83 protein-coding genes (1 of these 83 only partly in view) are annotated in these 90,721 nt (G+C 70.8%); 32 read left to right on the plus strand and 51 right to left on the minus strand.

Features of this window, described 5'->3' with window-relative positions:
• The 3 genes from P1K89_RS18460 to P1K89_RS18470 form a co-directional block, all read right to left on the minus strand.
• Positions 1-2,369, minus strand: partial view of an EAL domain-containing protein gene (locus P1K89_RS18460; RefSeq protein WP_284617953.1) — the 5' portion only. Its footprint begins 532 nt before the window's first position; the window shows 2,369 of its 2,901 coding nt (coding positions 1-2,369); the start codon lies at positions 2,367-2,369; its stop codon lies off the left edge, out of view.
• 89 nt (positions 2,370-2,458) lie between these two features.
• On the minus strand, positions 2,459-3,931 hold the full coding sequence (locus P1K89_RS18465) for an aminotransferase-like domain-containing protein (RefSeq protein ID WP_284617954.1): 1,473 nt from the start codon (positions 3,929-3,931) through the stop codon (positions 2,459-2,461).
• Positions 3,932-4,129: 198 nt separating this feature from the next.
• Positions 4,130-4,534 carry a TraR/DksA family transcriptional regulator gene (locus P1K89_RS18470; protein ID WP_284617955.1) on the minus strand — a complete coding sequence of 135 codons (405 nt, stop codon included), beginning with the start codon at positions 4,532-4,534 and terminating at the stop codon, positions 4,130-4,132.
• Positions 4,535-4,663: 129 nt separating this feature from the next.
• Between P1K89_RS18470 and P1K89_RS18475 the strand changes: the two genes are divergently transcribed.
• Entirely contained in the window at positions 4,664-5,596 is a 933-nt protein-coding gene (locus tag P1K89_RS18475) for a TFIIB-type zinc ribbon-containing protein (protein WP_284617956.1), read from the plus strand.
• Between the two features lie 39 nt (positions 5,597-5,635).
• Here P1K89_RS18475 and P1K89_RS18480 read toward each other — a convergent pair whose 3' ends face one another.
• Together P1K89_RS18480 and P1K89_RS18485 are read right to left on the minus strand one after the other, a co-directional pair.
• Entirely contained in the window at positions 5,636-6,109 is a 474-nt protein-coding gene (locus P1K89_RS18480) for a VOC family protein (protein ID WP_284617957.1), read from the minus strand.
• 120 nt (positions 6,110-6,229) lie between these two features.
• Positions 6,230-6,766 (minus strand): GNAT family N-acetyltransferase, encoded by a 537-nt coding sequence (locus P1K89_RS18485; RefSeq protein ID WP_284617958.1) that lies wholly within the window; start codon positions 6,764-6,766, stop codon positions 6,230-6,232.
• Between the two features lie 140 nt (positions 6,767-6,906).
• Between P1K89_RS18485 and P1K89_RS18490 the strand changes: the two genes are divergently transcribed.
• Positions 6,907-8,649: a sensor domain-containing diguanylate cyclase gene (locus tag P1K89_RS18490; RefSeq protein WP_284617959.1), complete on the plus strand. Its 1,743-nt coding sequence runs from the start codon at positions 6,907-6,909 to the stop codon at positions 8,647-8,649.
• Here P1K89_RS18490 and P1K89_RS18495 read toward each other — a convergent pair.
• The 6 genes from P1K89_RS18495 to P1K89_RS18520 all read right to left on the minus strand — a co-directional run bounded on the left by P1K89_RS18495 (position 8,639) and on the right by P1K89_RS18520 (position 17,130).
• Positions 8,639-9,466, minus strand: coding sequence for a phosphatase PAP2 family protein (locus P1K89_RS18495; RefSeq protein WP_284617960.1), 828 nt, complete (start codon positions 9,464-9,466; stop codon positions 8,639-8,641). The genes P1K89_RS18490 and P1K89_RS18495 overlap by 11 nt on opposite strands.
• On the minus strand, positions 9,454-11,154 hold the full coding sequence (locus P1K89_RS18500; protein ID WP_284617961.1) for a phosphoethanolamine transferase: 1,701 nt from the start codon (positions 11,152-11,154) through the stop codon (positions 9,454-9,456). The genes P1K89_RS18495 and P1K89_RS18500 overlap by 13 nt, the downstream gene beginning before the upstream one ends.
• 244 nt (positions 11,155-11,398) lie before the next feature.
• Entirely contained in the window at positions 11,399-13,291 is a 1,893-nt protein-coding gene (locus P1K89_RS18505; protein WP_284617962.1) for a potassium transporter Kup, read from the minus strand.
• A 93-nt stretch (positions 13,292-13,384) separates the two neighbouring features.
• A complete protein-coding gene (locus P1K89_RS18510; RefSeq protein WP_284617963.1) occupies positions 13,385-14,119 on the minus strand; it encodes a winged helix-turn-helix domain-containing protein in 735 nt (244 codons plus the stop codon).
• Entirely contained in the window at positions 14,116-15,681 is a 1,566-nt protein-coding gene (locus tag P1K89_RS18515) for a sensor histidine kinase (protein ID WP_284617964.1), read from the minus strand. The genes P1K89_RS18510 and P1K89_RS18515 overlap by 4 nt, the downstream gene beginning before the upstream one ends.
• A gap of 483 nt (positions 15,682-16,164) precedes the next feature.
• Entirely contained in the window at positions 16,165-17,130 is a 966-nt protein-coding gene (locus P1K89_RS18520) for a cation diffusion facilitator family transporter (protein WP_284617965.1), read from the minus strand.
• A gap of 155 nt (positions 17,131-17,285) precedes the next feature.
• Between P1K89_RS18520 and P1K89_RS18525 the strand changes: the two genes are divergently transcribed.
• Positions 17,286-17,675 (plus strand): nuclear transport factor 2 family protein, encoded by a 390-nt coding sequence (locus P1K89_RS18525; RefSeq protein ID WP_284617966.1) that lies wholly within the window; start codon positions 17,286-17,288, stop codon positions 17,673-17,675.
• 15 nt (positions 17,676-17,690) lie between these two features.
• Here the strand turns inward: P1K89_RS18525 and P1K89_RS18530 are convergent, their stop codons facing one another.
• The 5 genes from P1K89_RS18530 to P1K89_RS18550 form a co-directional block, all read right to left on the minus strand.
• Entirely contained in the window at positions 17,691-18,932 is a 1,242-nt protein-coding gene (locus P1K89_RS18530) for a glycosyltransferase (RefSeq protein WP_284617967.1), read from the minus strand.
• 43 nt (positions 18,933-18,975) lie between these two features.
• On the minus strand, positions 18,976-21,108 hold the full coding sequence (locus P1K89_RS18535) for a hybrid sensor histidine kinase/response regulator (RefSeq protein WP_284617968.1): 2,133 nt from the start codon (positions 21,106-21,108) through the stop codon (positions 18,976-18,978).
• 136 nt (positions 21,109-21,244) lie between these two features.
• Positions 21,245-27,643: a hybrid sensor histidine kinase/response regulator gene (locus P1K89_RS18540; protein WP_350081627.1), complete on the minus strand. Its 6,399-nt coding sequence runs from the start codon at positions 27,641-27,643 to the stop codon at positions 21,245-21,247.
• A gap of 305 nt (positions 27,644-27,948) precedes the next feature.
• Complete coding sequence (locus tag P1K89_RS18545; RefSeq protein WP_284617969.1) at positions 27,949-28,308, minus strand: hypothetical protein; 360 nt, start codon at positions 28,306-28,308, stop codon at positions 27,949-27,951.
• Positions 28,309-28,376: 68 nt separating this feature from the next.
• Positions 28,377-28,745 (minus strand): response regulator, encoded by a 369-nt coding sequence (locus P1K89_RS18550; protein ID WP_284617970.1) that lies wholly within the window; start codon positions 28,743-28,745, stop codon positions 28,377-28,379.
• Positions 28,746-28,988: 243 nt separating this feature from the next.
• On the opposite strand from P1K89_RS18550, the gene P1K89_RS18555 reads away from it, so the two are divergent.
• From P1K89_RS18555 to P1K89_RS18565, 3 genes are read left to right on the plus strand one after another with little or no spacing between them, the layout of a single operon-like run.
• Positions 28,989-30,398, plus strand: a complete 1,410-nt coding sequence (locus P1K89_RS18555) for a hypothetical protein (protein ID WP_284617971.1) — start codon at positions 28,989-28,991, stop codon at positions 30,396-30,398.
• Positions 30,399-30,432: 34 nt separating this feature from the next.
• Entirely contained in the window at positions 30,433-31,182 is a 750-nt protein-coding gene (locus P1K89_RS18560; protein WP_284617972.1) for a metallophosphoesterase family protein, read from the plus strand.
• A 54-nt stretch (positions 31,183-31,236) separates the two neighbouring features.
• Complete coding sequence (locus P1K89_RS18565) at positions 31,237-31,458, plus strand: hypothetical protein (protein WP_284617973.1); 222 nt, start codon at positions 31,237-31,239, stop codon at positions 31,456-31,458.
• 10 nt (positions 31,459-31,468) lie between these two features.
• On the opposite strand, the gene P1K89_RS18570 is transcribed toward P1K89_RS18565, so the two are convergent.
• A complete protein-coding gene (locus tag P1K89_RS18570) occupies positions 31,469-31,969 on the minus strand; it encodes a P-loop nucleotide/nucleoside kinase family protein (protein ID WP_284617974.1) in 501 nt (166 codons plus the stop codon).
• Between the two features lie 73 nt (positions 31,970-32,042).
• Positions 32,043-33,086: an isocitrate/isopropylmalate dehydrogenase family protein gene (locus P1K89_RS18575; protein WP_284617975.1), complete on the minus strand. Its 1,044-nt coding sequence runs from the start codon at positions 33,084-33,086 to the stop codon at positions 32,043-32,045.
• A gap of 210 nt (positions 33,087-33,296) precedes the next feature.
• On the opposite strand from P1K89_RS18575, the gene P1K89_RS18580 reads away from it, so the two are divergent.
• The 5 genes from P1K89_RS18580 (at position 33,297) to P1K89_RS18600 (ending at position 39,346) form a co-directional block, all read left to right on the plus strand.
• Positions 33,297-36,734 carry an ATP-binding protein gene (locus P1K89_RS18580; protein WP_284617976.1) on the plus strand — a complete coding sequence of 1,146 codons (3,438 nt, stop codon included), beginning with the start codon at positions 33,297-33,299 and terminating at the stop codon, positions 36,732-36,734.
• A 29-nt stretch (positions 36,735-36,763) separates the two neighbouring features.
• A complete protein-coding gene (locus P1K89_RS18585) occupies positions 36,764-37,453 on the plus strand; it encodes an NAD(P)H-binding protein (protein ID WP_284617977.1) in 690 nt (229 codons plus the stop codon).
• A complete protein-coding gene (locus P1K89_RS18590) occupies positions 37,450-37,857 on the plus strand; it encodes an Imm63 family immunity protein (RefSeq protein WP_284617978.1) in 408 nt (135 codons plus the stop codon). The genes P1K89_RS18585 and P1K89_RS18590 overlap by 4 nt, the downstream gene beginning before the upstream one ends.
• Before the next feature lie 13 nt (positions 37,858-37,870).
• Positions 37,871-38,203, plus strand: coding sequence for a hypothetical protein (locus P1K89_RS18595; RefSeq protein ID WP_284617979.1), 333 nt, complete (start codon positions 37,871-37,873; stop codon positions 38,201-38,203).
• Positions 38,204-38,356: 153 nt separating this feature from the next.
• Entirely contained in the window at positions 38,357-39,346 is a 990-nt protein-coding gene (locus P1K89_RS18600; RefSeq protein WP_284617980.1) for a Bug family tripartite tricarboxylate transporter substrate binding protein, read from the plus strand.
• 90 nt (positions 39,347-39,436) lie between these two features.
• Here P1K89_RS18600 and P1K89_RS18605 read toward each other — a convergent pair whose 3' ends face one another.
• A complete protein-coding gene (locus P1K89_RS18605; protein WP_284617981.1) occupies positions 39,437-39,709 on the minus strand; it encodes a DUF3297 family protein in 273 nt (90 codons plus the stop codon).
• Positions 39,710-39,788: 79 nt separating this feature from the next.
• On the minus strand, positions 39,789-41,015 hold the full coding sequence (locus tag P1K89_RS18610) for a WD40/YVTN/BNR-like repeat-containing protein (RefSeq protein WP_284617982.1): 1,227 nt from the start codon (positions 41,013-41,015) through the stop codon (positions 39,789-39,791).
• Positions 41,016-41,174: 159 nt separating this feature from the next.
• On the opposite strand from P1K89_RS18610, the gene P1K89_RS18615 reads away from it, so the two are divergent.
• Positions 41,175-43,067 carry a fibronectin type III domain-containing protein gene (locus P1K89_RS18615; RefSeq protein ID WP_284617983.1) on the plus strand — a complete coding sequence of 631 codons (1,893 nt, stop codon included), beginning with the start codon at positions 41,175-41,177 and terminating at the stop codon, positions 43,065-43,067.
• Between the two features lie 41 nt (positions 43,068-43,108).
• Here the strand turns inward: P1K89_RS18615 and P1K89_RS18620 are convergent, their stop codons facing one another.
• Together P1K89_RS18620 and P1K89_RS18625 are read right to left on the minus strand one after the other, a co-directional pair.
• Positions 43,109-44,104: a tripartite tricarboxylate transporter substrate binding protein gene (locus P1K89_RS18620; protein ID WP_284617984.1), complete on the minus strand. Its 996-nt coding sequence runs from the start codon at positions 44,102-44,104 to the stop codon at positions 43,109-43,111.
• Positions 44,105-44,135: 31 nt separating this feature from the next.
• On the minus strand, positions 44,136-45,230 hold the full coding sequence (locus P1K89_RS18625; RefSeq protein ID WP_284617985.1) for a tartrate dehydrogenase: 1,095 nt from the start codon (positions 45,228-45,230) through the stop codon (positions 44,136-44,138).
• A gap of 135 nt (positions 45,231-45,365) precedes the next feature.
• Between P1K89_RS18625 and P1K89_RS18630 the strand changes: the two genes are divergently transcribed.
• From P1K89_RS18630 to P1K89_RS18660, 7 genes are all read left to right on the plus strand, one after another.
• Complete coding sequence (locus P1K89_RS18630; protein WP_284617986.1) at positions 45,366-46,301, plus strand: LysR family transcriptional regulator; 936 nt, start codon at positions 45,366-45,368, stop codon at positions 46,299-46,301.
• 78 nt (positions 46,302-46,379) lie between these two features.
• Entirely contained in the window at positions 46,380-46,841 is a 462-nt protein-coding gene (locus P1K89_RS18635) for a YybH family protein (protein ID WP_284617987.1), read from the plus strand.
• 61 nt (positions 46,842-46,902) lie between these two features.
• Positions 46,903-48,093: a S41 family peptidase gene (locus P1K89_RS18640; RefSeq protein ID WP_284617988.1), complete on the plus strand. Its 1,191-nt coding sequence runs from the start codon at positions 46,903-46,905 to the stop codon at positions 48,091-48,093.
• A gap of 1 nt (position 48,094) precedes the next feature.
• Positions 48,095-48,376, plus strand: a complete 282-nt coding sequence (locus tag P1K89_RS18645) for a hypothetical protein (RefSeq protein WP_284617989.1) — start codon at positions 48,095-48,097, stop codon at positions 48,374-48,376.
• Positions 48,377-48,383: 7 nt separating this feature from the next.
• Positions 48,384-49,085 carry a class I SAM-dependent methyltransferase gene (locus P1K89_RS18650; RefSeq protein ID WP_284617990.1) on the plus strand — a complete coding sequence of 234 codons (702 nt, stop codon included), beginning with the start codon at positions 48,384-48,386 and terminating at the stop codon, positions 49,083-49,085.
• A gap of 100 nt (positions 49,086-49,185) precedes the next feature.
• Positions 49,186-49,653, plus strand: a complete 468-nt coding sequence (locus P1K89_RS18655) for an NUDIX hydrolase (protein ID WP_284617991.1) — start codon at positions 49,186-49,188, stop codon at positions 49,651-49,653.
• A gap of 115 nt (positions 49,654-49,768) precedes the next feature.
• Positions 49,769-50,158: a PaaI family thioesterase gene (locus P1K89_RS18660; protein ID WP_284617992.1), complete on the plus strand. Its 390-nt coding sequence runs from the start codon at positions 49,769-49,771 to the stop codon at positions 50,156-50,158.
• A 25-nt stretch (positions 50,159-50,183) separates the two neighbouring features.
• On the opposite strand, the gene P1K89_RS18665 is transcribed toward P1K89_RS18660, so the two are convergent.
• The 6 genes from P1K89_RS18665 to P1K89_RS18690 all read right to left on the minus strand — a co-directional run bounded on the left by P1K89_RS18665 (position 50,184) and on the right by P1K89_RS18690 (position 56,353).
• Positions 50,184-50,468 carry a hypothetical protein gene (locus P1K89_RS18665; protein WP_284617993.1) on the minus strand — a complete coding sequence of 95 codons (285 nt, stop codon included), beginning with the start codon at positions 50,466-50,468 and terminating at the stop codon, positions 50,184-50,186.
• 27 nt (positions 50,469-50,495) lie between these two features.
• Positions 50,496-51,578 (minus strand): hypothetical protein, encoded by a 1,083-nt coding sequence (locus tag P1K89_RS18670; RefSeq protein WP_284617994.1) that lies wholly within the window; start codon positions 51,576-51,578, stop codon positions 50,496-50,498.
• 142 nt (positions 51,579-51,720) lie between these two features.
• Positions 51,721-52,524 carry a hypothetical protein gene (locus P1K89_RS18675; protein WP_284617995.1) on the minus strand — a complete coding sequence of 268 codons (804 nt, stop codon included), beginning with the start codon at positions 52,522-52,524 and terminating at the stop codon, positions 51,721-51,723.
• Positions 52,525-52,673: 149 nt separating this feature from the next.
• Positions 52,674-53,489 (minus strand): LytR/AlgR family response regulator transcription factor, encoded by an 816-nt coding sequence (locus P1K89_RS18680; protein ID WP_284617996.1) that lies wholly within the window; start codon positions 53,487-53,489, stop codon positions 52,674-52,676.
• A complete protein-coding gene (locus tag P1K89_RS18685; RefSeq protein ID WP_284617997.1) occupies positions 53,486-54,550 on the minus strand; it encodes a sensor histidine kinase in 1,065 nt (354 codons plus the stop codon). The genes P1K89_RS18680 and P1K89_RS18685 overlap by 4 nt, the downstream gene beginning before the upstream one ends.
• Before the next feature lie 156 nt (positions 54,551-54,706).
• Positions 54,707-56,353, minus strand: a complete 1,647-nt coding sequence (locus P1K89_RS18690) for a GGDEF domain-containing protein (RefSeq protein WP_284617998.1) — start codon at positions 56,351-56,353, stop codon at positions 54,707-54,709.
• Positions 56,354-56,549: 196 nt separating this feature from the next.
• Here P1K89_RS18690 and P1K89_RS18695 point away from each other — a divergent pair, with 196 nt between their 5' ends.
• Positions 56,550-58,232, plus strand: a complete 1,683-nt coding sequence (locus P1K89_RS18695) for an FAD-binding oxidoreductase (RefSeq protein ID WP_284617999.1) — start codon at positions 56,550-56,552, stop codon at positions 58,230-58,232.
• Positions 58,233-58,242: 10 nt separating this feature from the next.
• On the opposite strand, the gene P1K89_RS18700 is transcribed toward P1K89_RS18695, so the two are convergent.
• Positions 58,243-58,911 carry a dioxygenase family protein gene (locus P1K89_RS18700; protein ID WP_284618000.1) on the minus strand — a complete coding sequence of 223 codons (669 nt, stop codon included), beginning with the start codon at positions 58,909-58,911 and terminating at the stop codon, positions 58,243-58,245.
• A 108-nt stretch (positions 58,912-59,019) separates the two neighbouring features.
• Here P1K89_RS18700 and P1K89_RS18705 point away from each other — a divergent pair, with 108 nt between their 5' ends.
• Complete coding sequence (locus tag P1K89_RS18705) at positions 59,020-59,688, plus strand: glutathione S-transferase family protein (protein WP_284618001.1); 669 nt, start codon at positions 59,020-59,022, stop codon at positions 59,686-59,688.
• Positions 59,689-59,692: 4 nt separating this feature from the next.
• Positions 59,693-60,592, plus strand: coding sequence for an alpha/beta fold hydrolase (locus P1K89_RS18710; RefSeq protein WP_284618002.1), 900 nt, complete (start codon positions 59,693-59,695; stop codon positions 60,590-60,592).
• 88 nt (positions 60,593-60,680) lie between these two features.
• Here the strand turns inward: P1K89_RS18710 and P1K89_RS18715 are convergent, their stop codons facing one another.
• The 5 genes from P1K89_RS18715 to P1K89_RS18735 form a co-directional block, all read right to left on the minus strand.
• On the minus strand, positions 60,681-61,181 hold the full coding sequence (locus tag P1K89_RS18715) for a tetratricopeptide repeat protein (protein WP_284618003.1): 501 nt from the start codon (positions 61,179-61,181) through the stop codon (positions 60,681-60,683).
• A gap of 333 nt (positions 61,182-61,514) precedes the next feature.
• A complete protein-coding gene (locus P1K89_RS18720; RefSeq protein ID WP_284618004.1) occupies positions 61,515-62,066 on the minus strand; it encodes an SRPBCC family protein in 552 nt (183 codons plus the stop codon).
• Positions 62,063-62,545 carry an SRPBCC domain-containing protein gene (locus tag P1K89_RS18725; protein ID WP_284618005.1) on the minus strand — a complete coding sequence of 161 codons (483 nt, stop codon included), beginning with the start codon at positions 62,543-62,545 and terminating at the stop codon, positions 62,063-62,065. Before P1K89_RS18725 ends, P1K89_RS18720 begins: the two co-directional genes overlap by 4 nt.
• Before the next feature lie 2 nt (positions 62,546-62,547).
• Complete coding sequence (locus P1K89_RS18730; protein ID WP_284618006.1) at positions 62,548-62,880, minus strand: ArsR/SmtB family transcription factor; 333 nt, start codon at positions 62,878-62,880, stop codon at positions 62,548-62,550.
• A gap of 133 nt (positions 62,881-63,013) precedes the next feature.
• The gene (locus P1K89_RS18735) at positions 63,014-63,541 is read right to left on the minus strand and encodes an OmpA family protein (protein ID WP_284618007.1); all 528 of its coding nucleotides are present in this window, start codon (positions 63,539-63,541) and stop codon (positions 63,014-63,016) included.
• Between the two features lie 152 nt (positions 63,542-63,693).
• On the opposite strand from P1K89_RS18735, the gene tagH reads away from it, so the two are divergent.
• Positions 63,694-65,034: a type VI secretion system-associated FHA domain protein TagH gene (tagH, locus tag P1K89_RS18740; protein ID WP_284618008.1), complete on the plus strand. Its 1,341-nt coding sequence runs from the start codon at positions 63,694-63,696 to the stop codon at positions 65,032-65,034.
• 92 nt (positions 65,035-65,126) lie between these two features.
• Here the strand turns inward: tagH and tagF are convergent, their stop codons facing one another.
• The 8 genes from tagF to P1K89_RS18780 all read right to left on the minus strand — a co-directional run bounded on the left by tagF (position 65,127) and on the right by P1K89_RS18780 (position 74,280).
• Positions 65,127-65,768 (minus strand): type VI secretion system-associated protein TagF, encoded by a 642-nt coding sequence (gene tagF / locus P1K89_RS18745; protein WP_284618009.1) that lies wholly within the window; start codon positions 65,766-65,768, stop codon positions 65,127-65,129.
• A gap of 4 nt (positions 65,769-65,772) precedes the next feature.
• A complete protein-coding gene (gene tssM, locus P1K89_RS18750; protein ID WP_284618010.1) occupies positions 65,773-69,225 on the minus strand; it encodes a type VI secretion system membrane subunit TssM in 3,453 nt (1,150 codons plus the stop codon).
• A gap of 6 nt (positions 69,226-69,231) precedes the next feature.
• Positions 69,232-70,461 carry a type IVB secretion system protein IcmH/DotU gene (gene icmH / locus P1K89_RS18755; RefSeq protein ID WP_284618011.1) on the minus strand — a complete coding sequence of 410 codons (1,230 nt, stop codon included), beginning with the start codon at positions 70,459-70,461 and terminating at the stop codon, positions 69,232-69,234.
• 19 nt (positions 70,462-70,480) lie between these two features.
• Entirely contained in the window at positions 70,481-71,746 is a 1,266-nt protein-coding gene (gene tssJ, locus P1K89_RS18760; RefSeq protein ID WP_284618012.1) for a type VI secretion system lipoprotein TssJ, read from the minus strand.
• 129 nt (positions 71,747-71,875) lie between these two features.
• Complete coding sequence (locus tag P1K89_RS18765) at positions 71,876-72,715, minus strand: caspase family protein (RefSeq protein WP_284618013.1); 840 nt, start codon at positions 72,713-72,715, stop codon at positions 71,876-71,878.
• A 16-nt stretch (positions 72,716-72,731) separates the two neighbouring features.
• Positions 72,732-73,367, minus strand: coding sequence for an anti-sigma factor (locus tag P1K89_RS18770; RefSeq protein WP_284618014.1), 636 nt, complete (start codon positions 73,365-73,367; stop codon positions 72,732-72,734).
• A complete protein-coding gene (locus tag P1K89_RS18775; RefSeq protein WP_284618015.1) occupies positions 73,367-73,954 on the minus strand; it encodes an RNA polymerase sigma factor in 588 nt (195 codons plus the stop codon). The genes P1K89_RS18770 and P1K89_RS18775 overlap by 1 nt, the downstream gene beginning before the upstream one ends.
• Positions 73,955-74,052: 98 nt before the next feature.
• Entirely contained in the window at positions 74,053-74,280 is a 228-nt protein-coding gene (locus P1K89_RS18780; RefSeq protein ID WP_284618016.1) for a hypothetical protein, read from the minus strand.
• Positions 74,281-74,535: 255 nt separating this feature from the next.
• On the opposite strand from P1K89_RS18780, the gene P1K89_RS18785 reads away from it, so the two are divergent.
• Complete coding sequence (locus P1K89_RS18785) at positions 74,536-75,159, plus strand: calcium-binding protein (RefSeq protein ID WP_284618017.1); 624 nt, start codon at positions 74,536-74,538, stop codon at positions 75,157-75,159.
• 143 nt (positions 75,160-75,302) lie between these two features.
• Here the strand turns inward: P1K89_RS18785 and P1K89_RS18790 are convergent, their stop codons facing one another.
• The gene (locus P1K89_RS18790; protein ID WP_284618018.1) at positions 75,303-75,869 is read right to left on the minus strand and encodes a hypothetical protein; all 567 of its coding nucleotides are present in this window, start codon (positions 75,867-75,869) and stop codon (positions 75,303-75,305) included.
• Between the two features lie 37 nt (positions 75,870-75,906).
• Between P1K89_RS18790 and P1K89_RS18795 the strand changes: the two genes are divergently transcribed.
• The gene (locus P1K89_RS18795) at positions 75,907-76,332 is read left to right on the plus strand and encodes a M35 family metalloendopeptidase (protein WP_284618019.1); all 426 of its coding nucleotides are present in this window, start codon (positions 75,907-75,909) and stop codon (positions 76,330-76,332) included.
• A 163-nt stretch (positions 76,333-76,495) separates the two neighbouring features.
• Complete coding sequence (locus P1K89_RS18800) at positions 76,496-77,611, plus strand: sensor histidine kinase (protein ID WP_284618020.1); 1,116 nt, start codon at positions 76,496-76,498, stop codon at positions 77,609-77,611.
• A gap of 17 nt (positions 77,612-77,628) precedes the next feature.
• On the opposite strand, the gene P1K89_RS18805 is transcribed toward P1K89_RS18800, so the two are convergent.
• Both P1K89_RS18805 and P1K89_RS18810 read right to left on the minus strand, forming a co-directional pair.
• Positions 77,629-78,159 carry a hypothetical protein gene (locus tag P1K89_RS18805; RefSeq protein WP_284618021.1) on the minus strand — a complete coding sequence of 177 codons (531 nt, stop codon included), beginning with the start codon at positions 78,157-78,159 and terminating at the stop codon, positions 77,629-77,631.
• A 19-nt stretch (positions 78,160-78,178) separates the two neighbouring features.
• Entirely contained in the window at positions 78,179-78,679 is a 501-nt protein-coding gene (locus P1K89_RS18810) for a hypothetical protein (protein ID WP_284618022.1), read from the minus strand.
• 324 nt (positions 78,680-79,003) lie between these two features.
• Here P1K89_RS18810 and P1K89_RS18815 point away from each other — a divergent pair, with 324 nt between their 5' ends.
• Complete coding sequence (locus P1K89_RS18815; RefSeq protein ID WP_284618023.1) at positions 79,004-79,582, plus strand: hypothetical protein; 579 nt, start codon at positions 79,004-79,006, stop codon at positions 79,580-79,582.
• A 39-nt stretch (positions 79,583-79,621) separates the two neighbouring features.
• Here the strand turns inward: P1K89_RS18815 and P1K89_RS18820 are convergent, their stop codons facing one another.
• Positions 79,622-80,431 carry a hypothetical protein gene (locus tag P1K89_RS18820; RefSeq protein ID WP_284618024.1) on the minus strand — a complete coding sequence of 270 codons (810 nt, stop codon included), beginning with the start codon at positions 80,429-80,431 and terminating at the stop codon, positions 79,622-79,624.
• Between the two features lie 40 nt (positions 80,432-80,471).
• Between P1K89_RS18820 and P1K89_RS18825 the strand changes: the two genes are divergently transcribed.
• Positions 80,472-81,248, plus strand: a complete 777-nt coding sequence (locus P1K89_RS18825) for a metallophosphoesterase (RefSeq protein ID WP_284618025.1) — start codon at positions 80,472-80,474, stop codon at positions 81,246-81,248.
• Positions 81,249-81,311: 63 nt separating this feature from the next.
• Here the strand turns inward: P1K89_RS18825 and P1K89_RS18830 are convergent, their stop codons facing one another.
• Both P1K89_RS18830 and P1K89_RS18835 read right to left on the minus strand, forming a co-directional pair.
• Entirely contained in the window at positions 81,312-81,692 is a 381-nt protein-coding gene (locus P1K89_RS18830) for a hypothetical protein (RefSeq protein WP_284618026.1), read from the minus strand.
• Positions 81,693-81,774: 82 nt separating this feature from the next.
• Entirely contained in the window at positions 81,775-82,248 is a 474-nt protein-coding gene (locus P1K89_RS18835) for a DUF1772 domain-containing protein (RefSeq protein WP_284618027.1), read from the minus strand.
• 197 nt (positions 82,249-82,445) lie between these two features.
• Between P1K89_RS18835 and P1K89_RS18840 the strand changes: the two genes are divergently transcribed.
• On the plus strand, positions 82,446-83,144 hold the full coding sequence (locus P1K89_RS18840; RefSeq protein ID WP_284618028.1) for a cytochrome c family protein: 699 nt from the start codon (positions 82,446-82,448) through the stop codon (positions 83,142-83,144).
• Positions 83,145-83,195: 51 nt separating this feature from the next.
• Here the strand turns inward: P1K89_RS18840 and P1K89_RS18845 are convergent, their stop codons facing one another.
• On the minus strand, positions 83,196-83,669 hold the full coding sequence (locus tag P1K89_RS18845; protein ID WP_284618029.1) for a hypothetical protein: 474 nt from the start codon (positions 83,667-83,669) through the stop codon (positions 83,196-83,198).
• A 90-nt stretch (positions 83,670-83,759) separates the two neighbouring features.
• Here P1K89_RS18845 and P1K89_RS18850 point away from each other — a divergent pair, with 90 nt between their 5' ends.
• A complete protein-coding gene (locus P1K89_RS18850) occupies positions 83,760-85,349 on the plus strand; it encodes a transglycosylase SLT domain-containing protein (protein WP_284618030.1) in 1,590 nt (529 codons plus the stop codon).
• A 21-nt stretch (positions 85,350-85,370) separates the two neighbouring features.
• Here P1K89_RS18850 and P1K89_RS18855 read toward each other — a convergent pair whose 3' ends face one another.
• Positions 85,371-86,036, minus strand: a complete 666-nt coding sequence (locus tag P1K89_RS18855; protein ID WP_284618031.1) for a hypothetical protein — start codon at positions 86,034-86,036, stop codon at positions 85,371-85,373.
• A gap of 608 nt (positions 86,037-86,644) precedes the next feature.
• Here P1K89_RS18855 and P1K89_RS18860 point away from each other — a divergent pair.
• Positions 86,645-88,276, plus strand: a complete 1,632-nt coding sequence (locus tag P1K89_RS18860) for a serine/threonine protein kinase (protein ID WP_284618032.1) — start codon at positions 86,645-86,647, stop codon at positions 88,274-88,276.
• 613 nt (positions 88,277-88,889) lie between these two features.
• On the opposite strand, the gene P1K89_RS18865 is transcribed toward P1K89_RS18860, so the two are convergent.
• The gene (locus P1K89_RS18865; protein WP_284618033.1) at positions 88,890-89,990 is read right to left on the minus strand and encodes a TIR domain-containing protein; all 1,101 of its coding nucleotides are present in this window, start codon (positions 89,988-89,990) and stop codon (positions 88,890-88,892) included.
• Positions 89,991-90,245: 255 nt separating this feature from the next.
• Here P1K89_RS18865 and P1K89_RS18870 point away from each other — a divergent pair, with 255 nt between their 5' ends.
• Positions 90,246-90,614 carry a helix-turn-helix domain-containing protein gene (locus P1K89_RS18870; protein ID WP_284618034.1) on the plus strand — a complete coding sequence of 123 codons (369 nt, stop codon included), beginning with the start codon at positions 90,246-90,248 and terminating at the stop codon, positions 90,612-90,614.
• The last annotated feature ends 107 nt before the right edge of the window (positions 90,615-90,721 follow it).

Raw genomic sequence — 90,721 nt, forward strand, 5'->3', positions numbered from 1 at the left:
GACTGCAGCTCGGTGTAGCCCGACAGCACCAGCCGGATCGTGTCCGGGTACAGCGCCTTCGCCCGGCGCAGCAGCTCGACGCCGGTCATGCCCGGCATGCGCTGGTCGGACAGGATCACGTCGACCTCGTGCCGTGCCATCAGCTGCAGCGCCTGCTCGGCGCTGGTGGCACTGAGCACCAGCCAGCCTTCGGCACGCAGCAGCCGGCGCAGCGCAGCGAGGATGTTCTCTTCGTCGTCGACCAGCAGCAGGGTGCGCTGCCGCGACCGCCGGCCCAGGAGCGCCGGATCGATCTGCCGGCCATCGCGCAGCATCGCCTCGAGCGCTGGCGCCGGCAGTGCGGCGCTGAACCAGTAGCCCTGCATCTGGTCGCACTGGTTGGCCGCCAGCAGCGCCGCCTGGCCTTCGCTCTCGACGCCCTCGGCGAGCACCTTCATCTGCAGCTGGTGCGCCATCGTGATGATGGCGCGCGTGATCGACACGTCCGCCGCCGGCGCGGTGACGTCGGGCACCAGCGAGCGGTCGATCTTGACCACGTCCACCGGCAGCCGGCGCAGGTAGCTCAGGCTCGAGTAGCCGGTGCCGAAGTCGTCGAGCGAGATCTCGACGCCGAGCGCACGCAGCGATCGAAGCTGCTGCACCGCCTGATCGAAGTTGGCGATCAGCATGCTCTCGGTGACCTCGACACCGAACAGTCGCGGGTCGAGGCCGGCCGCGGCGAGCAGGCCTTCGATGCGCCGCGCGAGGTCCGGCTGCAGCAGCTGGCGCGCCGACAGGTTGACCGCCATGCGCAGCGGTGGCAGCCCCGCACGCTGCCAGGCCGCTGCCTGCTCGATGGCGCGCCGCAGCACCCAGTCGCCGAGGACGACGATCAGGCCGGTCTCTTCGGCGATCGGGATGAAGCGATCCGGCGCGATGCGACCCAGCGTCGGGTGCTGCCAGCGCAGCAAGGCTTCGACGCCGACGATGCGGCCATGCACGAGATCGATCTGCGGCTGGTAGTGCAGATCGAGCTGCTCGTCGCGCACGGCATGGCGCAGCGCGGCCTCCAGCGCCAGCCGTTCGGGGTCGTCGTCATGCGGCGCGCCGGCATAGACGCTGACCTGGTTGCGGCCCAGCAGCCTGGCCTGGTGCAGCGCGGAGTTGGCGCGGCGCAGCAGGATGTCGGAGCGGTCGCCGTCAGCGGGTGCCGCGGCGATGCCGATGCTGCAGGTGACGTGGATTTCGTGCCCCTCGATCGACATCGGTCGGGCGATGCCTTCCAGCAGGGCCTGCGCCGTGTGCAGCGCCGGCACCGACGGGGCCGGCATCACGATCACGAACTCGTCGCCGCCACGGCGCGCCACCAGGTCGGTGCTGCGCACGGTGGCGGCGATGCGCTCGGCCGCCTCGCGCAGCACCGCATCGCCAATGTGATGGCCGAGGCCGTCGTTGATGCGCTTGAAGCGGTCGAGCTCCAGCACCAGCACCGCGGTCTGGGTGCTGGTCTGCAAGGTCGCGCCCAGCCGTTCGAACAGCAACTGGCGGTTCGGCAGCCCGGTGAGTTCGTCGAACTGCTGCAGCTGCCGGATGCGGCGCTCCGCGGCGCGGCGTTCGCGCAGATCGTCGATGCAGACATGGGCGAAGATCTCACCGTCGCTCGTGACGAAGCTGACGGAGACATCGACCGGAATCTCGTGGCCCTCCTGGTGGCGGACGCTGGTCTCGAAACGCAAGCAGCCGCGTTCGTACAACTCGCGCCAGCGATCCGGCCACTGCGCGTCGTCGATCTGCGTGTCGATGTCGGGCACCCGCAGCCGCAGCAGCTGCTCGCGTTCCAGGCCGAGCAGCCGGCAGGCAGCCGCATTGGCATCGCGAAAGGCGCCGTCGGGCCCGACCTGCAACAACGCGTCGTTGGCCTGTTCGACGGCATGGCGGGTCAGCAACAGCTGGTTTTGTGCCTGCTCCCGTTCGGTCACGTCGCGCGCCGACGGGATCAGCCAGGCCACCTGGCCGTCTGCGCCGTAGAGCGGCAGCAGCGAGAAATCCATCGCCAGCATCGCGCCACTGCTGGTGGCCAGGCGCACGTCGAAGCGAGAGGCCTCACCGCGCAAGGCGCTTGCCAGCGCCTGCTTCAGCCGCCGCTGCGACGGCTCGCAGGCCTGCCACCAGGGGGTGGACTCGAAGGGCGTGCCGACCACTTGCTCCAGCGTGCTGCCGATGGCCTGCAGCGCCGCCCGGTTGGCATAGCGCAGCACACCCTCGGTGTCGAGCAGGCCGGCGAAGATGGAAGGCCCCAGCCGGTCCAGAACCTCATGCAGGGCGCTTTCGACGTTGGGTGGCTCGGGGTTGGCCGCCACCAACTTCAGCGCGGCGTGGCGGTGGGGCATGGGCGGGGCGGCGTGAATATCGACATGCCCGCACTCTGCCGGGCAGCCTGGAGTGACGGCGTGAGCAGTTGCGGGCCCGGGAGACCGGATCAGATCGATGCTTGCGCAGTTGTGCCTGAGCGTGCTGCGTCGTCGACCAGCCGCGCCAGTGTGCGCGTGGCGCGTTCGAGCGTCGCGTCCCAGGGCTGGCCGCAGGTCAGCCGGATGTGGTGCTGGAACTCGGCACGCGCCGAGAACATCGGCCCCGGGGCCAGGCTGATGCGTTGTGCCAGCGCGGCACGGTGCAGCGCCATCGCGTCGACCCCGGCGGGCATTTCGACCCACACGAAGTAGCCGCCCGCCGGCCGCACCACCCGCGTTCCGTCCGGAAAGTGCCGGTTCACGGCGTCGAAGAGGCTGTCGCGCTGCACTTGCAGAGACTGGCGCAGGCTGCGCAGGTGGCGGTCGTAGCCGCCTTCCTGCAGATACTCGGCCAGCGCCGCCTGCACCGGGATCGATCCGGACAGGCTCGTCATCAGCTTCAGCCGTTCGACCTCGCGTGCCCACCGCCCGGGTGCGGCCCAGCCGACGCGGTAGCCAGGGGCCAGGCACTTCGAGAACGACGAGCAGTGCAGCACCAGGCCGCGACGGTCGTAGGCCTTGGCTGGCAGCGGTGCCGCGTTGACTTCGTAGAGCTCGGAATACACGTCGTCTTCGATCAGCGGCAGCTCGTGGCGGGCGAGCAGGTCGACGAGGTCGCGCTTCTTCGTCTCGGGCATCAGGCTGCCGAGCGGGTTCTGGAACGTCGTCATCAGCCAGCACGCCTTTGGGCGGTAGAGCTCGACCACCTCTGCCAGGCGGCCGAGATCGATGCCCTCGCGCACATGGGTCGGCACCTCGATGGCGCGCAGGCCCAGGCGCTGCAGCGCCTGCAGCGCCACGTAGAAGGTCGGTGACTCGACCACCACCGCATCACCCGGCCTGGTCACCGCGTTCAGGCACAGGTTCAACGCCTCCATCGCGCCGTGGGTCAGCACGATCTCGTCGGTGGGCACGGCCAGACCCTGACGCAGGTAGCGCTTGGCAATCTCACGCTTCAGGCGCAGGTTGCCTGGCGGCAGGTCCTCGACCATGCTCCAGGGTTCGAGCCGCCGTGTGCTCGAAACCAGCGCGCGGCGCAATCGATCGAGAGGAAACAGCGTGGGGCTCGGAAACGCGGAACCGAAGGGCACGATGTCGCGAGCGCGCGCGGCGCCAAGGCACGCGTAGATCAGGTCGTTGATCTCGACGGGCTGGGACCCGGACTGGGGCTGCGAAGTTTGCGGCTCGGCGAGCAGCACGCCGTCGGCACGTGCGGTGACGAAGTAACCCGACCTGGGTGCCGCGCGAACCAGGCCACGGGATTCGAGCTGGTAGTAGGCCTGGAAGACCGTGCTCGGGCTCAAGCCCCGGCTGGCACAAGCCTGGCGCACGGAAGGCAGGCGATCCCCGGGGCGCAGCACCCCGGCGGCGATCTGTTGCTCGAGTTCGCGAGCCAGCAGGTCGTACCTCGCAACGGAGGCGGCGGTTGGACGATCACGCATGGTGTCGGCACCGCGCCTCGGTCGACTGCCGGAGGGGTGGGGTGGCGTTCGCGCAGTCTAGGGGTTGGGCGCTGCAATGCAAGCAGCGGCTCCGAGGGGCGTGTGCAGGAGGCTGCAGCGCGCATCGCCGAGGTGCTCGACACCCGCCTAACTCCGTCGCACAGCCCGTTCATCGGGCGAAGGTCGCCCGAACGCCGATCAAGGCCGCGCGCGCGGCACGCTGGACGCCTGGGCCGTCGGAGGGTGCTTCTCGGCCTGCGTCTGGCACGGCGCGCAGCGGGCACTCCAGGGCTGCACCTGCAGCCGCGCCAGCGGGATGTCGCGGCCGCAGTCGATGCATTCGCCGTAGCTGCCCTGCGCGATGCGCTGGCGCGCCGCCTCGATCTGGCGCAGCTCCTCGATGTCGCGCTCGCGCTCGGCGTGGCGCACGGTCTCGCGGCGTTCCTGCTCGCCCAGTTCGCCGGCGTCCTCGACCTGGTTGTGCGGGTTCTTGCTCGGCGCGTCGTCATCGGCGTCGACCTCGCGCACCTCGCGCTGCAGCTCGGCCTCGCGGGCATCGAGCTGCCGGCGCAGGCTGTCGATCGTGGTGTCGTCGAGCGGCATGGCGTCCCCTGCTGAAGCGTGCTCAAGCGTGCTCGAGCGTGCGGATGCGCCGGATCGGCAAGGCATGTGCCCGTGCCCCGCCGCGGCCGACAATGCGGCCTTCCGCCGACACGCCGCGACCCCTGCCCGATGCCCGATCCCTTCGGCACACCCGATGCTCCTGCCGTGCCGGCCGAGCCGGTGGACTGCCCCAACTGCGCGCGGCCGATGCGGCTGTTCACGCTGCGTGGCCATTACGGCCGGCAGGTGGTGGTCGACCTCTGCGAGCCGTGCCGGCTGGTGTGGTTCGACACGCTGGAGTCGGTGAACCTCGCCGGGCGGGGCTGGATCGAGCTGCTGCGGCGGCTGGAACGCGCGCCGGCGGCCGAAGCGCCGTGGCAGGGCCGGCCGCTGGGCTGCCCGCGCTGCCGCGCGCCGCTGCAGCCGGTGCACAACCTGACGCGCTTCGGCCGCTTCGCCGCGCTGGAATGCCAGGCCGACGGCCATGGCCACCTGCAGAGCTTCGCGCTGCTGCTGGCCGAGCGTGGGCTGGTGCGGCCGCTGCTGCCGCCGGAGCGCGCGGCACTGGCTGCCGGCCCGCCCCTGAGCTGCCTGAATTGCGGCGCGCCGCTCGCCGACAGCGACGGCGAGGCCTGCACGCACTGCAGCAGCCCGCTGGTGATGATCGACCCGCCGCGCCTGGCCGCCGCGCTGCGGCCACGCCCCGGTGAACCGCTGCCCACCCCGGACGGCCGGCTCGCGGCCTGGCACTGCGCCGGCTGCGGCCAGGCGATCGAGCCGACGCGGCGCACCGACTGCGACCGCTGCGGCCAGCTGGTCGTCGTGCCCAGCCTGCTGGCGCTGGCGCCGCTGCTGGACGTCTGCGAGGCGGAATGGTGGAAGCACGAGCAGGCGCCGGCGCCGCGGCCACCGCGCAACCGCCGCGCCGCCGACCCCGAGCCGTGGCGCACGACCAGCTTCGCGCGCCTGCTCGGCCACGTCGGGCTGCGCGGGCCGGCGCCGGTCGGCTGGATCGCGCTTGGCCTCGTCGCGCTGCTGGCGCGGTGGTGGTGGCGGCGCTGATGCGTGCCCGCCGACCGCCCGCGGCGACCGCGTGCCGCGTCAACCGCCTTCCGGCATGGTCCTCATGCCCTCGGCGATCTGCTGCGGCGTCAGGTCCTGCATGTGCGTGGCGATCGACCAGCGGTGGCCAAACGGGTCCTTGACCTGGCCGTAGCGGTCGCCCCAGAACATGTCGGTGACCGGCATCGTCGGCTCCGCGCCGGCGGCGACGGCCTGCGCGTAGGTCGCGTCGACGTCCGGCACGTACAGGTGCAGCGTCACCGCGCTGCCCTCGAGCTTCTTCGGGCCCAGCGCGCCCATCTCCGGGAACTCGTCGACCAGCATCAGCGGCGAGTCGCCGATGCGTAGCTGCGCGTGCATCAGGCGGCCGTCCGGCCCCGGCAGGCGGCTTTCCTCGACCGCGTCGAAGGCCTGCTTGTAGAACTCGATCGCCTTCGCGGCACCGTCGCAGACGAGGTGCGGCGTCAGGCTGTGCATGCCATCGGGAATCGGCTGGACCTTCGAAGCGGGCATCGTCAGCTCCCATCGGGTGGATGAAGTCCGGCATTGGCGCGCGGCCGGCAGGCCGCGGCCATCCCTACACCGTCGACGACGCGGGCATCGGTGCGGTCATCGACGCGGTCATCGCCACGGTCATCGCCGCATCGTGGCGCGCCGCAGCCACGCCGCCCGATCGATCTGGTAGACCGCCGCGTCCTCGCCGTACCACTGCTCGACGCCGCGCCAGACCATGCCCAGGCGCTGCATCACCCTGGCCGATGCCGCGTTGTCGACATGGCAGGTGGCGACCAGCAGCGGTGCGGCGAGGTCGTCGAAGGCGAACGCCGCCATGCGTTCGGCGGCCTCCGACGCCAGGCCGCGCCCCCAGCGGTCCTGGCGCAGCCGCCAGCCGATCTCCAGCGGGTTGCTGCGCTCGCGCCCCAGGTGCTGGATGCAGCCGGCGCCGACCAGCTCGCCGCCGTCGTGCTCGAAGAAGCTCCACCACGAGTAGCCCCACTCGGCCCAGCGGGCCTTGACGCGGTCGATCGCCGCCCGGGTCTCCTCGCGGGTCTCGGCGCGGCCGCCCAGGTAGCGCATCACCTCGGGATCGCTGTTCATGCGCTGCAACCCATCGAGGTGCGCGTCGGCGAAGGGTTCGAGGCGCAGCCGCGCGGTGGTCAGGATCGTCATCGCCGTATTGGAGCGCAACGCCAGTGCGGCATCCCGGCCTGCCTCGCCGAACAGACAAAAGTGATAAATGTGTGAAATTGACAGCTTTCAAGGTCGGCCAGCCTCAACGGCTGCCCGTTGCCCGTCGATACCCGACTCACATGGACCCTGCGCCTTCGCCTTTGCCCTCGCCGCCGCCGCCGGCGGCGTCCCGCCGCGCCGCCTTCGCCGCGGCGCTGCAGTCGCTGAAGTGGCGCCTGACCGCCGGCACGCTGCTGGCGTTGACGCTCGGGCTGCTGGCGCTGGGCGCGGCGCTGCTCGGGCGCGCGGGGCAGGACACGGTCGACGCCCAGCGGGTCTACGAGATCGGCGATGCCGCGCAGACCGCCGCGGTGCTGTCGCGCCGGGTGATCGAGCAGCAGCGTGCGCTGCAGGCGGTGGCGGGCCGGCTCGACGCCCGGATGCTCGACGACGATACGAGGCTCTTCGGATTCTTCGCCGACCAGCCGCTGCTGCTGTCGATGTTCCACCAGCTCGCGGTCACCGGCGTCGACGGCCACGCGCGGCTGCGCCACGATGCGCGCGGCCTGCACCGCGCGCCGCTGTACCTGGGCGACAGCGACCAGCTGCGCCAGACCGTCGCCGAAGGCCGCCCGCTGATCTCGCCGCCGCTGCCCGGCAGGATGAGCCGGCGCGCGCCGCCCGAAGGCGACGAAGGCACCGGCGAGCCGATCGTCGTGCTGACGCAGCCGCTGGCCAACGCCTCAGGGGTGTACGGCGTGATGGTCGGCACCGTGCAGCTGGTGCATCGCGAGCTGCTGGCGGACCTGGTGGACTTCAAGCGCGAGGACGGCCGCGCGCTGATGGTCGTCACCGATGGCGAGGGCCGCATCCTGGTGCACCCGGATTCGACGCGGCTGCTGAAGCCGCTGGCCGACGAACCACACTTCGCGCAGGCCCATGCGCGCTGGGTGGCCGCCGGCCGTCCGATCGAGCCGGCCGGACTGAGCTTCGAGCAGCCGGGCGCGCTGGTCACCGCCGCCGGCGTCGCCGGCCCCGACTGGGTGGTGTGGCGCGCGCTGCCGGAAGACCAGCTGCTGGCGCCGCTGCAGGCCGCGCGCGGCTTCGCGCTGGCCTGGGGCGGCGGCCTGCTGGCCGCGATGGCGCTGATGATCCTGGGCCTGATCGGACTCGAGCTGCGGCCGCTGGCGCGACTGGAGCGCCGCGCGAGGCTGCTGTTCGACGGCGCGCTGCCGCCCGGCGCCGGCTGGCCCGCCGCACGCGGCGAGATCGGCAGCCTGGCCGCGGTGCTGAAGCAGGCGGCGATCGACCGTGCCGAGCTCGAGGCCCGCAACCGCCAGACGCTGCGCCGGCTGGAGTGGTCGGCGACCCACGACGCACTGACCGGCCTGGCCAACCGAGAAGCCCTCGACGCGCGCCTGGCGCAGCTGTTCGAGGCCCGCGCGCTAGCAGCCGATGGCGATGAGCCGCCCGCCCGGACGGCCCTGGTGGCCATCGACCTCGACCGCTTCAAGCCGATCAACGACCACGCCGGCCATGCCGCCGGCGACGAGGTGCTGAAGGCGGTGGCGACGGCGATCGCCGGTTGCGTGCGCGCGGGCGACCTGGTCGCGCGCACCGGCGGCGACGAGTTCGCGGTGTTGCTCGAGCGCTGCGGCGGCGACGGCGCACAGCGCGTCGCCGACGAGATCCGGCGCGCGATCGTGCGCCTGGCGGTGCCCTGGCAGCAGCGCGTGCTGCACGTGGGCGCGAGCGTCGGCGTGGCGCCGCTGGAGGACGACATCACCGACACCGACCACTGGAAGCAGGCCGCGGACATCGCGTGTTATGCAGCGAAGGCCGCCGGACGCGGCGGTCATCGGACCAGCCCGATCACGCGGTGAAGCTCGCGCTGGCGCCGCACGATACCGCGCTGCTGCCCTCCGACCGGCTGCCCGCGCCGGTGCCGGCCTGAGCGGTCGCCCGCGCCGTGAAGCGCCGCAGGCCTTGCTGCGGCGCGAATCGCCGCGTGCCGTGGTGAAGCGCCGCGCTCAGCGTCCAGCAGATCCACGCCGTCCACAGCGGGTGGCTCGGGAAGTGCGCGCCGCGCACCACCTGCACGCCACCCAGCAGCAGGCCGGCGAGCACCGTGGCGCCAAGCCAGCGCCGCGCGGCCCGCGGCGCATGGCCGCGCAGCGCGAACCAGCCGCCGACGAAGCTGAAGGCGGTCGACGCATGGCCTGACGGGAAACAGCCGCCGGGTCCGCCGTCGACCCGGCCCGGCCACCAGTGCGGCACATGGCGCAGCACGGTGCCGCCGAACTCGGCCAGTGTCCACGGGCAGCTCGTCGCGCTGGCATGTTTCATCAGCGGCACCACCACCGCGCACGACAGCGTGGCGGCCAGCCAGCGCAGGCGTTCGCTGCGGCTGAGGCCGCGTGCGAATGGCCACGGCTTCCAGACGTTGGCGGCCAGGGCCGCGACGGCCAGCCAGCCGGCGCCGCGCGCGCCGTCGTGCAGCACGGTCGACAGCAGCCAGTGCTCGCGCCACGGGAAACCGTGCGCCGAGCCGAAGTGCCGCATCACCGCGAGGTCCACGCCCGCGAGGTCCCAGGCGCCGATCAGCAGCGCGGCGACGAGCGCGATCGCCGCGTCGCGCCCTGCGGCGGCGGACGGACCGGCGCTTCCCGGCGGCGGGGCGGCCGGGCTCAGTGCCGGCATGGCGCCGCGATGTCCAGCGCCGGCTCGTAGGCCGTGGTCCGCACGTCCAGCAGCCCGAGCGTGGTGTGGAACAGGTCGTCGTGCGTCCACGGCCGCGCCGTCTGCGCCGCGAGGCAGCCGCGGTCGAGTCCGGTGCTGGCCAGCAGCCCGGGCGACAGCCACCAGACCATCGGCACCCGCGTCTGCACGTCGGGCGCGATGGCGTAGGGCACCCCGTGCAGGTACAGGCCGTTCTCGCCCAGCGATTCGCCGTGGTCCGACAGGTACACGAGGCCGGTGTCGAAACGCGCCTGCTGCGAGACCAGCCAGCGCACGGTCTGCGCGAGCACCTGGTCGGTGTAGAGCAGCGCGTTGTCGTAGGCGTTGACGATCTGCTCGCGGCTGCAGCGGCGCAGCTCCGGGGTCTCGCAGGCCGGCTCGAAGCGGCGCAGCGCAGCGGGATAACGCGCGTGGTACGCGGGTCCGTGGTTGCCCAGCATGTGCAGCACCACCAGCTGGTCGCCGCGCGCCGGATCGGCCCCGGCCTGCAGCGCCGGCAGCAGCGCCTCGTCGAGGCAGCGGTCGCCGTCGCACAGCGCCGGCTGCGACGCCGCGTCGAGCCGCTGCTGCGCCAGGCCTTCGCAGACGCCTTTGCAGCCGGACTGGTTGTCGATCCAGCGCACCTGCACGCCGGCGCGCGCGGCCACGTGCAGCAGCGAGTCGCTGCCGCGGATGCGCGCCTCGTCGTAGTCGCGCCGGCCGATCGCCGCGAACATGCAGGGCAGCGAGGTCTCGGTATTGGTGCCGCAGGCGCGCACGTCGCGGAAGTTCAGCACGTCCAGCGCCGCCAGCTCTGGCGTGGTCTGGCGGGCATAACCGCTCAGCCCCCAGTTGGCCGCGCGCGCGGTCTCGCCGACCACCAGCACCAGCAGCAGCGGCTTCGAGCGCGCGGCGGCGATCGGCCCGCGGTGGGCGTCGGCGCCGACCACCCGGCGCGCGGCCGGCGCGGCGGCCGCCGGCGTCGCGAGCGCGCGGCCGGCGGAGTACAGCAGGTTGGCCGGCGTCACCCGGTAGCGCAGCTCGCGCTGGTTGCGCATCAGCGCCGCGACGTCGCCGAAGCTGGCCCACAGCGGCAGCAGCAGCGCCAGCAGCGCCAGCGCCGCGAGCGCCGCGCGCGCGGCCAACGCGCGCCGCCAGGGCCGCACCACGAGCTCGACGCGCGCCAGCAGCAGCAGCGGCAGGCCGGCGGTCAGTAGCAGGTGACCCAGCAGGTCGGCGCCGAGCAGCTCGCGGGCCTCGGCCCAGTTGGTGTGCAGCACGTTGCGCAGCATCGTCGGGTCGAGGTAGCTGCCGAAGCGGTCGATGGCATGCCCGGCCACCGCCGCGGCGACCACCAGCAGCGCCAGCAGCGGCCGCGCCAGGCGCCGGTGCAGCAGCGGCGCCAGCAGCAGCGCGTGCAGCGCGGCGAGCATCGTCACCAGCGCGAGCGCAAAACCCCAGGTGCCCGGCTGCGACGCCGTCCGGCCGGCCAGCGCATCGGCCAGGAAGCGGGTGTTGCAGGCCAGCGCGAAATACAGCGCCACCGCCAGCAGCAGCTGGTCGCTCGACAGGCGCAGCCGGCGTCGCCACCAGGACGGCAGCCACGTGCTGCCGGCAGGCCGGGCGGGCGTTTCGGGCGCCAGCGGCGCGGAGAACGGGGAGGCGGGCATCGGCCGGTATCGTCGGCCCCCGGGCTTAAGGCCGGATTAAGCGTCGTCAGACGGCCGCCCGCGGCGCCTTGACATCGCGCAATCGCGGCCGCTCCGTGCGGTGGCTTGATGTTGTCTTGATGCGCGACCCCGGTCATTTATCGCCATCTTGAGACGCCGGTTCCTGGTATCCCGGCCATCGGAATCCAGATGGAAGGGTGTGACATGGACCTGGCCTGCATCGCGCTGTTCGCCGTGCTCTGGCTCAGATCTGCACACGCGATCCGAGCTCGACCACCGCGTTGTCCGGCAGCCTGAAGAACTCGGCCACGCTGCTCGCGTTGCGGCTCATCGCGGCAAACAGCCGCTCGCGCCACCCCGCCATCCCGGTGCCGCGTGTCGGCACCACGGTTTCGCGGCTGAGGAAGTAGCTCGTCTCGAACGGCGGCACCTGCAGGCCGTGCGCTTCGGCGAGCGCGAGCGCCTTCGGCACGTCCGGCGACTGCATGAACCCGAAGTGCAGCGTGACGCGCCAGAACCCGCGCCCCAGCGGCGCGACTTCGATGCGGTCGTCCAGGCCAACCCACGGCACGTCGCGGAAGTTCACCGTCAGGACGACGTTGCGCTCGTGCAGCACCTGGTTGTGCTTGAGGTTGTGCAGCAACGCCTGCGGAACGGTCTGCGCGTCGGCCACCGGGTAGACCGCGGTCCGGCCGGCGCGCGACACGCTCGCCGGATCGAGCGAGTCGACGAAGTCCTGCAGTTCCACGCCGTCGCTGCGCAGGCTCTGCAGCAGCAGGCTGCGCCCGCGCGCCCAGGTGCTCATCAGCGCGAACAAGGCCAGGCCCAGCGCGATCGGGAACCAGCCGCCGTCGATGAACTTCGCCGCGCAGCTGATGAACAGCACCAGATCGATGGCGAGGAAGAAGCTCGTCGAGGCGATCGCCAGCGGGCGCGGCAACCTCCAGCTTTCACGAATCACGACGTACGTCAGCGCCGTCGTGATCACCATGGTCAGCGTGACGGCGATGCCGTAGGCACCGGCGAGGGCGGATGTGCTGCCGAAGGCCGTCACGACCGCCGCGACACCGGCCAGCAAGGCCCAGTTGACCGCCGGCATATAGATCTGGCCGGCCTCCCGGGCCGACGTGTAGCGCAGCGCCATACGGGGCAGGAAGCCGAGTTGGATCGCCTGCTTGGTCACCGAGTACGCGCCCGAGATGACCGCCTGTGACGCGATGATCGCCGCCAGAGTGGCCAGCACGATCGCGGCCGGTACCCACGACGACGGGAACTGGCGGAAGAAGGGATTCTCTGCGGCGGTCGGATCGGCCAGCAGCAGCGCGCCCTGGCCGAGGTAGTTCAGGGCCAGCGATGGCAACACCAGGCCGCTCCAGGCCAGGCGGATCGGGCGCCGCCCGAAGTGCCCCATGTCGGCGTACAGCGCCTCGGCGCCGGTGATCGCGAGCACGATCGCCCCGACCGCGGCAAAGAAGTGCCAGCCACGCGTCGACAGGAACTGCCAGGCGTGCAGCGGGTTCAGCGCGGCCAGGATGGCCGGCTCGCGCGCGATGTGCACGATGCCGCTGACGGCGAGCGTGGCGAACCACAGCACGATGATCGGACCGAAGGCCTTGCCGACTTGTGCGGTGCCGAAGCGCTGGACCGCGAACAGCGCGACCAGGATCGCCAGTGCGGCCGGCACGACATAGGGCTCGAGCCCTGGCGCGACGACCTCGAGGCCCTCCATTGCGCCGAGCACCGAGATCGCCGGGGTGATCACGCCGTCGCCGTAGAACAGCGTCGCGCCGAACAGCCCGAGGATCAGCAGCACGCGCCGCAGCGCCGGCTTGTGCTGGACCGCGTGCGCAGCCAGCGCGGTCAGCGCGAGCACCCCGCCTTCGCCGCGGTTGTCCGCGCGCAGCACGAGGATCACGTACTTGAGGGTGACGACGAGCATCAGCGCCCAGAAGATCGTCGAGCAGGCGCCGATCAGGTGCTGCGCATCGATCGGCACGCCGGTGGCGGGGAGAAACACCTCCTTGATCGTGTACAGCGGGCTGGTGCCGATGTCGCCGTAGACGACGCCGAGCGCAGCCAGCGTCAGCGCGGCGGTGCCTTGACGTGGCGCGTGATCGGCAGTGTTGGCCGTGGTCATTGGTGAGGGTGAGCCGTGAACAGGCGGCCAGCATGCCGTTGGCGGCATCAGGAACGCATAAGTGTTCCTGGTACGCCGCAGCCCTGCCGCTGATCAGCCGGGCGGCTCGGCGAGCCGGTAGCCGACGCCCGGCTCCGTCAGCAGCCGTTGCGGATCGGCCGGGTCGGCCTCCAACTTCGCGCGCAGCTGCGCCATGTACAGCCGCAGGTAGTGGGTCTGCTCGACGTGCTCCGGTCCCCACACGTCCTGCAGGAGCTGACGGTGGGTGACCACGCGGCCCGCGCTGCGCACGAGCCGTGCGAGCAACTTGAACTCGGTCGGCGTCAGGTGCACCGGAGCACCGTCAAGCCGCACCGCATGCGCTGCGATATCGATCTCCAGTCCGGTATGGCCGTAGTGAGTGACGGCCGGAGCGACCAGCGTGCCCCGGTGGCGCAACGCGACGCGCATGCGAGCCAGCAGCTCGCCGACGCCGAACGGCTTCACCAGGTAGTCGTCAGCCCCGGCGTCGAGCAGGCGAATCTTCTGCCCGTCGCTCTCGCGCGCCGAGATGACGATGAGCGGCGTACCGTGACGCCGCCGCAGCGCGGCCAGCAGTGCTTCGCCGTCCCCGTCGGGCAGGCCCAGGTCCAGCAGCACCAGGTCGAGGCCGGGGCGGTCGCCGGGGGCCTGCGCCGCATCGCCGGCGGCGCGCCGGCCGTTGAGCAGCGCGAAGCCTTCCGACAGGCTGGCCGCGGTGTAGACCACGTAGCCTTCGACGCGCAGCGCGTCGCTCAGCATCGAGCGAAGCTCGCGATCGTCCTCGACGAGCAGGACTTGCAGGCTCAAGAGCGCTCTTCCTCTTCGACTTGGCCGTTGCCGGGCCGCGGCGGCGGCGCTTCCAGGGCAGGCAGCCGGCACTCGAAGCTCGCGCCGCCATGGCCACGCGGCCGCAGCGTCAGCTCGCCGCCGTGCGCTCGGGCAATGGCGCGGCACACCGCGAGGCCGACACCCGCACCGCGGCGTGCGGCGTCGCTGGCGTTGGGCGGACCGCGCTGGAACACCTCGAAGATGCGCTCGCGCTCGGCCGGCGGCACGCCGGGGCCCCGATCGCGCACCGCGAACGTCACCCCGTCCGCCTGGCCCCGCACCAGCAGCTCGATCGCACCGTCGCTGTACTTCAGCGCGTTGTCGACGAGGTTCTCGAGCAGTTGCGTCAGCAGCAGTGCGTCGCAGCGCAGCAGCGGCAGGCCGGGCTCGAGCCGCGCCTTCACGCGCCGCGCATGGTCGTGCGTGCGCACGCGGCGCAGCACCGCGCCGACGATCTCCTCGGCCGACTCCCAATCGGTGCGCAGCTGCACCCCGGGCGCATCGAGCCGCGCCAGCTGCAACGTGTTGTCGGTCAGGCGCTTGAGCTGCCCGCACTCGTCGACGATCGCGCGCGCCAGCTTCTGGCGTTGCTCGGGCGCCAGCCGGTCGCCCTGCTCGAGCAGCGACGAGGCCGAGCCGAGGATCGTCGCCAGCGGCGTGCGGTAGTCATGCGAGATCGCCGCCAGCAGCGCATTGCGCACGCCCTGAGTCTGCGCCGCCTGGCGGGCCGCGTCGGCGACACGCTGCGTCTGGACCTGCTCGAGCACGGCGCCCATCTGATCGCACAGCGCCTGTGCCTGCGCGCGCATCTCGTCGTCCGCCGCCACCGGGTCGTCGAGCTCGATCGCCACTGCACCAAACGCCCGCGCGCGGCCTCGCAACGGCAGGTACCACTCCGGCAGCTCTGCATAGCGCCCGGTGCCCGGCCCGAACGGCTGGGCCCGCCTCGTGCAATGCCAGAGTCCCGAACGCTGGTGCGCTGTCGGCGAGCCCACGATCAGCGCAGCATCGTCGTCGTCGCTCGATGGCAGCGCATCCTTGAGCAACAACATCAGCGGCGCCTTCCCCAGCAACTGCGCAAGCGTCGTGGCAAGGATGTCGGCGCGCCGGGTCGGATCGTCGGTGTCGCGCAGCGCCTGGGCCAAGCTGCGCAGTTGCTCGGTCCGGCGCGCATGCTGCCGTGCGGCGTCCGCCAGCACGCGCTGGCGAGCCATCACGCCGGCGACGATCCAACAAACGACGAGCATCGCGGCCAGCAGCAAGGCGTCCTGCCGCAGGTCGACCGAGAACGTGTAGCGCGGGGGCACGAACAGCCAGTTGAATGCGGTGACCGATGCGGCGGACATGGCCAGCGAGGCCCAGATCGGCAGCCACAGCGATGCGACGGCGGCCCCAAGCACCAGCACCATCGCGAGGTTGGCAAGGTCCACGTATCCGTCGAGGGCGAGCATCGCCGTCCACGCACCGATCCATGCGAGCAACGGCAGCAGCAGGCGCGAGACGGAACTCCTCAGCGCCCGAGGGGGAGTTGGCGGGGTCATCGGTGGTTCCATGTGCGGACGGGCCTCGCGATGCGAGCAACCGTTGCAGTCGACGCTAGCAGGGTCGGCGTTAGGAAGGCATAAGTGGAGCGGAGTACCTGAGTGCCTGCTCGAGGCCGCCGCTCTGGGACGCTTTCCTTGCCCGCGACACCAGCTGCCAGCGGCAGGGACCTCCGCCACTCCTCGGTCGCCGCGAGAACCTGTGCCCACCGATCAGCACGACAAGGATCGAGGGCGATGAAACCGAACCTCCGCAGGCCTCCGGCACCGGGTGCAGCCCATGCGCAGTCATGTGGGCCCCGCGTCCGATTCGTGGCCACGACGGCGATCTTCATCACCGGGGCAATTTACACGTAGAACGTGGGTTCAGCCGCAACCTGCATTCCTGCAAGTCTGTCTCAGAAGGATTCTTCCGTCTGACCGAGACCGGCATCGGCTACCGCTTCGTGCCTTGAGCGGCGCCCAGGCCGCTCGCTTCGTCCGCTAGGAAGGCGGGCCCTCGTGGTCGGCGTCGGGCCGCCGCCAGGGGTCGACATGCGTCATCACGTTGAGCACGCGGTGCCGCTGCATCACGCGGCGCCGCGCCTCGACGGCGATCTGATGTCCGTCCTCGACGCTCTGGGTGGCCTCCACCTCGATGTGCGCGTCGACGACGATCATGTCGCCCATCCTGCGCGTGCGCAGGTCGTGCACGCCGTGGATGCCCGGCGTGCCTTCCAGCGTGCGCCGGATCGCGGCGGCTTCCTCGTCGTCGATGGCGCGGTCCATCAGGTCGTGCAGCGCATCCCAGCCGAAGCTCCAGCCCATCCTGGCGACCATGAAGCCGACGATGGCCGCGGCGATCGGGTCGAGGATCGGGTAGCCGGCCAGGTTGCCGGCGATGCCGATGCCCACCACCAGCGACGAGGCTGCATCCGAGCGGGCATGCCAGGCGTTGGCGACCAGCATGCCCGAGCGCACCCGCTTGGCCACCGCCAGCATGTAGCGGAACAGCAGCTCCTTGGCCACCAGCGCCGCGCCGGCCACCCACAGCGCGGCCACGTGCACCGGCTGCACGGCCGACGGCTGTTCCAGCTTCACGAAGGCCGACCACAGCATGCCCGCCCCGACGGCCAGCAGCAGCGCGCCCAGCACCAGCGAGGCCGCGGTTTCGAAGCGCTGGTGGCCGTAGGGATGGCCGGCGTCGGCATCCTTGCGGCTGTGGTAGTTGGCCAGCAGCACGACGCCGTCGGCCACCAGGTCCGACAGCGAGTGGATGCCGTCGGCAATCAGCCCCTGCGACTTCGCCAGCACGCCGACGACAATCTGCACCGCCGTCAGGACCAGGTTGACGGCGATGCTGACACCGGTGCTGCGCGCCGCGGCGGCGGCGCGCTGCGCCGGCGTGTGTTCGGCATCCTCGCTGTCATCGACGAGGTCGGGCGGGTCGGGCGCGTCGGACGGGGCCATGGGTGGGCGAGGCTACCAGCCGGCGTGTTGGCGGCGCTTGCGGCAGGTCACTTCGGTTGCGTCAGGCGATCTGGTCATGGCAGGCGAGATCAGTGTCGCTGCCAAGGATGGCGCGGCCCGTGAGAAGCTGCGGGATTGCCACGGAGACGAATCCCATGCCGAGTCCCCAGACCCTGGAAGCCTTCATCGCCCGCGTCGAATCGAACGCCCACGTCGAAGCGGTGCTGGAGTACTACACCGAAGGCGCGTCGATGCGCGAGAACCACGAGCCGCCGCGCGTCGGGCGCGAGCACCACGTCGCCAACGAGCGCCGCGTCACCGGCCGCGCGACGCGCATCGAGTCGACCTGCGTGCGGCCGGTGTTCGTCGCCGGCGACCATGTCGTGATCCGCTGGATCTTCCGCTTCGACTGGCCCGACGGCACGTCCACGCGCATGGAGGAGCTCGCCTACCAGCGCTGGGACGGCGAGCGCATCGCCGAGGAGCAGTTCTTCTACGACCCGGTGCAGCGCAAGCCGGTGCCGACCGCGCAGCTGGACGCCTAACCCGCCAAGGGCGCGTCAGGCGGCGATGCGTTCGCCGGCGGCGAGCGCCACCCCCGGCAGCGTCGTCCCCTCGCGCTCCAGCAGCAGCGCCAGGTAGCGCGATTCCCACTGCGCCATCACCACCGCCCAGTCGCGCGCGACCGCCCGCGTGCGCGCCGCGGCGGCCCAGGGTGTCGGCTCGTCCTGCAGCACGGCCGCCATCGCCGCCGCCCAGTCGGCCGCGCCATGTGAACGCACGACGAGGCCGGCGCCTTCGGCCAGCTCCGGCAGCGCGCCGCCGCCGCTGACGATCACCGGCGTGCCGCAGGCCATCGCCTCGAGCACCGGCAGGCCGAAGGTTTCGCGCTCGCCGGCATGCACGAAGGCATCGACGTTGGCCATCAGCCGCGCGAGGCGGTGTTCCGGCTGCGGCGCGAGCACGCGCACCTGCTCGCCCTGCGGCGGCTGCGGGCCGCTGCCGACCGCCAGCAGCAGGCAGCGCGGTCCCAGGCGGTGCACGGCCTTGGCCAGCAGCGCCAGCTGCTTGTCGGCCTCGAAGCGGCCGGCGTAGAGCAGCAGCTTGCAGCCCGGCGGCGCGCCGAGCAGCCGCTCGAGCTGCCAGCGCCATGCCGGCTCGCGCAGGCGCGGCGTGAACTGCGCGCTGTGCACGCCCAGGCCCTGCAGCCGCACGTTGGGCAGGCCCAGCGCCTGCAGCGCGCGCAGCGTGGCTTCGCTGGGCGCGAGCACCAGGTCGAACTGCCGGTAGAAGCGCCGCAGGTAGGCCCGGGTGCCCTGCTCGACCCAGCGCGCGACGTGTGCCGAGCCGGTGTGCTGGCCGAACCAGCCGCCGAGCGCCGTCGGCAGTTCGTACAGGCAGCAGGCCACCGCCGGCACGCGCAGGCGGCGCGCCGCCGCCAGCGCCGCCCAGCCCAGCATGCCGGTGTCGGCGACCTCGATCAGGTCGGGTTCGGCGCGCTCGATCAGGCGCTGCGCACGGCCCGAATCGACGACGATGCGCCGGCCGTCCGACCACGGCGCCGGCACGCTGGCGCAGGACACGACGCCGTGCCCGTGGCCCTGCGGCGCGATGATGGTGTGGCGCCAGCCGGCGGCCTGCAGCCACGCATGCTTGGCGCCCAGGTAACGCTGGCAGGTGTCGTCCCACAGGGCCGACACGTCGAGCAGGTGGTTGCCCTCCCGCGGCACGGTGGACGGCGGCGGCAGCGTCGACGGATCGTCGATGCCGGGCCGGGACAGCAGGGCGGAATCGGTGCGCATGGCGCCGGCCCGGCAATCGACGCGCCCGGAGCGGGCACGCCGGTCAGGGCCGCCTGAAGGTGTAGAGCGTCGCCGGTCCGCTGTCGCCGCCGTCGCGTGCATCGCTGCCGGCCGGGCGGGCCAGCTCGTCGTCGCCGAGCGGACCGCGGTCGATCAGCGCGGCCAGCACCGCGGGGTCGACCGGCTTGAGCACGTGCGCGTCGAAGCCGGCCTCGCGGCCGCGCTGGCGGTCGGCCGGCTGGCCGTAGCCGGTCAGCGCGACGATGCGCGCGCGCTGCAGCGCCGGCAGCGCGCGCAGCCGCCGTGCCACCTCGTAGCCGTCGAGCAGCGGCAGGCCGATGTCGAGCAGCACGATCTCGGGTGCGAACTCGGCCGCGGTGGACAGCGCCTGCATGCCATCGCGCGTCACCCGCACGGTGTGGCCGCTCATCGTCAGCATCAGCGCGGTGGTGTCGGCGACGTCGACGTTGTCCTCGACCAGCAGGATGCGGCGCCGCGGCGTGCTGTCGCCGGCGGGCGGCGCCTCGGGCGCGGGCAGGTCCTCGACAGCCTGCAGGCAGGGCAGGTAGACGCGGAACTCGGCCCCGCGCGACGGGCCGGCGCTGAAGGCCTCGACATGGCCGCCGTGCAGCCGCACCAGGCGCTGCACCAGCGTCAGGCCGACGCCCAGGCCGCCCTGGTTGCGGTCGAGCGTGCGCGGGCCCTGCTCGAACAGGTCGAACACCCGCGGCAGCAGCGCGGCCTCGATGCCGATGCCGTTGTCGCGCACGGTGACGACCGCGCGGCCCTGCTCCACCGCCAGCGAGATGTGCAGGTTGCCGCCGTCCTGCGTGTACTTGATCGCGTTGCTCATCAGGTTGTTGATCACCTGCTGCAGCCGCGCGGCATCGCCCTGCACCCACACCGGCTGCGACGGCAGCCCCTGCGTCAGCGACTGCTGGCGCGCGGCCAGCTGCGGCCGATGCAGCTCGACGCTCTGCACGATCAGCGCGGACAGGTCGAGCGGCGTCTTCTGCAGCACGATCTTGCCCTGGCTGATGCGCGCGACGTCGAGAAGCTCGTCGACCAGCCGCGTCAGCTGCCGCACCTGGCGGTCGGTGATGTCGGTGGCCCAGCGCAGCTTGGCATCGTGGCCGCCGATGCGGCGGATCACCTCGACGGCGTTGGCGATCGGCGCCAGCGGGTTGCGCAGCTCGTGCGAGAGCATGGCCAGGAACTCGTCCTTGCGGCGGTTGGCCTCCTCCAGCCGCACCTCGGCACGGCGGCGCTCGGCAATCTCTTCCTGCAGGTCCTGGTACAGCTGCGCGGTGGCGAAGGCGATGGCCGCGCGTGTGGCGACTTCGTCGAGCACCGCGCTGCCCAGCGGCGTGGTACCGGCGGTCAGCAGCACGCCGAGCGGGCGCTCGCCGTCGCGCAGCACGAAGGCATCGTCGGTGGGCGCCTCGACCGCGGCAGCGAAGCGCGCGCGGTCGGCCTCGGCCAGCGAGGCCGGTTCGACGTCCACCGCCGCCAGCTCGCCGGTGCTGCGGTGCACGATACGCTGCGGCCGCCGCGCTTCGTCGAACAGCACGACGGTGGCCTGCGCTGCGAGCTCGGGCACCACCATGCCGAGCAGCTTGTGCAGGCCCAGGCGCACGTCGAGCAGGCCCGACAGCGCATGGCTCAGGTCGGACAGGCAGGCCGAGCGGCGCGTCGATTCCTCGGCCACCTGCAGCGCGGCGGCCGACGCGGCCAGCGCCACGCGTTCGTCGGCCTGCTGCGCGATGCGCCGTTGCAGCGCGTGCAGCTCGACGAAGACGCGCACCTTCGAGCGCAGCACCTCCGGCACCACGGGCGACAGGATGTAGTCGACCGCGCCCAGCGAGTAACCCCGCACGGTCTGCGGCTCGTCGGCGTAGGCGGTGATGAAGATGATCGGCGTGTGCGCGGAACGCTTGTAGCGGCGGATCAGGGTCGCCGTCTCGAAGCCGTCGATGTCCGGCATGTTGACGTCGAGCAGGATCACCGCGAACTCGCGCTGCAGCACCTCGCGCAGCGCCTCGGCGCCCGAGCGCACGAAGACCAGGTTCTGCTGCAGCTCCTCCAGCACGGTGCGGAAGACCAGCAGCTTCTCCGGCAGGTCGTCGACGATCAGGATGTTGGCCTTCTCGAGCTCGCTGTTTGCAGTTGATGTCATGGCATCGACTCCACGCGGGCCTTTCCAAGCGAACGCCGTGGATCCGGCTCTGCCGGGCCACTGGCGTTGCCCCCTTGAGGGGGAGAGGCCGAAGGCCGAGGGGGCATCGGCCGAAGGACGCTTCGGGGGTGGGCCATTACCGGCATAACCATCCCCTGAGCACGCCGAGCAGGTGCATCGGATCGACCGGCTTGGACAGGTAGTCCCAGGCCCCGGCCTCGATGCACTTCTGGCGGTCGCCCTTCATCGCCTTCGCGGTCACCGCGACCATCGGCAGCTCCCGCCCGCGCGGCAGCTTGCGGATCTGCTGCATCGTCGCGATGCCGTCCATCTCCGGCATCATGATGTCCATCAGCACGATGTCGATCTCGGGGTCCTGCTCGACCAGGCGGATCGCGTCGCGGCCGTTGTCGGCCGAGACGATGATCATGCCGACCTCGTCGAGCACGGTGGCCAGCGCGAAGATGTTGCGCATGTCGTCGTCGACGATCAGCGCCTTGCGGCCCTTCAGCCCGGCCTGGGCCTCGAGCGCCGCCTCGATCTCGCGCCGCTCGCCGTCGGACAGCGTCGCCGGGCTGCGGTGCAGCCAGAACGCCACGTGCGTGCGCAGGGCCTGCGGCGAATCGGCGACGCGCAGGCCGAAGCCGCCGGGCTCGCGCGCCCAGACGCTGCCGTCGAGGCCGCCCCAGCCGCTGGCGCCGTCGCCCGCCGTCGCAGCGCCCTCCGGCGCGTGGTACAGCACCACCGGCAGCTGGCAGACGCCGCGGCGCTCGGCGATCGCGTCGAGGATGTCCTCGGGGCCGAAGTCGGCCATCGCGGCGTCGGCCACCACGCAGTCCGCGCTGGCCAGCAGCGCACGGGCCGCGGTGGCATCGTCGGCCACCATCGCCTCGATGCCGCTGTCCAGGCCCTCGAGCAGCTCGCTGCGCACGGCCGACGGCGGCATCACCACCGCCAGGCGACGCACCGGCCGGTCGACGTAGCGGTAGAGCTGCTCGATCGCCGCATGGGCGACGTCGGCCGACTGCAGCGGCTTGGCGAGGAATCCGATCGCGCCGGCTTGCAGCGCACGGTCGCGCGCGTCGTCGGTGGACACCACGCAGATCGGGATGTGGCGCGTCACCAGGTCCGTCTTCAGGCGGTCGAGGATGCGCCAGCCTTCCATGTCCGGCAGGTGGATGTCCAGCGTGATCGCGCTGGGATGGAACTCGCGCGTCAGCGTCAGCGCGCTGGCGCCGGTGCCGGTCACGAGGCCCTTGAAGCCATGCTGGCGCGCCGCTTCCAGCAGCAGCTTCGCGAAGCCGAGCTCGTTCTCGACGATCAGCAGCACGCGGTCGCCGGCGCTGATCTCGTCGCGGTCGTCGCCGGCCTCGTTGGCGAAGATCACCGGCGCGCCGGCCGCCGCCGCATCGTCCGGGTAGCGCGGCAACACCGCGGGGATCGTCTCCTCGCGCCGCACCTCGGCGCGGGTCGCGGCGGCGAGCGCCGTCTCCGCCGCCTCGGCGGTCTTGCGCTTGCGGCGCGAACGCTCGTCGCTGCCGTCGGCCTCCGGCGCGTTGCGGCCGTGGCGCATGGCGCGCGGCGAACTGTAGGTCTGCGGCAGGTAGAGCGTGAACACGCTGCCCTGCCCCGGCGCGCTGACCAGCTTGATCTCGCCGCCGAGCAGCCGCGACAGCTCGCGGCTGATCGCCAGGCCCAGGCCCGTGCCGCCGTACTTGCGCGAGGTCGAGCCGTCGGCCTGCTGGAAGGCCTCGAAGATGATCTGCTGCTTGTCCTGCGAGATGCCGATGCCGGTGTCGGCGACCGAGAAGCCGATCACCTGCGACGCACGGTTCAGCTCCTCGTTGTCCGGCGACCAGCCGCTGGTGGCCTGCGCGATCGTGAAGCTGACCTGGCCGACATGGGTGAACTTGAAGGCGTTCGACAGCAGGTTCTTGATGATCTGCTGCAGGCGCTTGACGTCGGTGATCAGCGTCTTCGGCAGCGGCTGCTCCAGCTGCACGACGAAGTCCACGTGCTTCGATTCGGCGAAGTGGCGGAAGCCGCGCTCGATCGAGCGGTGCAGCTCGTCCAGGCGCAGCTCGCTGATGTCGACCGCGACGGTGCCGGACTCGATCTTCGACAGGTCGAGGATGTCGTTGATCAGCATCAGCAGGTCGTTGCCCGACGAGTGGATGGTCTTCGAGAACTCCACCTGCTTCGGGCTCAGGTTGCCGTCGGGGTTCTTGCACAGCTGGTCCGACAGGATCAGCAGCGAGTTCAGCGGCGTGCGCAGCTCATGCGACATGTTGGCCAGGAACTCGCTCTTGTACTTCGAGGTCAGCGCCAGCTGCTCGGCCTTCTCCTCCAGCGCCTGGCGGGCCTGCTCGACCTCGGCGTTCTTGCGCTCGACCTCCTGGTTCTGGTGCGCCAGCAGCCGCGCCTTGTTCTGCAGCTCCTGGTTGGTGGCCTGCAGCTCTTCCTGCCGGCTGCCGAGCTCCTCGGCGAGCGACTGCGACTGCTTCAGCAGGTCTTCGGTGCGGGTGTTGGCCTCGATCGTATTGATCACGATGCCGATCGACTCGGTCAGCTGGTCGAGGAAGGCCTCGTGCACCGGGTTGAAGTGGTCCAGCGACGCGAGCTCCAGCACGCCGCGCACCTGGCCCTCGAAGATGACCGGCAGCACCAGCACGTCCATCGCGGCGTTCTCGGACAGGCCCGAGGCGATGCGGAAGGCCTGCGACGGGATGTTGGTCAGCAGCACCTTGCGCTTGTCGAGCGCGCACTGGCCCACCAGGCCCTGGCCCAGGTCCACTTCCTTGCCGTGCGCGGCCTGCCCGCCGGACGCATAACTGGCCCGCAGCATCAGCCGCGGCTGTTCGCCGCCGGTGGACATCACGTAGAACTCGGCCTGCTGCGCGCCGACCACCGGCGCCAGCTCGGACAGGATCATCTGGCCGACGGTCACCAGGTCGCGCTGGCCCTGCAGCATGCGGCTGAACTTCGCGAGGTTGGTCTTCAGCCAGTCCTGCTCGGTGTTCTTCTGCGTGGTGTCCTTCAGGTTGCGGATCATCTCGTTGATGGTGTCCTTCAGGGCCGCCACCTCGCCCTGCGTCTCGACGGTGATCGAACGCGTCAGGTCGCCCTGCGTCACCGCGGTCGCCACCTCGGCGATCGCGCGCACCTGCGTCGTCAGGTTGGCCGCGAGCTCGTTGACGTTCTCGGTCAGGCCCTTCCAGGTGCCCGCCGCGCCCGGCACCTTGGCCTGGCCGCCGAGCTTGCCTTCGACGCCCACCTCGCGCGCCACCGTCGTCACCTGGTCGGCGAAGGTCGCCAGCGTGTCGATCATCGAGTTGATGGTCTCGGCCAGCGCCGCGATCTCGCCCTTGGCCTCCACGGTCAGCTTGCGCTTCAGGTCCCCGTTGGCCACCGCGGTCACCACCTTGGCGATGCCGCGTACTTGGGACGTCAGGTTGCCGGCCATGAAGTTGACGTTGTCCGTCAGGTCCTTCCAGGTGCCCGACACGCCGCGCACCTGGGCCTGGCCGCCGAGCCGGCCTTCGGTGCCCACCTCGCGCGCCACGCGCGTGACTTCCGCGGCGAAGGACGAGAGCTGGTCGACCATCGTATTGATGGTGTTCTTCAGCTCGAGGATCTCGCCCTTCACGTCCACCGTGATCTTCTTCGACAGCGCACCGGCCGCGACCGCCTTGGTCACGTCGGCGATGTTGCGCACCTGGCTGGTCAGGTTCGACGCCATCAGGTTCACGCTGTCGGTCAGGTCCTTCCAGGTGCCGGCCACGCCCTGCACGTCCGCCTGGCCGCCGAGCTTGCCTTCGGTGCCGACCTCGCGCGCCACCCGCGTCACTTCCGCCGCGAAGGAGCGCAGCTGGTCGACCATCGTATTGATGGTGTTCTTCAGCTCGAGGATCTCGCCCTTGACGTCGACGGTGATCTTCTTCGACAGGTCGCCCGCGGCCACCGCGGTGGTGACCTCGGCGATGTTGCGTACTTGGGACGTTAGGTTGCCGGCCATGAAGTTGACGGATTCCGTCAAGTCCTTCCAGGTGCCGGCCACGCCCTGCACATCGGCCTGGCCGCCGAGCTTGCCCTCGGTGCCGACCTCGCGCGCCACGCGCGTCACTTCCGCCGCGAACGATCGAAGCTGGTCGACCAGCGTATTGACGGTGTTCTTCAGCTCGAGGATCTCGCCCTTGCCGTCGACGGTGATCTTCTTGGACAGGTCACCCGCGGCCACCGCCTTGGTCACGTCGGCGATGTTGCGCACCTGCGAGGTCAGGTTGGAGGCCATCGAGTTCACCGACTCGGTCAGGTCTTTCCACGTGCCGGCCACGCCCTGCACGTCGGCCTGGCCGCCGAGCTTGCCTTCGGTGCCCACCTCGCGCGCGACGCGCGTCACCTCGGCCGCGAACGACGACAGCTGGTCGACCATCGTATTGATGGTGTTCTTCAGCTCGAGGATCTCGCCCTTGACGTCGACGGTGATCTTCTTCGACAGGTCGCCCGCCGCCACCGCGGTGGTGACGTCGGCGATGTTGCGCACCTGCGAAGTGAGGTTGCCGGCCATGAAGTTGACCGACTCGGTCAGGTCCTTCCAGGTGCCGGCCACGCCCTGCACGTCGGCCTGGCCGCCGAGCTTGCCCTCGGTGCCCACCTCGCGCGCGACGCGCGTCACTTCGGCGGCGAAGGATCGCAGCTGGTCGACCATCGTATTGATCGTCGCCTTCAGCTCCAGGATCTCGCCCTTGACGTCGACGGTGATCTTCTTCGACAGGTCGCCCGCGGCCACCGCCTTCGTCACGTCGGCGATGTTGCGCACCTGGCTCGTCAGGTTGCCGGCCATCGAGTTCACCGAGTCGGTCAGGTCCTTCCAGGTGCCCGACACGCCCTTGACTTCCGCCTGGCCGCCCAGCCGCCCTTCGGTGCCGACCTCGCGCGCCACCCGCGTCACTTCCGCGGCGAACGACGACAGCTGGTCGACCATCGTATTGATCGTCGCCTTGAGCTCGAGGATCTCGCCCTTGACGTCGACGGTGATCTTCTTCGACAGGTCGCCCGCGGCCACCGCCTTCGTCACGTCGGCGATGTTGCGCACCTGGGACGTCAGGTTCGACGCCATCGAGTTCACGCTGTCGGTCAGGTCCTTCCAGGTGCCGGCCACGCCCTGCACGTCGGCCTGGCCGCCGAGCTTGCCTTCGGTGCCCACCTCGCGCGCGACGCGCGTCACTTCCGCCGCGAAGGAGCGCAGCTGGTCGACCATCGTATTGATGGTGTTCTTCAGCTCGAGGATCTCGCCCTTGACGTCGACGGTGATCTTCTTCGACAGGTCGCCTGCGGCCACCGCGGTGGTCACCTCGGCGATGTTGCGCACCTGCGAAGTCAGGTTGCCGGCCATGAAGTTGACGGATTCCGTCAAGTCCTTCCAGGTGCCGGCAACGCCCTGCACGTCGGCCTGGCCGCCGAGCTTGCCCTCGGTGCCCACCTCGCGCGCCACCCGCGTCACTTCGGCGGCGAAGGAACGCAGCTGGTCGACCATCGTATTGACGGTGTTCTTCAGCTCCAGGATCTCGCCCTTGACGTCGACGGTGATCTTCTTGGACAGGTCGCCGGCGGCCACCGCCTTGGTGACGTCGGCGATGTTGCGCACCTGGCTCGTCAGGTTGCCGGCCATCGAGTTCACCGAGTCGGTCAGGTCCTTCCAGGTGCCCGACACGCCCTCGACCCGCGCCTGGCCGCCCAGCGATCCTTCGGTGCCCACCTCGCGCGCCACCCGCGTCACTTCCGACGCGAACGAGCGCAGCTGGTCGACCATCGTATTGATGGTGTTCTTCAGCGTCAGGAACTCGCCCTTGACGTCGACCTCGATCTTCTTCGACAGGTCGCCCTTGGCCACCGCGGTGGTCACGTCGGCGATGTTGCGCACCTGGTCGGTCAGGTTGCCGGCCATCGAGTTCACCGAGTCGGTCAGGTCCTTCCAGGTCCCGGCCACGCCCTTCACCGTCGCCTGGCCGCCGAGCTTGCCCTCGGTCCCCACCTCGCGCGCCACCCGCGTGACCTCGGCCGAGAAGTTGCCGAGCTGGTCGACCATCTTGTTGATCGTCTCGGCCGCGCGCAGGAATTCGCCTTCCAGCGGCCGGCCGTCGACTTCCAGCGCCATGCTCTTGGACAGGTCACCCTGCGCCACCGCGCCGATCACCCGCGCCACTTCCGAGGTCGGGTGCACGAGGTCGTCGATCAGCGAGTTGATGCTGTCGATCGATTCGCTCCAGAAGCCGCGTGCCTCGCGCAGGCTCGCGCGCTGCTTCAGCTTGCCCTGCTTGCCGACCACCTGGCGCAGCCGCGCCAGTTCCTCGGCCATTGCGGCGTTCTGCTCGACGACGTCGTTGAACGCATCGGCCACGCGGCCCGCGACCCCCGGCCAGTGCAGCGGCAGGCGCACGCTGGCGTCACCCTTGCGCAGTGCGACCAGCGCGCTGAGCAGGACCTGCAGTTCATCGGCGGGGCCCACCCGGGTGGGCGATTCCATGACGGTCATGCGCTGCTCCTGTCGGCCCTCCACGTCCAGAGGAAGGCGCCTTGAGGGTGGGCTGCGTCAGCACCTTCCATGCCACTGACCGGGGCAGGGAATCGGTCACGCCGGCGATGGCGGACTGCGGGTTGGCCCGCATGCGACGGGACCGACAAGGGTCGCCGCCAATCGGCGCAAGCGCAAGCCTTTGCAAACGCCGGTAATCTTTGCTGCAAACCCGTCGGACATGCAATCCGGTTTCGCAGCCGGTGTTGCTGGCGGTTTGGCCGCCGGTGTGGCCGCCGGTTCGGCGGCCTGGTTCGCCGCCCGGATCAGCGCCGCCGCTGCGGCAGCGTCACGCGGGCAGGCAGGCGCAGCTGCTCGTGCTGCACGGTCGGCAGGGCCTCGCCGGCCTCCGGGTGGCGCCACGCGCGCAGGGCGCTCCAGGCGCTGGCCAGGCGGTCGGGCCAGCCGTCGAGGCGGCTGTCCGGCGCGTCCTCGTCCAGGCCCACCGGCCCCTGCAGCGGCTGCAGCGGCCCGCTGGCGCGGGCCAGGCGGTTCTGCACGCGCTCGCGGCAGGCTTCCAGCCAGTCACGACCGAGCTCGGGCGACCCTTCCGACGGCGATCGCGCCGGTGGCACCAGCCGCAGGTGATCACGCGACGAGGACCCGGATGAACCACTGCTCAACATGGCCAGGCTCCGAAGAAAAGCGCCGAAACGGCAGCAGGCAAGGCGCATGCCACCGCGTCGGCCCGGGCTCACTCCACGCGCGGGAAGAAGCGGCTCAGCATCTCGGGCTGCACCGGCTTCACCAGCACGTAGTCGACGCCGGCGAGCTCCGCCTGCTCCCGGTCTTCCTCGCGCGACCACCCGGTCACCGCCAGCAGCGTCAGCTCCGGGCCGTAACGCTGGCGCAGCCGGCGCGCCAGCTCGCAACCATCCATCTCGGGCAGCCCCAGGTCCAGCAGCACGCAGTGCGGCGAGTGCGCGGCGATGGTGTCGAAGGCCTCGATGGCATCGTGCGCCACCTTCACGTTGTAGCCGTCGAGCTCGAGCAGGGTCTGCAGCGCCTCGGCCGCATCCGGCTCGTCATCGACCACCACCACCCTGACGTCGTCCTTCGCCATCACCCGCTCCCGTCTTGCCACGGATCAGCCCCGGCCGCGCCAGGCCCCGCGGGCAGGAAGCCCTTGCAGGATCTGATCGCCGCGGCCGGCGGCTGCCCCGTGCAAGCACATGGCGTGCCGGGTTTGTGAAGCAGCGGCCGGCACGCCGTCCGGCCCGCCGGATCGGCAGTCCGTCGCAGCACCGCGGCGCGCCGCCGTGGCAACGACTATGCTGCTCGGCTTTCCGACCACCCTCCGCTCCCCATGCACGTTATCTCGCGCTCTCCGTCGACCCGACGCCTCGCGCTGCTGATGGCCGCGACGGCCGTCGCCCTCACCGCCTGCGGCGGCGGCGGTGGCGGCGGCGCCGGCAACCCGCCCCCGCCGCCGGCGCCGGTGGCCGTCGCGACGCCGGGCGTCGCCGCCGTCAAGGTGCGCGCCAACGGCAGCGGCTGGGTGTTGCTGACCGAGAAGCTGCGCGCGCTGGAGAACGTCACGACACCCGACCGCCGCCTGCAGGTCTCGACCGACGGGCGCAGTGCCGGCGCGCCGATCACCGCGCCGGGCGGCTGGTCGCTCATCGACGTCGCGGTGCATCCGTCGGGCCAGATCAGCGTCGTGCTGGCGACCGACAAGGCGCTGAAGCTGCAGCGCCGGGGTGCCGACGGCGCCTTGATCGGCGAGTCCGATTTCACCGATCCGCAGGCCGCGACCGATCCGTTCGTCGGCGATCCGATCGTCATCCGCGATTCGCAGTCGCTGCTGCCGCAGGCCACGCGCGACGCGGTGCGCATCGCGCCGCTCGGCGAAGACCTGGTGCTGGCCGTGCGCACCGGCCGCAACGCGGTGGTGGCGCACCGGCTGGCGCACGCCGGCAACGGCCAGTTCACCCGCGCCTGGCGCCGGCTGGTCGAGCCGGGCGTGTTCATCGGCGGCCTCGGGCTGACCTCCGGCACCTTCGATCCGTTCAACAGCCTCGACAACCAGTGGAAGCTGACGCTGGACGTCGATGCGCAAGGCCGCAGCGCGATCGCCGTCAACCTGTACCTGACCGAGCTCGGCGCCGGCCATGCCGAGCACTTCCAGGAGCCGGCCGCGGCGTTGCCGCAGCACGGCGTGCTGGCGACGCGCCTCGATGCGCAGGGCCAGCGCCTGGGCACCACGGTGCTCGACACGTTGCAGCGCTCCGAAGTGCACGTGCTGCGCTGGGCCGGCGACCAGCTGCTGGTGGCCGGCCGCGTGCGCACCGAGCTGCGCGCCGACGGCTTCGGCTGGGACGGCTGGCTCGCGCGCGTGCCGGCCAACGGTGTCGGCGGCAGCATCCAGGTGCTGGACTTCGACCGCGGCGACGTGATCCTCGACGTCGCACCCACCGGCGACGGCCGGCTGATGCTGGCCGGCGCCACCGGCTACTGGCAGAACCCGAGCGGCGGCAGCATCTCGGAAGAAGCGCAGCCGCTGCTGGCCTTCGTGCCGGCCACCGGCGGCCCCGCGACCCGCGCCACCGCGCTGGCGGGCCCGCGCCACAACCAGCTGCGAAGCCTGAGCGCCTGGCAGGGCCGCTGGCTGGTCGGCGGCTTCGACAACGGGCCCGGCACGCACTCGGCCGATGCCGATCCGGCGAAGCTGACGGCCGATGGCCATCTACGGGACCGCAGTCTCGCGCCGTTCTGAACGCTGCCATTGCGCAGCCGCTGGAGGAATCGCCATGAAGCTCGCGTTGCTGTCGGACGTGCACGCCAATCTCGTCGCGCTCGATGCGGTGCTGGACGAACTGCGGCGCGAAGGCATCACGCAATTGGTGTGCCTCGGCGACATGATCCAGGGCGGCGTGCAGCCGGCGCAGACGGTGCAGCGGCTGCGCGAGCTCGGCTGTCCGATCGTGATGGGCAACGCCGACGCCTGGCTGCTCAGCGGCCGCATGACCGGCACCGAGGACTTCGAAGACGAGCGGCTCGCCGCGCTGGACGCCGCCCGGCAATGGACATTGGACCAGTTGGATGCGCAAGACCGCGCGTTCATCGGCGCCTTCCGGCCGACCGTCGAAATCGCGCTCGGCGGCACGCACCGGCTGCTGGCCTGCCACGGTTCACCGACCGACTTCGACCAGTTCCTGCTGCCGACGACGCCCGAGGAGGAGTTCCAGCGCCACCTCGCGCCCTGGGCCGACGCGATCGTCGCCGGCGGCCACATGCACCTGCAGTTCATTCGCCGCCTGCGCGACGGCTTCTTCTTCAACCCGGGCAGCGTCGGCGTGGCCTATCGGCACGCGCAGGCGGGACCCGAGATCCGGCTCGACCCGTGGGCCGAGTACGCGGTGCTGCGACTGCACGAGGGCCGGCCGGCCCTGGAGTTCCGCCGCGTGCCGTTCGATGTCGAAGCGTTGCGCGCGGCATGGCGGCGCAGCGACCGGCCCGGCGCGGAGCGCGCCCTCGCGCAGTACGACGCCAGCCTGTGAACAGGCCGGGCGTTCAGTCGCCCGACTTGCGGCGGCGGCATCTCGGAAGAATTGTTGCCGCTGCTGGCCTTCGTGCCGGCCACCGGCGGCCCCGCGACCCGCGCCACCGCGCTGGCGGGACCGCGCCACAACCAGCTGCGCAGCATCGCCCCGTGGCAGGGCCGCTGGCTGGTCGGCGGCTTCGAGAACGGCCCCGGCACGCATTCGGCCGATGCGGATGTGGCGAAGCTGACGGCCGAAGGCTATCTCAGGGACCGGTCGCTGGCGCCGTTCTGACGGGAGGGGCTCAGCCCGGCGCCGGTCGCCGCAGCGCGATGAAGAAGCCTTCGTCGGGCGCCGGCGCCTCGAAGAACGACGTCACGTGGCGGAAGGTCTCTTCGGTCAGGTGGTGCGAACCTTCCGGCCGCTCGATGTTGCGCCGGCCGATCTGCTGCAGGCAGATGTCGTCCGGCACGTCGACGTGGTGCAGCACATGGGCGGCGCCGGCGGATTCGAACAGCGAGCGGAACCACGCGCGCGACGCCCGCGTATTCGCCGGGTAGTCGAGCACGACGTTGTTGCCCGCGGCGAGCAGGTCGATCACCAGCGGCCCCGTCACGGTCTTCAGGCGCTTCGCGTAGACCAGGTAGTCATCGAAGGTCGTCATGCGGTCGCCGAAGAGCCGCGCCAGCCAGACGTCCTCGCTGATCAGCACCGCGTGGTGCTGCGCCGCCAGCGCCTTCGCCAGCGTGCTCTTGCCGGCGCCGGCCTTGCCGCAGAGGAAGTGGAGGCAGGCGGGGTCGGGCATGCGTTTGCTCCGTGTGCAGCCGGCCCATTGCCAATCCGAATCCGGACGGCGTGCAGGGCCGGCGCCCCGCCGCCTACGCCCCGCCCTTGATGCGCGCCACCACCGCCTTCGTGAACGCCGCAGTGTTCGCACTGCCCTTCAGGTCGCCGGTGCGCACCTGGTCGATGTTGAAGGTCTCGCTGATCGCGCGGCGCAGGCGGGTCGCCGAGTCGGTCAGCTTGCAGTGGTCCAGCATCATCGCCGCGGCCAGCATCAGCGCGGTGGGGTTGGCGATGCCCTTGCCGGCGATGTCGGGCGCCGAGCCATGAACGGCTTCGAAGATCGCCGCGTCGGCGCCGATGTTGGCGCCCGGCGCCATGCCGAGGCCGCCGACGAGGCCGGCGGTGAGGTCGGACAGGATGTCGCCGAACAGGTTGGTCGTCACCAGCACGTCGAACTGCCACGGGTTCAGCACCAGCTTCATCGCGCAGGCGTCGATGATCACGCTGTCGAGCTCGATCCGGCCCTTGTACTCGCGTTCCCACAGCTGCTGGCCGGTCTCGAGGAAGATGCCGGTCAGCGCCTTCATGATGTTGGCCTTGTGCACCAGCGTGACCTTCTTGCGGCCGGTGGCGATGGCGTGCTCGAAGGCGTAGCGCAGCAGGCGCAGGCTGCCCTGGCGGGTGTTGACGCCGGTGGCCATTGCCACCGCATGCGGGTCGCCGTCGATCGGGATGTAGGTCTCGTGGCCGATGTACAGGCCCTCGAGGTTCTCGCGCACGACGACGAGGTCGATGTCGTCGTAGCGTCCGCCGGGGATCAGCGTGCGCGCGGGGCGCAGGTTGGCGTACAGCTGGAAGGCCTCGCGAAGGCGCACGTTCGACGAGCGGTAGCCGCCGCCGGTGGGCGTCTCCAGCGGGCCCTTCAGCGCCAGCCGCGTCTTTCGGATGCTATCCAGCGTGGCCGGCGGCAGCGGATCGTTGGCCGCCTGGATGCCGCCCAGGCCCGCGGTTTGGTGGTCCCAGTCGAACGGGGCGTCCAGCGCGTCCAGCGCGGCCAGCGTGGCGTCCATGATCTCGGGACCGATGCCGTCGCCGGCGATCAGCGTGGCAGGGATGCGGGGCGTGGCAGTGCTCATGACGGTCGGCGATCGGGGACAACGGGAGGGGCCCGCATGATAGACGGCGGCCCTTTCAGCTCGCTGTCAAGCGCCGAGGCGACAGCCGCCGGCCGTTCCCGGGCGGCTTGGCCGCACGGCGCCATCCCCTGTCGTGCGCTTGCGCGCCGCCGCCTTCGCGCGGCATGCTTGCCGCCCACCCTGCCGGGCTGACCGTCGCCCGCCACCGCCTTGTCCGCCTTCGAGCTGCAGCTGTTCGGTTACCCGCGCCTCGCGCGCCAGGGCCGGCCGTGTTCGCTCGGCTCGCGCAAGGCGCTGGCGGTGCTCGCGGTGCTGGCGCTGGAGCCGCGCTGCCCGCGCGACCGGCTGTCGTCCTGGCTCTGGCCGGACATCGACAGCGCGGCGGCGCGGCGCAACCTGCGGCGCGACCTGTTCCGGCTGCGCGAGTTCGGCCTGCCGGTGTCCGAAGATGCCGATGGCAGCCTGGTGCTCGATGCCGCGGTCGTCGTCGACGTGCGGCGCTTCCGCCGCTCGCTGGCCGATGGCGACGCCGCCGGCGCGCTGGCGATCGCCGCGCGCACCGTGCTCGAAGGCCTGGACGGGGTCGCCGGTCCGGCCTTCGACCAGTGGCTGGCCGAGCAGCGCCACGGCCTGCTGCAGCGGCGCCAGCAGGCGCGCCAGGCCGAAGCCGAGCGCCGCGCGGCCGAGGGCGATGGCGACGGCGCGTTGCGGCTGTGGCGCGAGGCGCTGGACGAAGACCCGTGCCAGGAATCGGCGCTGCGGGCCGCGATGCAGCGCCTGGCCGCCACCGGCGAACGCGCGGCGGCGCTGGCGCTGTACGAGCGCAGCGCCGAGGCGCTGCGCTCGGAGCTCGGCGTCGCGCCGTCGCCGGCGGTGCAGCAGCTGGTGCGGCAGCTGCGCAGCGAGCCGGTCGCCCCGCTGCCGGCGACGCCGCCGAGCGAACCCGCGGCCGCGCCGGCCACCGCGCGCAGCCTGCTCGCCGAGCGCTCGCCCTTCGTCGGCCGCGGCGCCGCGCAGGCCGCGCTGCGCGCTGCGTGCCGACCCGGGCGACGGGTCTACCTGGCCGGCGTGCCGGGCGTCGGCAAGACCCGGCTGGCCTGCGAGTGCGCGGCCGCGGACGGCGCCTGGCTGCGCATCGCCTGCCTGGCGCACGACGGCGGCCAGCCTTACTCCACCGCGGTGCGCGCGCTGCGCTCGCTGCGCGACGCCGCGCCCGACGCGGTGCTGCCCGACTGGGTGCAGCGCGAGCTGGCGCAGCTGATGCCCGAGTTCGGTCCGCCGCCGCACGCGCTGGCCACGGCCGAGGCGCGTCGCCGGCTCGAGGCCGCCTGCGCCGAGGCGCTGCGGCGCCAGCTGCAGGACAACTTCAACGTGGTGGTGCTCGACGACTGGCAATGGTGCGATCCCGACAGCGCCGCGCTGCTCGGCTCGCTGGGCGCGCCCGGCTCGGGCGTGGCCTGCATCGTCGCCTACCGCAGCGCCCAGTTGCCGCTGCCGCTGCTGGAACAGATGCGGCGCGAGGTGGATGGCGGCAGCGCCGACCTGGTCGAGTTGCCGGGCTTCGACGAGGCCGAGGCGCTGGCGCTGGTGCGGGCGCTGTCGGGGTCGGCCGCCGGCGAACGTTTTGCGCGCCGCCTGCAGCAGGCCACCGACGGCAACCCCTTCTTCCTGCTCGAGACCCTGCGCTTCCTGTTCGAGCAAGGGCTGCTGCGCGAGGACGCCGACGGCGGCTGGAGCACACCTTTCGACGAGCGCACGCAGGACTACGCCGAGCTGCCGGTGCCGCCCAGCGTGCGCGAGGCGGTGTGCGCGCGGGTGCGGGCGCTGGGCGATGGCACGCGCCGGCTGCTGGAGGCGGCGAGCCTGGCCGGCGGTCCGTTCGACGCGGCGCTGTTCGAAGGCCTCGGGCCGGCGACGGCGGCCGACGCGGTGCCGCTGCTCGAGCTGGCGCAGGCCGCGCGCCTGGTGCTGGCGGAGCCGGGGCCGGCGGGCGGCCTGCGTTTTGCGCACGACCTGGTGCGCCAGTCGCTCGCCGAGAGCCTGTCGCCCGCGCGCCGGCAGTGGCTGCACGCCCGGCTTGCGCAGCGGCTCACCGAACGCGGTGCCGCGCCGGCGCTGATCGCCGCGCAGCACGAGCAGGCGGGTGATGCCGCGGCGGCCGTCGGCTGGCGGCTGCGCGCCGGCGACGCGGCCTGGCACGTGCACGCGCTGGCCGAAGCCCGCCAGCAGTACGAACAGGCGCTGGCCGACAAGCCGTCGCCGGACGACGAGGTGCGCGTGCGGCTCGCGCTGTCGCGGCTGCAGCACCGCCTGGCCAACCGCGCGGCGGCGGTCGCCGAAGTCGATGCGGCCGTCACCGCCGCCAAGCGCGCCGGGCCGGCGCAGCGGCTTGCGGCGCTGCTGGCGCGGGCCGAGGCCTGGTCGGCCGAGGAGCGCGGCGACGACTGCCTGGCGCTGCTCGACACGCTGGGCGCCGACCTCGCCCAGGCGCCGGCGGTCGATCGCGCGCGGGCGCTGAACCTGCGCAGCAAGGTGTTGCGCCGCCGCGGTCGCCACGACGAGGCGCAGGCGTTGGACCAGGCCGCCTTCACGTTGCTGGAAAGTGCGCCCGACGCGCAGCGTGCGCTGGCGCAGGCCCTGGACGGCGCGGCACGGCTGGCGCTGGTCCGCGGCGATGCGCAGGCGGCCGAGGGCCTGGCCGGGCGCGGCGCCGCGGCGGCCGAGGCGGCCGACGATCCCGGCCTGCTGGCCGAGTCGCTGACCCTGCTCGGCGTGTGCCTGCTGCATGCACGTGCCGACCGCGCCGCCGCGCGCACGGTGCTGGAACGCGCACGCCGTGTCGCCGACGCCTGCCGCCACGTGCCGGCACAGCGCTCGGCGATCCTCAACCTGGTGAAGATCCACACCGATTCCGGCGATGCCGAGGCCGCGCTGGCGCTGCTGCAGGAAGGCGAGGCGCTGGCACCGGGCTTCGAGCACGCGCTCGCGGAGCAGGCCTTCGCGCAGGCCCGCTACTACGTGCAGTACCTGCGCGGCCAGGTCGCCGAGGCCGACGCCGCCGCGCAGCGCCTGCTCGCGCTGGCGCGGCGGCTCGACAACGCGGGCACCTTGCGCATGTCGCTGCTGATGGTGGTCGACCTCTACCTGCAGGTGGGCCGGCTGGAACCGGCGCAGCAACTGCTCGACGAAATGCAGGCGGCCGTCGATGCCGAGATGCCCGCCGGCATGCACAGCATGCTCATCGCGAAGCGGGCCTGGCTGGCCCTGGCGCGCGGCGATGCCGCCGGCGCGCGCGCGCTGATGGCGGGCATCGATCGCTCGGTGAGCTACCGCTTCGAGGACAAGGCGCTGCTCGCCTGGGTCGGCGCCGCCGCGGCGCTGGCCGACGGTGCGGTCGACGAAGCTGCGGGCTGGCTGGCCGAGGTCGACATCCAGGCCGAGCTGCCCACCGAGATGCTGGCGATGCTGCTGGTGCAGCACATCGCCTGGGCGCGTGCGGCCGGCCGGCCCGACGACGCCGCGCGCCAGCGCGCCGAAAGCCTGCTCGGCGCCGGCCGCGTGCCGGCGCTCGAGGCGCGCCAGCTGTGCGAGGCGCTGGACGCACCGGCCGCGGCGCCGGCCCTGCGCGGCCGCATCGACAGCCGCTGAAGCCGCGGCGCTCCCGCTACAGTGCACGCGTGGCCGCAACTGCCCGCTCCCCCGCTGCTGTCGACCCCCGACGCGCCTGGCTGGCCGGCGCCAGCGGGCTGGTCGGGCGCGCGTTGCTGCAGCGGCTGCTCGACGATGCGCGCTGGCAGCACGTCGACCTGCTCGCGCGGCGCGCGCTGCCCGGCCTGCCGGCGCATGCGAAGCTGCAGCCGCACCTCATCGACTTCGCGCAGCCGCCGTCGACGCTGCCCGCCACCGACGACGTCTTCATCGCGCTCGGCACGACGATCAAGGTGGCCGGCTCGCAGCAAGCCTTCCGCCACGTCGACTTCGATGCCGTCGTGAACACCGCGCGGGCAGGGCGAGCGGCCGGCGCGACGCGGCTGGCGGTGGTGTCGGCGCTGGGCGCCGATGCCAGCTCGTCGGTGTTCTACAACCGGGTCAAGGGCGAAGCCGAAGCGGCGCTGGCGGACCTCGGCTACGAATGCCTGGTGATCGCGCGGCCCTCGCTGCTCGCCGGTGACCGCGCCTCGCTGGGCCAGCCCGAACGCGCCGGCGAGGTCTGGGCCCTGCGGCTGCTCGGACCGGTGATGGGCCTGGTGCCGAAAGGCGTGCGGCCGATCCGGGCCGACGATGTCGCGCGTTCGATGATCGCCGCGCTGGCGCAGGGCACGCCGGGCCGCCGCGTGCTCAGTTCGGCGCAGATGCAGCCGCGATGATCGAGTCGCTGCAGCAGATCGAGGCCCGGGTCGCGGCGCTGGCCGCGCGCATCGATGCGCCGGCCGCTGCGTTGCCGACCTATGGCCGCACGCGCGACGGCGCCCATCCGCACATCGAAGTGCACGGCGGCGCCTACCACTACGTCGTGGTCGAGCGCGGCATCGAGCAGGAACACCGGCGCACGCCGGCGCTCGACGAGCTGCTGTTCTGGATCTTCGACGATGTCTCGAGCCAGATGGCCTTCGCGCACGAGCTGCGCCATCGCATCGCCGGCCAGGACTGCCGGCGGCTCGCGTTCGCGAAGAAGCTCGAGCTGATGGGCCGCCTCGATCCGGCGTATGCCGAACGCGCGGGCCGCGAGATCACCGCGGTGCTCGCGCGGCACCCTTACCGCGACGGCTGAGACCGACCCGCGCATGTCCTCCCCCGCCTTCGTGATCGCCATCGTCTTCAGCGTCTTCCTGGGCGCGTGGCCGCTCGCCTTTCTGGTCGCGATCGTGTCGCAGGCGATCAAGCAGCGCTGGCGGCGCGTCGGCCAGCTGGCGCTGCTGCTGCCGGTGTGGTGCGTGGCTGCCTCCATCGGCCTGCTGCAACTGCCGCGCCTGATCGCGGCCCTCGACGGCACGGCGCCCGGTGGCGGCAAGCCGGCGCTGGCGGCAGTCGCGGTGGGTCTCGCGCTGTGCCTCGGCGCGCTGGTGTGGGCCCTGCTGGTGCAGTCGTTCGGCAAGCAGGCAGGCGGCGCTCGCTAGTGGCCGAGGTCCTCGAACCGCACGTCGTCGAAAGGCTTCGGGACCCGCACGTCGGCGGCGAGACGCCCTTGGTAGGCGCTGCGCCGATGGGCGCCATGGCAGAGAGCGTCTTGTAAGCTCGCGCGTTCACACCACTCTTCGTCGCCCACCGCCATGAGCATCTCTCCTGACCGCCGTGCGCTGCTGCGCGCCGGCGCCGCTGCCGGCCTGCTGGCCTCGATCGCGCCGAGCGCGGTGCTCGCGCAAAGCGGCCGCACCTTGCGCATCCTGGTCGGCTTTCCACCCGGTGGCGGCACCGACGCGATCGCGCGGTTGCTGGCCGAGGCGCTGAAGGACGAACTCGGCGGCGCGACGGTGATCGTCGAGAACAAGCCGGGCGCCGGCGGCCAGCTCGCGGCGCAGGCGCTGAAGGCGGCGGCGCCGGACGGCAATACCTTCTTCCTGTCGCACGACCACAGCATCTCGATCCTGCCGCAGGTGGTGAAGTCGCCCGGCTTCGACCCGGCGACCGACTTCGTGCCGGCAGTCGGCTTCGCGACCTTCGTCAACGCGTTCGCGGTCTCCGGCGGCACGCCGGCCAAGTCGTTCAACGAGTACGTCGCCTGGGTCAAGGGCCAGGGTGGCAAGGGTGCGGTCGGCGTGCCGGCGCCGGCCTCGGTGCCGGAGTTCCTGGTCAAGCTGATCGCCGAGAAGTACAAGCTGGACCTCGTCGCCGCGCCCTACCGCGGCAGCGCGCCGATGATGGCCGACATGCTCGGCAACCAGATCGCCGCCGGCGTCGGCAGCATTCCCGACTTCATCGAGAACCACCGCGCCGGCAAGCTGCGCGTCGTCGGCGTGCTCGGCGGCGCGCGCCAGGCGGTGATGCCCGACGTGCCCACCTTCGCCGAGCTCGGCCTCGCCGGCTTCGAGGACGTGCCGTACTACGGCCTGTTCGCGCCCGCCGGCACGCCGCGCGCGGCGATCGACGCGTTCTCGGCGGCCGTGGCCAAGGTGCTGGCGAAGCCCGCGCTGCGCGATCGCCTGACCGCGATGGGGCTGACGGTGGGCCACATGACGCCGGACCAGCTCGGCCAGCGCGAGCGCGCCTACACGGCGACCTGGGCGCGCATCATCAAGGCCACGGGCTTCGTGCCGCAGTGAGCCGGCACGAGGCGGAGCGAGCGACGGGCCGCACCAAGCCGGCCCGCCTTGCCTCGGGGGATCGGCCGACGTACCCGTCGGCCGAGGGGCTCAGCGGTAGTACGCCTCGACCACGCCCTTCAGCGTGATCAGCAGCGGGTTGCCCTTGCGATCCTTGGTCTTGCCCGAGGGCACCTTGATCCAGCCGCCGCTGACGCAGTACTCCTCGACGTCGTGGCGCTCCTTGCCGTTGAAGCGGATGCCGATGTCGTGCTCGAACACGGCGGCCACGTGGTGCGGGCTGCGCGGGTCGACCGAAAGGTGGTCGGGAAGCGGCGGTCGGGTTGCCGGGGCGGCGGGGGTGCTGGCGTCGGAATCGGTCATGGTCGTCGGAAGCAGTCGGGGCGGCCGGAGCGGCCGCTGAGCCGGCGATTTTCCGCGATCGGCGCGTGACCGGCCGCGCTCAGTAGCCCGCCGCCGCCGCCAGCGGCAGCAGGTCCGCCGTCGTGCCGACGAAGAGCAGGCCGCCGAACACGTCGCCGTAGACGACCACCTGGCCGCCCTGCTCGCCGAGGTAGACCTTGGTGCCGGCGTAATAACGTGCGTTGTAGCCGGAGACCACCTGCGTCTGCGCGCCGGCCGGCGCGAAGAACTGCGGGTACGCGGCTTCGGCCCAGTTGAAGATGCGGTCGAAGTCGCTCGGCGCGCCGAAGGTGTAGCTGTGGAGCTGGCCGCCCCAGGCGCCGATGACGGTGTCGCGGTTGACCGGGTCGAGCATCATCGCGTTGACGCCCAGCGGCCCGTTGTTGGCCTCGGTCCAGTTGGCGCCGCCGTCGGTGGACCGGTACAGCCCCTCGGTCGCGCCGAGGTAGACGATGGCCGGGTTGCCGGGATCGACGATGATGCTCTTGACCCACACGGCGTCCATCGTCAGCGGCGCGCAGCGGCCCTGCGGCATGCAGCGGTTGATCGCCTGCCACGTATTGCCGCCGTCGCTGCTCTTGTAGACGCCCGCGCCATTGGTGCCGGCGTAGACGTTCATCGAGTTCTTCGGATCGACGACGATCGTCTTCACGCTGGTCAGCTGCGTGCTGACCTGGCTCCAGGTCTTGCCGGCGTCGGTGCTGCGGAAGATGCCCGACGAGACCGCGCGGAACACGACCTGCGGATTGCCCGGGTCGACGGTGATCGCGCTGACGGTCAGCGTGCCGGACAGGTATTGCCAGGTCGCCGCGCCGTCGCTGGACTTGTAGACGCCCGCGTTCGCGCCGGCGTAGACCACGTCGGGGTTCTTCGGGTCGGCCGCCAGCACGAGGGCGAACGGGTTCTCGCTGACCCAGCCGGTGCGCTGCCAGGACGCGCCGCCGTCGATGCTCTTCTGCAGGAAGGAGGGCGTGATGTACAGCCTGGAGCCGGCCACCGCGAGGTCGGTGACCGAGTAGTAGCCGGCGGGCGACGGCGTGATGCCGGTGTTGCTGCGGCTCCAGCTCTGGCCGCCGTCGCGCGAGACGTAGATGCCGGCCTGGGTCGCCGCATAGCGCGTCGACGCATTGGCCGGGCTGGCGGCGATCACGTTGATCAGCGTGGCATTGCCGCCACCGGGGCTGGGCAGGCTGGTCCAGGCATCGATGCCGGCCCAGGCCGGCCAGGCCGCGAACATGGCCACCAGGCCGGCCAGCACTGCACGCATGAGGTCGCTCCGCCACCGGGTCCACCGCCCGGCATCCCCCTCGATATCGCCGGGCCGCGGGCGCAACTTGAGGCCGCACCGGCCGGAGCGTGTGCAATGTTGGCGTGCCGGCGCGCGGCGGCATGCACCGCTGCCAGACGGTTCGCAGTAGCCTGCGACATGCACAAGCCGCTCCGCCTGCCGCTGTTCGTGCGCCCTGGCGCGCCCTTCATCGCGAGGGCCTGGCTCGCCCCGTGCGCGCTGTTCGCGGCCGCGGCGGCCGCGCAGCCGGTGCCGCGGCTGGAGCTTGCCGGCGGCGTCTACACGCTGACCCTGCCCTACGTCGAGGTCGCCAGCGGCGGCACGCGGCAGGCCTGGGCGGCCCGCCTGGGCTCGAGCAACCTGCAGGCCTTCGCGGTCGAGGCCGGTTCGGTTCAGCCGGTCGCGCTGCTCCCGGCGGCCGAGAACCCGGCCAGCGTGGTGGCGACCGGCGCTGGCTTCCGGCTGGTCCTGCCCTACCTGGAATTCAGCGTCGGTGGTTCCACCCGCGCCTTCGCGGCGGCGCTGAGCAGCAGCGACCTCCAGTCCTTCCTGGTCGATGCGTCCTCGGTGCAGGAAGTCGCGTTGCGCACCACGCTCACCGCACCGGGCGCCGTCAAGCTGTCGGCGGTGGACGTGCGCACCGTCGGCGGCGCCAGCTTCGGCTCGTCGAGCCGCCTTCAGGTCGGCTGGACCGCGCCGACGGACTACACCGTCGATCACTACGAGATCACCGCCACCGAGGCGCTGATGAATACGCGCATCAGCGCGACCGCCGCCGCCGGCGCACGCAGCGTGACGCTGACGGCGCTGAAGGCCGCGACGGGCTACGCGGTGGTCGTCAAGGCCTGCGCGGATGCGGCCTGCCATCGCGCCGGCAGCGCCGCGGCGGTCCACACGACGACGGCCGCGGAAGTCTGGCAGCTGCAGGGCAGCGGCAACACCGTGGCGGGCCTGGGCAGGCCGGTGGCGGACGGCAACGCGCGCCTGTCGGCCACGCGTTTCGGCCCGGGCGCCGGCGCGGCGGCGGACACGGTGCAGCTCTACTACGGGCCGATGGGCGTCAGCGGCCAGTCGGTGGCCAGCAGCGGCGTGGTGTCCGCCGCCCACCCGGCCAGCTACCTCGCCGGCTTCACCAGCTTCGCGACGACCAGCGGGCTGCGCTCGCCGGCCTCGGCCACCAGCGGCATCAAGAGCATCATGACCGGCCAGGGTGTGCCGCTCGCCGCCGCGCTGGGCGCGAAGGTGCGCCTGTTCTTCGAGAGCAACGATGCCGACGGCAAGACACGCATCTACGCGGTCGACAGCGTCGACGGCTGGCTCGGCCGCGACTTCAACCGCGGCACGCCCACCACCTGCTCGACCAGCGCCGACTACGCCGCCGCCGGCCCCTGCGCAGCCACGCTGGTGCTCGGCGTCGACGGCGATGCGCTCAACCCGGTGCCCAAGGTGCGCGCGGTGCGCCAGAACAAGGTCGGCTGGCCGACGCTCACCGATTGGCGCTGGGACGGGGCCGCGGGCGGCTTCATGGTCTTCACGATCGACCGCGTCGACGGCTGCACCACGGCCACTCACAATCAGGGTTATGCCCTGTGGAACGGCACGCGCTTCGTGCCGCAACTCGACGCCTCCGGCTGCCCGAAGGCCTTCAAGAGCGCGCAGGCCGCAGTGCCGATGCACATCGGCGGCGCCCGCTACAAGCTGTACTTCGGCGACCCGTCGGTCACCGCCGGTCGGCTCGCCGGCAGCCCGCTGCCCTTCGTCGGGCCGAAGAAGCTGGTTTATGGCGACGGTGCCAGCGGCGGCGATGCGGGCATCCTGGAGTTCGAGGACTGGGAAGCCGTGGCACAGGCGCGAAGACTGGTCTTCGTCTGGCCGAACGGCGAGCCGCTGAACGACACCGCCGAGGGCTACATCGACGACTTCCACTTCCTCACGCCGACGGGCAGCCTCGACCTCCAGGTGCTGTACCTGTCGATCACCGACGGCGGCGTCGTTCCTTTCGCCGCTGCCGCGGTGCTGCTGAATCCGTGAGCCCGCACGGCCCGGGGCGACCGGGGCGGGCTCGGCATCGATCACTCAATGATCACCTTCGCGTCCTTCACCAGCTTCGCGAACTTCTCGGTCTCGTCCTTGATGCGACGCGCCATCGATTCGCTGCTGTCGCCGATCGGCTCGGCGCCGATCTCGTCCATGCGCTTCCTGAACTCCGGCGACTGGATGATCTTCGTCATCTCGGTTTGCAGCTTGACGAGAACGTCCTTCGGCGTCGCGGCCGGCGCCAGCACGCCGAACCAGGTGCCGATGTCGAAGCCCTTCAGGCCCGCTTCGGCCAGCGTCGGCACGTCGGGCAGCGCGGACGAGCGTTTCGCCGTCGTTACCGCCAGCGCGCGCAGCTTGCCGGCCTTGATGTGCTGCAGCACCGGCGTGATGGTGTCGAAGGACATCGCCACCTGGCCGCCGAGCAGGTCGGTGGTCAGCGGGCCGCTGCCCTTGTAGGGCACGTGCAGCAGCTGCACGCCGGTCAGGTTCTCGAACTGCGTGCCGATCAGGTGCTGCGCCGTGCCGTTGCCGTTCGAGCCGTAGCTCAGCGGGTCCTTGGCGGCCTTCGCGTACGCCACCAGCTCGGCGACGCTCTTCGCGGGCGTGGCCGCGTTGATCACCAGCACGTTGGGCACCATCGCGATCGTGGTGACCGGCGCGAAGTCCTTCTGGAAGTCATAGGGCAGCTTCTTGAAGACGCTGCTGGCGATGGTGTGGTGCACCGCGCCGATCAGCAGTGTGTGGCCGTCGGGCTTCGCCTTCGCGACGAGGTCGGCGCCCAGCGTCGCGCCGGCGCCGGGCTTGCTCTCGACGATCACCGGCTGGCCGAGCACCGGCTGCAGGCGGTCGGCCAGCGCGCGGGCCAGCACGTCGGTGGTGCCGCCGGCCGGGAACGGCACGACCAGCGTGACGGGCTTGCTCGGCCAGGCCTGGGCGTGCACGGTGCTCGCGGTGGCCAGGGCGCCGAGCGTCAGCGCCAGCGCGGCCGCAGCGAGCTCGCCGCGGCGGGGGTTTAAGGTCTTGCGCATGGGGTGTCTCCTTTGGGTCCGCGGGTCGCTATCAGCCGATCGACGCGGCCAGCTGGCGGCACACCGCCTGCGTGACCTGCTCGGTCGTCGCGCGGCCGCCGAGGTCGCGGGTGTGCAGCGCGGTCGTCGCGGTGACGGTCTCGATCGCCGCCATCAGCTTCTTCGCCGCGGCGTGTTCGCCCAGGTGCTCCAGCAGCATCACCGCCGACCAGAAGGTGCCCACCGGGTTCGCGAGGCCCTGGCCCATGATGTCGAAGGCGGAGCCGTGGATCGGCTCGAACATCGACGGATAGCGGCGCTCCGGATCGATGTTGCCGGTCGGGGCGATGCCGAGGCTGCCGGCCAGCGCGGCCGCGAGGTCGCTCAGGATGTCGGCATGCAGGTTGGTCGCGACGATGGTGTCCAGGCTCGCCGGGCGGTTGACCATGCGCGCGGTCGCCGCGTCGACCAGTTCCTTGTCCCACGTCACGTCCGGGAAGTCGGCCGACACTTCCTGCGCGATCTGGTCCCACATCACCATCGCATGGCGCTGCGCGTTGCTCTTCGTGATGACGGTCAGCAGCTTGCGCGGCCGCGACTGCGCGAGCCTGAACGCATAACGCAGGATGCGCTCGACGCCCGTGCGGGTCATGATCGACACGTCGGTCGCCGCTTCGATCGGGTGGCCCTGGTGCACGCGGCCGCCGACGCCGGAGTACTCGCCCTCGGAGTTCTCGCGCACGATCACCCAGTTCAGGTCCTCGGGCTTGCAGCGCTTCAGCGGCGCGTCGATGCCGGGCAGGATGCGCGTGGGCCGCACGTTGGCGTACTGGTCGAAGCCCTGGCAGATCTTCAGCCGCAGGCCCCACAGCGTGATGTGGTCCGGGATGTGCGGATCGCCGGCCGAGCCGAACAGGATCGCGTCCTTGCCGCGCAACTGGTCCAGGCCATCGGCGGGCATCATCTCGCCGTGCGCGCGGTACCAGTCGCCGCCCCAGCCGAATTCCTCGAACTCGAAGGCGAAGCTGCCGTCGGCCGCCGCCAGCGCTTGCAGCACACGCTGGCCCGCAGGCACGACCTCCTTGCCGATGCCGTCGCCGGGGATGGCGGCAATGCGGTAGATCTTCTTCGCCGAAGGGGTGTTCATGTGCTGGCCTCGTGGAGTGAGAGTGGCCGCGCAGCCGTCGGGCCGCTGCGGTGGATGGACGATGGCCCACTGTAGGAACGACAGCCGGTGCCGGATCGCGCGTAAAGTGAATGCATCGTCAACCTGAGGTGAACGATGGCCAGCAGTCATTCCGGCGGCAGTCAGCCCGGCATCCAGGCCGCCGAGCTCGGTTTCGTCGTCGCGCTCGCCGGCAGCGGCAGCCTGAGCGCGGCCGCACGCGAGCTGGGCCTGAGCAAGGCGGCGGTGAGCAAGCGGCTGGCGCAGATCGAGCAGCGCAGCGGCGTCGTGCTCGTCAACCGCACGACGCGGCGCATGAGCTTGACGCCCGAAGGCGAGCTGGTGGTCGAGCGCGCGCGCCGCATCCTGGACGACATCGACGAGCTCGCTGCGTTGCTGAAGCAGTCGCACCAGCGGCCGCAGGGGCTGCTGCGGGTCAACGCGACGCTGGGCTTCGGCCGCAGCCATGTCGCGCCGCTGATCTCGCGCTTCGTCAAGCGCCATCCGGACGTGCAGGTGCAGCTGCAGCTGTCGGTGAACCCGCCGCCGCTGACCGACGACGCCTTCGACGTCTGCGTGCGCTTCGGCGCGCCGCCGGACACGCGGGTGATCGCACGCCGCATCGCGCCGAACCGCCGGCTGCTGTGCGCCGCGCCGGCCTACCTGCAGCGCCGCGGCGTGCCGAAGCAGCCCAAGGACCTGGCGCAGCACGACTGCATCGGCATCCGCCAGGGCGACGAGGCCTACGGAACCTGGCGGCTCGCCAGCGGCAAGGGCGCGCGGCGCCGCACGGAAACCGTCAAGGTGCACGGCAGCCTGGCGACCAACGACGGCGAGATCGCGGTCAACTGGGCGCTGGAGGGCCACGGCATCCTGATGCGCGCCGAATGGGACATTGCGCGCTACCTGAAGAGCGGGCGGCTGGTGCAGGTGCTGCCGCAATGGGACACGCCCGAGGCCGATCTCTATGCCGTGTATCCCGAGCGGCTGCGCCTGTCGGCACGCGTGCGGGCCTTCGTCGAGCTGCTGCAGCAGGGGCTGACACCAGGGTGACGCCCGCCAGCGGCGATGCACACTCGGCCCACGCCAGCGGCGAGGCACACTCGACCTAACGCCAGGAGGACCCGACCGATGACCGACCGCCGCCATGCCCTGATCGCCGCCGCGTCGCTGCCCGCGTTCGCCGCCGCCGGCTGCGCAACGCCGCGCGCCACCGCATCGCCCGACGAGCTGCTGGCGCAGGTGCGCGCCGCCGAGACCGCATTCGCCGACACGATGGCGCGGCGCGATCTCGCCGGCTTCGGCAGCTTCCTCGCCGACGACGCGGTGTTCGTCAATGGCGGCAAGCCGCTGCGCGGCAAGGCCGCGATCGTCGTGCACTGGACGCGCTTCTACGCCCCCGGCCCGGCGCCCTTCTCGTGGAAGCCTGAGCTCGCGGAGGTGTCCGGCGAAGGCCGCCTGGGCTATACCGAAGGCCCGGTGATGGACCCGTCGGGCAAGGTCTTCGCGAAGTTCTTCACCACCTGGCAGCTCGGCGGCGACGGGCGCTGGCGGGTGATCTTCGACAACGGGTACACGGTGTGCAAGGCGTGAGCGCGCGCGCGGTAGCGTCTGCTGGCTAGCTGGGCCGCGCGAGGCACAGACAATGCAAGCCATGCGACTCCTCGGCCTCCTTGCCCTCTCCTTGCTGACCGCGAGTACCTGCCTTGCGCAGTCGACGGACGCGCCGCCCCCGGGGGACGAGGCTGCATCTCTGGCAGCCGCCATATCCATTCTCAAGTCAAACTTTTTCCGGCCCCTGACGGACGCGGAATCTGCGTCGCGTTCAATCGAGCAACTGGTGCAGGCCATTGACCCTGATCTTGGCGAGTACATCGGCCCGCAGGACGTTGCCGCCTTTCGCCAGGGATCGCGCACGAGGGCGAAGGCGCTGGGAATTTCACTTCGCCGACAACGTGGCGATGTCCTCGTTCTGCCTCTCCCGGATAGCCCCGCTTCATCCGCAGGGCTGCACTTCGGAGACCGGCTCATCGAAATCGACGGGCAGCGCATCGACAAACTGCCGCTTTGGCGAGTCCACAAGCTCCTGTCGGATCGGTCGGAGGCAGCCGTGGTGATCGTTGTTGGGCGAGCCGGACAGCGGCTTTCGTTCACAGTGCGCTCCGCAGCCACGAACGTGGACGCCGGTGCAGTGACCGTCCAACATCCGGCCCCGGGAGTCCTGTGGCTTCGCGTGCCGGACCTGGCAGAGGCCACTCTGGCGCAGACAGCGGGCTTCATTGCATCCGAGTGGCGAACTGCCCCGCCCAGTGCCCTCATTCTCGACCTCCGCGGCAACTCGGGCGGGCTCTTTCAGTCGGCCGTCGGACACGCCTCGATCTTCCTCGATTCCACCAAGCTGATCGCTACCCTTCGAAGCCACGCCGCTATCGCAAGCAATCTGCGCTTCATGGCGCGCCCGGAGTACTACACGCGCCGAAACGAGGTCGATAGCCTGGCCGACCTGCCACCAGCGATCAAGACAATCCCACTCGCCGTTCTGATCGACGAGGCGACCGCCGCGGGCGCGGAGTTGATCGTCGCAGCGATCAAGGACCACGGTCGCGGCCTCGTCGTGGGTCGCCGAAGCGGCGGATTCGCGAGCATTCAGACGATCTCGCTACTGCCCAACGGCGGAGGGATCAAGTACACGAGTGCTCATTGGGAGCCTCCGTCGGCGGTTGCCGTCGACGGCATAGGCATCAGTCCCGACATCGATGCAGCAGGCACGGATCACGGCGCATTTCTCGCTGCGGCGCTGCTGGCCATCGAGAAGCAGCGAACCGTCAACGGCGGCGGCCGATGAAATGAAGCACGCCAGTCCCGAGGCCCTCGCCGAGCTGAGCGCGCTGCTCGAGCAGCTGCGCGCATTGCCCGGCCTGATCGAGCGCAAGCCCGGCATCTTCTATCGCGGCTCGACGGCGTTCCTGCACTTCCACGAGGACCCGGCCGGCCTGTTCGCCGACGCCAAGGTGAACGGCGCCGGCTTCGCGCGCTGGCCGGTCGACACGGCGGCCCAGCAGCAGTCGCTGCTGCGGGCGGTCCGGCTGTCCATGACGCGCAAGGCGAGCGGAACCCCGCAGAAATGAGGTGCCGATGACGGAGTCGCACAATCCCTGGAGTGCGGCGCTCGACGAGCGCATCGGGCGGCCGGAACAGGCGAAGTGGGCGACGTTCTACGAACGCCGCGACCGGGCCTGCCCGTTCTTCGTCGATGCGCCCGACGAGAACCTGGTGCGCTGGTTGCGGGCCGGGCGCATCGCGCCGGGCCACGCGCTGGACCTGGGTTGCGGCCACGGGCGCAACGCACTGCACCTGGCGCGTGCCGGCTTCCGGGTGCGCGCGGTCGACTACTCGCCGTCGGCGGTGGCCTGGGCACGCGAACGCATTGCCGCCAGCGGCCTCGACGTGCGGCTGGCGCAGCAATCCGTCTTCGACCTCGACCCCGCGGTCGATGGTGACGCGGACTTCGTCTACGACTCGGGCTGCTTCCACCACCTGCCGCCGCATCGGCGGACGTCCTACGTCGACCTGGTCGCGCGACTGCTGAAGCCGGGCGCTCACTTCGGGTTGGTGTGCTTCAGGCCCGAAGGCGGCAGTGGCTTGACCGACGACGAGGTGCTCGAACGCGGCCACGTCGGCGGCGGGCTGGGCTACACCGAACGGCAGCTGCGGGACATCTGGTCGCGGGGTTTCGACGTGCTGGACGTCACGCCGATGGAGGAGCACCCTCCGGGCTCGGACCGCTTCGGCAGAAGCTTCCTGTGGGCGGTGCTGGCGTGCAGGTTGGGTGGATAGCCTTCGATAAGAGCGTCCATGCAGCGGGAGCAGCGAATGAAGCAATCGTCGGTGTTCGTCGCACGGGTGATGGTGCCGGAGTCAGAGGTCTGATCCCGCGATGATCTCCGTTCGCATCGGCTCGCATCGCTTCCAGTACCGCGTCGGGGCAGTGATCATCGACGACGATCAGTTGCTGCTTCACCGGCTGGCCGGCGATGCGTTCTGGGCCGTGCCTGGCGGGCGGGTGAACGCAGGGGAGCAAGCCGGCGAAGCGGTGGTTCGCGAGCTCCGCGAAGAGCTCGGTGTCGCGATCGAATGCGGCCGCCTGTTGTGCACCGGCGAGAACTTCTTCGACCATGGCGGCCAGGCCCATCATGAGGTCGGGCTGTACTTCGAGGCGACGCTGCCGGCCGGATCGCCCATCCTCGACAAGCAGGTGCCGCATCGTGGCCAGGAAGAGGGGCGAATCCTGGAATTCAAGTGGTTTCCGCTGACCGCACTGGCCGGCATCGACCTGCGGCCCGCAGCACTGGGACGCGTGCTGGGCGCACGACCTCTGCCGCCGCACTTCGTTCAGCACGGCTGAGAGGGCCCGGCGATCTCGGCGGAGCGGGGCCTTGGCGCCGCGCGTCGCGCGGTGGACATCGGCCGGCCGATCGTGCGCACACAATCCGCCTCTTCCAGCCATTCCGAGTCCCACCATGCGCCTGCCCTTCGTCGAACATGTCGGCGCCGAGATCGCGGACGTCCGCGACGGCGCGAGCCTGCTGACGCTGGTGATCGCGCCGCTGCACCTGAACTCGAGCGGCGTGGTGCACGGTGGCGTGCTGTTCACGCTGGCCGACACCGGCATGGGGGCGGCGCTGTTCAGCGCGCTGGCGCGGGGCGAACGCTGTGCGACGGTGGAGGCGAAGATCAACTACTTCAGGCCGGTGCGCGGCGGCACGCTGCAGTGCCGCTCGCGCATCGTGAACCGGGGCCGCACGCTGGCCAGCCTGGAGGCGGTCCTCAGCGTCGACGACAACGCGGTGGCGACCGCGCACGCCACCTTCGCGATCATCGCCGCCGACGGGGCGGCACCGGGCGGCTGAGCAAGCGGCTGACGGGGCGGCTGCTTCAGTTCCAGCGCGGCTTCAGCACCACTGCCATCAGCAGCAGCAGGCCGAAGAGCACACCCGGCACCGCCACCGCGGCGAGCAGCCCGTGGGCCAGCGCGTGGTGCCCGGCGGCCTGCAGCGCGTGGCTGCCCCACAGCAGCCCGGCTGCAGCGCCCAGCATGCCCAGCCACAGGACGATGTTGAACGACGACACGCTGCCGTCGGCCAGGCCGATGACGAAGAAGGCGACCAGGATCGCCGCCATCAAGGCGTCGATGCTCCACAGGGTCCAGAACAGCGTCATGGTGGGTCCTTCGAGGCGTCGTGAGGTTCAGTGCCGGCGCAGCCAGTCGTCGACCGCGCGCTGGCCGTTCATCTTCGGCGTCGGCTGCGCGTAGTCGCGCGGGGTGTCGTAGGCATCGCGCACCTGTCGCAGCGCCGGGCGGTAGTCGACGCCATAACTTGCATAACGATCGGCCACGGCCAGGATGCGCAGCACCGGGTACTGGTAGTCGTCGGGCCGCAGCGTGTGCGTGCCGGCCATCTGCTCGCGCAAGGCGCGGGCGTGGGCGACGATGCCTTCGCGCACCACCGGCGCCAGCGCGCGCGCGTCGACCGGCTCGTTGCTTTCGAGGAACGTGAAGGCTTCGTCGGCGAATGCGCCGCGCAGCACGCCGGCCAGTGCGCCGTCCAGGTCGGGATGGCTGCGCAGCTTGGCGATCGCCAGCGCGCGGATCTCCGGCACCTCGTCGCGCGAGCTCTGCGGCAGCAGCGACAGGAAATCTCGCTGCGGATCGGCCTGCTGCACCTGCTGCAGGATGCTGGCGTCGCGGCGGGCATGGAAGTCGAGGTCCGCCTGCGCGCGCACGGCGCGGTGGTCGGCGATCGACAAGGCCAGCTGCGCGAGCAGCCCGGTGGCCAGCAGCAGCGACAGCGCACCCAGGCCCTGCAGCGGCATCTGCCAGCTGCGCGAGGGCAGCGCCTCGCGCAGCGCCGGGTACAGGCCGAACACGGCGCCGGCGACGAGGCCCGGCAGCCAGATCCAGTGCGCCCACGATCGCAGCGGCAGCAGCACCCAGGGCACTTCGCCGGGCGATTCGCTGCGCAGCGTCGCACACATCGTCGCGACCACCGCGGCGCTGGTCACCGCGGCCAGCACCAGCGCCCAGCGCAGCGGGGCCGGCGCGACCTGGTCGGCGATGCCGGCGAAGCCGCCCGACGCCAGCGCGCTGACGTAGGCCACGAGCAGCCCGCCGAGCAGGCCGAGGCCGAGCATCGCCGCGCCCAGCGTCTTGCCGCCGTCGCGGTCGGGCCGGCCGGTGAGCGCGAGCGTGAACAGCGCGCAGGCCGCTGCGACGGCCACCATCAGGCCGAAGGAACCGAGGACGAGGGCGATGGCGCGGGTCATGGACATGATGACCCGCATGGTGTCGGCCACGCGTCGCAGCCGTTCTTCGGCGCGCCAGTGCGCCGGTTTCAGTTGTTCTCCCGGCTGAACCGCGGCCGGCCAGGCGGCCGGGCAGGTGATCGACCGCCGCGGCGGCGCGGCGCGTCGATCAGCGCGCGGCGGTGACCGTGTTGGCGTTGGCGGCGGTGGCGCTCAACGGCTTCGGCAGCGAGTAGAGGCGGCCATCCTCGCCGAGCACGGTGGCGCGCCTGGCGGTCTCCTTCAGCAGTTGGCCGCGCACGGCGCCGGGTGCGCCGCCGAGGTTCACGGCGAAGGCCCGCGGCGGCTCGGTCAGCACCGGCGGCACCGCGAGGTCGAATTCGAGCAGCACCATGTCGATGGTTTCGATCACCGATTCGCGCAGCGCCGCGTGCAGCGCCGCACCGTCGTCGGCCGACCACCCGGCCAGCGAGGCCGCGCCGCCGCTGCCCAGCGGCTGCGAGCGGTAGCGCAGCAGCACGCGCTGCACCGGCCGGCGTTCACCGGCCTCGCGCGTCCACAGCGACACCACCGCGTCGGCTTCCAGCGTGCGCGCGTCGGCCGACAAGCGCGCCTGCGGCTCGATCAGCAGCAGCGCCTGCGCGGGCTTCAGCTCGCCGAACAGGCGCGCGCGCTCGGGCGCATCGAGCGCCTGCGCGGCCGCGGTGATCGCGCCGAGCCGGATCGGGTACTTGGGCAACTCGCGGCGCAGCGCATCGTCGAACGCGCGGCGATGCTCGGCGGCATCGAGCGGCGAGATCGAGCTCGGGGTCGGGGAAGCCTCGGTCGGCGCGACCGCCACGTGCGTGCGCAGCTCGGCGATGGCCGCCCGCTGCACGGGCGCGAGCGCCACGCGCTCCGGCGTCGCGCAACCGGCCAACCCGATGCCCAGCGCCACGGCGATCAGCACGCCGATCGCCCTCAGTGAATCCATGAAACCTCCCTGGCTCGTCGATCCGAAGAATGCGCTGGCGCCGTGTGCCCGGCGGTCCTTTGCGCGACGCGCATTGTGCCGGAGGACGGTGACACGTCCGAGGCGGGCGAGCCGCCTCATCCCCAATCGAAGCGGCGGAGCCGCCGCCGTCACATCTGCTTGAACAGATGCAGGAAGGTCCGGCTCACCGGCAACACCTCGCGGCGGCCCTTCAGATGCACGTCCGCCGTCTCGTTCTCGCCGCGGTTGACGTGGCTGATCGAGCGCAGATTGACGACGACCGAGCGGTGCACCTGCACGAAGTGCGTCGCATCGAGCTGCCCGAGCAGTTCCTTCAGCGGGGTGCGCAGCAGCGCCTCGGCCGGCTTGCCGTCGTCGCCGCGCCAGGCGACCAGCGTGTACTTCTCGTCCGAGCGCAGGAAGTCGATGTCGTCGACGGCGATCAGCCGCAGCGTCGAGCCGACGGTGGCGCGGATCCAGCGCAACGGCGCCGCGGTCGCCGCGGCCGCGCTCGCCGGCGCCGCGCCGCGCTGCAAGGCCGCGGCCAGCTGCTGCAGCAGCGTCTCGCTGGCCAGCGCCGGCTGCGCGTCGGCCAGGCGCTCGCGCAGGCGCTGCACCGTCGTCGCCAGCCGTGCCGGCTCCACCGGCTTCACGAGGTAGTCGAGCACACCATGCTCGAAGGCCTTCAACGCGTACTGGTCGAAGGCGGTGACGAAGACCAGGTGCGCGCGCCGGCCGATCAGCCGTGCCGCCTCGACGCCCGACAGCCCGGGCATGTGCACGTCGAGGAAGCAGATGTCGGGCCGCTTCTGCTCGAACAGCTCCACCGCCTCGCGGCCGTTGCGCGCCTGCGCGACCACCTCGAGCTCGGGCCAGGACTGCGCGAGCATCAGCTCGAGCTCGTCGCGCAGCAGCGGCTCGTCGTCGGCGATCAGCGCGGTCGGGTGGCGCGGCGGGGTGCTCATGCGACGGGCACCGGCTGCGCCGGGAACTCGATCTCGGCCGCGACGCCCTGCGGCACCAGCCCCGTCAGGCTCAGCCGCGCATCGCCGCCGAAGGCCAGCTGCAGGCGTTCGCGCAGGGTGGCGAGGCCCGTGCCGAGCCCGCCGTCGGCCGCGGGCTGCAGGCCGACCCCGGTGTCGGTCACGCGGACGATGCAGCGGCCGTCGCGCAGCGACACGCTGACCTCGATGCGACCGCCCTCCTCGCCCGGGTCGATGCCGTGGCGCACCGCGTTCTCCACCAGCGTCAGCAACGTCATCGGCGGGCAGCGCAGCGTTTCGGCGGCGGCATCGGCATGGATCGCGAACTGCAGGCGGTCGGGCATGCGCATGTGCATCAGCTCGAGGTAGGCGCGCACCAGCTGCAGCTCGTGGCCGAGCGTGCTGGCGGTCTCGTCCAGCCGCGGCACCGCGGCGCGCAGGTAGTTGATCAGCGCGTCCAGCACCGCCGGCGCCTGCGGCGAGCCGGTGCGCACCAGCGCGCGCACGTTGGCCAGCGTATTGAACAGGAAGTGCGGCTGCACCTGCGCCTGCATCAGCTTCAGCCGCGCGTCGAGCGCCTGGCGCTCGAACTGGCTGCGCTCCAGCGCGAAGGCCAGCGCCTGCTCGTGGGCCAGCGCCTCGCGTTGCCGCACCATCGCGCCGAGCGCGATCCATGGGCCGAAGAGGATGCCCTGGAAGAAGATGTGCCGGTAGCCGGTCAGGCGCAGCGGCTCGCGCCAGAACGCCAGCTCGCCGGTCGTCACCCAGTAGGCGATCGCCGCGCCGATCGGCACCGCGACCACCAGGGCGACCAGCTGCAGCACCCAGCGCGCCAGGCGCTTCGGCAGCGTCGCCGGCCATTGCTCGAACACGCCGAACGCCATCAATGCGAGCAGTCCGGTGATCGCCACCCGGATGAACCAGATCCACGTCGGCGTCGTCGCCGAGGTGGCGCTGTTCATCAGGCTGAACGGCACCGACAGCAGCAGCACGAAGCGCACGCGCCGCCAGGCGACGAGGCGCGACCAGTCGCGCAAGGGCATCAACGGGGCGGGGGTCGCAGTGGCCAGCATGCCCGCAGTGTGCCCCCGTCGCCGCCCCCGGCGAACCGGTGGCGGACCGGTCACGGCGCGACGGGGCCGGGCGACGGCGGGGATGGACGCGGCGCGCCTGTTACGAGCGCGCGGGCATGGGAGACGTCAGCGCGACGGCGCCGACGCTGGCCGCACCACCGCCTGGCCGGCCTGCTTCTCGCGGTACATCGCCTCGTCGCTGCGATGCACCACGGCCTCGGCCGTGTCGTCCGCGCGCGCCTCGCTGACGCCGATGCTGACCGACATGCGCAGCCCCGGGGCGATCGATTCCCAGTCGAACGCCGCGACGGCCTGCTGGATGCGTTCGCAGACCTGGTGCGCCTGCTGCGCGCCGGTGCCGTCGAACAGCACGACGAACTCGTCGCCGGCCCAGCGTGCGGGCAGGTCGTTCTCGCGCACCTGCGCGGCCATGATCGCGGCGATGGTCTTCAGCACGCGGTCGCCGACGCGGTGGGTGTAGCGGTCGTTGACCGACTTGAAGCGGTTGACGTCGACCATCGCCACCGACAGCGGCCGGCCGGCGGCGATGCACGCCGGCAGGCGGTCGACCAGCGTCTGCTCGAAATGGCGGCGGTTGGCCAGGCCGGTCAGCGCGTCCTCCAGCGACCAGCGCTCGAACTGCTTCGAGGCGCTCAGCGCCTGCTGCAGGTGGCGTTCGCTCTGGCGCGCGCCGAGCTGCCACGACACCAGCGATTCGCGGCTCGACAGGCCGTCGGCCAGCGCGCGGCGTTCGCGCAGGCGCAGCGCGCGCTGCTCGCGGTGCGCCTCGACATGTTTGTCCTGCAGCTCGTAGACCTGCGCCAGCAGCAGGTGCGCGCGGCAGGCGAGCTGTTCGTGTTCGACGGCCAGCGCCATCGCCTTCATCTCGGCCAGCGCCTGCTCGGTGGCCGGCCAGTCGCGCTGCGACCACGCCAGCTCGGCCGCGCACCAGCGCACGAAGCAGTCGAGCCAGGTCAGCGGGCTGGCGAGCGACTGCGTCGCGGCGTCGATCGTCGCGTGTGCCACCGCGTGCTCTCCGCGCCAGGCCTGCAGCAGCGCGGTCGAGGCCAGCGAGATCGTGCGCGCCATCGCGCGCAGCCCGGGCAGCATGCCGACGCCGGCGCCGGCGCGTTCGAGCGCCAGGCATTCGTCGAGCAGCGTGCCCAGCCGCTCCAGCGGCGGCAGCGCGCCGGTCTGGAAACGTTCGTCGATCAAGCGCGAGGCCTCGACGAAGATCTGGTTCAGTCGCGGCTGGTAGACGCTGACCGGCGGCACGCAGCGGCGCGCGGCCTGCACCGCCATCTCCAGCGACGCGTCGGCGCGCTCGTGATCGCCGCTCCAGGAATACGCGAGGCCGAGGCAGTTGTGCGCGAGCACGGTCTGCGGCTGCGGCGTGCGCGCGTCGCTGAGGCAGACGGCCAGCAGCGCGGCTTCCACCGCCTCGTCGTTGCGGCCGAGCAGCATGCAGACGTGCGTCAGCGTGATCAGCGCGCCGACTTCGCCCTGCACGTCGCCGAGCTGCTCGAAGAGCTGGGCCGAGCGCCGTGCAGCCGCCGCGGCCAGGCGCAGGCGCGAGGCGATGCGTTCGCAGTGCGCCAGGCAGGCCAGCGCGCGGGCTTCGAGCGGCAGGTCGGCCGTCTCGCGGGCGCGGTCGACCGCGCCTTGCGCGAGCGCGCGCGCATCCTGCACGCGGCCGTCGTCGAGCGCGGCCGACGCGGCGCCCAGCGTCGCATCCGGTGGCTGCTGCATCGAGTCCTCGCGACGCTCTCTCATCCGACTCCGTGGGTGATCGCCGGTCCCTCGTGGGGCCGCAAGTCCGGCCGATGATATCGGCCCGGCCACGCCGGCGCCGAGCGAACTGTGCCGCTTTTGCGCCGTTTGACGGCGGATGCCGACGATTGCGCGACCTCGGGGCTTCCCCTAGGCTGCGGCGCTTCAATCAACGAAGTCGACGAGGGAGTCTTCACCGATGCTGCACCAGTTCACGCGCAAGCACCGCCGCGACCGCGCGAAGTTCGAGCACTGGGATCGCCTGGAAGACAGCTGTTTCGAGCGCATTCCGCGCGCACGGCTGAAGGCCGCGCAGGCCGACCTGCAGGGCACGATCGTGATGCCCTGGGACCCGGACTACAACCAGGACCGGCAGCTCTTCAACCCGGCCTTCCAGGCCTATCCGATCTTCATCATCTACTGCGCGGTCGAGAACGACGTGGCCATCGCGCTGCAACTGGCGCAGGAGTTCATCCTGCCCTTCACCGTGCGCTCGGGCGGCCATTGCACCGCGGGTTTCTCGGCCGGCTACGGCGTGCTGATCGACGTCAGCGCGCTGAACGACGTGACGATCGACAGCACCACGCAGATTGCCACCGTCGGCACCGGCTGCCCGTTCAGCAAGCTCGACGGCGTGCTCGCCGCGGCCGGCCTGCACGTGCCGGGCGGCGAGTGTTCGGACGTCTGCATCGGCGGCTACCTGCAGGGCGGCGGCTACGGCTTCACGTCGGTCACCTTCGGCATGAACTGCGACAACGTGGTCGACATGCGCGTGATGCTGGCCGACGGCACCATCGTCACCGCCAGCGACAGCGTCAACAGCGACCTGTGGTGGGCGATGCGCGGCGGCACCGGCGGCAACTTCGGCGTGCTGCTCTCGGTGCGCTACCAGTTGCGGCCATTGGGCGACTGCTTCGGCTGGGCGCTGATCTGGGCGCTGCAGACCGATGCCGACTTCGCCAACGCGACCGGCGCGATGATGGCGCTGCAGTCGCAGTACATGCTGGCCAACCTGCCCGCGGCGCTGAACATCCAGGTCTCGCTGTGCTACCAGCCGGGCGTCGAGGGCGGGCTGTCGACCAGCGGGCCGCAGTACCCGTACCTGATGGTGCGCGGCCTGTACGTCGGCAGCGAGGCCGACGGCCAGGCGGCGATCGCGCCGCTGGTGGCGCTGCCCGGCTGCATCGTGCAGTGGACCAAGATGGACACGTTCTTCGCGCTGAACCACGACCTGTTGAACGTGCCCTACGGCATGCCCTGCCTGCCGCCGGACAGCCCGATGCCCAGCGAGGACAAGGCCTCGCGCTACGTCACGTCGACGGCCGTGCCGCCCGAACAATGGCTGGCGCTGCTGCAGCAGTTCGTGCGCGCGCCGAACTGGGTGACCTACTTCTATATGGAGTTCTACGGCGGCGCGATCAACGCCTACCCCGCGTACCCCGCCCCCGGCAATGCCTTCGTGCACCGCCAGGCCGCGTACAACGCGGTGATGGACGTGTTCTGGTACTCGGAAGCGGAGAAGCCCGCGGCCGAGGCCTTCCTGAAGGAATGGATGGCGCTGATGCAGCCGGCGTGGAACGGCGAGATCTACCAGAACTACCCGCGCCGCGACGAGCCGGACTACGCCGCCGCGTACTGGGGCGACGCGCAGGCCGGGCTCTACGCGGTGAAGTGCAAGTACGACCCGACGCATGCCTTCACCTTCGCGCAGGAGGTGCCGGCCTTGATGCCGCCCGGCGCTGGCATCGGGCCGGTGATCCTCCTGCCGGACTGGCTGCAGGCGGCGCTGGAGCAGCCGATCGTCGCCGATGCGCAGCCGGGGCCGGCGGTCGTCGCGCGGGCCAGCGCGGCGCACGCGGCCGTGGCCGCGGCGCAGCGCTGAACGCACGGGATCAGGTCTGCACGACGAGGCTGCAGCGCGCCTGCAGCCCCTGGGCGCCCGCCGAGTACGGCAGGGTCAGCGCCGCGCGCTCGGCGGCGTTCAGCCGGCGCCACAGCCCGTCGCGCTCGTTGCCCGGTTCGCCGGCGACGTAGAGCTGCGTCGTCAGCAGCTCGCGCGTGCCGAGCTTGACCTTGACGTGGATGTGCGGCGTGCGGCCGACATAGGCCACCGGCCGGATCGTGCGGAAGCGGAAGCGCCCGTCGCGATCGACCTCGGCGCGGCCGAAGCCCTGGAAGTCGAGGTCCGCCTTGCCGCCGTCGCCGGGGTGGTGGTAGTGGCCGGCGTGGTCGCACTGCCAGATCTCGACCGTGCCGCCGGCGAGCGCGCGGCCGTCGACGTCGCTCAGTGTGCCCTCCAGCCACACCGGCAGGCCATGGGCATAACTGCGCTGGCCTTGGCGAAGCAGGTCGTTGTCGGTGTCGTCGGGCAAGGTGGTGGGATAGAACGGGCCCTCGGTCTGCGACGGCGTGGGCCGCAGCTTGCCCTGCGCGATCGCCGGGCGCCAGACGGCCCGCGCGGCCAGCAGCAGCGAGCCGGCGACGAGCAGGCGCCGCAGCGGCTGCGGCGTGGACGAATTCGATTCGGTCGATTCGGTCGATGCGGGCGGGCGAAGCTTCATGGATCGGGGCGCGAACACGGGCTCGCCGCAGCGTACGCCCGTCCGCGCGCCTTGGATAGCGGCCCGCCTATCATCCCCATCGTCGCCGCAGCATCTCCACCACCGCCCATGCCGGCCCCCGAACTGCCTGTCCAGCTGTACGGTCTCGAACGCAGCGTCTACACACGCATCGCGCGGCTGGCGCTGGAGGAAAAGGGCGTGCCCTATGCGCTGCAGGAGGTCGAGATCTTCGGCCCCGCCGGCGTGCCGGCCGAGCACGTCGTGCGCCATCCGTTCGGCCGCATCCCGGTGCTGCGGCACGGCGGCTTCATGCTCTACGAAACCGCGTCGATCACGCGTTATGTCGACGAGGCCTTCGACGGCCCGCCGCTGCAGCCGGCGACGCCGGGCGAACGTGCGCGCATGAACCAGATCGTCGGCCTGCTCGATGCCTACGCCTACCGGCCGCTGGTGTGGGGCGTGTTCGTCGAACGCATCAGCGCCCCGCGCAGCGGGCGCGCGCCCGACGAGGCGCGCATCGCCGATGCGCTGCCGTCCTGCGAACGGGCGCTGGCCGCGCTGACGGCCTTGACCACGCCGGACCAGCCCTTGCTGCTCGGCCCGTCGCCGACGCTGGCCGACCTGCACCTGTTCCCGATGCTGCGCTACTTCGCGCTGACGCCCGACGGCCGGGCGATGCTCGCGCGCTTCACGCGGCTGGACGAGTGGCTGAAGCGAATGGACTTGCGCCCGAGTGTCGAGGGCACGCGCAGCGTCTACGAACGAACGGAGGCCTGACGCCATGGACGACAGCAGCCCGCTCTTTCCCGGCTGGCCGACCCGGGACCTCGACGTCGACGACGGCGTGCGCCTGCACGTGCGCACCGGCGGCGCGGGCCCGCCGCTGCTGCTGCTGCACGGCCATCCGCAGACCCACGCGATCTGGCACCGCGTCGCGCCGGCGCTGGCCGAGCGCTTCACGCTGGTGATGCCCGACCTGCGCGGCTACGGCGATTCGTCGAAGCCGCCCGGCGGCGAGGACCACGTGAACTACAGCAAGCGCACGATGGCGCGCGACGTGCTGCGCGTGATGCAGCAACTCGGCCACCCGCGCTTTCGCGTGCTGGCGCACGACCGCGGCGCCCGCGTCACGCACCGTTTGATGATGGACCACCCGGCGGCGGTCGAGCGTGCGGTGCTGCTGGACATCGCGCCGACGCTGGCGATGTACACGCAGACCACCGAGGCCTTCGCGCGCGCCTACTGGCACTGGTTCTTCCTGATCCAGCGCACGCCGCTGCCGGAACGCCTGCTCGAAGCCGACCCGGTGGCCTACCTGCGCGGCGTGATGGGCAGCCGCCACGCCGGCATGGCGCCCTTCGATGCGCGCGCGCTCGCCGAATACGAACGCTGCCTGCGCCTGCCCGGCGCCGCGCACGCGCTGTGCGAGGACTACCGCGCCGCCGCCGGCATCGACCTGCAGCACGACCGCGAGGATCGCGACGCCGGCCGGCTGGTGCAGGCGCCGCTGCTGGTGCTGTGGGGCGCCAACGGCATCGTGCAGCGCTGCTTCGATCCGCTGGCCGAATGGCAGCGCGTGGCCGCCGACGTGCGCGGCGCCGCGCTGCCGTGCGGGCACTACATCCCGGAGGAGGCGCCGCAGGCGCTGCTGGAGGCGGCCGCGCCCTTCCTCACGATGTGAGCGCGGTCTTGTGCGACGGCTGCGGCCATGCCTGGCACGCCGCATCCAGCCACCCCAGCAGGCCGGACGGAGGTCCTGCGCAACCGCACTACGACGCGAGATCAAGAACTTCTTGTCGCGAAAGCTGCCGGGTTCCGTGATCCTTTGTCTTTACGAAGAATCGGAAGTCATTCGGAAGCAAGGTCGCGTCTCGTCTCGAGGCTTCCTTGTCACCGATGTTGTGATAAGCGATGGCTCTATAGAAATGGGCCGTACTGAGGTAGTAGCCATCGCCCAACTCGACTACTCTAGAAAGATCCATGACGGCAAGCGCATCATGGCCGAGCTCCATGTTCAATGCAGCTCGCCGGAGATATGCCGTCGGTGAGTCAGGGCGCAGATCAATCAGCACTTGGAGGTCACTCATCGCATCGCCCAAACGGCCTAGCCGCTGATTTGCTCGGGCGCGCTCGCTATGCGCTTCAAAGTGGCCATCGTCCAGCTCGATGATGTCGTTGCAAATCTGCAGAACGGCCGAGAAATCGGACTTCTCGAAGAGCGTCTCAATCAACGCTAACCGCTGCTCTATCGAGGCATCGGGAGTGTTCATGTTGCTCTCCAGTTTTCCCTATTGGCTCGGCGCCAGGCCGCGGCGAGCTCGCCATCTTCGTACGCCGCGGCATCGCGATCGTCCGGCATCGCCCTGTCCGACGAGGTAGCGCACCGGGATTCACCTACCTGGGTGTGCTGCTGGCCGTCGCCTTGGTTTGCCTCGGATTGACGGCCGCTTCGACCGTCTGGGTGACGGTCGGGCATCGGCAACGGCTCGCACGGCTCGGTTGGATTGGGGGTAAGTTCGAACGCGCCATCGCGAGCTATTACGAATCGTCACCCAGTGGGACCAAGAACTATCCGCGATGGGGTTCAGCAGACGGCCTGTCCGTCACTGCGCCACCGGCAACTTCACCGGCCGGCCCCAGTCCACCGGCCCCTGCTCGAAGCGCTGCACCAGCTTGCCGAGCACCGCGCCCCAGGCGCGGTCGAAGTAGCGGTAGGCCTCGTCCCATTCGCCGCCGTCGCCCCAGCCGGTGTGGTGCAGGCGCACGCGGGTGCTCGTCGGGGTCACCGGCTCGAAGCGCAGGATCACGAAGGTGCGCTGTGCGCGTGCCTGCGGCAGGCTGGGCGGCGCGTTCCAGTCGAACGACAGCATCTTCATCGGCTGCAGCGCCATGAAGCGCATGTCGTCGGCGCCGCGCTGGCCGGGCGGCGCGTCGGGCGCGAAGTGGATGTGGAAGGCGCCGCCGACGCGCGGCTCGACCACCGCATGCGGCGCCATGAAGCTGGTGATGCCGCGGCTCGTCGTCCAGGCCTCCCACACCGCCGGCAGCGCCGCGGGCACGACCACTTCCTTCTCGACGGCCCGTTCGGCGGCCCCGGCGGGCGCCGCCGGACCCAGCGCGGCCAGCAGCGCCGCGATCAGCGCGGTCTTCTTCATGCGGTCTCCTTCGCGATGCGTTCGAGCTCGGCCAGCACCCGCGGCCAGCCTCGTGCATAACCTTCACGCGCCTCGGCCCCGTCGCCGCGCTGCGACCAGCCATCGTGCGCCAGCTCGATCGCGCAGCCGCCGTCGATGGCGTGGAAACGCACGTCGAGCCGCGTGGCCTCGGCTTCGGGGCGCCCCGGGTGCCAGGTCATCGCGAAGTGCCCCGGCGGCTGCCAGGCGGTCAGCGTGCCCCAGGTGTGCTGGCGGCCGTCGCTGGCGGTCTCGATCACGCGGCCACCGACGAACGGCTCGAACACCACGCGCGCATCGCGCTCGGCGCTGCAGGAATGCGAGACCATCGGCCACCAGCGCGCGATGCCCGCGGTGAAGAGCTCGAAGGCCTGCGCGGGCGGCAGCGGCACCTCGATGCGGTGGTGCACGGGGGCCAGGCGGTCGGTGGTGTCGGTGGTTGCGGTGATGGACGTCGGCATGCTCAGGTCCTCTTCTTGTTGCCGGCCGGGTCGGTGTTGCGCGCGACCAGCGCATACCGCGCCAGCGCCCGCGACCACATGCGGTCGAGCTCGTCGCGCAGCTCCGCCAGGGCCTCGGGCCGGATCGCATAGACGTTGCGCGTGCCCTCGCTGCGGAACTGCACGAGGCCGGCGCTCTCGAGCAGCCGCAGGTGCTTGGACACCGTGGGCCGGGCCACCGGCAAGCGCTCGGCGATCTCGCCGACGGCATGCTCGCGCTCGACCAGCAATTGCACGATGGCCTCGCGCGTGGGATCGGCGAGCGCGGCAGCGACGGCGAGGTGGTTCGGCTTCATTTGGTTTCCCGTTGGCAACGGTAGCCGTTTGGCTACCAATCGTCAAGCGGGAACCCGTCGGGGCGCGCGGGCCGTCCGGCGCGGAAGCCGATGTTCGTCGGGCGGTGGGCTCGCGAGCCGGTGCGCCGGGCGGTCACCCGCCGCGGAACTGCACGCGCCGGTTGTCGGGCGCGAACGGGTCGGCGCCGTCCAGCGGCTGGCGCTCGCCGAGGCCGATCTCGCGCATGCGCTGCGCCTCGAGGCCGTGGCGCTGCACCAGGTACTGCTTGACCGCCGCGGCACGGCGCCGCGACAGCTGCTGGTTGTAGTCCTCGGAGCCGGCCGCATCGGTGTGGCCTTCGATGACCACGCGGCGGCCGGGCGGCAGCAGCTTGATGCCCTCGGCGATCGCGTCGAGCTGCTCGCGGGCCTCGGGCAGGATGGTCGCCGAGTCGAACTCGAACTGCACCGGCAGCGACAGCACGCTGGCCGCGCGGTCGTCGCCCGGCGCGGCGACGGCCGGTGCGTCGGCTACCGGCGCATCCAGCAGCCGGATCGAGCGCGTGCGGCCGCGCTTGTCCGCATCGTTGGCCAGGATCTGCCGCACCTGCTGCGGATCGATGCGCTGGCCCTCGCGGAAATGCAGCGTGGTCTGCGCGTGTGCCGCAGCGCAGCACGCCATTGCAGCCAGCACCCCCCACAAACGAAGTGGGCGGGTGCGAACCGGTTGAACCCCATCAGCGCATGAAGCCGGCATGCCGATCTCCTCGAAGGTGCTCCGTCGACGTCGGGTCATGGGTTGCGGCCGGCCGCGATCCGGTTCAAATTGCCGCCATGATCGCCTTGCGCATCCTGCGGCGTCCCGACGACGCCCCCGCCGGCCAGGACTATCACGCGGTCGGCCCCGCCGGCGCCACCATCGGCCGCGCCCTCGATTGCGAAGTCGTGCTGGAGGACCCGCTGCGGCTGGTCTCGCGCCGCCACGCGTGGATCGCGCCCGAGCCCGGCGGGCTGGCGCTGCTGCGCTGCCTCAGCACGATCTCGCCGATGACGATCAACGACGAGCGCCTGATGCCCAGCCACGACCGGCTGGTGCAGCCCGGCGACCGGCTGCGCATCGGCGGCTTCGAGTTGCTGGTCGAGCCGGTGGCGACCGCCGTGGCGGACCCGCATGCCGCCCTGCTGGACGCGACGATCGCCGCGCCCCGCCCAGCGGTGATGCCACCGCCGGCCGCGGCGGCCGCGCAGCCGCCGGCGGTGCCCCCCGTGCCACCGATCCCCGCGGTGCCCCCAGTGCCCCCCATTCCGCCGCGGCCCTCCCAGCCGGCCCGCCTGGACCGCTGGTTCAACCTCGACACCGTGCCCGACCCGCTCGGCCCCGAGTCACCGCTGCCGGCGCTGGGCGATCCCGACCTGGCCTCCGGCGCGAAGCCGCGCACCGTGGCGTCGGCCGGGCCCACGCCGCCGGACCCGGCCTTCCCGCCGACGATGCTGATGCAGCGCCCGCCGCCCGAGGCGATGGCCGCCGAGGCCGCCGCCGCCGCGCAGGCCGATGCGCAGGCGCTGGCGCAGGCCTTCCTGCACGGCGCCGGGCTGGACCCGGCGACGCCGTTCACTGTCGACGCGGTCACCCTCGCCCACCTCGGCGCGCTGCTGCGGGCGTCGACCGAGGGCCTGGTCGAGCTGCTGCGCGCCCGCGCGCTGACCAAGCGCAGCCTGCGCACCAAGGGCACCGGCGTCACCGCGCGCGAGAACAACCTGCTGAAGTTCGCGCCCGATGGCGGCGAAGCGCTGAAGCAGCTGCTGGAAGCCGGTGGCCGCCCCGGTTTCCTCGGACCGCTGGACGCGCTGCGCGAAGCGCACCACGACCTGCACGTGCACCAGCTGGCGATGGCCGCCGGCATGCGCGCGGCGATGCTCGACCTGATCCGCCAGCTCGGGCCCGACGCGATCGAGGCCGCGGCCGATCCGCCGCAGGGCGTCGCGCGCGTGATGCCGGCGCTGCGCGAGGCGCAGCTCTGGCAGCGCCTGCAGAAGGCCCATGCCAGCCTCGTCGAGCACCTGGACGACACCTTCGACAGCGCCTTCGGCCGCGAATTCGTGCGCGCCTACGAGGCCTTCACCGCGGAGGCCCGGGCGCGGCAGCCGGGCGGCATCGGCTCGCCGCCGCACTGAGCGCCGGCCGCCCGACGGCGCGTGCCCCGCTCGTCAGGCGCGCAGCTCGGGTACCTCGGAGGCCTCGGGTGCTTTGCGTGCCCTGGGGCGCTTCACGCGCCGCCGTCGGCCAGCATGCGCAGCAGCAGGCCCTGGGACGGCGGCCACGATTCGGCCACCGGCTGCCGCACGTCGGGCACCGGCTCGGTCGGCCACCAGAACGACGCCGCGCGCGGCCAGGCGCGGCGCAGGTCGGCCACGCGCTCGGTGATCGCCGACGCGCCGCCGGGCTGCGTGACCGGCGGCCACTCGCTCGCCGCCCAGGAAGCGGCGCCCTGCTCGAACTCTTCGAGCGACTCGAAGGCCGTGGCGTCCCACAGCCAGTCGCTCAGGCCCAGCATGCGCGCCTGCAGCCGCACCAGCGACGCGTTCTCCAGCGTCGCGCGCGGCACGGCCTCGGCCACTATCAGCGGAAAGACGCGGCCGACGCGGTCGCTCGAACCGGCGACGATGGCGCACCAGCCCCGCGCCTGGCCGTCCGCCGGCAGCAACAGCCCCTGCCACGGGGCCATGCCGCGCACGCGCTCGCGCAGCGCCCCACCGCCGCCGACGGCCGCTTCGGCCACCGGCAGGCAGCGCTGCAGCCACGCGTCCCACAGGCGCTGCCACGGCAGGCCCTGGCCGACGAAGTCGCCGACCCACGGCAGCTTGCCGTACCAGCCGATCGAGCGGTCGTGCGCAGCGGCGACGTTCATGGCCTCACCACGGCTCCGGGCAGCGAAAGCGCGACAGCTCGCCGAGCAGCGCGATGTTGGCCGCGCCCTCGGCCTGCACGTCCAGCTGCAGCGCGCGACCGTCGACCTCCACGCGGGCCAGCGCGCTGCGCGCGGCGTCGCCGCGCGCGAGCCCGTGGCGCTGCAGCACGCGCAGCAGCGCCCACGGACCCTCGTGCACCTCCGCGCCGACACCGCTCGGCCCCGCCGGCAGGATGCGCAGCACCACCTTCTGCGTCGCCGCGGGGCCCGGCCACAGCAGCGCCTTCGGCCGGCGCGGGCCGTTCTCGTAGCGCAGCAGCTGGCCGTCGACATCCAGGCTGAACAGCAGCAGCTCGCCGTCCATCGCGCGCGGCGTCAGCTGCAGCTGCAGCTGCGGCAGGCTGCGGCCGGTGGGGAAGAACAGGCGCCGGATGTCCTCGGCGGTCTCGAAGGCGCGCAGCGCGGCCTGCGCCTGCGGCGGCGCGCCGGCCTCGTCGATCAGCGTCCACGGCCGCTGCTGGCTGTTGACCCGCTGCGCCAGCTGGTGGCGGAACACGTTGTCGAACAGGCCCTTCGGGCCGAACAGCCGCGCGAAGTCGGCATACGGCAGGTCGCGCGTCGCGTTCGGCGCGAACGGGAAGCGCTCGGACGTCAGGCGGCGGCAGGTCTGCGCCAGCTCGGCCAGGCTGCCGCCGAGCTGGCGTTCCAGCGCCTGCTTCTGCGCGCCGGCCAGCGCCTCGGCGAGGCCGGTCCACACCTCGCGCAGCGGCGGCGGCGCCGCGGCGCCTTCGGAGCGCAGGTCGCTCAGCAGCTCCGCCGCGCGCGGGCCGGCCGGTGTCTTCAGCGCGACGGGCAGCGGCACCAGCAGGCGGTCGATCGCGGCCGACGACCTGGCGGCGTACTCCCGCAAGTTCGCGAAGTGAGCGGCCAGGGCGGCGTCCAGCGCCTGCGCGGCCGGCGAGGCCGTCGTCGCGGCGGGCGCCGGGGCGAACTCGGTCGTGATGCGCCGCAGCAGCTGCTGCAGCGGCGATTCCGCTGCCGCCAGCTCGGTGGCGAAGCGCGCCAGCGCATCGGCATCGGCCGGTGCCTGCAGCGCCAGCGTGCCGAGCAGCCGGTCCCACGCGGCGATAGTCGCCTGCGCGTGGCGCTGGCCCACGGCGCGGGCGATCGGCGCGCGCGCGGCGCGGTCGGCGGCCAGCTGGCGCAGCGCCGGCGAGCGCTCGCCCAGCACCCACTCGGCCTCGTCGGCCAGCTCGGCAATCGTCGGCTCGATCGTCGGCTCGATCAGGGTGCGCCAGGCCTCGCGGGTGAACGCGACGGGGATCGCCGGCAGGGCCGACGCGGCATCGGCCGGGGCGAAGGCCAGCACCGCGGCCGGGCTCGCCAGCTCGGCCAGCGACTGCGGATTGCCGAGCCGCTCGCGCGCGCGGCGCAGCAGCCGGTCGTGCACGCGCTGCTCCAGCGGCACGGCGGCCAGGGCGCTGCGCGCCGCCTGCAGCGTGGCCTCGTCGAGCCGCATCGCCTCCAGCACCGCGTTGCGTTCGAGCAGCGCGTCGAAGTGGCGCAGCCACTCCTCCTGTTCGCCGGCGCCGGGCGCCACCGCGGCACTGCCGGAGGCGGTGCCGGCGCTGCCGGACACTGAAGCGCCCGCACCGCCCGGCGCGGCATAGGCGATCGCCGCCCAGCGCTGCACCTCGCCGCGCTGCAGCCGGCCCGGCGTCACCAGCATCAGCGCAACGCGCAGCGCCTCGTAGCGCGTGGCCGGGTCGCGTTCCTGGCGCACTGCCTGCGTCAGGCGCTCGACCACCAGCGGCGCGAAGGTGCGGTCGAGCACGCGGTGATAGGTGGCCTCGGCCGAACGCGCGAGCCGCGGCCCCTGGAACAGGCCGAGGCCATGGCTCCACGGCACGCCGTCGGGGCTGTCGGGATCGATCGCCCCGCTCGCGGCCAGCTGCTGCAGCAGCGCGTACAGCGGCAGCAGGCGGTCGATGCGGCCATCGCGCGCGGGGCCTGTTTCCTGCGTCACGCGCTGCACGCGCTCGCGCACGGCGGCCACGTAGTCGCGGTTATTGCGGTAGCTGTGCACCCAGCCGGCGCAGGCGCCCAGCATCACCAGCGCGGCGACGCTGCCGGCCAGCGCCTCGGTGCGCCGGCGGCGGCGGCGGCGGGCGAGGCTCAGGCCCGCCAGCGGCGCCTCGGCGATCACCAGCCGCTTCAGCCAGCCGGCAAGGAAGAAGGCCTTGCCGCGGCCCGGCGCCGGCTCGGTGGGCTTGATCGCGAAGCCGAAGCTGCGGCCGAGCTCGCCGATCACGCGGTCGATCGGGTTGCCCTCCTGCGTGCCGCTGCTGAAGTGCACGCCGCGGAGTTGCTGCACCGGCGCGTCGGCGGCATGGCGGAAGGCGCGCTGCAGGAAGGCGTCGAGCGCCGGCAGCAGCAGCTCGATCTGCGCCGGGAAGTGGTGGATCGCCGAGCGCCGCTCGGGCAGCGGCTCGGCCTGCAGCCGCTGCGGCACCGACGCGGCGATGCGCGCCGGCAGTTCGGCCAGGCGCGCGGCCAAGGTGTCCGGCACGCCGGCGGCCGGCGTCTCGAGCTCGACCGTCACGCCCCAGGGCTGCTCGCGCTGCGTGGGGTCGAAGTCGCCGAAGCACTCGATGAAGCCGGCCAGCAGGTCGGCCTTGGTCACCAGCAGGTAGACCGGAAAGCTCAGGCCGAGCTGCGTGCGCAGCTCCTGCAGCCGGCGGTCGACCGCGGCGGCCTGGTGCGCGAGCTCGGCGCCGCCCTGCAGCAGGTCGGGCGCGCTGACCGTGACGATCACCCCGTTGATCGGCTGCTCCGCGCGGTAGCGCCGCAGCAACTGCAGGAACAGGCGCCACTCGGACGCATCCTGGTCGCTACGGCTGTCCTGCGTGGTGTAGCGGCCGGCCGTGTCGATGAACACCGCCTGGTCGGTGAACCACCAGTCGCACTGCCGCGTGCCGCCGACCCCGGCCACCGGCGCCACGCCCAGCCGCTCGGCGAGCGGGAAGCGCAGGCCGGCGTTCAGCAGCGCGGTGGTCTTGCCGGCGCCGGGCGCGCCGATGAAGAGGTACCAGGGCAGCTGGTAGACCTGTCGCCGCCGCTGCCACCAGTGCGCGGGTGCCGTGGCGCTGCCGGCGCCGAGGCCGGTGCGCAGCAGCTGCATCGCCTGGGCGAAGCGCTGGCTCAGGGCTTCGGACGCGTCGTCGCTGGCCTGCAGCTGCGCGAAGAGGCGGTCATTGAGGCGCTTGCGGCGCCACCGGCGCAGCAGCAGCGCCAGGCCGGCCGTGGCGGCGATGGCCAGCAGCAGGACCACCCGTTCGGCGCGGCCATCGAAGGGATGGCGGCCGCCGATGGCCAGCAACGGCGCGGCCAGCCACACCAGCAGCGCGGCGCCGGCGATGTTGGCGACGATCTGGACGCGCGGCAGCAGCGGGCTCATCGGCGTTCAGGGGTAGAGCACGATGTCGATGCGCCGCCGCGGCAAGGCGGCGTCCGGGCCTGGTCCGTCCTGGTCCGCCGCGCCTTCGACCGCCAGGCGATGCGCCGGCAGCGTCTGCTCCAGCCCTGCCGCGGTCTCGCGGGCCCACTCGTAGGACTGGTGCCAGGCCGACGGCAGCCGTGCGCTGCGCCGATCGCTGCCATCGGTGTGGCCGATCACCACCACCTTGCCCGGGTGCACCGCCAGCGTCGTGCCGATGCGCGCCAGCAGCGGTGCCGCCGACGACAGCAGCCGTGTGCCGCCGCCATCGAACAGCAGCTCGGCCGGGATCGACACCGTGCTGCGGTGCGCCTCGTCGCGCACGACGATGCGCCCTTCCTTCGCAAGCTCGGCGGCCAGCGCCGGCCGCAACCGTGCAGGACCATCGACCGCCGGTGTCGCCGCGGCGCCCGGCGCCGAGGCCGGCGCCGGCCGCGTCTCGGGCGACAGGCGCTGCATCGAGGCGAACACCTCGTCCACCTGCGATGCCAGCAGCAGCTGGCTCGTCGTGTAGACGCCCAGGGTCACCAGCCCCAGCAGCACCAGCGCGCCGAGCGTCAGCCGGCGCCGCCACAGCGGCACGCCGGGCTTGACGGCCGGCTGCCACGGCGGCGACAGCGGCAGGTCGGCGGTCGGCAGCGCCAGGAAGACGCGCTTGCGCAGCTTCTCGAGCTGGCGCGCCTTGTCCTGCAGGTGGCCGTGCAGGCCGAGGCTCAGGCAGGCATGGAACAGCGCCAGCAGCGCGCGGTTCTCCTGCGGGCGTTCGGCCAGGTGCGACAGCAGGCGCAGCAGGCGGTCGGTGCCGCCGCGCTCACCGTGGAAACGTTCGAGCAGGCCGGCGCCGCCCGCGCCCCAGGGCGTGTCGGCCACCACCTCGTCGATCCAGGTGCACAGCGTGTAGCTGGCCGCGGAGATGCCACGCTCGTCCCAGCCGGCGGACGCGAGCGCGCGCTCGAAGCGCTGCACCGCATCGGCCAGCGCCGGCTTCATGCCCTCGGGGTCGTCGACGATCGCGCGGCGCAGCTGGCTGGCCAGCGCGATCAAGGGCCGCGCGGCGTCGTGCAGCGCGCGGGCGAGGCGGTCTTCCTCGGACGACGGCGGTGGTGCTCCCGGCAGCGGCGGCATCGGCAGCAGCGACGACGGGGGCGCCACGTCCGGCTGGCGCCGGATCGCCGCGGCAGCGCTGACCTTGGCCATCGGTGTCAGCCGCCGCCGGTCATTTCTGGACCCATCCGAGCTGCACCTGCCGTGCCAGGGCGTCCAGGCGCGCCGGCGGCATCGCCTCGTCGGCCGGCAGCGGCAGCACGCTGCGCCACTGGTTGCGCTCGAGCTCGCGATAGGCCGCGAACACCGCGACATGGCGCGCGTCGTCCATCAGCGGCAGCACCAGCTCGCGCGTCTCGCCGGGGCGCAGGTGCAGGCTTTCGCGCTTGAGCAGCGCGCTGCCGAGCGTGGATTCGTCGTGGTCGTACAGCGCATCGAAGCTCGCACGCTGGAAGGCCGCGGCGTCGCGCAGCAGGTAGACGCGCAGCGCGAGCGAGGCCGACGCCTGCGAGCGGTCGGTGTTCAGGCTGCGCTCGGCGCGGATCGCCAGCCGCAGCGTGCGCCTGCCGGCCACCGACGCCTCCACCACCGGCGCCTTCGGGCCCGGGCTGCGCGACGAGGCCGCCGCCACCGCGCCGCTGCCCGGGTTGAATACGAAGTTCACCACCATCGAGGTGTTGACCCACGGGATCTGCCGCTCCTGCGTATCGCGCAGCACCTTCACCCGCACGTTCTTCAGCATCTCCTCGACCTCGATGCCCTCGGCGCGCATCTCCTGCGCGAGGTGGCGGGTGTAGATGCTGTTGCTGCCGGGTGGCCCGTCTTCCGCGGTGCGGCCGGGCGCGGCGGAGAACGCGATCAATGCGCCCGGCGCGGCCATCTCGGCCAGCCCGCTGCCGACGCGGATGCTGCGCGTGCGGTTGCCGGCGGCGGTGAACGGGTTGTCGCGGCAGGCGTCGATGATGAAGATGCGCGCGCGTGGCCGCACGCGGTCGATGCGCGCGAGCAGCGCGTCCTCGATGTCGATGGCCTCGTCCTTGATCTCGCCTTCGTCGCGCAGGTTCAGGTCCACCGGCAGCAGGTAGTTGCGGCGGTCGATCTGCATGCCGTGGCCGGCGTAGAAGAACACCGACGCGGCATCGTCGTCGTCCATGCGGCGGCCGAAGTCACGCAGCACGCGCTTGAACTCGCGGGCCTTCAGGTTCAGGTGCTGGTCGACCTCGAAGCCCAGCGCCTTCAGGGTGCTGCCGACCAGCTTCGCGTCGTTCTCGGGATTCGCCAGCGGCGACTGCGCGTACTGGCCGTTGCCGATCACCAGCGCGACGCGGCGCGCGCCGCCTGCGGCCGTGCCCTGCGCGTGCAGCGCGCGCGGCAGCGCCGCGAGCCACGCGGCAGGTGCGAGGCCGAGCCAGGTGAGCAAGCGTCGGCGGTGGCTCATTGCGTGCCTTCGGGCTGCGCCCTCCGGTATTCGCCCTTGGGGCGGCCCGGCGGGCTCATGGAGGCGCCCCGCGGCAAGGCCTGCGCGCGAGGCTGGCGGCATTCTCCGGCCATCCCCGCCGCGGCGCCATCACCCGCATTGCCCTTGCGGTCCGGCCTTGAAGCAGAAATCGGCCGTCAGGCTCGACGATTCCCAGGGCACCTGCACGCGCTGCGTCTCGTCGGCCACGCCGATGCGCACGCGCTTGAACAGCTGCTCCACCGGCAGCCCCGGCGTCGGCAGGTGCTGCAGCAGGTGGCGGGCGTAGATGCTGTGCGCGCTGCCGGCGCCATCCAGCGCCACGCCGTTCGGCGCGGTGGAGAAGGCCACCAGCGTGCCCACCGGCGCATCCAGCGGCGCGAGGCCGGTGCGCGCGACGCCGCGGAACTTCAGGCGCCGGCCGTCGGGGCCGACGATCACGCCGCCGGCGAAAGGGTTCACGCGGCAGGCGTCGAGCACGACGATGTTCAGGCCGTGCTTCAGCGCGCCGAGCCGGTCGATCACCTGGCCGACGTCGGCGGCCTTCGCCGCGATCTCGTCCTCGCTCTGCGGCTCGACGTCCACCGGCAGCAGGTAGTTGCGCCCGCGCGCCTGGATGCCGTGCCCGGCGTAGAACAGCACGCGCACCGGGTGCGCCGCGGCGCGCACCGAGAAGTCGCGCAGCGATTCGATCAGGTCGACGAAGGAGGTGTCCTTGCGCAGCATCACTTCGTAGCCCAGCTGCTTCAAGCTGCCGGCCACGGCCTCGGCATCGCCGACCGGGTTCTTCAGCGGCGTCGAGCGGTAGGCGCCGTTGCCGATGACCAGCGCGATGCGGCGGTCGGAGCGCTGCTGCGCCAGCGCGGCGGGCAATCCGAGCGCCGACGCACCGAGCCAGCCGGCCCCTTGCTGCAACAGGCGCCGGCGTGTCAGGTGATCGATGGCGGCCATGGCAGTCGATGGGCGATCAGTCGCGCGGCGGCAGCCCCGGCGCCAGCGACACCGCCTGCACGATCGGGCTCTTGCGCACCTGCTCGGCCAGCGCCGCCTCGCGGCCCGCGGGCACCGCGATGTAGTAGTCGCCCAGCTGCCCCGGCCCGCCGGCCAGCCGCCCCTGCACCGAGACCAGCAGGTGGCGGATCTCGGCTTCCTTCGCGTCCGGCGCGAAGTTCACCTTCAGCAGCGGCCCGTCGTTCACCGCGGTGGCCTTCGGCGCGCGCAGGCCGGTGATGTCGTCGTCGGTGGCCGTGCGCGCGCCGCCGACCAGGCTGACGATCACGCCCGCCTGCACCGCGATGATCGCCAGGCCCGCGAAGGCCATGCCCGGCTTCAGCCCGCCGCTGAGACCCAGCAGCGCGGCCAGCCGATCGAGCAGCCCGGGCTGATCGGCACGGATGCGCGTCATCACGCGATCGAGCCCGATCGTCGCCGGCACGTCGGGCAGGCTGTGTTCGATGGTCTGCTGCAGCGCGCGCACCTGCTCGAGCTCGGTGCGCGCATCGGCGTTCTCGGCGATGTGCTGCTCGACCCACGCGCGTTCCTCGCCCTGCAGGCTGCCATTGACGTAGAACGGCAGCAGCTCTTGGAATCGAAGACTGCTCATCACACTGCCCCTTCCGGCAGCGCCCCACCCTCGCGCTGCACCAGGCGCGCGAGGCAGGCCTTGATCTTCTGGCGCGCATGGAAGAGGCGCGTCTTCACCGTGTTCTCGGGGCAGTTCTGCACTTCGGCCACCTCGGCCAGCGAGTAGCCCTCGTAGAACACCAGGTGCATGCACTCGCGGTGCTCGTCGGAGAGCTTGTCCATGCAGGCGCGCACGCCCTGCGTGCGCTGCTTCGCGGCCACCTGCGCGAAGGCATCGGGGCTGTCGGACGGCGTGGTCTCGGCGATGTCGTCGAGGTCGTCGTGCACTTCGTCGGCGCGGCGGCCGCGGTAGACCATCAGCGCCTTGTTGCGCGCCACGCCGATCAGCCAGGTGCTGAACTGCGACTCGCCGCGGAAGCGCGCCGGGGCGCGCCAGACTTCGTACATCGTGTCCACCAGAACCTCCTCGGCGCGGGCCGAGTCCTTGAGCATGTTCAGCACGTACGCATGCACGCGGCGGCTGAACGCCGTATAGAGCTCACGGAACGCGGCCTGGTCCTGGCGCCCGATGCGTTCGAGCAGTACCTTCACCCGGTCGTTGTCCATGGCGTGCGGCGGCTGACGATGGCGTCGGATCAATATAGCCCAGCCGCTGCACGCACCCCCTCAGTTGCACTAGGGGCGCGGCGGGTTCAAACAAACGGTCACTGCAGCGTCGGGCGGACCGCCGGGGCACTGAAGTCCCGGCCGATCAACTTACGAACGTACAGGTAGTTCAGACGCAGCCGTTCGTTCAGCGCGTCGAGGTCGACGCGGCCCTCGGCGTCGCAGGGGAAGGCGTAGCCGCGGCCTTCGTCGAACAGCGAGACGAACAACAGCTCGAAGCGGGCGCTGTCGTGGCGGGCGGCGTGGTGGTGGCTGGCGGTGTTCATGGTCGGCTCCATCGGAAGGTGCTTGGCGGTCGACCCTGAGTTGCACCGAAGCGCTATTTCGGTCGTTGCGGAAGTCACGGACCGGAGCGTTCCCAACGTGGCGCGACCCCAGCTGGGAGCGCACCCAGCTGCCGACGGTCCCGTCTTGGCGGCGCCCGCCGCAATGTCTTCAATGGAGCCCAGCGAGACGCGAACTTCCCCAGTGACTGGTCAGCGTGTCGCGTCAGCAACCACCCATCACCAGGAGTCCGCATCATGTTCCCGATCCCCCCGACCACCCCCACCAACACCGTCTACGGCACCAGCGGCGACGACAACGTGCACATCGCGAAGGCCGACGGCCTGGCCGGCCTGCTGGGCCTGTACGAAGTGACCGTCAACGGCCAGACCCAGTACATGACCAAGCAGCAGCTGGAGAACACCGACTTCCAGCTCGGCTGCGGCAACGACACCATCGTCGTCGACGCCAACGTCAACGCCGACATCACCGCCCACGGCGGCTGCGGCAACGACGTGATGATCGGCGGCAACGGCGACGACCACTTCGACGGCGGCTGCGGCAACGACGTCATCGCCGGCCGCGGCGGCCGCGACCACCTGGACGGCGGCGCGGGCAACGACTGGATGCACGGCGGCGCCGGCAACGACGTGATGCACGGCGGCCGCGGCCGCGACACGATGAACGGCGGCAGCGGCACCGACCTGATGTTCGGCAACGCCGGCAACGACCGCATGAATGGCGGCGCGGGCAACGACTTCGTCAGCGGCGGCACCGGCAACGACGTGGTGCGCGGCGGCACCGGCAACGATGTCGTGATCGGCGGGCCGGGCTTCGATCTGAAGATCGGCGGGCCGGGCGCGGACTGGATCCTGCCCTGAGCACGCCACGCCTCGCGCAGCGGCCATCTTCGGATGGCCGCTTTTTTTGTATGCTAGGACGGCGGGCACTTCGAGTTAGGGAGTCCGCGCTTCGAGCGTTGAAGACGTCACACCCGACGGCTGGCGCCGGACGCGATCGCTGCCTAGCATCGATGCATCGCCTCACGGCAGTTTCGGCAAGGCGGCTCCTCATGCTGGCACGCGTGCACACCCGCCAGGGTTGCCTGACCTGCCCGATCGGCAGCGACGCGCCGGCGTCGCTTGCGCTGGTCGGCCCCGTCGGCTGCAAGAAGATGAACCGCGCCGCCGACGTGACGGCGGTGCAGTCGGCGCTGAACCGCGTGCCGGCCCCGATGGGCGGACCCACCAAGCTGCTGGCCGTGGACGGCGACTGCGGCAACAAGACCATCGCGGCGATCGAGGCCTTCCAGCTCAAGCACTTCGGCTGGAAGGATGGCGTGGTGATGCCCGGGGGCCCGACCCACACGAAGCTGCAGACCCTGGTCGACGCCTTCGGGCCGCAGGCGGCCGGCGCACCCGATGCCACACGCGATGAACGGCTGAAGAAGCGCATCCAGCGCGCGAACCAGCACCTGCCGAAGCTGCGCGACGCCGCGATGGACGCCATCGCCACCGCCACCGCGGCCGTCACCTTCGTCGACAACGGCTTCCTGGCGCGACGCACTGGGCCCGCGCAATGCGTTCCGCATCGCCGACCGCTACTTCGCATTCGGCTCGCAGCCCGCCGTGGTGACACGCGCGGAGCTGCAGTTCATCCTGAAGATCTGCCGCCGCGTCGCCAGCACCATCGCCGTGCGGCTGGGCGAGATCCACGGCACGCCGATGGGCATGCCGCTGTTCGCCGCCGACCGCACCGATGCGAAGTTCTTCGCCTACACGCCGCGGCACACGGTACCCAGCCCGGCCCCCATCCTGGCCGGCCACATCTACCTGTGCGACCTGCTCGACGACGAGGCCCCGGAGCGCTACCTGCGCATCCTGTGCCACGAGCTGTTCCACTTCGTCGACGACGAGAAGGTGCACGAGATCGTCGACCACGGCAAGCTGGGCGGCGCGCTGGACCTGCCGCACGCGCAGCGCATGCACAACGCCGACAACTTCGCGCTGTTCGCGATGCACGCGCACCTGGGCCGGGCGCCGTCGCCGTTTTGACCTTGGCTGACCGATCTCGCCCGGCCGGGGGGAGGCCTGATTCTTGCCCTCACAGGCCGGATGTCGCACGGTGCGCCGCTGCACCTCGATTCACCCCGGAGCCTCCCCTCGCATCGGCCGTTGTTGCCGCAAGGGGTGCCTTCGCAAGAAAAGGCTACCGACGATGCGGCTCGCAGACTTCATCGACGCCCGGATGCCGGCCATCCTGGCCCAGTGGGAGTCGTTCGCCTCGTCGCTGACGCCGGCCGCGGCCGGGATGGATGCGGCCGGGCTGCGCGACCATGCCGAGCAGATCCTGCAGGCCATCGCCAAGGATCTGCGCACGCCGCAGACCCGCCAGGAGGGGTCGGCGAAGTCCAAGGGCGAGGCGCCCGTGATGAGGGCGGCCGCCGAGACTGCGGCGCAGACCCATGCCGTGCTGCGCGCGCTGGGCGGCTTCAGCATCCGGCAGCTGGTGGCCGAGTACCGCGCCTTGCGCACCAGCGTGCTGAGTTTGTGGGGCGACGTGGCGGAGTTCGGGCCGGACGCGATGGAAGACACGGTGCGCTTCAACGAGGCCATCGATCAGGCGATCACCGAGTCGGTGGACTTCTTCACCATCGAGGTCGACCGCTGGCGTGCCGTGTTCCTCGGCGTGCTCGGCCACGACCTGCGCAGCCCGCTGAACGCGATCCTGCTGACGTCGAAGCTGATCTCCGCGCTGAGCGCCGGCACGCCGGTGGGCGTGCACACCGATCGGCTGATGCGCGGCGGCGAGCGCATGCAGCAGCTGCTGGATGACCTGCTCGACTTCAACCGCGTGTCGCTCAAGGTGGGCATCCGGGTCACGCCGCAGCCGGTCGACCTGGGCACGGCGTGCCTCGAGGAGGTCGAGTTGCTGCGCGCGGCACTGCCCGCGGCGTCGATCGAGTTCGTCACGCAGGGTGATGCGCAGGGCAGCTGGGACGCTTCCCGCATCAAGCAGGTGGTCAGCAACCTGGTGGTCAATGCGGTCCGCTACGGTGATCCGCAGGGGGTCGTGCGCGTGGACCTGCAGGGCGACGAGGCCCAGGTTCAGCTGGTGGTGGAGAACACCGGCCCCAGCATTCCGAACGAGCTGATGAACTCGATGTTCGAGCCGCTGCGCCGCCAGGCGGCGGCGGGCTCGCAGGACGAGCGCGAGAGCCTGGGCCTGGGGCTGTTCATCGTGCGCCAGATCGTGCTTGCCCACGGTGGCAGCGTGACCGTGGCGTCGGCCGACGGCATCACGCGCTTCACGATCACGCTGCCGAAGCGATAGCCCGGCCCGCCGGGCGTCTACGCGCCGCGCTCGGGATCGGCCTCCAGCGCGAAGCGCGAGCCCTTCGGGGTTTCGAGCGTGAACGAGCGCAGCAGCGCAAACCACGCGTCGCGCACGCTGTCGGCGAACAGCTCGGGCGCGCTCAGCGAGAAGTGGACCAGGCGGTCGCCGTCTTCGAGAAAGGCGAAGCGCACGACCATCGGGCCGAGCTCCGAGGGCTGCACCGCTTCACCGCACATGGCGGCCACCCCGGCGACCGCATCGCGCCCGACGGCGCGCGGCTGCAGCGGCTGCTGGCTCAGGTGGTACCAGGTCCAGTCGTGCAGCGTGCCCTCGCCATGCGCCGGCCGCGCAGCGAACGCGAACACGATCGCGGCGTGCGGCGCGGTGACCACCGCCAGCGGCACGAAGGCGGTGGGGTCGGCGAGGTCGACGTCCTCGTCGGGCAGCGCATGGCTGACCCAGTCGGCGGGCAGCTCGGCGGTGAAGCCGAGGTCGGCGATGCGTGCGGGAAAGTGGCGCGCGGCGAGTTGCAGCGAGGTGTTCATCAGGGCGATCCGGTGGGGTTCAGGAGGCGATGGTCCGCGCGCCGAACCACAGCGCGTGCAGCGCGAGCGCACCGAGCACGATCACCGCCAGCGGCGCCAGCCGGCCGATGCTGTCCAACGACAGCACGAGCACCAGGGCCACCAGCACCACGCCCGCTAGCAGCACCGACGCGGTGATGCGCGCCCAGGTGGCGTCGGCCTGCAGGCCGCGGCCGGTCAGCCAGCAGGTGATCGCCAGCACGAGGCCCGCGCCGGCCGCCGCCGCCGCCATGTCGAAGACGATCTGCGCGATCGACCCGGCGAGGTTCGCCGCGGTGCTGATCACCTGCGACATGCCCTTCAGCACCAGCAGCACGCCGTCGGGGTTGTCGCCGAAGTTGGTTTCGGGTGTCGGCGTGGCGAGCCGCTGCCTGACCGTGTGAATGGCGTAGAGCACCAGCACCACCAGTGACGGCAGGCCGACGGCGGCCCCGCCGAACTTGAACACGCTGGCGAGCAGGGCGACGGAGATCGGGTTCATGCGGGGCGCCGGGGCGCGGCGACAAGGCCTGGCGGCCGATGCCGTGCACTGTCGGCGAGCCCGGTATCAGCGTGGTGTCGCGGCCGCGCAGGCGGGTTTCGATTGTTGTGTCGGCCGGCGTGGCGCCGGCGCGCCCCGGTTCGACGGCGTGTTTGCCGACGCGTCGTGCGCCGATGCACAGGGGCGGGAAGAGGAGCATGGCCGATCCGCACGGCGCGTGTACACACCCCTGCTGGGGGCAGGTGTGGACGGGCCCTCCACCAGCGCCGTCGGTGCCCCTCGCGGGTTCATGTCCACGTCGTCTTTCGAAAAAGGCAATGGGCCATGAAGAAGCTTTCCCCTGTGCTGGCGTCCTCGATCCTCGCGCTCGCCGCGGCCTGGCCGGGCACGGCCACCGCGGCGCCGGCGCTCGACCTGGTGTTCAACGGCATTCCCGCGGCCAACGTCGGCGCGATGCCCGCGACGCCCGCTTTCACGGGCTGGTGCGACAGCAGCTGCTTCCCGACCACGCAATTCCCGGTGTACGCCGCCACCGGCGTGCAGCGTGGCACGGCGGCCGTGTGGGGCAAGGCCTTCGCGTATGGCGCCGGCGGGTCGCTGTGCTTCAGTGAATTCATCGCCTTCAAGCTCGACGACGGCGACCTGCACGTCGTCTCCGGCCCGAACGGCACCTGCGGCGCGCCGATGGACCCGGCATTGAAGCCGCCGCTGCATGCCGACAAGGGCGCGCTGGTGGTCATCGCCGGTGGCGGCGACGGCGTGATCGCCGGCGGCACCGGCCGGTACAAGCCCTGGACCGGCACCTTCACCGACCGCGTCTTCGTGGGCTTCGGCGCGCCGACCAGCGGCGTCGGCGGCATCATCTACTACGACCAGCTGTGGTTCCGGGTGATGCCGAACTGACTGCGTCCGAACCGCGCGGCGACCGCAGGCCTCACGACACTAGGCCTGCTTCATGCACTCCCGCAGCGCGCTCAGGCGCTTGACCGCGCCGGTGCGCTCGTCGAACTCCGCCACCCGCAGGTCGAGCGCGCCGCGGTCTGCATGCTCGGCCAGCGGCCGCCATGGCGCACCGAGCGCGGCCCACTGCGCATCGGACAGCAGCAGCTCGCCGGTCAGGAAGAGCTGGCGGCGCTGCTCGCCGCCATCGAAGGACGCGGTGACGGCCTGCCCGCCGTCCGCCGGCCGGCACAGCCCGTGCGCCATCGTCTGGTCGAAGACCACCAGGTCGCCCGGCGCCAGGCCGATGCGCACGCCGGCATGCGGCATCACGAATTCCACGTCGCCGACATCGAGCGCCAGCACCCAGAACAGGCAGCGCGACCAATGCCGGGCGACGTCGTTGTGAAAGCCGGCGCCGCAGCAGGCGAGGTAGTCGATGCGGGTGGCGACGCTGCGGCGGTAGGTGGCCGGGTCGTCGCCCAGCACGCCCGTCAACTGCAGTGACGCGGCGATGCTGCCGACCAGATCGGGCACGCGGGGCGCGGCCGCGGCCAGTTCTTCAAGCGTGGTGGTGGCGTAGTCGATGTCCGAGAAGGTCTCGATGCGCACGCGCGCATACCCCTGCGCCGTCAGCCGCGCCAGGGCCTCGGCATCGAGGAACGTGGTGTGCACGACATGCACGCGGCCGTAGGGCGCGCGTGCTTCGTCGGCATGCAGGCGCTCGTCGCTGCGGACCGCGAAAGCACGGAAGGGCTTGGGCACGCGATGCTCGTGGGCGGCGATGATGCGGTGCGCGGGGGGCGAGGCCATCGCGCGATTGTGATCACGGGCTCGGCATACTCGCCCTGTCATGAAGCTCAACATCCTGTCCGACCTGCACCTGGGCGTCAGCGGCCTGGCGCACCCGCGCAACGACGCCGATGCGGTGATCCTGGCCGGCGACATCGCCCGCCCGCGCGAAGCAGTTGCCTGGGCGCTGGGCTTCGACAAGCCGGTGCTCTACGTGCCCGGCAACCACGAGTTCTACGGCAGCAGCCTCGACGGGGCCGTGGCCGAGCTGAAGCAGCTGTGCGCCGGAACGCCGGTGCATGTGCTCGACAACGACGAGGTGATCCTCGGCGGCGTGCGCTTCCTCGGCAGCACGCTGTGGACCGACTTCCGCCTGTTCGGTGTCGGCGACGAACAGGCCGCCGCCGTCGCCGCGGCGCAGCAGCTGATGCGCGACTTCAGCCGCATTCGCGTCCGCGACGCCGAGCCGGCGTTGTTCACGCCCGCGGACTCGGCCGCGCTCTTCGAGCGCAACGCCGCCTGGCTTAACCGCCGCCTTGACGCGCCGCATGCCGGGCCCACGGTGGTGATCACCCACCACGCGCCGTCGCGGCAGAGCATCCACCCGCGCTTCGCCGGCTCGCCGCTGAACGCCTGCTTCGTCTCGGATGCCGACCACCTGGCCGGCGGCCACCGCACGGCCTGGTGGATCCACGGCCACACGCACGACAGCTTCGACTACCAGCTGCAGGGAACGCGCGTGATCTGCAACTCGCGCGGCTATGCGAAGGCCGGCGTGAACGAGAACGCGCACTTCGACCCGGACTTCATGATCGAGGTCGTCGACCCTTCGACTTGAAGGGCGGGAACGCGGCGCGACGCCGCTTGAAGTCGCTGTGACGGACGAGCCCGCCGGTCCGGTTCAGGCCTTGGCTGGGTGAGCGTGCGGCTTGACCTTCTGGCCGTACGACTCGAGAAGGCGCCTTGCCTGGCGTGATTCCGTTCCGCCGACATAGCCCTTGACGGCCCTCGATCGCAGAAGCACTTCGTGGAGCTGGCTGATGCGCTGGACGACGGGCAGGCGCTTCTCCAGCGGTTCGACGAAGAAGGCGGCCGTCCTGACTTCAGTGAGCAGCGCCCACAGTTCCTGCACCATCGGACGCTCTTCCACCGGGGCGGTGATCTCCGTTTCTTCCCCGAACTTCCACGCGTCGTCGGTGCCGCCGCGCGCCTTGAGCGGCTGGGTCTTCGCTGCGGAGACGCTTCCTCTTGGAGGTGATTGGTACGCTGTCTTGCGTGACATGGCCTGCACCTCTTGGGATGGGGAAGAGCACCCATTGAAGCACAGTTGTCGAAGATTGCCTGACGTAAGGTCAGGCACCGCTTCACGGAGGGCTTGCGCCGCCCCGCAGCGCCAGCAGTGCCGCGGCCAGCGCCACGAGGCCGACGATCGTGCGGAACCAGTGCCAGGCGGCCCAGCGCGCCAGCTCCGCAGGAAGGGCGTCGTGCGGGATGCTCTGCGCGGCAAAGCTCGCGTTGGCGCGCTGGAAGTACAGCACGTAGGTTGAAAGAATGACCAGTGCGAGAACCGCAGCGGCAACCGACGCGGCGCCTTGCGGCCGACCCGTGGCAACGGCGGTGATGGCCGAACCCACTGCCAGCAGCGTGGCGCCCACGGTGAGCGGCGCGAAGAACGCGTACAGGCGATGGGCGTGCGCTGCATGCAGCGTGTAGAACTCCTGGGGGTGCAAGGTGCGCCACATCGGCACGAGCACCATGGCCTCGGTCAGCAGCGCGCCGACAAACAGGGCCAGGCCTGCTGCGGAAAGCAGGGGCATCAGCTCAGCGAACAGGTTCATCGAATCTCCCTTGGAATTGTTGGGCGCAACGCGTTCGAGGCAAGGTGCGGTCTGCGGGGTGGCTGGGGGCCACGAAACGGGCGCTGGGGTTGAACCAGCAGGATATTGCCGACCTGGCGCCTCGTTCGTCCCGCTCGCAACCTTTTGCGCGTTGCCTGGCACTCACGACAACCTGGACTTCACCTGCGGGGAATGCAATGACCTTTCGAATTCACTCCTGGCTGCGGCGCCTGGCGCTGCTGATGCTGGCGGTGCCGCTCGGCAACGCCTGGGCGCTCAGCGCCACCTTCGACAGCGCCCGCGGGGTGCTGACCCTGCCCGACGTGAAGGTGGGCACCAGCACCTATGTCAACGTGATGCTGGACCTGGTCGACCCCGCCACGTTCACCTTCAGGCTGCGCGAGGCCACACTGTCACAGGCCGCAGGCTCGACGAACATCAGCTTCGATGCGGCATCGGGCGTGCTGACGATTCCGGAGGTCACCGTGGGCGGTGACACCTACCGGGCCACGCTCGCCATCACCGACGCGGCCACCTACACCTTCGTGCTGAGCTCGGCCACGCGCATCAAGCAAGCCGCGCTGCTGTCGCAACTGCAGGCGGAGGTCTTCACGCCGCGCTGCTCCTTCTGCCACACGGGTGGCGGCAGTTCCTTGCCGGCCGCCATGAACCTCACGGCCGGCAATGCCTTCTCGAACCTCGTGAACGTCGACTCGCGCCAGATGTCCGGCGCGAAGCGGGTCGTTCCCGGCGATGCGGTCAACAGCTACCTGATCCGCAAGCTCGAAGGCACCAACATCGTCGGCGGGCGCATGCCGGCGGGCGGCCCCTTCCTCGATGCGGACACCATCGCGCGCATCAAGTCGTGGATCGCGAGCGGAGCGCCCGACAACTGAACGTGTGGGGCCGACGGCGCGCCTGGCCGCGCCGTGTCGTGCTGCGGCTGTTCAGCCCGATCGTTCCGGCTGCGGATCGCCATGCACCTTAAAGTGCCGGACGAAGCCGAACGGGCGGTGCACGCCGCGCGGATCGCCGAAGAACGGCATGCGCGACGCGGGCGCGTCGAGCACTTCGACGACCCAGTCGGTATCGCCGAAGAATCGGAACCTCACGGTGCCCGGCTGCTGCAGGCCCAGCAGCTCGAAGCGGCCGGTGCTGTACATCGACCCGAGCGTGGCCGAGTCGAGCAGTTGCAGATCCGCGCCGAGCAGATGGATGCGCAGCGACTCCTCGAACGGGATGTCGTCGGTGAGGAAGAGCACGAAGCGCCCGTCGCACTCGAACGCCGCTTCGAGCACCACGCCGGCCACCGGCTGCGCGGCGGAGCGCCCGGCGATGGCCAGGTCGCTGGAGGGCACGTCCGCATCGGACGCCTGCCGCGGCCGCAGCGTGATCGTGTCTTCGGGGACGGGGCGGATCATGGGCATCACCAGAACGAGCTGGCACCGAAGGCGGCCAGCGCGCCGCCGACGCTCGCGTGGAGCGCAAACCCCAGATGTAGACTTTGCGAGATGGCCATCCCTGCTGCAGCACCTGTGTCGCTGCGGGTGTCGTTTGACACCGCGGCGGGGGAAGCGGTGCGTTTGCGTTTCCAGCAGTCGTTTCGCATCGGTCGTGCCGGGGAGTGTGAAGTCAGCATCAACGATTCGTCCGTGAGTCGCTTGCATGCGCAGGGGCAATTCAAGCACGGGCAATGGTGGATCACTGACCTCAACAGCAGCAATGGCTTGCTGGTCGGCGGTCAGCGGATGCACGAGGTGCCCGTGCAAGATGCCATCACGGTGCAACTGGGTCTTGATGGGCCTGCAGTGAGGTTCGAGGTTCAAACCAGACCTCCCGCATCAGACGCAGCGGCGGCGGTGCGCGCTGCATTTGCACCTGCCCCAGCACCCATATCCGTATCAGCGCGCGCGCCGGCGCCCGCACCCACGAGAGCGGCGTCCCCTGCGACCGCGGTTCAACCGCCCCCCGCGCCTGCCGCACAGACCCAAGAGCAGCATCTCGCGCAACTGCAAAAGCACTACTTCGATGACCGCGGCGATGATCGACCCGCCGGAGAGCACACGATGCTGATACGCAACGCGTATCGCGTGATCCGCGCGAAGCAAAGGCGCACGCAGGCGATCGTGATTGCGTCGCTGACGCTGTTGGTGCTGAGCATTGCATCGTTCGCGGCCTACCAACGCCATCAGCTCAACGAGCGCAAAGAACTGGCACAAGAGCTGTTCTACACGATGAAGTCGCTCGATGTCGATATTGCGAATCTTGAAAAGCGCTTGGCCGATACCAGCAACACCGCGGCACTCACCGAGTTGCGTAGCTACCACGTGCGTCGCACGAATCTGGAGCAACAGTACGACCGTTTCATGTCGGCGCTCAAGACCTACGACCCGAAGATGAGCGAACAGGACCGCTTGATCCTGCGCGTCGCACGCATCTTCGGCGAATGCGAACTGACGATGCCCGCCGGGTTTGCGGACGAAGTGCGCAGCTATATCGACAAGTGGCGTGCGTCCCAGCGCTATGCGCGAGGCATCAGGACGGCGCAAGAGAAGGGCTACACTGCAAAGATCAGCGAAGAGCTGCTGGCGCGCAATCTACCGCCACAGTTCTTCTATTTGGCGCTGCAGGAAAGTGATTTCGATCCATTCGCGAGCGGGCCACCGACTCGAATGGGCATCGCCAAAGGCATGTGGCAATTCATTCCGCAGACCGCGACCAAGTATGGGCTGCGCATCGGACCGTTGGTGGAATTGCGGCGTCCTGATACGAGTGATGACCGTCACCGCTGGGATCTCGCGACCAAAGCCGCCGCACGCTATTTGCAGGACCTGTACGCCACCGAGGCCCAAGGCTCGGGCTTGCTGGTGATGGCGTCGTACAACTGGGGCGAAGACCGCGTGATTCGGCTGATTCAAAGCATGCCGGTCAATCCGCGTGAACGCAATTTCTGGCAACTGCTAACCAAATACCGAGATCGCATTCCGCAAGAGACGTACGACTACGTGTTCTACATCATATCGGCTGCGGTGATCGGCGAGAACCCGCGCTTGTTTGGCTTCGATTTCGACAATCCGCTGACACACCTGGAGTCGAAGTAGTCGGGGGACTCGAGCGCGTGATCAGCGCCGCCAGCGCAGACGCATCGCGGCAAGTGCCAACGCCATCAGAAGGACGGTCGATGGCTCCGATGTTGGCGCCACTATCGACACTTGGCCTTCACGTACGGCGATGCCCGCGAAGGGGCCTTCGATCCAGCCAGTCGGCACCGAATGGCCGCGACCCATGTGGAAATATGAACCCGGCCATTCCGTCGCCTGCCAGTAATTCATGGGAAGGAGGCTGTCGAATTCCCCCGCATTCAGCTCGGCAGCCGTCACCATGTTGTAGGGGTTCTGCACATTGACCAGCGGAGCCGTCAGGCCAAATTCGACGTAGAAGAGGTGCCCCAGTTCGGAGGTGGACGGGCACTGGCAATATTGAACCCCTGCGTCACCGGGTTGTCGCCAAGCCGCATCGGTCCAGGCTATCGCGTAATTCGGATCGAGGGTGTAGACCAGCGATGCGTTGACCGCACCTGGGTGCCACCACGAAAGGGTTGGGTTCTGGCTGCTGACGGTGAAGTCCAGCCACACCAACGACTTGCCGTTGTTGTCGTTGTCCCAAATGAGCTTGTAGCTCGGGCCGTTGGCGACCATTTGGCCGCTTCCGATCGTGACCAGCGCCGACCACGCCGCAAGGGGCAGGGCCAGCGCCAGGCTGAGCAGGACACGCGGAATTACCTTCATCGCTGTAGCCTCTTGTCCGGAGTCAAAATCACAGAACTCAGTCCGATCAGTCTATTGCGCAGGCCATGCGGGAAGTTGTGCAGCATCAACCACTGCGTAGGTCTGCGTAGTCTTGTCGGGACCGAGGCAGCGCGCCTGTTCGACGCATGGACTCTGGCAGCGGCGGACTTCAGCGCGCCTTGGCGAGGGCACCTCTGGCCGTAGGCGCCGCGCGGCGCCGCTTCTAGAAAGTGGTCGGTCGACCGCCGGGGCCTGCGCGCAGCCTTGACACAGCCTAGAAGCGGACTCGAGACTGGTCCCAGTCACTCGCGCTCGACGGCCCGAACCGCAGCTGCCCCGACTACAAGTCGCTCGAATATCGCCGCCCTGATCGACGGCGGCACTCTTGTCACCGGTCACTCGGGCGTCGCCGGTCAGGTCTACGGACTCGCCAACGACTCTTTGTGCATGAGGTGTTCGGCGGCAACCGAGCCGCAATCGACATCCACTGTACCAAGCTCATCGCTTTGAAGTGCCGGTCGCCCGTCGCGCGGGCCGATTGCGTCTTGTACCTCGAACACCCTGAGCCGCAGCCCATGGGATAAGTGCGCGACCCGCAGAACGCACCCGTGCAACCAGTCGCGACGGCCGGCTCGACGCCTCGCCCGCCCCGCCCGGCGAGAATGGCGCTCGCCGGGATAGCACTTCAGGGGACGTCAGTGTCGAACTTTAATCTTGTCGAACACTTCAAGAACAACGGCACGCTGACCACGGACGTGGGCGACTTCACGTTCGAGGCGGTGATCGGACAGGGAGGTAACGCACACGTCCTGAGGTTCAAGAAGGGCCGACTGTCCTTCGCCGTGAAGTTCTTGGAGCATCTGGATCGCGGCAAGCTGGAGCGCCTCAAGGATGAGTTCTTCAGCGCTGCGCAGCTTTCGACGCACCCAAACGTCGCACGGAACTACCACTTCGACCGCGTCACGCTCGGCGACCGCGACTTCTCGCTGATCGTCATGCGTCTGTACGGGCCCAGCCTCAAGAGGCACGGCCCCCTTTCCAGCGCATTGGGTGAGGCGGAGCGGGCCGAGCAGGCCGTCAAGCTCTTCATGGACCTGCTGAATGGGTTGGACCATCTGCACGCAGGTCTAGTCATCCATCGAGACCTCAAGCCTGAGAACGTGTTCTTGGACGAGCAGTCTGGTGCCTTCGTGATCGGGGACCTCGGCATTGCCCATTTTCCGGACGATTTGCCGCACGAGGCCGAGACGCGCCAAGGCGAGCGGCTCGGAAACTACCTGTTCAGCCCGAAGGAGCAGGCCGTGCCAGGAAATGAGCCCGCTCCAGCCAACGACCTTTTCGCCCTCGGGCAGGTTATGCAGTGGTACCTCACGGGGAGCACGCATCGAGGCGTCGGCCGCAAGCGGCTGTCAGATCCGGAGTCTCCTGCCGGCCTGCGCATGCTTGACGCGGTCGTGGACGCCTGCCTTCGCGACGAGGCCTCGACGCGACCGCAGAGCGTCGCTGCGGTGCGCGACCTGATCGCAGAAGCCCTGCGTCCTTCCCGCGACGCCGTCTTGCGCGGAACTGACCTCGATCGGGCCATCTGCATGTCCTACGAGAAGATCGACAGGGTCTGGTACTCGACTCGTCAAAGCGACATTGAGGAGTTCATCGCGAACTTCTCAAGGGAATGCAGGTCCGAGGAGTTCTGCTGCGTCTACATGAACGGCGGCAACGACACGAATCCCAGGCTCGAACAGCTTCAGGATCGGCGCTGGTTGCTCAATGGCGTCGATGAGATTTTGATAGAGAACCTCATCGCCTACCGCGATCCAGTTCGCCCGTACAGGAGCTTCTTCATCCTCCTTGCCAAGCCTGACCAGCCGTTCCAATGGGTGGACGCGGACGGGGTTACGGTCACCCGTCAACCTCCAGACAAGGAGCATGGCGACACCGCCACCCTGTTCGATGGGCAATACATGGACTCGGCCATCCAGGGTCGAAGGTACTTTAAGCACCAAGGCAAGGCAATCGAGGTCACCGGCGAAAGGTTTTCTCTCCGCCGAAGGCAGTTAAAGAAGACCGCTTACCTGATCGTCCCCAACCGCTCTGCGGCTTCATGCATGAAGGACATGACGCCGATCGTGGCTCTGCTCGAGTCGGTGTCGGCGGCTGGCCGCTTGGACGACGATGCACTATCTGAGTACCTGACGGCAACGAGTGCGCACCACGGTGCCGAGTTCACCCAGTGGGATTGAGCAGCATGCCGCTGCCGCGGCAGGTCGTCCTGAAGCCGCAGGGCGCGGAAATGCACGCATATCGGAAGCCTCGATTCCGCTCGAGTGCGAGGCGAGCGATCGGGTGGCAGCGCACCAGAGCGGAACGCCAACTGCGGACCGCCCATGCCAACACGCCTTCTCCAGTACGATGTCCGTTCCAGCTATAACCACCCCGCCCAGTGTTCTCTCCCAGCGACCCGCTAGCTAGATGTAGATAACGAATGGAGCCCCGACGCGCGTCTTTCATCAGGGTCCGCAGCACTTGATTGGCTGGCAACATGACCGGTTGTAGTTTGGCAGTGCGCTTCTCTTGTGCCGGCAACGCGTTCAACGTCACCTCGGGTGGTCCTGGATCATCAAACTGGCGCTCCGGTTGGACGCGTCAAATACAAGCTATTGCTTGACAGACGGGGAAGCCCTTGTAGTTTGAGTTGAGGCGGACCAACGGCAAGCCGCCAGGCCCGGGCCACAGAAAATGTACACCGCACCTTTGGGCCGAGCCTGGTGGCTTGCCGTTGGGCCTCGCCTCGAACGAAGGGTTAGAGGCGTCAGTGGCGTGGGCTGGGACTTCAAGGTTGCTTCTTCTCACTCTTCACAGTGCGGCATTTAGATCGACGCGTAGGCCGGCGGTCTTGAGTTCCTTCGCCAATTGAAAGCGCCAGTTCCCAGGCCGATCGATGGGGATGTACAAGATGCCGCTGAAATCGCTGGGTATTTCGACGCCTTCCTCGTAGAGGACGGCGACCCGACTTCGTCCGAGCTTGGCAGAGAAGAATCCCAGTTCGAAGACTACGTTTTGCCTTGCGCGAGGGACTCTAGCTCCCGTGTCGCTCGCTCCTTTGACGGAGCCCTCATCGTCCGCGGTCAGTAGTACGACTGCATATTCGACTTGAGAATGCGACTCGAACTTCTCAATTGTGGTCCGACCTTCATTTGGTAGTTCGTGCAGTACGATCGCCGCAAGGCCGAGCTTCTCGACAAACCGAGCCACCGACTCCTTAACTGCATGGTTGTGGCCGTGAACTATGAATACCCGCTCGGTTGGGCGGTTCGGATCCGCTGGCGAATGTACCGAGGATGCGCTACCCGTAAGGCGACTTACAACCTGATTTAGCAGTTCCAACGCCTCTGACGGCGGGAGCCTTCCGGCAAGGTCTGCGAGGCCCGAAGCGTTCATGACTTGCTTGGGTTCTGACTGCTTTGTGCCGATGGGCGCCTTTTGTATCTGGTCCAGTTCGGCGCTGAGGCCAGGCCACCAAAGCTGGAAGGCACGGTCAAGAACTTTCTCATCGAGGGCTTGATTGCCTAATGCGCGGTTCAGCATCCACACAAGGTCATGTGTTCCGTCACGGGTGGAAGTGGCAGCCTGGAACTGAACGAGCGGACCTGAGAGCTCAGATGGCTTAAAACCAATGAGATATGGACAGACGAACGCCGATTCGACTGCCTTCGACAGCGCGCCCGCCTCGTACAGCAGCCACGGCGCAGCAAGATTTTCGGGTGTCAGGCAAATGATGCCGACGCGCGACTCTTGGAGTTGCAGATCTAGCTCATTCGCCCATCGTGCTCCGACTTGTACGTCAGACGACGAAAGCCAAGGCGAGACTGCCTGGAGAACGTTCGGAAGCCAGTCGCGAAGCGCAGTGGCGACGCGCTGGCTTCTTGTTCCGGACCAGCTTAGGAAGACTTTCATGGGCAGGCCTTACGAGGGGAGGTTGATTCTGACGCCTTACGTTTGAGCTAAGCGGCAGACAGCGGCGTGGTGCCCTGGCAGCGAGGTGCAACATGTACCTCAGCGCCTCGCGGCCAGGGCGCCATGCCGTTGGCCGTCCGCTCGAGCGAAGGGTTAGGCGTCGCGGTTTGCCAGACCAAGTGCAGCACCTTCTTCAGAAAGGTTGGGAGAGTAGCCACACTTTCCTGACCTCAACCGGCAAGAAGGGGTACAGAAATGGGGTACAGCCAACTCTCCCAGGACGAACGATACGTCATTGCGAGCATGGTGCGCCAGAGGTGCAGCCTGAGGCAGATCGGTTTGGCGCTGGATCGGTCGGTAGCCACGGTGAGCCGAGAGCTCAACAGGAACCGCTGCAAGTACGACGGGTGGTATCGCGCGGAGAAAGCGCACGAGCGAGCGCTGAGCCGACGCTGGCGCAGCCGCAAGAAGAGCCAATATAGCCCGGAGGAGTGGGCTGAGGTGGTGCAGCAGTTGCAACGCAAATGGAGCCCTGGGCAGATCGACGGGCGGCGCAAGCTGCGGGGGCAGCGCATGATGAGCAAGGAGACGATCTACCGGTACATCCGTAAGCTCCCCCGCTGAGGGGACAGTTTGAAAATGGAGACTTCCGCATCTTCGAGGAAGAGCGATGAGGAAGTCCAGGTTCACGGAAGCGCAGATCTTGGCGGTCTTGCGCGAAGGCGAGGCAG

The organism is Aquabacterium humicola (assembly GCF_030167915.1).
GTDB lineage: Bacteria > Pseudomonadota > Gammaproteobacteria > Burkholderiales > Burkholderiaceae_C > Pseudaquabacterium > Pseudaquabacterium humicola.

What these genes read in the sequence shown, in the direction of transcription:
- P1K89_RS18465 (WP_284617954.1), bottom strand. Translation starts at nt 3,931, where the DNA reads ATGCGTGATCGTCCAACCGCCGCCTCCGTTGCGAGGTACGACCTGCTG.
- P1K89_RS18470 (WP_284617955.1), bottom strand. Translation starts at nt 4,534, where the DNA reads ATGCCGCTCGACGACACCACGATCGACAGCCTGCGCCGGCAGCTCGAT.
- P1K89_RS18475 (WP_284617956.1), top strand. Translation starts at nt 4,664, where the DNA reads ATGCCCGATCCCTTCGGCACACCCGATGCTCCTGCCGTGCCGGCCGAG.
- P1K89_RS18480 (WP_284617957.1), bottom strand. Translation starts at nt 6,109, where the DNA reads ATGCCCGCTTCGAAGGTCCAGCCGATTCCCGATGGCATGCACAGCCTG.
- P1K89_RS18485 (WP_284617958.1), bottom strand. Translation starts at nt 6,766, where the DNA reads ATGACGATCCTGACCACCGCGCGGCTGCGCCTCGAACCCTTCGCCGAC.
- P1K89_RS18490 (WP_284617959.1), top strand. Translation starts at nt 6,907, where the DNA reads ATGGACCCTGCGCCTTCGCCTTTGCCCTCGCCGCCGCCGCCGGCGGCG.
- P1K89_RS18495 (WP_284617960.1), bottom strand. Translation starts at nt 9,466, where the DNA reads ATGCCGGCACTGAGCCCGGCCGCCCCGCCGCCGGGAAGCGCCGGTCCG.
- P1K89_RS18500 (WP_284617961.1), bottom strand. Translation starts at nt 11,154, where the DNA reads ATGCCCGCCTCCCCGTTCTCCGCGCCGCTGGCGCCCGAAACGCCCGCC.
- P1K89_RS18505 (WP_284617962.1), bottom strand. Translation starts at nt 13,291, where the DNA reads ATGACCACGGCCAACACTGCCGATCACGCGCCACGTCAAGGCACCGCC.
- P1K89_RS18515 (WP_284617964.1), bottom strand. Translation starts at nt 15,681, where the DNA reads ATGACCCCGCCAACTCCCCCTCGGGCGCTGAGGAGTTCCGTCTCGCGC.
- P1K89_RS18520 (WP_284617965.1), bottom strand. Translation starts at nt 17,130, where the DNA reads ATGGCCCCGTCCGACGCGCCCGACCCGCCCGACCTCGTCGATGACAGC.
- P1K89_RS18525 (WP_284617966.1), top strand. Translation starts at nt 17,286, where the DNA reads ATGCCGAGTCCCCAGACCCTGGAAGCCTTCATCGCCCGCGTCGAATCG.
- P1K89_RS18530 (WP_284617967.1), bottom strand. Translation starts at nt 18,932, where the DNA reads ATGCGCACCGATTCCGCCCTGCTGTCCCGGCCCGGCATCGACGATCCG.
- P1K89_RS18535 (WP_284617968.1), bottom strand. Translation starts at nt 21,108, where the DNA reads ATGACATCAACTGCAAACAGCGAGCTCGAGAAGGCCAACATCCTGATC.
- P1K89_RS18540 (WP_350081627.1), bottom strand. Translation starts at nt 27,643, where the DNA reads ATGACCGTCATGGAATCGCCCACCCGGGTGGGCCCCGCCGATGAACTG.
- P1K89_RS18545 (WP_284617969.1), bottom strand. Translation starts at nt 28,308, where the DNA reads ATGTTGAGCAGTGGTTCATCCGGGTCCTCGTCGCGTGATCACCTGCGG.
- P1K89_RS18550 (WP_284617970.1), bottom strand. Translation starts at nt 28,745, where the DNA reads ATGGCGAAGGACGACGTCAGGGTGGTGGTGGTCGATGACGAGCCGGAT.
- P1K89_RS18555 (WP_284617971.1), top strand. Translation starts at nt 28,989, where the DNA reads ATGCACGTTATCTCGCGCTCTCCGTCGACCCGACGCCTCGCGCTGCTG.
- P1K89_RS18560 (WP_284617972.1), top strand. Translation starts at nt 30,433, where the DNA reads ATGAAGCTCGCGTTGCTGTCGGACGTGCACGCCAATCTCGTCGCGCTC.
- P1K89_RS18570 (WP_284617974.1), bottom strand. Translation starts at nt 31,969, where the DNA reads ATGCCCGACCCCGCCTGCCTCCACTTCCTCTGCGGCAAGGCCGGCGCC.
- P1K89_RS18575 (WP_284617975.1), bottom strand. Translation starts at nt 33,086, where the DNA reads ATGAGCACTGCCACGCCCCGCATCCCTGCCACGCTGATCGCCGGCGAC.
- P1K89_RS18590 (WP_284617978.1), top strand. Translation starts at nt 37,450, where the DNA reads ATGATCGAGTCGCTGCAGCAGATCGAGGCCCGGGTCGCGGCGCTGGCC.
- P1K89_RS18595 (WP_284617979.1), top strand. Translation starts at nt 37,871, where the DNA reads ATGTCCTCCCCCGCCTTCGTGATCGCCATCGTCTTCAGCGTCTTCCTG.
- P1K89_RS18600 (WP_284617980.1), top strand. Translation starts at nt 38,357, where the DNA reads ATGAGCATCTCTCCTGACCGCCGTGCGCTGCTGCGCGCCGGCGCCGCT.
- P1K89_RS18605 (WP_284617981.1), bottom strand. Translation starts at nt 39,709, where the DNA reads ATGACCGATTCCGACGCCAGCACCCCCGCCGCCCCGGCAACCCGACCG.
- P1K89_RS18610 (WP_284617982.1), bottom strand. Translation starts at nt 41,015, where the DNA reads ATGCGTGCAGTGCTGGCCGGCCTGGTGGCCATGTTCGCGGCCTGGCCG.
- P1K89_RS18615 (WP_284617983.1), top strand. Translation starts at nt 41,175, where the DNA reads ATGCACAAGCCGCTCCGCCTGCCGCTGTTCGTGCGCCCTGGCGCGCCC.
- P1K89_RS18620 (WP_284617984.1), bottom strand. Translation starts at nt 44,104, where the DNA reads ATGCGCAAGACCTTAAACCCCCGCCGCGGCGAGCTCGCTGCGGCCGCG.
- P1K89_RS18625 (WP_284617985.1), bottom strand. Translation starts at nt 45,230, where the DNA reads ATGAACACCCCTTCGGCGAAGAAGATCTACCGCATTGCCGCCATCCCC.
- P1K89_RS18630 (WP_284617986.1), top strand. Translation starts at nt 45,366, where the DNA reads ATGGCCAGCAGTCATTCCGGCGGCAGTCAGCCCGGCATCCAGGCCGCC.
- P1K89_RS18635 (WP_284617987.1), top strand. Translation starts at nt 46,380, where the DNA reads ATGACCGACCGCCGCCATGCCCTGATCGCCGCCGCGTCGCTGCCCGCG.
- P1K89_RS18640 (WP_284617988.1), top strand. Translation starts at nt 46,903, where the DNA reads ATGCGACTCCTCGGCCTCCTTGCCCTCTCCTTGCTGACCGCGAGTACC.
- P1K89_RS18645 (WP_284617989.1), top strand. Translation starts at nt 48,095, where the DNA reads ATGAAGCACGCCAGTCCCGAGGCCCTCGCCGAGCTGAGCGCGCTGCTC.
- P1K89_RS18650 (WP_284617990.1), top strand. Translation starts at nt 48,384, where the DNA reads ATGACGGAGTCGCACAATCCCTGGAGTGCGGCGCTCGACGAGCGCATC.
- P1K89_RS18655 (WP_284617991.1), top strand. Translation starts at nt 49,186, where the DNA reads ATGATCTCCGTTCGCATCGGCTCGCATCGCTTCCAGTACCGCGTCGGG.
- P1K89_RS18660 (WP_284617992.1), top strand. Translation starts at nt 49,769, where the DNA reads ATGCGCCTGCCCTTCGTCGAACATGTCGGCGCCGAGATCGCGGACGTC.
- P1K89_RS18665 (WP_284617993.1), bottom strand. Translation starts at nt 50,468, where the DNA reads ATGACGCTGTTCTGGACCCTGTGGAGCATCGACGCCTTGATGGCGGCG.
- P1K89_RS18670 (WP_284617994.1), bottom strand. Translation starts at nt 51,578, where the DNA reads ATGTCCATGACCCGCGCCATCGCCCTCGTCCTCGGTTCCTTCGGCCTG.
- P1K89_RS18675 (WP_284617995.1), bottom strand. Translation starts at nt 52,524, where the DNA reads ATGGATTCACTGAGGGCGATCGGCGTGCTGATCGCCGTGGCGCTGGGC.
- P1K89_RS18680 (WP_284617996.1), bottom strand. Translation starts at nt 53,489, where the DNA reads ATGAGCACCCCGCCGCGCCACCCGACCGCGCTGATCGCCGACGACGAG.
- P1K89_RS18685 (WP_284617997.1), bottom strand. Translation starts at nt 54,550, where the DNA reads ATGCCCTTGCGCGACTGGTCGCGCCTCGTCGCCTGGCGGCGCGTGCGC.
- P1K89_RS18690 (WP_284617998.1), bottom strand. Translation starts at nt 56,353, where the DNA reads ATGAGAGAGCGTCGCGAGGACTCGATGCAGCAGCCACCGGATGCGACG.
- P1K89_RS18695 (WP_284617999.1), top strand. Translation starts at nt 56,550, where the DNA reads ATGCTGCACCAGTTCACGCGCAAGCACCGCCGCGACCGCGCGAAGTTC.
- P1K89_RS18700 (WP_284618000.1), bottom strand. Translation starts at nt 58,911, where the DNA reads ATGAAGCTTCGCCCGCCCGCATCGACCGAATCGACCGAATCGAATTCG.
- P1K89_RS18705 (WP_284618001.1), top strand. Translation starts at nt 59,020, where the DNA reads ATGCCGGCCCCCGAACTGCCTGTCCAGCTGTACGGTCTCGAACGCAGC.
- P1K89_RS18710 (WP_284618002.1), top strand. Translation starts at nt 59,693, where the DNA reads ATGGACGACAGCAGCCCGCTCTTTCCCGGCTGGCCGACCCGGGACCTC.
- P1K89_RS18715 (WP_284618003.1), bottom strand. Translation starts at nt 61,181, where the DNA reads ATGAACACTCCCGATGCCTCGATAGAGCAGCGGTTAGCGTTGATTGAG.
- P1K89_RS18720 (WP_284618004.1), bottom strand. Translation starts at nt 62,066, where the DNA reads ATGAAGAAGACCGCGCTGATCGCGGCGCTGCTGGCCGCGCTGGGTCCG.
- P1K89_RS18725 (WP_284618005.1), bottom strand. Translation starts at nt 62,545, where the DNA reads ATGCCGACGTCCATCACCGCAACCACCGACACCACCGACCGCCTGGCC.
- P1K89_RS18730 (WP_284618006.1), bottom strand. Translation starts at nt 62,880, where the DNA reads ATGAAGCCGAACCACCTCGCCGTCGCTGCCGCGCTCGCCGATCCCACG.
- P1K89_RS18735 (WP_284618007.1), bottom strand. Translation starts at nt 63,541, where the DNA reads ATGGCGTGCTGCGCTGCGGCACACGCGCAGACCACGCTGCATTTCCGC.
- tagH (WP_284618008.1), top strand. Translation starts at nt 63,694, where the DNA reads ATGATCGCCTTGCGCATCCTGCGGCGTCCCGACGACGCCCCCGCCGGC.
- tagF (WP_284618009.1), bottom strand. Translation starts at nt 65,768, where the DNA reads ATGAACGTCGCCGCTGCGCACGACCGCTCGATCGGCTGGTACGGCAAG.
- tssM (WP_284618010.1), bottom strand. Translation starts at nt 69,225, where the DNA reads ATGAGCCCGCTGCTGCCGCGCGTCCAGATCGTCGCCAACATCGCCGGC.
- icmH (WP_284618011.1), bottom strand. Translation starts at nt 70,461, where the DNA reads ATGGCCAAGGTCAGCGCTGCCGCGGCGATCCGGCGCCAGCCGGACGTG.
- tssJ (WP_284618012.1), bottom strand. Translation starts at nt 71,746, where the DNA reads ATGAGCCACCGCCGACGCTTGCTCACCTGGCTCGGCCTCGCACCTGCC.
- P1K89_RS18765 (WP_284618013.1), bottom strand. Translation starts at nt 72,715, where the DNA reads ATGGCCGCCATCGATCACCTGACACGCCGGCGCCTGTTGCAGCAAGGG.
- P1K89_RS18770 (WP_284618014.1), bottom strand. Translation starts at nt 73,367, where the DNA reads ATGAGCAGTCTTCGATTCCAAGAGCTGCTGCCGTTCTACGTCAATGGC.
- P1K89_RS18775 (WP_284618015.1), bottom strand. Translation starts at nt 73,954, where the DNA reads ATGGACAACGACCGGGTGAAGGTACTGCTCGAACGCATCGGGCGCCAG.
- P1K89_RS18780 (WP_284618016.1), bottom strand. Translation starts at nt 74,280, where the DNA reads ATGAACACCGCCAGCCACCACCACGCCGCCCGCCACGACAGCGCCCGC.
- P1K89_RS18785 (WP_284618017.1), top strand. Translation starts at nt 74,536, where the DNA reads ATGTTCCCGATCCCCCCGACCACCCCCACCAACACCGTCTACGGCACC.
- P1K89_RS18790 (WP_284618018.1), bottom strand. Translation starts at nt 75,869, where the DNA reads ATGCGGAACGCATTGCGCGGGCCCAGTGCGTCGCGCCAGGAAGCCGTT.
- P1K89_RS18800 (WP_284618020.1), top strand. Translation starts at nt 76,496, where the DNA reads ATGCGGCTCGCAGACTTCATCGACGCCCGGATGCCGGCCATCCTGGCC.
- P1K89_RS18805 (WP_284618021.1), bottom strand. Translation starts at nt 78,159, where the DNA reads ATGAACACCTCGCTGCAACTCGCCGCGCGCCACTTTCCCGCACGCATC.
- P1K89_RS18810 (WP_284618022.1), bottom strand. Translation starts at nt 78,679, where the DNA reads ATGAACCCGATCTCCGTCGCCCTGCTCGCCAGCGTGTTCAAGTTCGGC.
- P1K89_RS18815 (WP_284618023.1), top strand. Translation starts at nt 79,004, where the DNA reads ATGAAGAAGCTTTCCCCTGTGCTGGCGTCCTCGATCCTCGCGCTCGCC.
- P1K89_RS18820 (WP_284618024.1), bottom strand. Translation starts at nt 80,431, where the DNA reads ATGGCCTCGCCCCCCGCGCACCGCATCATCGCCGCCCACGAGCATCGC.
- P1K89_RS18825 (WP_284618025.1), top strand. Translation starts at nt 80,472, where the DNA reads ATGAAGCTCAACATCCTGTCCGACCTGCACCTGGGCGTCAGCGGCCTG.
- P1K89_RS18830 (WP_284618026.1), bottom strand. Translation starts at nt 81,692, where the DNA reads ATGTCACGCAAGACAGCGTACCAATCACCTCCAAGAGGAAGCGTCTCC.
- P1K89_RS18835 (WP_284618027.1), bottom strand. Translation starts at nt 82,248, where the DNA reads ATGAACCTGTTCGCTGAGCTGATGCCCCTGCTTTCCGCAGCAGGCCTG.
- P1K89_RS18840 (WP_284618028.1), top strand. Translation starts at nt 82,446, where the DNA reads ATGACCTTTCGAATTCACTCCTGGCTGCGGCGCCTGGCGCTGCTGATG.
- P1K89_RS18845 (WP_284618029.1), bottom strand. Translation starts at nt 83,669, where the DNA reads ATGATCCGCCCCGTCCCCGAAGACACGATCACGCTGCGGCCGCGGCAG.
- P1K89_RS18850 (WP_284618030.1), top strand. Translation starts at nt 83,760, where the DNA reads ATGGCCATCCCTGCTGCAGCACCTGTGTCGCTGCGGGTGTCGTTTGAC.
- P1K89_RS18855 (WP_284618031.1), bottom strand. Translation starts at nt 86,036, where the DNA reads ATGAAGGTAATTCCGCGTGTCCTGCTCAGCCTGGCGCTGGCCCTGCCC.
- P1K89_RS18865 (WP_284618033.1), bottom strand. Translation starts at nt 89,990, where the DNA reads ATGAAAGTCTTCCTAAGCTGGTCCGGAACAAGAAGCCAGCGCGTCGCC.
- P1K89_RS18870 (WP_284618034.1), top strand. Translation starts at nt 90,246, where the DNA reads ATGGGGTACAGCCAACTCTCCCAGGACGAACGATACGTCATTGCGAGC.